98 protein-coding genes and 3 tRNA genes (2 of these 101 cut by a window edge) are annotated in these 115,343 nt (G+C 32.2%); 37 read left to right on the top strand and 64 right to left on the bottom strand.

The window, feature by feature from the left end; translation table 11 throughout:
• The 3 genes in view from ACXAG4_RS05385 to ACXAG4_RS05375 are tightly spaced (at most 39 nt apart) and all read right to left on the bottom strand, a layout consistent with a single transcriptional unit that may run on beyond the window.
• On the bottom strand, positions 1-1,605 hold the 5' portion of the coding sequence (locus tag ACXAG4_RS05385) for a DUF6909 family protein (RefSeq protein ID WP_475295045.1). Its footprint begins 93 nt before the window's first position; 1,605 of the gene's 1,698 nt are visible here — the first part of the coding sequence; the start codon lies at positions 1,603-1,605; the stop codon falls past the left edge of the window.
• A 39-nt stretch (positions 1,606-1,644) separates the two neighbouring features.
• Positions 1,645-3,138 (bottom strand): GH3 auxin-responsive promoter family protein, encoded by a 1,494-nt coding sequence (locus ACXAG4_RS05380; RefSeq protein ID WP_475295044.1) that lies wholly within the window; start codon positions 3,136-3,138, stop codon positions 1,645-1,647.
• Positions 3,138-4,004, bottom strand: a complete 867-nt coding sequence (locus ACXAG4_RS05375; RefSeq protein ID WP_475295043.1) for a M23 family metallopeptidase — start codon at positions 4,002-4,004, stop codon at positions 3,138-3,140. The genes ACXAG4_RS05380 and ACXAG4_RS05375 overlap by 1 nt, the downstream gene beginning before the upstream one ends.
• Before the next feature lie 182 nt (positions 4,005-4,186).
• On the opposite strand from ACXAG4_RS05375, the gene ACXAG4_RS05370 reads away from it, so the two are divergent.
• Complete coding sequence (locus tag ACXAG4_RS05370) at positions 4,187-4,369, top strand: Sec-independent protein translocase subunit TatA/TatB (RefSeq protein WP_147131929.1); 183 nt, start codon at positions 4,187-4,189, stop codon at positions 4,367-4,369.
• A 69-nt stretch (positions 4,370-4,438) separates the two neighbouring features.
• On the opposite strand, the gene ACXAG4_RS05365 is transcribed toward ACXAG4_RS05370, so the two are convergent.
• The 4 genes from ACXAG4_RS05365 to ACXAG4_RS05350 all read right to left on the bottom strand — a co-directional run bounded on the left by ACXAG4_RS05365 (position 4,439) and on the right by ACXAG4_RS05350 (position 9,268).
• A complete protein-coding gene (locus ACXAG4_RS05365; RefSeq protein WP_475295042.1) occupies positions 4,439-5,452 on the bottom strand; it encodes a DUF4837 family protein in 1,014 nt (337 codons plus the stop codon).
• A gap of 35 nt (positions 5,453-5,487) precedes the next feature.
• On the bottom strand, positions 5,488-7,053 hold the full coding sequence (locus tag ACXAG4_RS05360) for a LysM peptidoglycan-binding domain-containing protein (protein WP_475295041.1): 1,566 nt from the start codon (positions 7,051-7,053) through the stop codon (positions 5,488-5,490).
• 111 nt (positions 7,054-7,164) lie between these two features.
• Complete coding sequence (locus ACXAG4_RS05355; RefSeq protein WP_475295040.1) at positions 7,165-8,352, bottom strand: phosphoglycerate kinase; 1,188 nt, start codon at positions 8,350-8,352, stop codon at positions 7,165-7,167.
• Positions 8,353-8,449: 97 nt separating this feature from the next.
• Positions 8,450-9,268, bottom strand: a complete 819-nt coding sequence (locus ACXAG4_RS05350; protein WP_475295039.1) for a hypothetical protein — start codon at positions 9,266-9,268, stop codon at positions 8,450-8,452.
• A 275-nt stretch (positions 9,269-9,543) separates the two neighbouring features.
• On the opposite strand from ACXAG4_RS05350, the gene ACXAG4_RS05345 reads away from it, so the two are divergent.
• Complete coding sequence (locus tag ACXAG4_RS05345; RefSeq protein WP_475295038.1) at positions 9,544-10,695, top strand: DNA polymerase III subunit; 1,152 nt, start codon at positions 9,544-9,546, stop codon at positions 10,693-10,695.
• Positions 10,696-10,704: 9 nt separating this feature from the next.
• Here the strand turns inward: ACXAG4_RS05345 and ACXAG4_RS05340 are convergent, their stop codons facing one another.
• Positions 10,705-12,327: a hypothetical protein gene (locus tag ACXAG4_RS05340; protein WP_475295037.1), complete on the bottom strand. Its 1,623-nt coding sequence runs from the start codon at positions 12,325-12,327 to the stop codon at positions 10,705-10,707.
• Between the two features lie 603 nt (positions 12,328-12,930).
• Between ACXAG4_RS05340 and ACXAG4_RS05335 the strand changes: the two genes are divergently transcribed.
• Entirely contained in the window at positions 12,931-16,185 is a 3,255-nt protein-coding gene (locus ACXAG4_RS05335; protein WP_475295036.1) for a SusC/RagA family TonB-linked outer membrane protein, read from the top strand.
• A 35-nt stretch (positions 16,186-16,220) separates the two neighbouring features.
• Positions 16,221-17,795, top strand: coding sequence for a RagB/SusD family nutrient uptake outer membrane protein (locus tag ACXAG4_RS05330; RefSeq protein ID WP_475295035.1), 1,575 nt, complete (start codon positions 16,221-16,223; stop codon positions 17,793-17,795).
• 177 nt (positions 17,796-17,972) lie between these two features.
• On the opposite strand, the gene ACXAG4_RS05325 is transcribed toward ACXAG4_RS05330, so the two are convergent.
• Positions 17,973-19,595, bottom strand: a complete 1,623-nt coding sequence (locus tag ACXAG4_RS05325) for a tetratricopeptide repeat protein (RefSeq protein ID WP_475295034.1) — start codon at positions 19,593-19,595, stop codon at positions 17,973-17,975.
• Between the two features lie 163 nt (positions 19,596-19,758).
• Between ACXAG4_RS05325 and ACXAG4_RS05320 the strand changes: the two genes are divergently transcribed.
• Together ACXAG4_RS05320 and ACXAG4_RS05315 are read left to right on the top strand one after the other, a co-directional pair.
• Positions 19,759-21,543 (top strand): arylsulfatase, encoded by a 1,785-nt coding sequence (locus ACXAG4_RS05320; protein ID WP_475295033.1) that lies wholly within the window; start codon positions 19,759-19,761, stop codon positions 21,541-21,543.
• Positions 21,540-22,823, top strand: coding sequence for a glycoside hydrolase family 117 protein (locus ACXAG4_RS05315; RefSeq protein WP_475295032.1), 1,284 nt, complete (start codon positions 21,540-21,542; stop codon positions 22,821-22,823). The genes ACXAG4_RS05320 and ACXAG4_RS05315 overlap by 4 nt, the downstream gene beginning before the upstream one ends.
• Before the next feature lie 23 nt (positions 22,824-22,846).
• Here ACXAG4_RS05315 and ACXAG4_RS05310 read toward each other — a convergent pair whose 3' ends face one another.
• From ACXAG4_RS05310 to ACXAG4_RS05250, 13 genes are all read right to left on the bottom strand, one after another.
• Entirely contained in the window at positions 22,847-23,521 is a 675-nt protein-coding gene (locus ACXAG4_RS05310; RefSeq protein WP_475295031.1) for a hypothetical protein, read from the bottom strand.
• A gap of 15 nt (positions 23,522-23,536) precedes the next feature.
• Positions 23,537-24,622, bottom strand: coding sequence for a hypothetical protein (locus ACXAG4_RS05305; protein ID WP_475295030.1), 1,086 nt, complete (start codon positions 24,620-24,622; stop codon positions 23,537-23,539).
• The gene (locus tag ACXAG4_RS05300; protein WP_475295029.1) at positions 24,603-25,151 is read right to left on the bottom strand and encodes a hypothetical protein; all 549 of its coding nucleotides are present in this window, start codon (positions 25,149-25,151) and stop codon (positions 24,603-24,605) included. The genes ACXAG4_RS05305 and ACXAG4_RS05300 overlap by 20 nt, the downstream gene beginning before the upstream one ends.
• Positions 25,148-25,693, bottom strand: a complete 546-nt coding sequence (locus tag ACXAG4_RS05295; protein WP_475295028.1) for an RNA polymerase sigma factor — start codon at positions 25,691-25,693, stop codon at positions 25,148-25,150. Before ACXAG4_RS05295 ends, ACXAG4_RS05300 begins: the two co-directional genes overlap by 4 nt.
• 107 nt (positions 25,694-25,800) lie before the next feature.
• Positions 25,801-26,454, bottom strand: a complete 654-nt coding sequence (locus tag ACXAG4_RS05290; RefSeq protein ID WP_475295027.1) for a head GIN domain-containing protein — start codon at positions 26,452-26,454, stop codon at positions 25,801-25,803.
• A 270-nt stretch (positions 26,455-26,724) separates the two neighbouring features.
• Positions 26,725-27,570, bottom strand: a complete 846-nt coding sequence (locus tag ACXAG4_RS05285; protein WP_475295026.1) for a DUF4249 domain-containing protein — start codon at positions 27,568-27,570, stop codon at positions 26,725-26,727.
• Between the two features lie 3 nt (positions 27,571-27,573).
• Positions 27,574-29,946 carry a TonB-dependent receptor gene (locus tag ACXAG4_RS05280; protein ID WP_475295025.1) on the bottom strand — a complete coding sequence of 791 codons (2,373 nt, stop codon included), beginning with the start codon at positions 29,944-29,946 and terminating at the stop codon, positions 27,574-27,576.
• Between the two features lie 167 nt (positions 29,947-30,113).
• Positions 30,114-30,626, bottom strand: coding sequence for an OmpH/Skp family outer membrane protein (locus ACXAG4_RS05275; RefSeq protein WP_475295024.1), 513 nt, complete (start codon positions 30,624-30,626; stop codon positions 30,114-30,116).
• Positions 30,627-30,853: 227 nt separating this feature from the next.
• Entirely contained in the window at positions 30,854-31,714 is an 861-nt protein-coding gene (locus ACXAG4_RS05270) for a class I SAM-dependent methyltransferase (RefSeq protein ID WP_475295023.1), read from the bottom strand.
• 81 nt (positions 31,715-31,795) lie between these two features.
• Positions 31,796-31,966, bottom strand: coding sequence for a hypothetical protein (locus tag ACXAG4_RS05265; RefSeq protein WP_475295022.1), 171 nt, complete (start codon positions 31,964-31,966; stop codon positions 31,796-31,798).
• 294 nt (positions 31,967-32,260) lie between these two features.
• Positions 32,261-34,132 (bottom strand): tRNA uridine-5-carboxymethylaminomethyl(34) synthesis enzyme MnmG, encoded by a 1,872-nt coding sequence (mnmG, locus tag ACXAG4_RS05260; RefSeq protein ID WP_475295021.1) that lies wholly within the window; start codon positions 34,130-34,132, stop codon positions 32,261-32,263.
• 92 nt (positions 34,133-34,224) lie between these two features.
• The gene (gene ybeY, locus ACXAG4_RS05255; RefSeq protein WP_475295020.1) at positions 34,225-34,650 is read right to left on the bottom strand and encodes an rRNA maturation RNase YbeY; all 426 of its coding nucleotides are present in this window, start codon (positions 34,648-34,650) and stop codon (positions 34,225-34,227) included.
• Positions 34,643-38,011 carry a hypothetical protein gene (locus ACXAG4_RS05250; protein ID WP_475295019.1) on the bottom strand — a complete coding sequence of 1,123 codons (3,369 nt, stop codon included), beginning with the start codon at positions 38,009-38,011 and terminating at the stop codon, positions 34,643-34,645. The genes ybeY and ACXAG4_RS05250 overlap by 8 nt, the downstream gene beginning before the upstream one ends.
• Before the next feature lie 82 nt (positions 38,012-38,093).
• Here ACXAG4_RS05250 and gltX point away from each other — a divergent pair, with 82 nt between their 5' ends.
• Entirely contained in the window at positions 38,094-39,611 is a 1,518-nt protein-coding gene (gltX, locus tag ACXAG4_RS05245; RefSeq protein WP_475295018.1) for a glutamate--tRNA ligase, read from the top strand.
• A gap of 15 nt (positions 39,612-39,626) precedes the next feature.
• Positions 39,627-40,574 (top strand): SGNH/GDSL hydrolase family protein, encoded by a 948-nt coding sequence (locus tag ACXAG4_RS05240; RefSeq protein ID WP_475295017.1) that lies wholly within the window; start codon positions 39,627-39,629, stop codon positions 40,572-40,574.
• Position 40,575: 1 nt separating this feature from the next.
• Here the strand turns inward: ACXAG4_RS05240 and ACXAG4_RS05235 are convergent, their stop codons facing one another.
• Positions 40,576-41,259: a hypothetical protein gene (locus ACXAG4_RS05235; RefSeq protein WP_475295016.1), complete on the bottom strand. Its 684-nt coding sequence runs from the start codon at positions 41,257-41,259 to the stop codon at positions 40,576-40,578.
• A gap of 69 nt (positions 41,260-41,328) precedes the next feature.
• Here ACXAG4_RS05235 and ACXAG4_RS05230 point away from each other — a divergent pair, with 69 nt between their 5' ends.
• Positions 41,329-42,258: an SPFH domain-containing protein gene (locus ACXAG4_RS05230; protein ID WP_475295015.1), complete on the top strand. Its 930-nt coding sequence runs from the start codon at positions 41,329-41,331 to the stop codon at positions 42,256-42,258.
• A 48-nt stretch (positions 42,259-42,306) separates the two neighbouring features.
• Here ACXAG4_RS05230 and ACXAG4_RS05225 read toward each other — a convergent pair whose 3' ends face one another.
• From ACXAG4_RS05225 to ACXAG4_RS05215, 3 genes are all read right to left on the bottom strand, one after another.
• Positions 42,307-42,513 (bottom strand): hypothetical protein, encoded by a 207-nt coding sequence (locus tag ACXAG4_RS05225; RefSeq protein WP_475295014.1) that lies wholly within the window; start codon positions 42,511-42,513, stop codon positions 42,307-42,309.
• A 70-nt stretch (positions 42,514-42,583) separates the two neighbouring features.
• Positions 42,584-43,741: a GNAT family N-acetyltransferase gene (locus ACXAG4_RS05220; protein WP_475295013.1), complete on the bottom strand. Its 1,158-nt coding sequence runs from the start codon at positions 43,739-43,741 to the stop codon at positions 42,584-42,586.
• 71 nt (positions 43,742-43,812) lie between these two features.
• The gene (locus ACXAG4_RS05215; protein WP_475295012.1) at positions 43,813-45,813 is read right to left on the bottom strand and encodes a glutamine--tRNA ligase/YqeY domain fusion protein; all 2,001 of its coding nucleotides are present in this window, start codon (positions 45,811-45,813) and stop codon (positions 43,813-43,815) included.
• Positions 45,814-46,026: 213 nt separating this feature from the next.
• Between ACXAG4_RS05215 and folB the strand changes: the two genes are divergently transcribed.
• The 3 genes from folB to ACXAG4_RS05200 all read left to right on the top strand — a co-directional run bounded on the left by folB (position 46,027) and on the right by ACXAG4_RS05200 (position 46,700).
• On the top strand, positions 46,027-46,398 hold the full coding sequence (gene folB / locus ACXAG4_RS05210; RefSeq protein ID WP_475295011.1) for a dihydroneopterin aldolase: 372 nt from the start codon (positions 46,027-46,029) through the stop codon (positions 46,396-46,398).
• An 88-nt stretch (positions 46,399-46,486) separates the two neighbouring features.
• A tRNA-Cys gene (locus ACXAG4_RS05205) sits at positions 46,487-46,558 on the top strand.
• A gap of 72 nt (positions 46,559-46,630) precedes the next feature.
• A tRNA-Cys gene (locus tag ACXAG4_RS05200) sits at positions 46,631-46,700 on the top strand.
• Positions 46,701-46,720: 20 nt separating this feature from the next.
• Here ACXAG4_RS05200 and ACXAG4_RS05195 read toward each other — a convergent pair.
• The 4 genes from ACXAG4_RS05195 to ACXAG4_RS05180 all read right to left on the bottom strand — a co-directional run bounded on the left by ACXAG4_RS05195 (position 46,721) and on the right by ACXAG4_RS05180 (position 50,847).
• Positions 46,721-47,419, bottom strand: coding sequence for a LysE family translocator (locus ACXAG4_RS05195; RefSeq protein WP_475295010.1), 699 nt, complete (start codon positions 47,417-47,419; stop codon positions 46,721-46,723).
• 122 nt (positions 47,420-47,541) lie between these two features.
• A complete protein-coding gene (locus tag ACXAG4_RS05190) occupies positions 47,542-48,216 on the bottom strand; it encodes a head GIN domain-containing protein (RefSeq protein ID WP_475295009.1) in 675 nt (224 codons plus the stop codon).
• A gap of 75 nt (positions 48,217-48,291) precedes the next feature.
• The gene (locus ACXAG4_RS05185) at positions 48,292-48,594 is read right to left on the bottom strand and encodes a YbjQ family protein (RefSeq protein WP_475295008.1); all 303 of its coding nucleotides are present in this window, start codon (positions 48,592-48,594) and stop codon (positions 48,292-48,294) included.
• A 21-nt stretch (positions 48,595-48,615) separates the two neighbouring features.
• Positions 48,616-50,847, bottom strand: coding sequence for a ribonuclease R family protein (locus ACXAG4_RS05180; RefSeq protein WP_475295007.1), 2,232 nt, complete (start codon positions 50,845-50,847; stop codon positions 48,616-48,618).
• Positions 50,848-51,423: 576 nt separating this feature from the next.
• Here ACXAG4_RS05180 and ACXAG4_RS05175 point away from each other — a divergent pair.
• Genes ACXAG4_RS05175 through ACXAG4_RS05165 form a run of 3 tightly spaced genes read left to right on the top strand, consistent with a single transcriptional unit; the run spans position 51,424 to position 53,249 of the window.
• Positions 51,424-51,858: an RpiB/LacA/LacB family sugar-phosphate isomerase gene (locus tag ACXAG4_RS05175; protein ID WP_475295006.1), complete on the top strand. Its 435-nt coding sequence runs from the start codon at positions 51,424-51,426 to the stop codon at positions 51,856-51,858.
• Complete coding sequence (locus tag ACXAG4_RS05170) at positions 51,859-52,770, top strand: cation diffusion facilitator family transporter (protein ID WP_475295005.1); 912 nt, start codon at positions 51,859-51,861, stop codon at positions 52,768-52,770.
• A 35-nt stretch (positions 52,771-52,805) separates the two neighbouring features.
• Positions 52,806-53,249 (top strand): GNAT family N-acetyltransferase, encoded by a 444-nt coding sequence (locus ACXAG4_RS05165; RefSeq protein ID WP_475295004.1) that lies wholly within the window; start codon positions 52,806-52,808, stop codon positions 53,247-53,249.
• A gap of 16 nt (positions 53,250-53,265) precedes the next feature.
• On the opposite strand, the gene ACXAG4_RS05160 is transcribed toward ACXAG4_RS05165, so the two are convergent.
• From ACXAG4_RS05160 to ACXAG4_RS05130, 7 genes are all read right to left on the bottom strand, one after another.
• Complete coding sequence (locus ACXAG4_RS05160) at positions 53,266-54,618, bottom strand: T9SS type B sorting domain-containing protein (RefSeq protein ID WP_475295003.1); 1,353 nt, start codon at positions 54,616-54,618, stop codon at positions 53,266-53,268.
• A gap of 41 nt (positions 54,619-54,659) precedes the next feature.
• Positions 54,660-55,532: an OmpA family protein gene (locus ACXAG4_RS05155; protein WP_475295002.1), complete on the bottom strand. Its 873-nt coding sequence runs from the start codon at positions 55,530-55,532 to the stop codon at positions 54,660-54,662.
• Between the two features lie 113 nt (positions 55,533-55,645).
• Positions 55,646-57,280: a S41 family peptidase gene (locus tag ACXAG4_RS05150; RefSeq protein WP_475295001.1), complete on the bottom strand. Its 1,635-nt coding sequence runs from the start codon at positions 57,278-57,280 to the stop codon at positions 55,646-55,648.
• A 39-nt stretch (positions 57,281-57,319) separates the two neighbouring features.
• Positions 57,320-57,694, bottom strand: coding sequence for a ribonuclease P protein component (gene rnpA / locus ACXAG4_RS05145; RefSeq protein WP_475295000.1), 375 nt, complete (start codon positions 57,692-57,694; stop codon positions 57,320-57,322).
• A 121-nt stretch (positions 57,695-57,815) separates the two neighbouring features.
• The gene (locus tag ACXAG4_RS05140) at positions 57,816-59,630 is read right to left on the bottom strand and encodes a M1 family metallopeptidase (RefSeq protein WP_475294999.1); all 1,815 of its coding nucleotides are present in this window, start codon (positions 59,628-59,630) and stop codon (positions 57,816-57,818) included.
• Positions 59,631-59,675: 45 nt separating this feature from the next.
• Positions 59,676-61,274 (bottom strand): S8 family peptidase, encoded by a 1,599-nt coding sequence (locus ACXAG4_RS05135; protein WP_475294998.1) that lies wholly within the window; start codon positions 61,272-61,274, stop codon positions 59,676-59,678.
• Positions 61,275-61,286: 12 nt separating this feature from the next.
• On the bottom strand, positions 61,287-62,147 hold the full coding sequence (locus ACXAG4_RS05130) for an MBL fold metallo-hydrolase (RefSeq protein ID WP_475294997.1): 861 nt from the start codon (positions 62,145-62,147) through the stop codon (positions 61,287-61,289).
• A gap of 197 nt (positions 62,148-62,344) precedes the next feature.
• Here ACXAG4_RS05130 and ACXAG4_RS05125 point away from each other — a divergent pair, with 197 nt between their 5' ends.
• Complete coding sequence (locus ACXAG4_RS05125; RefSeq protein ID WP_475294996.1) at positions 62,345-64,162, top strand: cation:proton antiporter; 1,818 nt, start codon at positions 62,345-62,347, stop codon at positions 64,160-64,162.
• A 24-nt stretch (positions 64,163-64,186) separates the two neighbouring features.
• Here ACXAG4_RS05125 and ACXAG4_RS05120 read toward each other — a convergent pair whose 3' ends face one another.
• The 8 genes from ACXAG4_RS05120 to ACXAG4_RS05085 form a co-directional block, all read right to left on the bottom strand.
• Entirely contained in the window at positions 64,187-66,586 is a 2,400-nt protein-coding gene (locus ACXAG4_RS05120; RefSeq protein WP_475294995.1) for a glycoside hydrolase family 31 protein, read from the bottom strand.
• A 141-nt stretch (positions 66,587-66,727) separates the two neighbouring features.
• Positions 66,728-68,638, bottom strand: coding sequence for a 1,4-alpha-glucan branching protein GlgB (glgB, locus tag ACXAG4_RS05115; protein ID WP_475294994.1), 1,911 nt, complete (start codon positions 68,636-68,638; stop codon positions 66,728-66,730).
• A gap of 3 nt (positions 68,639-68,641) precedes the next feature.
• Positions 68,642-69,907, bottom strand: a complete 1,266-nt coding sequence (locus tag ACXAG4_RS05110) for a glucose-1-phosphate adenylyltransferase (protein ID WP_475294993.1) — start codon at positions 69,905-69,907, stop codon at positions 68,642-68,644.
• Positions 69,900-71,318, bottom strand: coding sequence for a glycogen synthase (locus ACXAG4_RS05105; RefSeq protein WP_475294992.1), 1,419 nt, complete (start codon positions 71,316-71,318; stop codon positions 69,900-69,902). The genes ACXAG4_RS05110 and ACXAG4_RS05105 overlap by 8 nt, the downstream gene beginning before the upstream one ends.
• Before the next feature lie 227 nt (positions 71,319-71,545).
• Positions 71,546-73,342: a translation elongation factor 4 gene (gene lepA / locus ACXAG4_RS05100; RefSeq protein WP_475294991.1), complete on the bottom strand. Its 1,797-nt coding sequence runs from the start codon at positions 73,340-73,342 to the stop codon at positions 71,546-71,548.
• A gap of 200 nt (positions 73,343-73,542) precedes the next feature.
• Positions 73,543-73,743 carry a hypothetical protein gene (locus ACXAG4_RS05095; RefSeq protein ID WP_475294990.1) on the bottom strand — a complete coding sequence of 67 codons (201 nt, stop codon included), beginning with the start codon at positions 73,741-73,743 and terminating at the stop codon, positions 73,543-73,545.
• A gap of 20 nt (positions 73,744-73,763) precedes the next feature.
• A complete protein-coding gene (locus ACXAG4_RS05090) occupies positions 73,764-75,161 on the bottom strand; it encodes a radical SAM protein (protein WP_475294989.1) in 1,398 nt (465 codons plus the stop codon).
• 347 nt (positions 75,162-75,508) lie between these two features.
• Positions 75,509-76,249, bottom strand: coding sequence for a prolipoprotein diacylglyceryl transferase (locus ACXAG4_RS05085; protein WP_475294988.1), 741 nt, complete (start codon positions 76,247-76,249; stop codon positions 75,509-75,511).
• 68 nt (positions 76,250-76,317) lie between these two features.
• Here ACXAG4_RS05085 and dusB point away from each other — a divergent pair, with 68 nt between their 5' ends.
• Positions 76,318-77,313 carry a tRNA dihydrouridine synthase DusB gene (gene dusB / locus ACXAG4_RS05080; protein WP_475294987.1) on the top strand — a complete coding sequence of 332 codons (996 nt, stop codon included), beginning with the start codon at positions 76,318-76,320 and terminating at the stop codon, positions 77,311-77,313.
• A gap of 18 nt (positions 77,314-77,331) precedes the next feature.
• Positions 77,332-77,613, top strand: coding sequence for an Rdx family protein (locus ACXAG4_RS05075; protein WP_475294986.1), 282 nt, complete (start codon positions 77,332-77,334; stop codon positions 77,611-77,613).
• Between the two features lie 35 nt (positions 77,614-77,648).
• On the opposite strand, the gene ACXAG4_RS05070 is transcribed toward ACXAG4_RS05075, so the two are convergent.
• Both ACXAG4_RS05070 and rbfA read right to left on the bottom strand, forming a co-directional pair.
• Complete coding sequence (locus tag ACXAG4_RS05070; protein WP_475294985.1) at positions 77,649-78,863, bottom strand: ABC transporter permease; 1,215 nt, start codon at positions 78,861-78,863, stop codon at positions 77,649-77,651.
• The gene (rbfA, locus tag ACXAG4_RS05065) at positions 78,864-79,259 is read right to left on the bottom strand and encodes a 30S ribosome-binding factor RbfA (protein ID WP_475294984.1); all 396 of its coding nucleotides are present in this window, start codon (positions 79,257-79,259) and stop codon (positions 78,864-78,866) included.
• Positions 79,260-79,371: 112 nt separating this feature from the next.
• On the opposite strand from rbfA, the gene mce reads away from it, so the two are divergent.
• The 4 genes from mce (at position 79,372) to ACXAG4_RS05045 (ending at position 83,400) form a co-directional block, all read left to right on the top strand.
• The gene (mce, locus tag ACXAG4_RS05060; RefSeq protein WP_475294983.1) at positions 79,372-79,776 is read left to right on the top strand and encodes a methylmalonyl-CoA epimerase; all 405 of its coding nucleotides are present in this window, start codon (positions 79,372-79,374) and stop codon (positions 79,774-79,776) included.
• Positions 79,777-79,855: 79 nt separating this feature from the next.
• A tRNA-Ile gene (locus tag ACXAG4_RS05055) sits at positions 79,856-79,929 on the top strand.
• A gap of 82 nt (positions 79,930-80,011) precedes the next feature.
• On the top strand, positions 80,012-82,930 hold the full coding sequence (locus ACXAG4_RS05050) for an FAD-binding and (Fe-S)-binding domain-containing protein (RefSeq protein WP_475294982.1): 2,919 nt from the start codon (positions 80,012-80,014) through the stop codon (positions 82,928-82,930).
• A gap of 266 nt (positions 82,931-83,196) precedes the next feature.
• Positions 83,197-83,400 (top strand): PID-CTERM protein-sorting domain-containing protein, encoded by a 204-nt coding sequence (locus tag ACXAG4_RS05045; protein WP_475294981.1) that lies wholly within the window; start codon positions 83,197-83,199, stop codon positions 83,398-83,400.
• Here ACXAG4_RS05045 and ACXAG4_RS05040 read toward each other — a convergent pair whose 3' ends face one another.
• Positions 83,401-83,997 carry a riboflavin synthase gene (locus ACXAG4_RS05040; protein WP_475294980.1) on the bottom strand — a complete coding sequence of 199 codons (597 nt, stop codon included), beginning with the start codon at positions 83,995-83,997 and terminating at the stop codon, positions 83,401-83,403.
• Positions 83,998-84,107: 110 nt separating this feature from the next.
• Here ACXAG4_RS05040 and pdxA point away from each other — a divergent pair, with 110 nt between their 5' ends.
• The 7 genes from pdxA to ACXAG4_RS05005 all read left to right on the top strand — a co-directional run bounded on the left by pdxA (position 84,108) and on the right by ACXAG4_RS05005 (position 89,706).
• On the top strand, positions 84,108-85,148 hold the full coding sequence (pdxA, locus tag ACXAG4_RS05035) for a 4-hydroxythreonine-4-phosphate dehydrogenase PdxA (protein WP_475294979.1): 1,041 nt from the start codon (positions 84,108-84,110) through the stop codon (positions 85,146-85,148).
• A gap of 80 nt (positions 85,149-85,228) precedes the next feature.
• Complete coding sequence (locus tag ACXAG4_RS05030; protein WP_475294978.1) at positions 85,229-85,768, top strand: YceD family protein; 540 nt, start codon at positions 85,229-85,231, stop codon at positions 85,766-85,768.
• Between the two features lie 9 nt (positions 85,769-85,777).
• A complete protein-coding gene (gene rpmF / locus ACXAG4_RS05025; RefSeq protein ID WP_147131740.1) occupies positions 85,778-85,978 on the top strand; it encodes a 50S ribosomal protein L32 in 201 nt (66 codons plus the stop codon).
• A gap of 180 nt (positions 85,979-86,158) precedes the next feature.
• Complete coding sequence (locus ACXAG4_RS05020) at positions 86,159-87,151, top strand: beta-ketoacyl-ACP synthase III (protein WP_475294977.1); 993 nt, start codon at positions 86,159-86,161, stop codon at positions 87,149-87,151.
• A gap of 31 nt (positions 87,152-87,182) precedes the next feature.
• Positions 87,183-87,659, top strand: a complete 477-nt coding sequence (gene accB, locus ACXAG4_RS05015) for an acetyl-CoA carboxylase biotin carboxyl carrier protein (protein WP_475294976.1) — start codon at positions 87,183-87,185, stop codon at positions 87,657-87,659.
• 75 nt (positions 87,660-87,734) lie between these two features.
• Positions 87,735-89,087, top strand: coding sequence for an acetyl-CoA carboxylase biotin carboxylase subunit (gene accC, locus ACXAG4_RS05010; protein WP_475294975.1), 1,353 nt, complete (start codon positions 87,735-87,737; stop codon positions 89,085-89,087).
• Positions 89,088-89,256: 169 nt separating this feature from the next.
• The gene (locus ACXAG4_RS05005) at positions 89,257-89,706 is read left to right on the top strand and encodes a GreA/GreB family elongation factor (RefSeq protein ID WP_475294974.1); all 450 of its coding nucleotides are present in this window, start codon (positions 89,257-89,259) and stop codon (positions 89,704-89,706) included.
• Here ACXAG4_RS05005 and ACXAG4_RS05000 read toward each other — a convergent pair.
• From ACXAG4_RS05000 to ACXAG4_RS04975, 6 genes are all read right to left on the bottom strand, one after another.
• Positions 89,698-90,618 (bottom strand): ABC transporter ATP-binding protein, encoded by a 921-nt coding sequence (locus ACXAG4_RS05000; RefSeq protein WP_475294973.1) that lies wholly within the window; start codon positions 90,616-90,618, stop codon positions 89,698-89,700. The two genes, ACXAG4_RS05005 and ACXAG4_RS05000, sit on opposite strands and share 9 nt — an antisense overlap.
• A 158-nt stretch (positions 90,619-90,776) precedes the next feature.
• Entirely contained in the window at positions 90,777-92,933 is a 2,157-nt protein-coding gene (locus ACXAG4_RS04995) for a prolyl oligopeptidase family serine peptidase (RefSeq protein ID WP_475294972.1), read from the bottom strand.
• Between the two features lie 85 nt (positions 92,934-93,018).
• Positions 93,019-94,008, bottom strand: coding sequence for an aspartate-semialdehyde dehydrogenase (locus tag ACXAG4_RS04990; protein WP_475294971.1), 990 nt, complete (start codon positions 94,006-94,008; stop codon positions 93,019-93,021).
• A gap of 142 nt (positions 94,009-94,150) precedes the next feature.
• Positions 94,151-94,552, bottom strand: coding sequence for a large-conductance mechanosensitive channel protein MscL (mscL, locus tag ACXAG4_RS04985; RefSeq protein WP_475294970.1), 402 nt, complete (start codon positions 94,550-94,552; stop codon positions 94,151-94,153).
• Positions 94,553-94,615: 63 nt separating this feature from the next.
• On the bottom strand, positions 94,616-95,722 hold the full coding sequence (gene alr, locus ACXAG4_RS04980) for an alanine racemase (RefSeq protein WP_475294969.1): 1,107 nt from the start codon (positions 95,720-95,722) through the stop codon (positions 94,616-94,618).
• Positions 95,715-96,362, bottom strand: a complete 648-nt coding sequence (locus tag ACXAG4_RS04975) for a thymidine kinase (RefSeq protein WP_475294968.1) — start codon at positions 96,360-96,362, stop codon at positions 95,715-95,717. The genes alr and ACXAG4_RS04975 overlap by 8 nt, the downstream gene beginning before the upstream one ends.
• Positions 96,363-96,507: 145 nt before the next feature.
• Between ACXAG4_RS04975 and ACXAG4_RS04970 the strand changes: the two genes are divergently transcribed.
• Genes ACXAG4_RS04970 through ACXAG4_RS04950 form a run of 5 tightly spaced genes read left to right on the top strand, consistent with a single transcriptional unit; the run spans position 96,508 to position 99,482 of the window.
• Positions 96,508-97,248 (top strand): hypothetical protein, encoded by a 741-nt coding sequence (locus tag ACXAG4_RS04970; RefSeq protein ID WP_475294967.1) that lies wholly within the window; start codon positions 96,508-96,510, stop codon positions 97,246-97,248.
• 14 nt (positions 97,249-97,262) lie between these two features.
• Positions 97,263-97,841: a pentapeptide repeat-containing protein gene (locus ACXAG4_RS04965; protein WP_475294966.1), complete on the top strand. Its 579-nt coding sequence runs from the start codon at positions 97,263-97,265 to the stop codon at positions 97,839-97,841.
• Between the two features lie 3 nt (positions 97,842-97,844).
• On the top strand, positions 97,845-98,516 hold the full coding sequence (rsmI, locus tag ACXAG4_RS04960) for a 16S rRNA (cytidine(1402)-2'-O)-methyltransferase (RefSeq protein WP_475294965.1): 672 nt from the start codon (positions 97,845-97,847) through the stop codon (positions 98,514-98,516).
• Between the two features lie 22 nt (positions 98,517-98,538).
• Positions 98,539-98,883 carry a HopJ type III effector protein gene (locus tag ACXAG4_RS04955; protein WP_475294964.1) on the top strand — a complete coding sequence of 115 codons (345 nt, stop codon included), beginning with the start codon at positions 98,539-98,541 and terminating at the stop codon, positions 98,881-98,883.
• Between the two features lie 29 nt (positions 98,884-98,912).
• The gene (locus ACXAG4_RS04950; RefSeq protein ID WP_475294963.1) at positions 98,913-99,482 is read left to right on the top strand and encodes a uracil-DNA glycosylase family protein; all 570 of its coding nucleotides are present in this window, start codon (positions 98,913-98,915) and stop codon (positions 99,480-99,482) included.
• Between the two features lie 160 nt (positions 99,483-99,642).
• Here the strand turns inward: ACXAG4_RS04950 and ACXAG4_RS04945 are convergent, their stop codons facing one another.
• Positions 99,643-100,233 carry a carboxymuconolactone decarboxylase family protein gene (locus ACXAG4_RS04945; protein ID WP_475294962.1) on the bottom strand — a complete coding sequence of 197 codons (591 nt, stop codon included), beginning with the start codon at positions 100,231-100,233 and terminating at the stop codon, positions 99,643-99,645.
• A 56-nt stretch (positions 100,234-100,289) separates the two neighbouring features.
• Between ACXAG4_RS04945 and ACXAG4_RS04940 the strand changes: the two genes are divergently transcribed.
• Genes ACXAG4_RS04940 through ACXAG4_RS04930 form a run of 3 tightly spaced genes read left to right on the top strand, consistent with a single transcriptional unit; the run spans position 100,290 to position 103,745 of the window.
• Positions 100,290-100,718 carry an OsmC family protein gene (locus ACXAG4_RS04940; RefSeq protein ID WP_475294961.1) on the top strand — a complete coding sequence of 143 codons (429 nt, stop codon included), beginning with the start codon at positions 100,290-100,292 and terminating at the stop codon, positions 100,716-100,718.
• 60 nt (positions 100,719-100,778) lie between these two features.
• The gene (recJ, locus tag ACXAG4_RS04935; protein ID WP_475294960.1) at positions 100,779-102,470 is read left to right on the top strand and encodes a single-stranded-DNA-specific exonuclease RecJ; all 1,692 of its coding nucleotides are present in this window, start codon (positions 100,779-100,781) and stop codon (positions 102,468-102,470) included.
• A 3-nt stretch (positions 102,471-102,473) separates the two neighbouring features.
• Positions 102,474-103,745 (top strand): MFS transporter, encoded by a 1,272-nt coding sequence (locus ACXAG4_RS04930; RefSeq protein ID WP_475294959.1) that lies wholly within the window; start codon positions 102,474-102,476, stop codon positions 103,743-103,745.
• A gap of 19 nt (positions 103,746-103,764) precedes the next feature.
• Here ACXAG4_RS04930 and ACXAG4_RS04925 read toward each other — a convergent pair whose 3' ends face one another.
• From ACXAG4_RS04925 to ACXAG4_RS04885, 9 genes are all read right to left on the bottom strand, one after another.
• On the bottom strand, positions 103,765-104,517 hold the full coding sequence (locus ACXAG4_RS04925) for a UDP-2,3-diacylglucosamine diphosphatase (RefSeq protein WP_475294958.1): 753 nt from the start codon (positions 104,515-104,517) through the stop codon (positions 103,765-103,767).
• A gap of 42 nt (positions 104,518-104,559) precedes the next feature.
• A complete protein-coding gene (locus tag ACXAG4_RS04920; protein ID WP_475294957.1) occupies positions 104,560-105,342 on the bottom strand; it encodes a hypothetical protein in 783 nt (260 codons plus the stop codon).
• 110 nt (positions 105,343-105,452) lie between these two features.
• Positions 105,453-105,908 (bottom strand): 6-pyruvoyl trahydropterin synthase family protein, encoded by a 456-nt coding sequence (locus ACXAG4_RS04915; protein ID WP_475294956.1) that lies wholly within the window; start codon positions 105,906-105,908, stop codon positions 105,453-105,455.
• Positions 105,909-106,018: 110 nt separating this feature from the next.
• Positions 106,019-106,189, bottom strand: a complete 171-nt coding sequence (locus tag ACXAG4_RS04910; RefSeq protein ID WP_475294955.1) for a hypothetical protein — start codon at positions 106,187-106,189, stop codon at positions 106,019-106,021.
• A 34-nt stretch (positions 106,190-106,223) separates the two neighbouring features.
• Positions 106,224-107,558, bottom strand: a complete 1,335-nt coding sequence (locus ACXAG4_RS04905; RefSeq protein WP_475294954.1) for an MATE family efflux transporter — start codon at positions 107,556-107,558, stop codon at positions 106,224-106,226.
• Between the two features lie 81 nt (positions 107,559-107,639).
• Positions 107,640-109,481: a sulfatase-like hydrolase/transferase gene (locus ACXAG4_RS04900; protein WP_475294953.1), complete on the bottom strand. Its 1,842-nt coding sequence runs from the start codon at positions 109,479-109,481 to the stop codon at positions 107,640-107,642.
• A 160-nt stretch (positions 109,482-109,641) separates the two neighbouring features.
• Complete coding sequence (locus ACXAG4_RS04895; protein ID WP_475294952.1) at positions 109,642-111,186, bottom strand: RagB/SusD family nutrient uptake outer membrane protein; 1,545 nt, start codon at positions 111,184-111,186, stop codon at positions 109,642-109,644.
• Positions 111,187-111,206: 20 nt separating this feature from the next.
• On the bottom strand, positions 111,207-114,668 hold the full coding sequence (locus tag ACXAG4_RS04890) for a TonB-dependent receptor (protein ID WP_475294951.1): 3,462 nt from the start codon (positions 114,666-114,668) through the stop codon (positions 111,207-111,209).
• Between the two features lie 121 nt (positions 114,669-114,789).
• Positions 114,790-115,343, bottom strand: partial view of a FecR family protein gene (locus ACXAG4_RS04885; protein WP_475294950.1) — the 3' portion only. The gene runs 535 nt beyond the window's last position; 554 of the gene's 1,089 nt are visible here — the last part of the coding sequence; its start codon lies beyond the right edge, outside the window; it ends in the stop codon at positions 114,790-114,792.

Raw genomic sequence — 115,343 nt, 5'->3', positions numbered from 1 at the left:
TGCCCCTGTTTCTAAAGGATTATCACTGGCATAATACGCATAACGTACCTTTACATTAGCACCTATACTGCCTCTAACTTTTGATGCGGCTTGAATAGCTTTTTGGTAATGTGCGCCTTCCATTTCTAAACCTATTACTTTCCATGTGGAATTGTAAAAGAATTTTAAAATGTCTTTATTTTGAAGCGATGTACCTAAAACGGTAATCATAGTGCCTTCATAAACATCAACGCCTTGGCCGTCTAAATCTTCTTTATTTAGTTCGTTTTCAAACGGATAGTTATCTGCGGTACCTTCAAAAATATGTGCTGAAGGAATCATTATATCACCTTTTCCACCTTCTAAAATACCTGCTTTACCCATTATTGAAATAGATTCTACATTTAAATGGGTTTTGGTTTTATGCTTTTTATATGGTTTTAATAGCTCATCAATGGTTTCGTAAGCTTGTTCGCCAAAGGCATAATCCATTACCAATATAACTGGCTTTTTATCCTTTAAAATGGTTTCTTTAGCTTTAATATCTATTTTCGAGACATCAATTTTACTGGTATCAAAAATTTGAACATCAATATTGGTACCCGATGTATCTTTTATATACAACATGCCATTACGCAGCGCATCGGTAGTTACTTTGTTGCGTAAGGTTTCGTTTTCTTTATTGCTTAAAGCTTCATACACTTCAAAAATATCTTTTTTTGAGGCTAATGCTTTTAATGCTGAAGGAGCAAACAACGTGTTCATTACACTGTGCATGTTTGCGCTTATTATGTGAATTGGACGATCTAATAAACTGTTTTTATAAAGTACTTCCTTTATGTTATCTGCCCAAATTTCACCGTGTATATGATGCCCTATACGCTCTCTTAAAACGGGAGTAAAGGTTATGGTTCTTTTATTATTGTTAACCTGTTCTTCTATAGCTAATTTTCCTAACCAATAAACAATGTGCAGTAATCTTTCTGGTTGTTTTGCTGTTGCAAATTCATCATAAACAACCCTAAGCTCGTTAAACGTTCTGCCTAAAATATTAGCGGTATGTGTAATGGCTATTTCACGTTCTTCATTAGTTAAATCGGCTTTTGAAAGTACCACTTTTTCTAATTTTTGCCAATCTCTAGTGGTTAATCCTTCTTCTTCATTTATTAAAACTCTATTGCTTATTTTATGAGATTCTACAAATAGAAACGTTAAGTGCGTTAGAATATCATAAATTTCAGAGCGCCCTCTGGTAATTTCAATATTCATTTGCTCCTTATCAATACGGTAGCAATTTCGTCTTCTTTTTTCGGGGATTATAGGTTTAAAATGTGAGTTTGAATACCCTTCATCACTGGTTAGGTTAATAAACATACATTCTTCAATACCTTCGGGTAGCCTATCTATTACATAAAGTAAACCTTCAAGTTCTGCTTTTTCATCGCCAATAGACCCGTAAATTTCGGGTCTTAAAAGCAATAATGAATTGCGTAGCATTTCACCAGATATACCCATTGGTTTGTAAAAACCTCTGATAAACAGGTGACGCATAGTAATGTACATTCTTTCTATGGCATTTGAACTCTCTTGAGCTCTCGTTCTTTCATGATACTTTTTATTACTCATTAGCGCATTTTTTCGGATTCAAATATACTATTATTTGTTTTAATAATTGTGTGGAAATTCCTCAACTATTTTCCTGTCATTTGAAAGTCTTGGTAGTTTGTTTTGTCCGCCCAATTTTCCAATAGATTTCATGTAATTTTTAAAACCATCTTTTTCAACCCTAGTTATTTTTAGAGTTTGAAGCACTTTACCTTCAATTAAATCAAAATAATATACATTTTGTTTTTGAAGAGAATTATCAATTTGTTTAGCAAAGGCGTTTAAATCTTTTGGAGCATTTTCAAACTCTATAAACCATTCATGATAAGGTAATCCTTCTTTTGGGTTTATTTGTGGAGCTACAGTAAACTCTGTAACGCTAACATTGGTCCCAGCAATGGCTTCTTGTAAAGCTTGCTCAACCTCTTTACCAATTACATGCTCACCAAAAGCTGAAATGAAATGTTTTATTCTACCAGACACAATTACTCTATAAGGTTTTGTAGATGTAAACTGAACCGTATCACCAATATTATAAGCCCATAAACCGGCGTTTGTGGATATAATTATTACATAATTTACACCAACTTGAACATCTTTAATAGTATATCTTTTAGGGTTTTCAGTATAAAACTCATCTACTTTTACAAACTCATAAAAAATACCTGAGTTTAATTGCAAGAGCATGCCTTTTTCGTTTTGCTTGTCTTGAAAGGCAAAAAAACCTTCGCTAGCAGGATACAGTTCTATGCTATCTACTTTACGGCCAATTAGGTTTTCAAATTTTGTTTTGTAAGGTTCGTAATTTACACCACCAAAAATGAATAAATTGAAGTTTTTAAAAATATTGCCAACTGGTTTTCCTGTTTTTTGAACTAATTTTTCAAAGTACATTTGAACCCACGACGGAATACCAGAAATTATAGTCATGTTTTGATGCAAAGTTTCATTAACAATAGCATCAACCTTAGTTTCCCAATCTTCAATACAATTTGTTTCCCAAGATGGCAACCTGTTTTTTTGAAGATACTTTGGTACATAGTGCGCTACAATACCTGAAAGACGCCCTAATTTCACGCCATTTTGTTCTTTTAAAATGGGGCTTCCTTGTAAAAAAATCATTTTACCGTTAACAAACTTAGTATTACCCGTTTCATGTATATACATTAAAATGGCATTTCTGGCCGCTTCAACATGCGTTGGCATACTTTCTTTTGTAATAGGAATATATTTTGCGCCCGATGTTGTGCCCGATGTTTTAGCAAAGTATAAAGGTTTTCCTTTCCAAAGTATGTTTTCCTCGCCTTTAACAACTTTATCTACGTAAGGTTTTAGGGCTTCATAATCTCGTATAGGTACACGTTTTACAAAATCGGCATGCGTTTTTATACCTACAAAATCATGATCTTTACCAAACTGTGTGTGGGCAGCCTGCGCTATTAAATTTTGAAAAACTGTTTGCTGTGTTTTTTCTGGGTTATTTGCCCATTTTTGAATTTTATTGTAAACACGTTTGGCAAATGGTTTTGCTAAAGCAGATTTTATTGATAACATTATTTAAAATCTATAAAGTTTGTTGGGTTAATGGGGTAACCATCATTCCAGAGTTCAAAATGTAAATGTGTTCCGGTTGAAAGTTCGCCGGTGTTACCTGCGGTGGCAATTACTTCGCCAGCTTTAACCAAATCGCCTTGTGCTTTTGTAAGTTCAGCATTGTGTTTATACACCGAAATTAGCCCGTAGCTATGCTCTAAAATAATAACATAACCTGTGCTAACCGTCCATTCTGCAAAAATTACAATACCATCGGCAGTGGCCTTTACTGGTGTGTCTTTGAGTACAACAACATCAACAGCATAATGTTTTTCTTTTACATTATAGTGCGATGATATTTCACCATTTACCGGTGGAAATAAAACAAAACTGGTAGCTGTGGTGGCAGATTCAAATAAGTTATACTTATCTTCTTTATCAACTTTATCTCTTAAAATAGAGTCTTCTGCAATGGGTTTAAAATCTACTTCACTGGCTTCAAGTTTTACAGCTTGTATTATAGAATCTTTATTAATATCTGAAGCACTAATATCTCCTGTTAATACTCTTTTAATAGATTTATAGTACACCTCATTCATAACCATAGCTTGTTGTAATGAATCTGTTTTAAAACTAAGCTCGGTTGCTTTCTTTTTTAATGCTGTTGAAGAATACCCCGGAATGTACTCTCTTAAAGGTGTAAACGCAATAATTAAATAGGTTATTATAATTAAAAATAACGCCGATACACTGGCCAAAACAAAAACGTTTAACCGTGTAAGTTTTAGTGATAGTTGCTCTTCAAAAGTATGCTCATTAAGTATAACTAACCTATACTTGTCTAGTAGCTTTTTTTTAATTTTTTTTTTCGACTTCTTTTTCTTCATGAGAAAACAAAAATAAAGAATTTATTATAACCAATACTTACTAAAAACAGTGTTTACTTTAGCTTAACTAAAGCTACTATTTTTAAAAATTTACACAGAATATATTTTGCGTATGCTAAAGTTATGTTTTAAACGTTTTTATTAAACTTTAATTATTAACTTTGTTTTCAAAATTAAATATTATGAGCTTATATATGTTACCATTAGCTATTGGACCATGGCAAATTGCATTAATTGTAATTGTTGTTTTACTGTTATTTGGTGGAAAGAAAATACCTGAATTAATGCGTGGTTTAGGTAGCGGTATTAAGGAGTTTAAAGATGCTAGCAAAGAAGAAAACCCTGAAGGCGAAAAAAAAGAATAACTTTTATTTATAAATAAAAAAAAGACCAACAATTGTTGGTCTTTTTTTTGCATGAAACTTTAGCTGTATTTAGTTTATTTTAATAGATTTTATAATGGCTTCTAGCTCTAACATGTAATTTCTTTTTTCAACTGATGGTGCAAAAATAAAACCTTCAACACCAACCCAACGTTTGTTTACTTTATCTTCAATAGTATAATTTACAAATGAACCACCCATAAAATCGTTAGTTAATTCCCAAAGGCCTTTGGTTTCAAATGCTGGTTTGTTATCTAAAATTACTTCAGCATGAAATGGTGCGTATGCATCTTCGGTTACCATGTATGAACTTATTTTGTTTCCGTCTGCATTTACTGTACCGTCTAACCTTCCTTTAAAATACTGTTTACCAATAGAATCTCTTATTTTTAATATTTGTAAACCAGTACTGTCATTTCTTTTTACGGCGCTATAGGGCAAATCATAAATCATTAAATGCGAATGCCCTGTGGTAATATCTTTTCTAAACCAGAAAAAATTATCGGTTTCTTTAGCTATTTCATAAATTGATGAAAACTGAATTGTTAAACCTAGTTTTTCTTTTATAGACGTGTAATTATGTGGCGCTTTTGCCATTTGGCGTTGGCGCTCGCCTATTTCGGCATTTCTAAAAACTTCAATTATTTTTTGGGCGTTTTCGTTAACCAAATTAATAATATCTTGCTTGGTTTTTCCTGTTAAAACAATTACTTTTTGTGGTTGTGCGTACACATTTTCTGCAAAGTTTATACTTGGTGCTTTGTTCATTTCAATTTTAAGCATAGTACGATTTTTTGTAACAAACCCCGAAAACACCTTTGGTGGTATTTGGCTAAGCGTAAAGGTAGGCTCATCTTGCGGCAAACCATAAATTGGTTTTGTTAAAACACCACGAATAGCATCACCAACACTACCACTCCACATATCGTTTTCAATAATTACTGAAACGTGGCTTATGTTTCCTGTTGAGTCATATAAAAACTTTTCTGGTTTACTACTTTTGTTATTGTCTTTACAAGACACTGCAACTAATAGTAATACGGCTGATAAAAGGATGTGTTTCATCTTTAATTTTTTTGAATAATATGGTTATTTAGGAATTAACCTTTTGAAATTTTTAGTGTCATTCCTGGTTTTAAATTACTACCACTAATACCGTTCCATTCTCGAATATTTTGAATAGAAACTCCAGAAAATTTTTGTGAAATACTCCAAAGTGAATCGCCACTTTTAACAGTATACAAAACAACATCACCAGGAATTGGTTTTGTAATTACTTTTTTACTAGTTGTTTTTGCTGCAGAGGTTGTTTTTTGTGTGTATGGTTTACGCGGATAAATAGTTAAACGCTGTCCAATTTTTAAGTTATTTGAGCGCAAACCATTCCAGCTTTTAATTTGGCTAACCCTAACACCGTATTGCCTTGCAATTTTACCTAAATAATCACCAGATTGCACACGGTAGCGCACCCTATCATTTGCATTAAAAAATTGTGGTAGTGGTTTTTCTCTATTTGCCAATTCTTCTTTTACATGCGCATAAATTTGTGCTTCGTTATTAACAAAAGTACCAACCACATTTCTTGGCAATCTTAAATAATAATTTTCGCCTTTAATAACCGGTATAATATCTAATTTATACGACGGATTTAGAAACTGTAATTTTTCAACGGGTGTTCCTGTAACCTCAGCAACTTGGTCTAAAGTTATCATGCTTTTTACCAAAACGGTATCAGTTTCAACTAACGGAAACTCAGGTTTTATTTTTTTAAATCCGTGAGCTTCAGCATATTCAAAAATATACATATTGGCTAAAAAAGCTGGTACATAACCTGCGGTTTCTCTGGGTAAATTATGCCTAATATTCCAGTAATTTTTATAACCACCAGAGCGCCTAATGGCTTTTGAAACATTACCTGGGCCAGAATTATAGGCTGCAAGGGCTAAATCCCAATCGCCAAAAATTTCGTATAATCTTGCTAAATATTTTGCTGCAGCTTCTGTAGATTTTATGGGATCGCTGCGTTCATCAACATAACTACTTACATCTAACCCATACATTTTGCCTGTAGCAAACATAAATTGCCATAAACCTGTAGCACCAACTCTAGACTTTGCTCTTGGTTTTAATGCAGATTCTACAACGGCTAAATATTTTATTTCTAATGGTAAATTTTGCTTGTCTAACTCATGCTCAAACATTGGGAAGTAAAATGCGCTTAGCGTTACAAGTTTTTGAATGAGGTTTCTTCGGTTTTTTAAATAGAATTTTATAACACTTTCTAAAGACGGGTTATACTCTACATTAAAAGGTGTTTTGGCGTTAAGCACTTCTAATCTTGCTTTAAGAGTATCGGTTGGTAATTCTGGAAAATCAATATCATTAAAGGTTAATTCTGTAACAGAATTATAAATGGTATCAAACATGTTGTTGTTATACAAATCTTCAAACCATTTTTCATCAAAAGAAGCCGCTAAATCATGATCTTTTAATGCCTTAATTGAAGCACTATCTATTTTTACTTTTATTGGTTTAATAGGTTGTTTACCATCAACTAATGAGTCATTTAACTTATTGGTTATTGTAACAGAAAGTGTGTCTTTAACTTGCCCTAGGCAAATTGAAGTGCTAAAAAATAGTGTAAGTATAAAAAAACGAAAAGCCATAATATCTATTCATTATTGAACGATAGTATGGCTAAAATCGTATTTTTTATGGTAAATAAAAAATTTCTTAGAAAAAGAGACTTTATTCTTTATTATTATTTTGAAAAAGTACTAGCTTAAAATGGCAGCAATACCTGGTAATGTTTTACCTTCTAAGCTTTCTAACATAGCGCCACCACCAGTACTTACATAACTTACTTTATCTTGAAAACCAAATTGCTTTACAGCCGCAACAGAATCTCCACCACCAACTAACGAAAATGCTCCGTTTTTAGTAGCCTCGGCAATAGAATCGCCTAAAGCAATAGTACCGCCAGCAAAACTTTCCATTTCAAAAACACCTAATGGGCCGTTCCAAAGTATGGTTTTACTTTCCATAACCACTTTATGGAATTGCTCTCTAGATTTTGGTCCGGCATCTACACCTTCCCAACCATCAGGAATTGTATTTATGTCTACTATTTGGGTGTTAGCATCATTACTAAAATCATCGGCAGCTATAGTATCAACAGGTATGTGAACTTGTACATTTTTTTCTTTTGCTTGCTTTAAAATATCTAAAGCCAATGCCATTTTATCATCTTCACAAATAGAGTTTCCTATCTTTCCGCCTTGCGCTTTAACAAAAGTAAATGCCATACCACCGCCAATAATTAAGTGGTCTACTTTGTCTAAAATATTTTCAATAATAGTAATTTTTGAAGACACTTTAGCACCACCAAGTATAGCTAAAACAGGTTTTTCGCCTGTTTCCATTACTTTTTTAATACTATCAATTTCTTGAGCTAATAAGCTACCAAAACATTTAGTTTCAGGAAAAAACTCAGCTACAATAGTTGTTGATGCATGTGCTCTGTGCGCTGTACCAAAAGCATCGTTTACGTATATATCACCTAATTTTGAAAGTTTTTCGGCAAATGTCTTATCACCAGCTGTTTCTTCTTTATAAAAACGAAGATTTTCTAGCAATAAAATTTCACCAGGTTGTAAATTTGCCGCAGCTGCTTCAACATCTTCTCCAACACAATCGGCTACAAATTTTACTTCAACACCTAATACATCTTGCACTTTCTCAACAATATGTTTTAATGAAAACTCATCTTGAAATCCTTTTGGGCGCCCAAGGTGCGACATTAAAATACAGCTTCCGCCATCTTCTAAAATTTTAATAATTGTTGGTTTAGCAGATACAATTCTTGTAGCATCTGTAACCTCAAAATTTTCGTTTAATGGCACATTAAAGTCTACGCGAATAAGTGCTTTTTTATTTTCAAAATTAAAGTCGTTTAAAGTCTTCATCAATATAAATTTACTAATTAGTGTATTACAAATGTAACCAATTAATTAGCACTAAAAAATGACTTTTTTAACGAAAACGATATAGGTTAAAATATTTTTATGATGCTTTCTTTAACTTAGCTTTTGTTCCTTTTTTATTTTGCTTTTTAGCTTTTACAACCTTTAATTTTGATTGTTTCTTTACAGGTGTTGCTTTTTTAACAGATTTGGCTTTTTTTGAAACTGGAGCTTTCACAGTTTTTTTAGATACTTTTGTTTTTTTAGTCTTTACAACTTTATTTTTAGCTGGTTTAGCTTTTTTACTGTTTTTTGCCTTTGGTGTTTTAACCTTCTTTTTTGCTTTGGCTACTTTTGTTTTGGCTTGTTTCTTTGCTTTTTCTTTAGCTGCTTTTGCCTTCTTTTTTGCTTTCGCCTTTGCCGCCTTCAACTGTGCTTTCTTTTTAGCCGCTAATTTTGCCGCTTTGGCTTTGGCTTGTTTCTTTGCCTTTTCTTTAGCTGCTTTGGCCTTCTTTTTTGCTTTGGCTTTGGCTGCCTTCAATTGCGCTTTCTTTTTAGCAGCTAATTTTGCCGCTTTCGCTTTGGCTTGTTTCTTTGCTTTTTCTTTAGCTGCTTTGGCCTTCTTTTTTGCTTTGGCTTTGGCTGCCTTCAACTGCGCTTTCTTTTTAGCCGCTAATTTTGCCGCTTTGGCTTTAGCTTGTTTCTTTGCCTTTTCTTTAGCTGCTTTGGCCTTCTTTTTTACTTTGGCTTTGGCTGCCTTCAACTGCGCTTTCTTTTTAGCCGCTAATTTTGCCGCTTTCGCTTTGGCTTGTTTCTTTGCTTTTTCTTTAGCTGCTTTTGCCTTCTTTTTTGCTTTGGCTTTGGCTGCTTTTGCTTCTAATTTAACCTCTTTTTTCTTTGAAACTTCTTTTTTTGACATAACTAGTGTTGCTTTAATGTTAATGCAATGTAAATTTTACGTTAACAAAAGTAGTAAAAAATGTGTTACAACTTGAATGAAAATAGATTAAGAAAACCAAGAAATCAACAATAACAAGTGTAACTATTTGTTTTTTAATATTTTAAAATCATATGCAAATGTTAATATTTATCACTAACCACATTACAATAAATTAACATTGGTATTCTTTTAGCATTAGATTTTCAATTTTTATATAAACACTACAGCTTAAAAATTTAAATTACTTTTGCTTTATGTTATTCTCAGAAATTTTAGGTCAGGAACATATAAAAAGTCATTTAACGCAAAGTGCCAATAACGGCCGTATACCGCATGCACAATTGTTTGTAGGGCCCGAAGGCTCTGGTACTTTGCCTATGGCAATTGCCTATGCACAGTATATTTTGTGTAAAAACAATAATGGCGAAAACTCCAACGGTAATGATGCTTGTAACTTAAAGTTTAAAAATATATCGCACCCCGATTTGCATTTTGCTTTTCCGGTAACTACCAGTGATAAAGTGAAAAGCAAACCTGTATCAAACTTTTATTTAGAAGAATGGCGCCAATTAATAAAAGAACAGCCTTATGGAAACTTATTTGATTGGTATAAATTATTAGGCGTAGACAATAAACAAGGGCAAATTGGTGTTGAAGAAGCGCATGAAATTGTTAAATCGTTAACCTTAAAATCGTTTGAAGGTGGTTACAAGGTTATGCTTATTTGGATGGTAGAAAAAATGAATACGGCCTGCGCTAATAAACTTTTAAAACTTATTGAAGAGCCACCCAACAAAACTATTTTTATTCTTATTGCTGAAGATGAGGAGCAAATTATAAACACCATTCGTTCGCGTTGCCAAACGTTACATTTTCCGCCTTTGGCCGAACAAGTTATAAAAGATGCTTTGGTTAAAAATTATGAGCTAGATGAAGCTACAGCAACTAAAATTGCACATCAATCTAACGGTAATTACAATAAAGCCTGCGATTTGGTGTACCATGACACTGAAGACACACAATTTGAAGAATGGTTTATTTTTTGGGTGCGTAGCGCCTTTAAAGCCAAAGGCAACAAAGCTGCTATACACGATTTAATTTCATGGAGCGAAAACATTGCTAAAACAGGACGTGAAACCCAAAAACAATTTCTTAATTTTTGTATTGACTTTTTTAGGCAAGCTCTTTTATTAAACTATAACGCCACTGATTTGGTTTTTTTTGAACCCAAAACCGAGAAATTTAAATTAGAAAATTTCGCGCCTTTTATTCACGGTGGTAATATTTTAGAAATAAGCGATGAACTTCAAAATGCCATTTATCATATTGAGCGTAATGGTAATTCTAAAATTATTTTAACCGATTTATCTATTAAACTGACACGGTTGTTACATAAGAAAGCGTAATTAAATACCTTAAAGATTAGCTATATAATCTTCTAGACTATCACTACGTTGTAATCCAATCTTTTTTCTAATTCTAGATCTAGATATATGAATGCTATGTGGCACAATATTTAAAATTCTAGCCATTTCTTTAGTACCAAACTTTAGTTTTATTAAAGCACAATGTTTACGTTCTGTTACACTCAAATCTGGGTGTTTTTTTTTCAATTTAGCATAAAATTCATCATTTACCTCAGTAAATCTCATGTTAAAAGAATCCCATAAATCTTTAGTACCTTTTTTGTATTTATAATACATTGACTTGTAACTTTTTGGAGATTCTTTTTTTAAAACCTCTAGAAGTTCATCAATATCTTTTTCTTTATCTATAAGCTGTAAAGCATATGACGTTAGCTCCTTACTTTTAGAAGCTATTTCAGCCCTGCTCTTTTCACCCTTTAATTCAGCACTCATTTCAGCCTCTCGCTTAGCCATTAGTGTGCGTTTTAATTTCATTCTCATTATATAGATAATTAAAATAACAACAATCAATATAATTGCAAATACAGAAAATACCTTTAAACGCCATTGTGTTTCTTCACTTTTGGCTATAACGCTGCGTTGTTTTGCCAACTCATCATTTTTTTTGGAAATTGACTTTAAGTATGAATTTTTTATTTCAAAAAGCTCACTATTAGTTTGATTTTTTAACTCTATAATGCTGTCAGCAACCTCACGAGATTTAACCGAATATAAATACGCTTTAGTATCCATATTTTTTTTGAAGAAAACATCAGACATTCTTAATAGCACTTCCGCTTTTAAATCACTTCTATAATTTCTTTCATCAATATAATTTAAGCTTTTATTAAAGTAATGCAATGCACTATCAAGCTCTCCTTTTTTTTCATAAAGTTCGCCCAAAAACTTATTAATGTTTGTTCTGTAAGGCACTAGAATTTTTGTGCTATATTTATTTGCCAAATGTAAATAATTAGAAGCTTCATCTAACCTCCCAAGTTTTAACATTACATAACCTTTTTCAGCATCTAAAAAAGGCAATTCAATGTGCTTGTTATTTTCAACTTCCTTGTTAATTAAGCAAGAGTCTAAATACTTTAAAGATTGATCATAATTCCCCTTAAAACGCTCTCTTTGACCAAGGTTCATGTAAGAAGATATTAAAGGCCTTGTATTACTTTGATCTTCAATATACAGCTCTTTTGAAATTTCTAATGATATTTTAAAGTGCTCTAATGACTCTTTATCCATATTAAACAAGCCGTAAAGTTTACCTAACCTAATATGAACATCTTGTTTAATATTACTATTGTTAGATAAATTAGTTAAATATTGTGCTTCCCATAAATTATCAAAAGCAATGCTGTATTTACCCATTATTTTATTGGTTTCAGACATGTCTATTAAACACTTCGCCACCATTAAAGTATCATTTTTAGAGTTAAAAAACTCAAGACAAGCATTGGAGATTTTCATGGACCATTCAGGGTTCTTTTTTGACAACCCACGAGCTCTTTTCATTCTTGTTGTATAGTATGATACTGAATCAAGTGTACTTATTAGCTCCTGAGCATCTACTATTGTAAGTGAAAACATCCAAACTATAAATAACCATAAAACCCTATTATACATATTCTTACACATAATTTTAAAATATTTCACAAATTATAAAATTATTTTTTAAGTAGTGTTTATGTAACCTAAAAAATAAACTTATGTATAGTTTATATAGTTGATATTTTTGATTTAAACAAGTGTAAAATATAAATTTGAATAGTCTATAAACTTAATCTAAGATTCTAACCTTTAAACCCAATTATGGTTATTTTAAAGATTATTAATAAGGATAACTTTTCAAATACTAAACTAATACCAGTTGATTAAACCTCAACAAAACAACTAACTTTAACTAAATAATGAATATGTCTTTTTTTTATAACTCCTATCAAATGCTTAAAATTAATTTATAAGCAAACAAATACGCTGTACGCAAACAAATCAGCAACCAATCTAATTACCATTTATAAATCTTTTAAATTCTATAAAAACTCATATAGAATTCGAATACTATCAAACAAATAGGTTTAAGAAGTAATTATTGCAGCCTAAACTAATACTGGGCCAACTTAAAATAACTATCTAAAATTAACTAAATAAATACATATGAAAAACAATTTGAAAAATGAAAAACGGCTCTTCAGGGCGTTTCTAACTGCATTTGTTCTTGCAATAAGCATGAATATATATGCGCAGTCAAATCAAGTAACAGGTCAGATTAGTTCTGATGGATTTCCATTACCAGGTGTTAGTATTATAATTAAAGGAACTAATACAGGTACTGCTTCAGACTTTGACGGTAATTATGCTATAAAAGCAAAACCCAATGACGTTTTAGTTTTTAGTTTCATTGGTTATGTAAAAAAAGAGATCACAGTAAAAGAAAACAGAGTAATTAATGTACAACTTAAAGAAGATGTTTCTAAATTAGATGAAGTTGTTGTTATTGGTTACGGAACCGCAAGCAAAAAAGATTTAGCAGGTTCTATTGTATCCATTAAGAGTGAACAAATAGACCAAGCAAAACCTGTAACATTTGAAGGTGGGTTAGCTGCTCGTGCTGCTGGTGTACAAGTAGTACAATCTAGTGGTGAACCAGGTTCTGGTTTTCAAATACGTGTAAGAGGTGGCTCTTCTATTAATGCAAGTAATGACCCTTTATATGTTATTGACGGTTTTGCTTTAAGTGGTTCATCTCAAGATGCAGGAACAGGTGGCGGTGGTTTAGGTAATTCTTCTTCTAGCCCACTTGAATCCATTGATCCGGGTTCTATTGAATCTATAGAGGTTCTTAAAGATGCGTCTGCAACAGCTATTTATGGTTCTAGAGGGGCTAATGGGGTAATTATCATTACCACTAAAAAAGGTAAAAAGGGACGTACTTCTTTAAACTTTGAAACATTCACCGGCTTTTCTTCAATGGTTAGACCTCTTGATTTATTAAGTGGAGAGGAATATGTAGAATGGTGGAATGAATATTTCCCAGCTGAAGGAGCAGACCCTACAGATCCTAACGATAGAAATGCCTTTATTTTCAAAGAAAATGATGGTACCCCAATACCATTCACAGACCCAAGAATGCGCACTTATAATTGGCAAGATGAAGTAACCCGTAATGCTGTTACAAACAATTATAGACTTTCTATGAGAGGTGGAAGTGATAAGAACTCTTATTCAGCATCTTTCTCTTACTTAAATCAAGAAGGAATTGTAAAGACCAATAATTATGAACGTTATAATGGCAATATTAATGTTAACCAAAATATTACTGATAGATTATCCTCTGGTATAAACCTAAATTTTGGTGTTACTAAAAATGCAGGTATCGTTGCTGCTGCTAATGCAGGGTTATCTGGCAGAAGTGGGCTTTTAACAAATGCGGCTCTTTTTAGACCTGTTATAGGTAGACGATTAGATACTGGTGACGCTGAGTATGATGATGATGGAAACCTTATTAGTTTAAGAAATGGAGAATTTGTAAACCCTCTAGTTAGACTCGAAACAGATTACAACCTAAGAAGAAGTTTTAGAACATTAGGTAGCGTTTATATTCAATATAAAATAACAGACAACTTAACGTTTAAATCTTCTCTAAGAGGATCTATAGCTTCTAATAAATCTGAACAGTTTTTTGATTCAAAGTTTGGTTATGGAAGACTAACAAATGGTAGAGCAATAACTAATGATAGGTTGGTTACCAGCATTATAACAGAGCAAAATTTAAACTACAAAAAAAGATTTAGTGGCGGACATAACTTAAATGTTACCGCTGTTTTTGAAAGACAAGAAGACACTAATGAGTTTGTAAGATCTGAAGCTCTTGATTTCAATTTACCAGGTGTAAACTTAGGTAATTTAGGTGTAGCCGGAGAGACATTACCAAACAGAAGTAATTTTGTAAGAACATCTCTTCAATCTTACCTTGGGCGCGTGCAATATAACTTCAAGGGTAAATACATAATAAATGCCAGTGCTAGGTATGATGGTTCTTCACGTTTTGCCGAAGGTGCAAAATGGGGCTTTTTCCCTTCTGCCGGTATAGCATGGAATGTTGCTAACGAAAACTTCTTAAAAGGAAGTAGAACCATAAATAACTTTAAGCTTAAAGCTAGTTATGGTGAAACAGGAAATACTTCTATTGGTTCATATAGATCTTTTGCACAAGCTGGGTACGCAAGTATTATTCTAGATGGTAACCAATTAAATGCTGGGGCTGTTGTTAATCAATTAGCCAACCCAGACTTAACTTGGGAAACTACAACACAATTAGATGCAGGTGTTTCTATAGGATTATTCAATAATAGAATAAGTATTGAGGCCGATTATTATCACAAAGAAACTGAAGACTTACTTTTAGAAGTACCTCTTCCTGCCACTAGTGGTTTTGATAATGTGTTTAAAAACTTAGGCGCCGTTGAAAATAAAGGTTTTGAGTTTGCTCTAAACACTATTAATATTGATACTAAAGATTTTGAATGGACTTCTAATTTCAATATAAGTTTTAACAGAAATAAAGTTTTAGATTTAGGTGATGCAGATCAATTTATTGTAACAGCCATTGGCGCTGGTAATCAAGTTACTAACGACTATATTGTTAGAGTTGGCGAGTCATTAGGGTCATACTACGGAATAGAAGTTGAAGGTCTTTATAACTATAGTGATTTTGAAGTTTTTGATGGTTTAACAGATGCTGAAGCTGCAGCTCAACTTAGACAAGACGCCGCAGACCAAGGCATACAATGGTATGAGCTTGAATACGAATTAAGAGACGGCGTTCATACTTCCGGGCAATCGGATAGAGCACGTTATCGTCCTGGAATGCCAAAATTTACAGATCAAATAACAGTAGATACCAATGGTGATGGTGTTCCAGACGCTGCAGACGGTGTTATTAATGCTGATGACAGAAAAATTTTAGGTAATGCACTTCCAGATCATTTTGGTGGATTTACTAATAATTTTAAATACAAAAATATCGATTTATCTATTGTTACCCAATGGTCTTATGGTAATGAAGTATATAATAAAAATTTACATAAAGGATATAGCCAAACAGTTCCATTCTCTAATAAATATGGCGCTATAAGAAACCGTTGGGAACCAGAATCACCTAATACCAATGTTGCTTCAATATTAGGATACCAAAACGGAGCAATTCCAGGGTCTTTATACTCAGATTATATAGAAGACGGATCTTTTCTGAGACTTAGTAATATTACTATAGGTTATGAATTACCTAAAAAATTAAAAGAAGATTTAGGTCTTAAAACGTTTAGAATTTACGGAGCAGTAGACAATCTATATGTTTGGACTAATTACTCTGGTTATGACCCAGAAGTAAGTGTTGCAAGAAACCAATTAACACCTGGGTTAGATGTAGATTCTTATCCGCGTGCTAGAACATTTAGAGTTGGACTAAACGTTGGTTTTTAATGCATTATAAAGAAAAGATAATAAAGAAATTAAATATGAAAGCTTATAAATTATTAAGAACAATAGGACTGTTCCTTTTTGTTATCACAATCTCATCTTGTGAAACAAACAACAATTCCTTCTTAGAAGAAAACCCAAATGGATTTTTAGATCCTGATGCCTTACTTACTGATGAAAAAGGCGCAGAAATTTATTTATTTGGTGCCTATGATGCCATACAAAATGTAATGTCTTTTGGTGGGCGAAATGATCTTTTAGAAAACTCACAAGGTTTTGCACAACTATGGGGTATTTTGGCAAATGATTTATCGGTATCTCCTCGTTGGGACGGAAGAAGATTCATCTATTTGCACCAAGTAACACCATCTAATCCACAGATTGAAGCATTATGGAAAGACATGTATAGATCTGTTAACAGAGTCAATAGTGCCGTAGACCGTATTGGTGCCATGACCGAAGATCAAATTGATAATAACGTTAAAAACACATTTGTAGCAGAAGCAAGATTTTTACGTTCAATGCTATATTTTGGACTAGTAGTGGCATGGGAAAATATTCCTTTGAAGAAAAATGAAACAGCAGATTTAAATAATTTAGCAATCGCTCCATCATCACCACAAGAAGTGTATGATTTTATTGTTGAAGATTTACAATATGCAATATCTATTCTTGGAGAAAGTCAAGGAGGAGGAAGAGCAACTAAAGGAGCTGCCCAAGCATTATTAGGGAAAGTATATTTACAAATGTCTGGTTTCCCTCTAAATGAAACTGCTAGATTAACAGATGCTAGAGACGTGTTAAAAGAGGTTATTGATAGTGGGGTTTACGAATTATTTCCTGATTATCATGAGATTTTTCAGTTAGACAATGAGCAGTCTACAGAAATGGTTTTTGCTATAAGTTTTGAAGGTCCTGGATTAGCAAATGGCGGCGCTGTTGGCAGTGCATTTGGGCCTTTAGGACCTCGTGATTTAGGCGGAGGGTTTCCTTCTAGTTTTTTTAATCTAATTTTTATTAACACTTATGACCAAGACGGTGATTGGCGTTTTAAAAATAATGTAGCAAGACACAGATCTAATAGAGCAACACCTGAAGAAGCTTTTACACAAGAAACTACTCCCGGTCAATTAGGTAATCCGCTTTCTTGGAGGCCTTGGAAATGGCATGCCGAAAGCCCTAATGCTTACACTAGTGATACACCATTTGATTTTCCTTATATACGTTATGCAGATGTTTTATTATTGTACGCAGAAGTTCTTAACAATTTAGGTGAATTAACGCAAGCAGATTTAGACATGACAGTAAACGCTATTAGAGCTAGAGCTAGAAGAACTCCAGACGCATTACCTGATATGGTTTTAGGTTCGCACGAAGAAAATGATGCTGAAATACTACATGAAAGAGCCCTTGAATTAGGGTGGGAAGGATGGAGAAGAACAGACTTAACAAGAAGAGGTATTGAGTTTTACAAAAATGCCATTTTTGTAGATCAAAGAGGCGTTAACCCTGGGAATCCACAAGATGATTTTGAAGACCATGAAATACGTTGGCCTATTCCTCAAAGAGAACTTGATTTAAATCCTTTAATGGAACAAAATCCTGGATACTAAAAATAAACACAAAAAGAGTATTTAATAAACTCATTCTATTTTTTAAAATTATAGTTTAAGTTGTGTGTTTAAAATACTTAGAAATAAATTTTTAAAAGAAAGTACATTAGTTCAGTCGTACTTTAATAGTTAGTTTTAATACCTGCTCTAATATTAGAGCAGGTATTTTTTTATATATCAAAACCCAGAAATATAATTTTCTAATTTATCAGAGCGCTCTAAACCTATTTTTTTCCTAATTCTAGATCTAGAAATATGCACGCTATGTGGTTCAATATTTAAAATTCTGGCCATTTCTTTTGTGCCAAAATTAAGCTTAATTAGCGCACAATGTTTACGCTCTGTTACACTTAAATCTGGGTGTTTTGCTTTGAGTTTTTCGTAAAATTGCGAATTAACTTCAGTAAAACGTAAATTAAAAGTGTCCCATAAATCTTTTGAGCCTTTGGTGTATTTATAACTTAATGCTTTATGTGATTGCGGAGATTCCTTCTTTAAAACATTAAGCAACTCTTCAATATCTTTTTCTTTATCAATTAACTGTAGTGCGTAAGATGTTAATTCTTTACTTTTGCCCTCAATTTTAGCTTTACTTTGTTCTACTTTAAGGGTTGCTTCCATTTCGGTTTGTTTTTTTTCTAATAACGTTTTTTTAAGTTTTAAACGCATTTTGTAAATAATAGATAATATGATAATGAGTAAAATAGAGAGTCCTATAATTATTTTTAACCTGAATTTTTCTTGTTTATTTTTTGCTATAATTAACTCTTGCTGTGCTAATTGTTCATTTTTTTTATAGATAGATTCTAGGTAGCTGTCTTTAATTTCAAATAATTCGCCGTTAGTTTTATTTCTAAGTTGCAGCATGCTATCTGCAGCTTTATGCGATTGTTCTAAATAATTATAAGCTTTTATATTTTTGTTTTTTTTATAATAAATTTCAGAAAGTTTATATAAAATTTCAGGTTTTAAATCTACTCTATAACTTTTTTTATTAATGTAATTTAAACCTCTTTTAAAGTAAAAAAAGGCACTGTCTGTTTGGTTTAAAGCTACTTTTAATTCACCTAAATACATTGCTATATTGGTTTTATAATCTACAGGCTTGTCATGTGTATGCTTGTTTGCAGAATGTAAGTACTTATTAGCAGCTTTGTAATTGTTTAACTTTACTAAAATATAGCCTCGTTCTGCATCCATAAAAGGCATTTCAACTTGTTTGCGTTCAATCACCTTTTCATTTACAAGACAAGAGTCTAAATACTTTAAAGCCACTTTAAAGTTTCCTGACTTTCGCTCCTTTACTGCTAAATTCATATAGCTTGAAATTAAAGGGCCTACTTTTTCATTATCCTGAAAGTAAAGTTCTTTTGCAATCTTTAAAGCTTCTTTTACATGCGCAAACACCTCATCATTCATACTAAACATATCATACAATCGTGCTAATTTAATATGCGCTTCTGCGCGCAATTCCTTTTTTTGAGCTTTATCTGCTAAATACAACCCTTCCCAAGCATAATCAAAAGCCATACTATATTTTCCTCTAATCATACGCATTTCAGACATGTGCATGAGGCACTTAATTACCATAGTAGTATCATGCTTAGTCTCAAAATATGATTGGCTTTTCTTTAAAACTTGATAGGATTTATAAGGAAACGTTTTATGCTGCCAAACAGCTTTTTTAATTTGATTTGTATAATATAATGTGGAATCTGGTATAACATATTCATTTATATTATTTGCAGATAAACCAACAACACTTAGTACTGATAATGTAAATAAAATCCTGTTTTTCAATGAATTAATTAGTTTTTAGTGGTGGATTGCTAAAATATTTAAAATACTATTATTTAAGATAAAATAGAAACAAAAAATAGATACTATATAACTTTTATATAGTTTTATTATTAGAAGTAGACAAACTCTTTATATATTTTTGAGTACACCAAACTAAACTACAATGCTTCAAAAATTGTTATTAATTTTTTCATTTTCATTTCTTTTTATTTATTCAGTAATAGCTCAAAAACAAGATAGGCCTAATGTAATATTAATTTTAACTGATGACCAAGGTATAGGTGATATTGGATGCCATGGGAATCCATGGATTCAAACTCCAAATTTAGACAAGTTCTACAAAGGTTCGGTTAGAATGACCGATTTTCATGTAAGCTCCGTTTGCACACCCACGCGTGGAGCAATAATGACCGGTAGATACCCCATAAATAATGGCGCATGGGCAACTTACAAAGGAAGAGATGCTCTATCCGGTAATGCCACAACAATGGCCGATATCTTTAAAGCCAATGGTTATGTAACGGGTTTATTTGGTAAATGGCATTTAGGCGATAACTACCCTGTGAGGCCAACAGACTCTGGCTTTGATGTTGCTATTCATCATAAAGCGGGTGGTGTTGGAGAACTTTCAGACCACTGGGGAAACACGTATTTTGATGATGTATATTACGTTAATAACAAACCTCAACAATTCAAAGGGTATTGCACAGACGTTTGGTTTGAAGAAACTATTAAATTCATACAAAACAATAAGGATAAACCATTCTTTATATATCTACCCACTAATGCACCACATGGACCACATTACGTGGAAGAAAAATATGCCAACCCATATAAACCTTTAGTGGGAACGGAAATTATGAATGCCGAATTCTACGGTATGATTACCAATATTGATGAAAATTTCGGAAAACTGGAAAAATTCCTTAAAAAATCGAAACTAGCCGACAACACTATCTTAATTTTTATGACCGATAACGGTACTCATTATGGATACAGCGCCAATGGCAAATTAGGTTATAACCATGGTTTTAGAGGCAGAAAAGGAGGTAAACAAGAAGGCAGTCACCGAGTGCCATTTTTTATTCGATGGAAAGATGGTAAAATTTCTGGAGGAAAAGATATTCATGCTGAAACGGCCCATGTAGATCTTATTCCAACTTTAGCTTCACTTTGCAATATTGCTATTCCGAAGGAAAAAAAGTTAGATGGTATTGACTTTTCTGAATTACTAACAAAAAAGAAGAAAACGCTCGAAGAGAGAAGCATTTTTGTTCACAATCGTCAAGATTGGCGCCCACCAACCGATGTTGATAAAACCTGCATTATTAAAGATGACTGGCGCTTAATTGATGGTAAAAAACTTTACAATATTGAAAAAGACCGTATGCAAGAAAACGATTTGTCTGCTAAATATCCTGAAGTTGTAAAAGCCATGTTAGAAGAAAATGCTCAATTCTTAAAAGTATCAAAAACCAACCCAGAATATTCTGAGTTTCCTGTGAGCATTGTTGGAAACAAAACTCAAAAAGAAATTACACTAACCATACAACATGCCATTGGAGAAAGCGCAGGTATTTGGAAGGCAGAACATGTAGCTGCAGGTAAAAAAAGCTTAAACAATACACATGCCCTTGAAATTGATAAAGAAGGCGCGTATAAAATTGAATGTAGACGTTGGCCTAAAGAATGCCCTGGAACTATTTGGGGCATACCTGAGAACAATCCAAAAAACTTCTACACCTATGAAACTATAAAGCCACAAAAAGTGCGCATAAGTATTGCAAATCAAATTCACGAAAAAGAAATTAAAACTGAAGATGAAGCAGTAGTATTTACTGTAAATCTTCCTAAAGGAAAAACTCTATTAGTGAATGATTTTATAGAAGGTAACAAGAAGTATGGTGTTTATTACACATACATAACTCCAATTAGTAATAAAAGATGAAACAAAAAATTTTATTAATCATAAGCGCATTAATTCTAGTTGCGTGTCAACAAAGCGCAGAAGAAACAAAGACGACTGAGCAACCTGAAAACCAAGGAGGGTTTCCTTTTGTACTTCCAGATGAAAAACCAAACCGCCAAATGAGTGCCGCAATGGAGCGTATTTATACCGATTATGCTACACCACAACCTCAAAACAACGAGCTTTTTAGTCAGTTTAAATACACAGAAATGAAAGGTTTCGATTATAATGATTATGACGGTACGATATCACGAAGAGACCCTTCAAAAGTGTTACTCCACAACGGAAAATATTATATTTGGTACACTTATAGAAATACACCTACACCGCCACAAGGTGCTGCAAAAAGTAACGATACCATTCCATCATCAGATTGGGATTTAGCAGATATTTGGTACGCTACCTCAACAGACGGTTTTAATTGGGAAGAACAAGGCGTTGCTATAAAACGTCCAGAAAAACCAGCAGTAGGTTGGCGTTCGGTTACAACAACCGATATTTTAGAGTGGGAAGGTAAATTCTATTTATACTATCAAGGCTTTATGGAAGCTAGCGGAAAACGTGGTGACGATTGTCCTGTTGCTGTATCTTGTGCAGATTCTCCTGAAGGGCCTTGGACACCTTATAACAAAATTGTAATTCCAAATGGTGCCGAAGGTGAATGGGACCAATATTCTATTCATGACCCCTATCCACTTGTTCATAATGGTAAAGTTTATATTTATTACAAATCAGATTTTGGTGAAAGACCAGATTTGGTTAGAATGCAGGGTTTAGCAATTGCAGACAACCCTCTTGGACCGTTTAAAAAGCATCCGTTAAACCCATTGATTACCTCAGGGCATGAAACCTCCTTATTTCCATTTAAAGAAGGCGTAGCAGCTTTGGTTTATAAAGACGGACCAGAGCATAATACCATCCAATATGCAAAGGATTGGGTAAACTTTGAAATTGCTTCTATTACGGAGTTAATGCCTTACGCCGCAGCACCTTATGTTCCAGATGCATTTACTAACACTAAAGATGGTCGTGGCATCACTTGGGGAACAGCTCATTTTATAAACGCAACAGGGAATTGGAACAAGTTCTGTTCTAAATTAGTGCGTTTTGACTGTGATTTAAGTAGAGATGTGCACGATCCTGAAATGAAAGAACACCGTGTTAAACACAAGCCTGATGTTTATTATCGTCAAGCGTTGAGCAAAGAACAAAAAGAACGCATTGCTAAACAAAATGAAGCTTTAACATTCCAAGATTAAAACAATAAAAGGATAATTTCAAACTAGAAATTATCCTTTATTTTTTTCTTTCTACCCATATTAAAAATTCCAATTTTTAAACCAACGCCAATTGAGAAGCCATTAATGTTTCCTTTTTTGTAAAGTGGTTGTTCATAATCACTAGTAAAACGGTATCTAAAACCTGTTTCTAACTGCGTGTATCTTGAAAAATTATATAAAATATTAATACCAGGTTCTACAATAAAAAAGGCATCAAAATCCTCATCTTTAAAGGTTTCATCTACGCCATCATAATCTTCAGAAAAATTATTTCCAAAATAACCAACAGCTCCACCACCAACTAGCACAGGAAAAGATACACTAATAAACCTTCGGCCAAATAAAATAGGCTCTAAATGTAAACCACCATAGGCGCCAACCATGGCAATTTTATCACCGTTAAATAAATCTGGTCTGTCATTGTCTTGTTCATTAAAAAAAATGGTACCACCAAAACCAACCTCTATTTTTCGGTTAGCAACATAGGCTAATTTAATATTACCAAAAGCGGTATCTCTATTGTCAATTTGCCCATAATGCAGGTTGAAACCAAGATACACACCGTGCACCACATTTTTCCTATCATCAAACTCAATATAATTTTTTTGAGATTTCTTTTGAGAAAAAGCCGGCGAAATAGCTATAATTAAAACTAAAAACGTAATTATTCTGTTCATTTTTTGATTGATTTTTTAAAGTTCTTTTAAAATAACAATGCCTTTATAACCAGCTATATCTATAGTGCCTTGTTGGGCATTTTTATAGCTTGCTTTAACATGTCTTATTTTATTTTTTTCATCTAAAACTTTGCTTGTTATGTTGGTCATTGTTTTAGGAATTCTTAAAACTCCTTGTTCTAATTTAGCATTAAAATGAAAGTTTGTTTGTGCTATGTTTATGTAAACTTCGGAGGTATTTTGGTTTAAAACAATTACAGGGTTTTCAGTACATTTAAGCACTCTAAGCTCAGCTAAATGAAGCTCTAAATTGGCTTTAGTAATTAATTTGTTTAATGATACTGTGGCATATTTTACATTGCCAAAAATGGTGTTTAGTTCTTGTATTTCAACAGTATCTTTATCTGAATTCAATTCTAAAATATTAACACTATCTAAAAGTATTTGAGACCCATTAGAGTTTAATTTTAAGTTGTTTACGTTTGCAATTGAAACTGTGGCGTCTTTTGAATTTACTGTTGCATTGCCAATGCTACTGGTTTTTAATTTACCGTATTTTATAGCAATGTTTGCATTTTCAATAGCATCGGTAATTCTTAAATCGCCATGTTCAACATCGGCTTTTAATGTTCCGTTCCAATTGGTAATTACAACATCGCCGTATTTATTAAAAACTTCAATTTCGGCGTGTTTTGGCATATAAATTTTATAATTAATGTTGGTGTTTGTTTTTTCGGCATTAAAAACATCTACTTTTTTTATGTATTTGTTGAAAAAACCCAATTCGCGTTCAGAAATATGTGATTTTACCATTACTACATTTCCTGAGGTTTCAATTTCTGGGTTAATACGCTTAAGTAATTCTTTGGCTTTATCTAGGTTTCTACCTTTGGTTTCAATTTCAACAGTAATTTCAATAGTTTGTTTGTTCCAACCATCTATAAAAACATCGCCATATTTATTTTCAATATAAAGTTGCCCATTGTTAGTTAATGCGGTTGTTTTTTTAATTTCTTTGCTTACTTTATTTTGCCCAAAAACCACGCATGTTGTTAACACCAAAAGGGCATTAATTATATTTTTATAACGTAATTGCTTCATTGTCTTGGGTATTATTTATGTGTGGATATGATCTGTTTAACAAATCTTCCATGAGTTTAATTTTCTTTCTGTAATTATTAATAATAGCTTCAATAATTTTTTGGTTATTTATGCCTAGTTTAAGTTCTTTTTTTAGTGTGTTGTACTCTTCATCTAAATCATCAATAAGCGTTAAAAAGTTATTTCTATCATTTTCAGAGAGGTAACTGTTATTTTTAATGAGTTCTATTTGATTGTTTACTAAAAGTTTATAATGATTATCAATATCGGTTAATTCTTGGTTGGCAAAACTATTGTTATTATTAGAGTTTGAAGGTTTCATAAAAAACAAGGTGCAGCCTATTAAAAGCACAATACAGGCAGCAACCCTAAATACTGGTTTTTTCCAGAGCGGAATAACTTTAGGTGCTGGTTTTTCAACTTCAGAAATAATGTTGCTCCAAAGCCTTAATTTATCGCTCTCATCTATACTGTGAACATCAAATTTAGGTTTGTGATGTTTAACGTATTTTTCAAATTCATCTCTCATATGTCCTGCATAATTTCTGTTAATTTCTTTTTTGCTCTGTGATACTGTGATTTTGATGTGGATACGTTAATGCCCAATATTTCACCAATTTCAACATGATCATAGCCTTCAATTAAATATAAATTAATTATGGTTTGATAGCCTTGTGGTAAAGACTCAATACCACGCTTAATTTTATTAATATCTAAATCTATATTTTGGTTGTTTTCTTCAGTATTACTTTGAATCCAGTAATCATTGTCTTCAATAGTAATTAACGGCAATTTTTTTACCTTTAAATGGTTAATACTTCTGTTAATTACTATACGTTTTAACCATGAACCAAACGTACTTTCATACCTAAAACTTTCTAGTTTTTTAAAGGCTTCAATAAAACTTTCTTGAAGCACATCTTCTGCATCTTCTCTAACCTTTACCATACGCATACACACATTAAACATAGCATCTACATACAATGCGTATAGCTTATATTGTGTTTTAGTATCTCCTTGTTTACTGCGTTCAATGAGATCTTTATGTGTAAATACTATGGCGTTACTCACTGTAAAGTTGTAATGGCTAGCTCGATTATCGAGGGTTATTCAAGTTTTGGTTTTTTTATATAGACAAGCTAAAATTAAAAGGGTTGCACGAGATAGAAAAATTAATTTTAATTGGCATTAATTAATACGCCATCACTATTAGTTTGTACATTTAATGTTGGAGTACCTTTATAATATACCGATGCATCGCTACTTACAGAGCCATTTAAGGTATTTAAACAGGTAATTGACACACTGGCATCTGATGAACAGGCAACGTTGCAATTTTGGGCTTTAAAATTAAAAGCCTCTACTCTAGCATCACTACTTGCCTTTATATTCAAATTATTAGAAGATCCTGAAAGTAATAAATTAGCATCACTAGATACAGTTGCACTAAAAGCATCCATGTTTTCGAAACCTGAAATGTTTCCAAATGCATCTGATGATAAAGTAACTTTTGTAATTTCGGGTATAGTGACATCTACCCGTAATTCTCTAAGTTTTCTTACCGACTTATTCAAATTTATATACAAAACATCATTCTTTACGGTGGTGGTTAAATGTTCCTGAAGGTTATGGCTAGTGGTAACTTCAACTTGATGGTTATCTCCTTTTTTAACAACTACTTCAACATCATTTGAAACTTTTATTGCATTAAACGTTGCCACTATTCTTTCTTCTGAAATGATATCTGAAGATGCTTTAATAGTGTCTATGGAACAAGATGAAAGGACTAATGCGAAAGCACTTAGTAAATAAAAAAAGTGAATTGTTTTCATGATTGTGATGTTTTTGATTGATGATTTAGTTTGATTATGTTGAAGTTGCAAAGACCTGATGTCATTCTGAGCATAGCGAAGAATCTTAATTTGAGAAATGTAGACTCTTAGATCTTTTCCTCCTTCTAAAGGATATTTGTTTCTTATAACATTGGTGTATTAAGGGTAAACGATACACTGGTTTTCAACCAACCAGTGCGTATCAAAAAGCTCTTAATAAAAACTATTAACCAGTGTATCTTAATTTTTAACTACCCAACTAATCTTAATTTATTGAAACGTATATGTTACCGTATCAAATTCTGATAGTCTGAAATACCCAAACGGTGTATTTTTAGGGTTTGTTGTGTTTATGCAATTACCCTTTAGTTTTCCTGGAATTGTACTAAACGGATCGCCGGCACTATCATACTGTTCAATTAGTAAACTTGCATAGTAATCAAACTGTTTTGATACGCCATATAAGCTAATTTCTACCACATCACCTGGGTTAAATTCTTCAAACTCATCATCATCATCACGTTCTTTTTCAAAAAATTCATCTAATTCATTACCATTAACAAATTCATCTGGAAAATCTTCAAAAGTAGCTACCACATCACCTTGTTCATAAAACACTAAAAGATAGTAGTTTTCTTCGTCTTCTGGGTCATCCCAAAATATTGAAACATCAAGTACTTCATCATCAAAACCACCTTCTAAAGACTGCTCTACCCTTTTTATTGGTGAAACAGATATCATAGTTTCTGTGGCTGTATATGTTTCATTATTATATATTACTTCTAAACTATAAGTGTCTCCAATAATTGGTTGAAAATTATCTATGGAATAATTACCGTTGTTTTCATTTATAAAATTATAAACCTGACCACTATTTACATTGGTTACAGTTACCACTGCATTAGTTACTGCACTGTTTCTTGTATTTTCAAAATACGGTGTAGATGTGCTTAATTTTATTGTTTGGTTACTGCCTGTGGTGCCTTTTTGCCAATCTAAAGACGCCTCAATAACCAGTTTTGGGTCCGATGTTGGTACGGTTACATCAATAACATCTTCACAAGAAGTTAATATGATGCATACTAGAATTATAGCTGATTTTATATACTTATACATGATTTAAAATTTGAAGTTATAAGAAATTGAAGGAATGATGCCGAAAATTGATAGCCTATTAGCTTCATTTACACCGGTATCTTGATTTTGAAGGAATGAAATTGATGCAGCATTTCTGCGGTTGTACACGTTGTAAATACCAAAAACCCATTCGCCTTGAAGTTTTCTATTTAAATTTTTCTTGGACTTGTATGTTGCCGAAACGTCTAGCCTGTGGTAAGCTGGTAATCTGCTTTCATTTCTGTTACCAAAACTAGCTATAGACAAACCTTCGTATTCGTACTGTGCATTGGGGTAAGTAACTGGTCTTCCTGTTTGAAACACAGCGTTTGCACTAAAACTCCATCTATCATTAAGCTTATAAATACCTGTAACAGACACATCGTGTGTTCTATCATAAGGTGTGTTGTACCATTCACCTTCATTAATACCTGGGCCACCGGCTTTTCCGCCTAAAGTACGTTGCTCAGATTTTGATAAAGTATAGGCCAACCAACCTGTTAATTTGCCCGTGTTTTTTCTTAATAAAAATTCTAAGCCGTAGGCTCTGGCTTCGCCATTTAAAATTTCAGTTTCTATGTTATTGTTTCCTATTAAACTTGAACCATCAATGTAATCTATTCTATTATCTGTGGTTTTAAAATAGGTTTCAAGCTCTAAAGTATATTTTTGATTATTAAAATTTTTGTAATACCCTAAAGCATATTGGTTAGACAGTTGTGGTTTTATAAATTTTCCACTGGGTGTCCAAACATCAACTGGTGTTACCGATGTGGTGTTAGATAACAAGTGCAAATATTGTGCAGACCTTGTGTAACTTGCTTTTATAGATGATGCCTGATTTAATTGATACGAAAGCCCTAACCTTGGCTCTAAGTTGTTGTATGTTTTAATGCTTTCGGTTTTCTTAAAATCTGTTTCATCAATAGCTTCACCCGCTTCATAAATATCAAACTGACTATTGTAAACTACTGGTAAATTGTTTGAATAATTTGTCATGGGTTGGCCACCCAAACGGCTAAATCTACTTAACCTAAGTCCGTACTGAGCTGTTAACTTATCAGAAATTTTATGTTCAGCGCTTATATAAGCACCGCTTTCTAAAGCACGTTTTTCATCAAGTTTTAAAGGGTTTACTGGAGATGATGCCGATGTTGGTTTAACCTCACCCGGATTTAAGTTATAATAAATACTACTTAACCCAAAATCTAGTTTTACATTATTGTTTAAATAATATTTAAAATCGTATTTAAGGTTATAGTTTACTATATCTGCAACCCAATCTAATTCTACAAAATCGAGCACAATTTGGTAATCATATTTACTGTAAATAAGTGATAAATTTGAGAATAGTTTATCATTGAAAATATGGTTCCAACGTAGGTTTCCAGAGGCATTTCCGTAATTATTTTTAATAATGTTATTAATATCAAAAACATCACGCCCAAAATAACCCGATAGGTAAATTTTGTTGTTTTTATTAATGCTATAATTGGTTTTTAGGTTTAAATCGTAAAACGAAATTTTATCGTCTTTAAACTCTTCCATACCTTTCATAAATAAGTGTGCGTATGAACTACGGCCCGCAATTAAAAAAGACCCTTTATTTGAAAAAAGTGGAGCCTCTGCAGTTAGCCTACTTGAAATTAAACCAATACCGCCTGTTAAGGCAAATTGCTTGCTATTACCGTCTTTTTGGTGTACATCTAGTACAGATGATACCCTGCCGCCAAAATTGGCTGGTATATCGCCTTTATACAGCTTAATATCTTTAATAGCATCATTATTAAATACTGAGAAAAAGCCAAAAAAGTGCGAGGTATTGTAAATAATAGCTTCATCTAACAACACTAAATTTTGATCTACCGCGCCACCACGTACGTTAAAACCTGGGCTTCCTTCGCCATTATTAGTAACACCTGGTAGCATTTGGATGGATTTTATAACATCAACTTCGCCTAAAACTGCTGGCATTTGTTTAATGGTAGAGGCTTTGAGTTTAGATACGCTCATTTGCGGCTTTTTAATACTGATGCGCTCAGGTTCATCGGCAGTAATTACAACTTCATCTAGCGATTCTGAAAGTTCTTGTAATTCAAAATTAAATTCTAAATTCTCATTTAAGTTAATGCTTTTGGTAATTTCTTTATAGCCCATGTAAGACACAACCAAGATGTAATTACCTTTTACGGCAGTAAGCGAATAAAAACCATAATTATTGGTAATTGCACCATTGGTTGTTCCTTTTAAAAATACGGTGGCTCCCATAAGGGTTTCTCCGTTTTTGGCATCTTTAACCTTGCCCCTAACCGTAAAATTTTGGGCGGCTAATACCAATGAAAATAATAGGCAAAAGCCTAAAAGTGATTGTTTCATTCTGTTCGTTTTTTAATTTGTGATTGATTGACGCTATTAATAGACAACCTAAATTATTAAAGGTTGCATTTACTACATTATTTTATTTAGAAACATTCATTTTATGGCATAAAAAAACCCTGAAAAGTAATTTCTCAGGGTTAATAAACTGATTAACAGTGTTTTATTTATTTTTTATATGCAGCATTTAAAGCTTCTAAAACTGTTTTAGTTAAATCGGTTTCTTCTTTACCGTAAAGTACTGATGAAGCACCATCACTGGTACCTAAAATAAAGTTGTAGCCGTTTTTCTTTCCGTAGTCTTTTACAAAATCTTTTACTTCAACAATTAAAGTATCAATTTCATTTTGGAAAGCTTGTGTTAACTGTTGCGCTTCAGCCTGTTTTTGCTGATCGTTAATTTGTTTTTGCTGACCTAATTCTTGGTAACGTTCTTGCGCTTTAGATTGCGACATTTTATTTGCTGCTAATTGAAACTTTTGAACTTCCAATTGAAACGCTTTGTCAATACTATCATATTTTTGAGCGAAGGCTTTTTCTTTAGTTTGAAATTTTGCTTCAATATCTTTTTTAGCTTGATAATCGTTAATAACAGTTCCGTTATCAATGTATCCAATTTTTTGTTGCTGGCATGATGTAAAAACAAAAGCCGCTAATAAAACGTAAAATATTTGCTTCATTTTAATTTTAATTATTTTGAAGCAAATGTAAAAAAGAAAAGGATATAGAAATGAAAATTAACTTCAATTTCATTGTATAAGTAAAAATTATTGAAATTATAAATATAAATAACTAATACTTATTAAAAAAGACTGCAAATAAAGCGTTTTAAGCTACTTTAAAAAAACACCAACCCAAATACTTGTTTAAATTAAAAAAGAGCTCAAAAACCGTATTTAAATAAGAATTAACTATTTTTTATCACATAAATTAGTGATGATGCTTCTTTTGAAGCTATCGCTTTCATGTTTGAGACAAAACCATTGTAAAAAGCTTTAATAAAATTCATTTTACCGGTTTTATATTTTTCAGACAAAAGACTTACATAAAAAGCATCAAACCACATTGGTTTAATTTTTTTAATTTTCAAGGAAGTTTTTGAAAATAATTTAGATAAAGAATTTTTATTAAAATGCCAAAGATGCCTAGGAACATCATAAGCCGCCCAAAATTCTTTGTAATGTTGTGCATCATAACTTTTATAGTTTGGTACAGCAATTATTAATGTTCCGTGTGGTTTTAGTAATTTTTTTAAAATTTTAACGTGTTCTTCTAAATTTGGCAAATGTTCTAAAACATGCCAAAGTGTTATAACATCAAAACTCTGTGATTTAAATTCTGAAAGCTTTTCTGTGTTAAAAACTGAGTTGTTTGTTTTTTTATTTGCAATGCCCCTAGCCTCATTGTTTGGTTCAATACCAGAAACTAACCAATTATTATTTTTAGCGGTTAAAAGAAAATCACCTGTACCACAACCAATATCTAACAAACTTTTTTCCTCTGGGCTTTTAGCAACAAAAGCATTAATAAGTTTTAGCTTTTTGTTTAAAGTAAAACGTCTAACTAAATGGTATACTTTCTCAAAAAGATTACGTTTTGTATCTGTATGCGAAATATAATCTTCGCTTTTATAATATGCTGGTAATTTTTCTTCAGAAGGTTTTGGGTGAGTTTCTAAAAAACCATATTCAGAATTTTCTATTAATTCAAATATTTCTCCTGAAACAGAATAATCTTTAACTTTTATATACGCTTTTTTACTTGCCACTTTTAATTTTGTGTTTAATAGTTTTCTATTAAAAAATATATTTATTTATAAGAAAATAATTTTGTTCCACGTGGAACAAAATTATTTTAAAGCATTGTATAATTCTACATGCAATACTTCAGAAAGCTTTTTTCCTAGTTTCAACACTTCTTCTTTACGTGTTGTTTTATAAATAATTTTATTTGTATTGCCATTAAAAAGTTTAATTGTATAACTTTTAAATCTAGCCTTACCAAATTCTAAAAAAACCAAAACCCAATGTTTGTTGAAATGATTGTTGAAACAACGAAATATAATCTGGTTTTAAAAAAACCTTGCTGCGTGTTATTAACACAAAACCAAATGATTTAATTTGAATTTTATGCGCACCGTTACTATAAAACACATAATTATAACTACCAAAAAGCCACAATAATAATGCTATGAAAAGCGGTAAAAACCATAAACTGTATAAAAAAGTTAAAACAAATAACCCAACAGATATGGGAAACAAAAATTGCATTAAAACCGTAAATGATAATTTTTGCTTTAAAACAACACAACTCATTATCTTCCCATATAAACTAACAACACCGAAATATCGTTTGGAGATACTCCACTTATTCGTGATGCTTGGGAAACGGTTGTAGGTTGAATTTTTTTAAGTTTTTCACGAGCTTCAAAACTCATTGATTTTATTTGAGAGTAGTCAAAATTTGCTGGAATTTTTACATACTCAAGCCTATTAAGTTTATCGGCATTATTTTTTTCTTTTGCAATATACCCTGCGTATTTAACCTGTATTTCGGTTTGCTCAATAACCTCTCTATCTAAATTGTTATTTTGTATATAAGTTTCAACACTATTTACTTTTCTAATATCGTCCATTTCAATATTTGGACGCGCAAATATTTTAAAAAGCTTACCAGATTGTTTAACAGCTGAGGAATTTTTAGATTCTAAAATTGGATTAATTTCATCTGGTTGAACACTTGTGGTTTCAAAAAAAGACACAAATTGTTTAGCAGATTCATGTTTTTCTTCCATACGCTTTAAACGCTTTTCAGAAGCAATACCCAACTCAAAACCTTTAGGTGTTAATCTTAAATCGGCATTATCTTGTCTAAGCAATGTTCTATACTCAGCACGCGATGTAAACATTCTATACGGTTCTTCAGTACCTTTTGTAATTAAATCGTCTATTAAAACACCTATATAAGCTTCATCTCGTTTAAGTGTAAAAACGTCACGTTCTTGCACTTTTAAACTGGCATTTATACCCGCCATTAATCCTTGAGACGCAGCTTCTTCATAACCTGTTGTACCATTAATTTGACCAGCAAAATACAAACCATTTACCAACTTAGTTTCTAAGGTATGTTTTAATTGTGTAGGCGGAAAATAATCATATTCAATAGCATAACCTGGACGAAAAAATTTAACGTTTTCAAAACCGGCAACAGAACGCAATGCTTTAAACTGAACATCTTCGGGTAATGATGTTGAAAACCCGTTTATGTAATATTCAACAGTATTCCAACCTTCAGGTTCAACAAATAATTGATGACGATCTTTATCTGCAAACCTATTTATTTTATCTTCAATAGACGGACAATAACGCGGGCCTAAACTTTTAATTCTGCCATTAAACATTGGCGACCTATCAAATCCTTCGCGAAGCAAATCATGAACCAAAGGACTTGTATAGGACATATGGCAAGAGCGCTGTTTAACCAAAGGCTTTGTAATATCTAAATATGAAAATTTCTCTGGATTATCATCTCCTGGTTGTTCTATCATTTTAGAAAAATCTAAACTTCTTCCATCAACTCTTGGTGGTGTTCCTGTTTTCATTCTACCAGAATCGAAACCTAAATCAACTAATTGTTCAGTAATACCGGTTGCAGCTTTTTCACCTGCCCTACCACCACCAAAACTTTTATCTCCAATATGTATTAGCCCATTTAGAAAAGTACCATTGGTAAGTACCACAGATTTAGATTTAATTTCTACACCTAAAGATGTTTTTACACCAACAACACTATCGCCTTCAATAAGCAAACCAGAAACCATTTCTTGGTAGAAATCTAAATTATCGGTTTGCTCTAAAAGCATTCTCCAATCTTCAGCAAAACGCATTCTGTCACTCTGCACTCTTGGACTCCACATTGCAGGTCCTTTAGATTTATTAAGCATTTTGAACTGTATTGCAGACGTATCAGAAACAATTCCACTATAACCACCAAGCGCATCTATTTCTCGAACAATTTGACCTTTAGCTATACCACCCATTGCAGGATTACAAGACATTTGTGCAATGTTTTGTAGATTCATTGAAACCAACAAGGTTTTACTTCCCATGTTAGCTGCTGCTGCCGCTGCCTCACTTCCAGCATGACCGCCACCAACAACAATTACATCATAAACTTCATTAAACATAGCATAATAAATATAAAATGTTCCACGTGGAACATATGAATTAATAAATAGATATTTTGATAATTAATGTTCCACGTGGAACATATATAAAATCATGATTTTACATTTTTCTTTAATACAGAAATATAATGGTTTTCTTTATCTCGCATTACTTGTTTCTCAGTTTCGGTTTTATCCTTGTAACCACAATAATGAAGTATACCGTGTACCATAACCCTGTACAATTCATCTTCAAAAGAAACATTAAAATCATTAGCATTATCCGCAACTCTTTCAACAGAAATAAATATATCGCCTTGTATAATTTTGCCTACAGTATAATCAAAGCTAATAATATCTGTTAATGTATCATGCTTAAGAAACTCTACATTTAGCTTGTGTAAATAGTCATCATCACAGAACACATAATTAACTTCTTCAAGTTTGAATCCTTCATTTGATATAACAGAGATAATCCATTTTGAAATAGCCTCTTCATTATTTACTTTAAAATCTGTTTCGTAATTGAAATTAATCATTTCTTGTATTGAAATATTGCTGTACTTTCTGCTTATAAATATTTTGCAAAGGTACTGCTTGTTTGTTTAAAATTTCAATAGTATTAAAATATTCTTTTGCCTTATTTATTTGGGTGTTAGAATTGTTATTAAAACCATTAGTGTTGGTTTTAGATTCTCGCTTTTGGTCTTCTCCTTGTTCGTGTGTTGCTTTTTCTAATTTAAGCAATTGATGTTTTAAATTAAGCATTTTATTGAGGACATTATTTGAGAAACCTTTATTTAGTAATTCCAGTTCAACATCTTCCATTTGTTTTAAAAGATACTTAGCATTTCCTTTTAAACCTTGTTTTTTTATTTGTTCATCTAAATCTTGACGTAGCTGTTGTTGCTTTTGGTAAATTTCAAATAATTGTCCATTTAAATCTTCATTGTTATTTTCACCATTTTTATTGCCTTGAGGTTTATTCTCTTCGTTCCCTGGTTTATTTCCTTTTTGTTCATCACCTTTTTCATCATTATGAGATTCACCTTTTTGTTGGGACTTTTTCATGGCATCTTTCATCATTTCATTAAGCTGTTCTTGACTCATAATTATGTCTGGCAATTGTTGATCACCTGATCCTTGGCCCGCAGACATATTCATATTTTCTTGCATGTTATCTAAAACATCACTTAAAAAATCGGCTAAAATGTTAGCAGCAGTAATCGCGAATTGTTGGTTTGAAATACCTTGGTATAAATTATTTTCGGCAAACAAACTTATAGCCTTATCTATATTGAAAAACACTTCAGTTATTTCTTTATTTACCTGTTCAGAAAGTTTAGGTTGACGCATTGATAAAGCAAACAAACTATCATCAATATGTTCAAAATGTTCTTTTAAATTATATTGGCTTTTTAGGTGTGAAGCATATTTGTTATGGTCTTGGTTAATGCTTTTAAACTTATCCATTAGTGCCTCTTGGTCAAAAGAAAAAAGCACTAAATTATCTAAAATCTGCCTTAGCATTTCCATATCTTCTTGCATTTGCTCACCAGCATTAGCTTGAATACTATTCTGCATTTGTGACAACATTTGCTTCATTTTCTTTGAAGCCTTTTTTTGTTTTTGCTGTGCTTGTTGTTTAGATGAGTTAGGCTTTTGTTCACTATTGTTTTCAGCATTATTATCTTCCTTTTTTTCGTTATTTAAAGCATCAGTTGCTTGCTTTTGATCTTCTTTAATTTCATTTTCATTTAATTTATCTTGCGGAATTTCAAAAGGCTTTTTTAAATTTTTGTTTTCTTTTTTAAGGGCATCTAAAGCCTTGGTAAAATCTTCAAAAGCTTTATTTAGCTGCTCTTGATTTTCTTTTGAGTTATTATCTGAATCATCTTTAGATAACCGCTCTTGTTCTTCTGCAATTTGAGATAAGTTTTCCTTTAAAGCTTCTAATTTTTTTTCAACATAAAATCGTTTGGTTAACTCTAAAAGTTGTTGTAAACTTCGTTTTTTATTTTTGTTTTGTTTTTTTAAATTATCAAGTTTTTTAATTAATTCTTCTTGACTAATTTTATCTTGTAACTTTTCTAGTTCTTCTAATAATTTTTCGTCTTTTTTTAACTGCTCTTCATTATCATTTAAACGCTTTTTTAAGTCTTCCTTTAAATCATCAGTAGGTTTATCTTTTTGAAATTGATTTAGATTATCATTAAGCTTTTTGTTGAAATTTTTCATCATTTCATCTTGCTGTTTTTGACGCTGCAAAAAAGCCGCTAATTTCTTCTTTTCATTAAAACTTAAATTAGCTTTTTCCTTTTGTGTTTTAGTAATATCATCTAAAGCTTTTTCTTGTGTATTAAACTTCTGTAGTGATTTATTAAGCTGTTTTATTGTTTGACTCTGCTGTTGCAGTTGTTTTTTAGTTTCTTCATCATTAGTTAATTTTTTATAACTAAAAATGGTACTTTTTACTTGTTTAAAACCATTAACATAGTCATTATCAAATACTTGAAAGTATAAACTATATGATACACCTTCTTTTACATTAATTGTATTAGGAAATGCACTTAAAAAGGCTATTTGGTTAGACTGATTTACTGGAATATTAATTAATTTTTTATCATTTTCATTATCTGTGGGGTAATACACTAACTGCAACTTGGTAAAACCGTAATCATCGCTAGCTTCACCTTTAAAATATAATGTTTGTGTATTGGTGCTATCTGTTTTTACAGCTACTTTTAGTTGTGGTAATTGGTCTTTAACAACATCAATATTAAAATTTAAATTCTCATAATTAATAATATTTTTATTGTTTGTGCTAATACTGTAATTTAAATTATTACGCACAATTTTGGTGTTTTCAAAACTGTCATCCTTCTTTGAAAATTTTATGGTATCATTAGTTATGAAATTAACATAATCTGTTGCTTTAGTATTTAACTTCCATGTAATTTTTGTGCCTTCAGGAACAAGTGCATTACCTGTACCATTTAACACTTCAGATATTTTCTTTGTATAATTAGGATATTTTAAATGCATATTAAAATCTAACAATAATGGTGCATTTATGATATGTAAAGTATGTGTTTTAGAAACTACTTTATTGGCAGATAAATTAAAGTTTATAGCTTGTTTTGGTTGTGTAAAAACATACTCAAAAGTATTTAAGCTAGTTTGCTTTAAAAAATAAGACTCGTTGTTATAAGTTATTTTTGCATTTTCAGGAACAAAATCACCAACTGTTTTTACTATTAAGTTATAGTCTTTATTTTCTACAGTTTGAAGTATTGGGTTTCCAATAATAAATTTAAAAGGCGCAGGCTCTTCAAAAGCAGTTTTATAATGCACTACCCTTTCATAACTTTTATTAAACCAATTTAAATTATCGGTTAAAAAGGTTACTAATAAAATTAAAATTGGAATGGCCGCATACTTTAAATATTTTAAATTGTCTTTAAAATTTACAGCCAATTTAAAAGGAATTGGTTTTAGCTCCAAAGCTTTTTGCTCTATACTAGCAAGTAGTAATTCTGTTTCATTTTCATTACTTTTTAACTGAAGAATGTTTAACAACTTATCATTAACATCAGGAAAATGATTACCAATAATTTTTGAAGCTTCTACATAATTTATACCCTTTTTTAGCTTAAATAATTTTGCTAAGGGTATAATAATAAACTTTATTAAAAGTGAAATTTCTACAGCAACAAAAACCCAAAACAATATGGTTCTTGCTGTGGTATTAAGCCAAAGCAAATGCTCTATAAAAAGAGTGAACAAGAAATAAAGAAAACCTATAGCAAAAAAAAGAATAATACCTTTTAACAATTCATTTACGTAGTAACGTTTTGTAAAGGCTTCTAACTTAGCTTTTATAGTATTAAAGTTATGCATAATACTAAACTACAATTTTATTTAGTACAGTGTTTATAATTATGTGTTAATTGTATCTTTGTGGCAAATTTAAACTTTTAAAATGACCAAAAACGTAAGAGTGCGTTTTGCACCAAGCCCAACCGGACCATTGCATATTGGTGGCGTAAGAACCGCCCTTTTTAATTACCTATTTGCTAAAAAACATGGCGGCCAATTTATTTTACGTATTGAAGATACAGACCAAAACCGTTATGTTGAAGGCGCAGAACAATATATAATTAACGCTTTAAATTGGTGCGGCATTCCGTTTGATGAAGGTCCAGATAAAAACGAAACTTTTGGACCATACAGGCAAAGTGAACGCAAAAATTTATACAAGCAATATGCTGAAAAACTTATTGCCAACGGCAATGCTTATTACGCTTTTGATACTGCTGAAGAACTAGATTTTCATAGAAAAGACCACGAGGCAAAAGGAAAAACATTTATTTATAATTGGCATAACCGCTTAAAATTGAGCAATTCATTAGCGCTTTCTACTGAAGAGGTAAACGCTAAAATTGAAGCTGGTATTGATTATGTAATTCGTTTTAAATCGCCACAAGATGAAACACTTCATTTAAAAGATATTATTAGAGGCGATATTAAAATAGATACAAATATTTTAGATGATAAAGTACTTTTTAAAAGTGACGGTATGCCAACCTATCATTTAGCAAACATTGTTGATGATCATTTAATGCAAATATCGCACGTTATTCGTGGTGAAGAGTGGTTGCCAAGTTTAGCTTTACACTACCAATTGTATAAAGCTTTAGGTTGGGAAGCACCAGAATTTGCACATTTGCCTTTAATTTTAAAACCTACCGGAAAAGGTAAATTAAGCAAGCGCGATGGCGATAAATTAGGTTTTCCTGTGTTTCCTTTAGAATGGAAAGACCCAAAAACAAATGATATTTCTAGAGGTTACAAAGAAGATGGTTATTTTGCTGAAGCCGTTGTAAACTTTTTAGCATTTTTAGGATGGAATCCTGGAACTGAACAAGAAATTTTTAACCTTGAACAACTTATTGATGCTTTTGATTTGAATCGTGTTAATAAAGCTGGCGCTAGGTTTGATCCTGATAAAATAAAATGGTTTAACCACCACTACATGCAACAACAAAACAATGCGGTTATTGCAGAACAATTTAAACCTATAGTTGATACTGCTATTAATACAAATATTGATGTTAATTATATTGAAATGGTAGTAGCACTAGTTAAAGAACGTGCAACCTTTGTAAGTGACCTTTGGGATTTAAGTCATTTCTTTTTTAAAGCTCCTGAGAGTTATGATGAAAAAGCATCAAAAAAAGCATTTAAAGATGATACAAAAGAAATTTTAGAAACCGTTGCTGAACATATAAGTAACACCGAAGATTTTACTGCCGAAAACATACAAAACATAGTAAAGGGTTGGATTACCAGTAACGACATAGGCTTTGGTAAAGTAATGATGCCGCTTAGGCTTGCTTTAGTTGGTGCTTTACAAGGTCCCGATGTTTTTGATATTATTTATTTAATTGGTAAAAATGAAACCATTTCTCGCATTAATACTGCTATAAAATCAATTTAAATTTTTAAAACTATTATGAAGCATTTTTTATTTTTAACCACACTACTACTTTCTATTTCATGTAGTAACAGCACCAAAAAAAATAATTTACCGCTTCACAATAAAAAAGTTTTAATACTTGGTAATAGTATAACACAGCACGGTGGTTATGTAGATTTTTTAGAATTTTACTTAAGAAAAAACTACCCTAATGATACGCTTAATATTATAAGCATTGGCTTATCTAGTGAAACAGCCTCGGGTGATTCTGAGGCTGCTCATGCTTTTCCAAGACCATGCATTCATAACAGATTAGATAACGCATTACAACAAACAAAGCCAGATGTAGTTTTAGCTTGTTATGGTATGAATGATGGTATTTATTCAGAATTAGATAGTACCCGTTTTAATAATTACAAAAACGGTATTTTAAAACTAAAAACCAAAATTGAAGCAACTGGTGCAAAACTAATTTTAGTTACGCCAACGCCCTTTGATGCAAGTAGAAAAAATGTTGCTGAAAACCGTGATAGTTATTCATACATTCAACCTTTTGCAAACTATAATAATGTACTTGAAACTTATGCAAATTGGTTAACAAACATTGAAGATGTACAAGTAATAAACTTGCATAGTTACATGAATACTAAACTTAAATTATTGAAAGAAAGCTACCCAGATTCTACATTTATTCCAGATGGTATTCACCCAAATAAAGTTGGTCATTTCTATATGGCTAAAAAGATTTTAAATGATTTGTATCCTGAAATTTCAATTAACAGTGCCACAATAGAACTTAATAAACTACAAAATAATACACTTTTTAAACTGGTAAAAACAAGAAGGGCTATTCGTTCAAACGGGTGGTTAAAATACGTAGGCTATATTAAAAAGGACACTGTTAAACTCAACAATATTGCACCAACTAAAAAGCACGTAAACGATTTAGACATGAAAATTTCAGAAATTTTAAAAACCAATTAGTTTAAAATGAAATTGTAGCACCTAAAACTAGCATATTTTGGTTACCTTTAAAACGAGCATTACCACCCAAAGTATTTAAATTTTCATTTTCAAGGTTCTTCAAAATATTAGTAAAGCCATAGATATATTGTCCGCGAAGTTTGAAATTTTTAATTCCAACCGATGCTCCAACAACGCCATTAAAGTTAAATTTAGAAATATTAGTTATAGCATCTGCAGTTAAGCTTGTATAATTGTTTATATAATAATTTTTTTGTGAATTATCTTTCAACTCTAAACTATTATTGTATTGTATCATTGGGCCAACATCAATAGAAAAAATATTTTCAACAACTTTAATATTAGCTAATAAAACAGCCTGTACTTTCATAAGCTTATAATCAATAAACGTGTTGGTTGTAGATACAATGTTTGGTCTTGCCAAAACGCCTAAGGTATTTTCAGAAAATTGTAAACCAAAACTAACATTATACCATTGGTTAGGTATATCTACTGTGGCTAAAAAGCCCGCAGCAAAACCATTACCTGCTTTAGTTTCAAAATTATTAGTAGTAATATCAAACTGGCTATAACCACCAGAAATTGAAAAACCATTAGTTATTCTATAATTTCCACGTTGAGCAAAACTTTCTGTAACAAAAGTTAGTAAAATAGCTACTAATAAATAAAGTTGTATTTTTTTCATCAGCTTTTGGGTTAAAGTGTAAATATAACCTAAATTAGTAACACATTATAAACCAATTAAATTTCTATCATGGGCTATCTTATTTATCCAATTATTTTTTTCGGATTAATTATTTTAATCTCTTCATTTTTTATTGTGAAACAACAAACAGCTGCAATTATTGAGCGTTTTGGTAAGTTTCAAAGTATTCGTCATTCTGGTTTACAATTAAAAATTCCAATTGTAGATAGAATTGCAGGTAAACTAAGTTTAAAAATTCAGCAATTAGATGTTATTGTTGAAACCAAAACTTTAGATGATGTTTTTGTACGCTTAAAAGTATCTGTTCAATATAAAGTAATTAGAGAAAAAGTGTATGATGCGTTTTATAAATTAGATTATCCGCATGATCAAATTACAAGTTACGTTTTTGATGTAGTACGTGCCGAAGTACCAAAAATGAAGTTAGATGATGTATTTGTTAAAAAAGATGATATTGCAATTGCTGTGAAATCTGAATTAAACGATGCTATGATGGAATATGGTTATGATATTATTAAAACGCTTGTTACAGATATTGATCCTGATGCCCAAGTAAAAGCAGCTATGAATAGAATTAATGCCTCTGAACGTGAAAAAATTGCTGCACAATATGAAGGTGATGCGCAACGTATTTTAATTGTTGAAAAAGCAAAAGCTGAAGCTGAAAGCAAACGTTTACAAGGACAAGGTATTGCAGACCAGCGTAGAGAAATTGCTCGTGGTTTAGAAGAATCGGTTGAAGTTTTAAATAGAGTTGGTATAAACAGCCAAGAAGCATCTGCACTTATTGTAGTAACCCAGCACTATGATACACTACAATCTATTGGTGAAGAAACTAATAGTAATTTAATTTTATTACCAAACTCACCACAAGCAGGAAGCGATATGTTAAACAATATGGTTGCAAGTTTTACTGCAAGTAACCAAATTGGTGAGGCCATGAAAAAACAAAAGAAGAAAAATAATGATGAAGAATAAATAAGTAAACTATTAAAAAAAACCTGTTCAAAAAGTGAACAGGTTTTTTTAATTTTTATATTTTTCTATAAGTGATTTTAATGTGTTTTTATAATTTTCTAATTCTTCAGTATTAATACTTGATGCATTAAAATTTTCATTAGAAATGGTTATTCTATTTTCATCTAAATACTTTTGTAACTCCGGATAGTTATCTTCAATTTTTCTTGTTAAACTAGTAATTTCAGTTAATAATTTATTGTTTGTAGCATTCATATATGTTTATTTTTAGTTTGAAATAATATACTGAATTTACAAAACAACTTATCTTAAAGAGTTATTAAAATTACTTAAAAGGATGCCTTTCTTCCCAAGTTCTTATTGGGTTCATATATTTTACCACGCATTTTAAAACCGTATTAGCAATAATGTGGTTAGTGTGTTTTAAATACACATGCATTGTATGAGGTTTTGCACCAATAGAACTTTTAATTTCCATGGCAGTTCTAGCATATACAACGGTTTTAAAGTTATTCTCAATACCATAACTAGCCATGTTAAACAGCATATTTAAGTACAATTGGTACCTTTGTTGTATATTTTTGTTGTAGCCTAAAAAGTAAGTTTCTAAAATGGTATTATTTAAAATTAAAGAATAAAAACCAACAAGCTCATTGTTTAAAAAATATCCAAACATTTTAAAGTCTTGTTTTAAATGTGTTTTAAGACTTAAAAAATGATTTATTGGTAACTTAAAGGAATTTACTCTAGCATTATCTGAAACTTGTTTATATAGCCTATAAATGGCTTCTGTGTTTGTTTTAATAAAGTCTAAACTTAGTTCTTTGCAAACTAATTGATTGCTTTTTTTACGGGCGGTTTTAAAACGTCTTTTATATTTTTTATTAAATGCCGCAACATAATCATTAGTGTTTTCCCAAGTATTTTTAACTTGAAATAACATATTGGGTTGCATTTGTACTTTGTATAAATTTTGATTTTTGAAAAATGCAGTGTTTTTGTGAATACTATCATCTTCAAAATAATCTTTAAACACTACAATTCTTATTTTTTTATTGAAGCGTTTTTTAATGTGCTTACTAAGTTTACCTATGGCTTTTTCTAAAGTTTGTAAAAACTCATTATAAGAAATTAACGAAGCATTAAAATAAAGCCCATGTTGGCCTGTATGCATTAAGTTACCCACAACCAAACCATTTCCGCGTACAAATTTTGATACCAATATTTTACCCACTTGTTTTATAAATGTGTTTGATGTATCTCTAAAAACATCATTAACATACATTTGAACACGCTGTATTAAAGCAATACCAACCAATGCGTTATTTTTATAAACACCTATATAATATGATGAAATATTACTTGGCAATGCTTCTTCTAAAGCTTTTAAAAAAGGTGTTTTTAAAAAAACATCATTAACAGGTAATGTATCCCATGCTTGCGGAATTTCATTAACGGTATTAAAAATTTTAAAATGTATCAATGGTAAATAAAAAAGACTGAAGTTATAGGCTTCAGTCTAAATTTATATTAAAAAATTACTAAAAAATGTATTTATAATAAATGTGCTTCAGCAACTAACAATTCATTTTTATCTTCTAAAGCTTTAGTAATAAAATCATTTACAGCTTCATTTTTAGTTAAACCATTTTTAAGTAAAACACTTAACGTTAATGCTGTAGCAATACGTGTTCCAACCTTTTTTACAGCTGTACCAAAAAGAGGTTCAAGCTCTTCATAACTCACATTGTTAGCAAGTTCTAAAATTTCTTCTCTAACCTTTTGTTGTTTAGCTTCAGGTAAATTAGTGTACTTTTTACCTAGCTTTTGTATTACATCAATAGCTTTCCGTTGAGATTGTTGTTGTGGCTTTTGCTGTTTTGTATTTTGATTGTTTTGTGGTTTTGGTTTTACCTTTGCCCAAGTATCTCTTAAACCAACGGTTTTATTAAATACTAATTTATTTGAAGTAGAATCTTCATCAACATTAAAATAACCTAAACGTTGAAATTGGAACCTATCTCCTATTTTAGCTTCAGTTAAACTTGGCTCAACAAAAGCTTTAATAATTTTTAGAGAATTAGGGTTAATAAAATCCATGAAATCTTTGTCTTGGTGAGCATCTGGTGCTTCATCCATAAATAACCTATCGTATTCTCTAACCTCAGCATTTAAAGCATGCTGTATAGATACCCAGTGTAAAGTACCTTTTACTTTTTTTGTTGTATCTTCAGAATAGGTACAATGTATTTCGGTAATGTTTCCGTTAGCATCTTTTACAACGCTTTCGGCCTTAATAATGTAGGCATTTTTTAATCTGACTTGGCCACCTAATTTTAATCGGAAAAATTTATTACTTGCTTCTTCTTTAAAATCTTCTTTTTCAATGTACAATTCTCTAGAAAAAGGTACTTTTCTAAAACCGGCACTATCATCTTCTTGATTATTTTCGGCTTCTAACCACTCTACTTTATCTTCAGGATAGTTAGTAATTACTAATTTAACAGGGTTTAAAACCGCCATAACTCTTGGCGCCGTTTTATTTAAATCTTCTCGTATACAAAATTCTAAAAGTGATACATCAATAACATTATCACGTTTTGCCACGCCTGCAGTATCAACAAATTTTCTTAATGCATTTGGTGTGTAACCTCTGCGGCGTAAACCAGATATTGTTGGCATACGCGGGTCGTCCCAACCGTTTACAACACCATCATTAACCAATTGCAGTAATTTACGTTTACTCATTATGGTATAACTTAGGTTTAAACGTGCAAATTCGCGTTGTTTTGGGCGTAATTTATCTTCATCAACAACTTGATCCAAGAACCAATCATAAAGCTCTCTGTGAGGCTTAAATTCTAGTGAGCATAAAGAGTGTGAAATTTGTTCAATGTAATCACTTTCACCATGTGTCCAATCATACATTGGGTAAATGCACCAATTATTACCTGTTCTATGATGATGCTTTTTTAAAATCCTGTACATAATAGGATCTCGCATTAACATATTAGGGTGTTGCATATCTATTTTGGCTCTTAAAATATGTTCGCCTTCATCAAACTCACCAAGTTTCATTCTTTCAAATAAATCTAAGTTTTCTTCAACCGATCTGTTTCTAAAAGGACCATCTACACCCGGTTGTGTTGGTGTACCTTTTTGTTCTGCCATTGCTTCACTGGTTTGCGAATCTACATACGCTTTGCCTTCTTTTATAAGTTGAATAGCCCAATTATATAATTGCTGAAAATAATCTGAAGAATATAGCTCTTTATCCCATGTATAGCCTAACCACGCTACATCGCGCTTAATAGCATCTACATACTCCTGCTCTTCTTTAGCCGGATTTGTATCATCAAATCTTAAATTTACGGGCGCGTTGTATTTTTCGCCTAAACCAAAACTTATTCCAATAGCTTTAGTATGCCCAATGTGCAAATAACCATTAGGTTCTGGCGGAAACCTAAAACGTAAAGTATTTTTAGGCATGCCATTTGCTAAATCTTCTTCTATAATTTGCTCAATAAAATTGAGTGATTTTCTTTCCTCAGACATTGTAAAATGTTTTTCTATAAAATAGGAACCAAAAATACGTGAATTTTTTCATTTAAAAACTCTTAAAATCAAATGAAAAAACGGTTGTATTTGTAATTAGAATACCTAAAGATCCTATATTTTTAAAAAATTTATTAAAAAATAGCATCATAAAATAAAATTAAACCAAAGTATAGTATTTTAGCATTTACAAGTAATTTTTTTATTAAAATAATGGGTGTAATTAAGGTTGAAAATATAAAAGTTAATGCTTACCATGGCTGTTTAAAAGAAGAAACTCAAATTGGTAGTGAATATAGAGTTGATTTAGAAGTTAAAGCTAATTTACAAGCTTCGGCAAAATCTGATGCTTTAAGTGATACGGTAGATTATGTTTTTTTAAACCGCATTATTAAAGAAGAAATGGCTATACCCGCAAAATTGTTAGAAACGGTTGCCAGACGTATTTTAGATAGAATTTTTACTGAAGATGATATGGTGAAAAAAGCAACAGTTTGGGTTAGCAAAATTAATCCGCCAATAGGTGGAGATGTGGCTTGCGTAACGATAAAAATGACTGATAAGCGAAAAATTAAAATTAAGTAAGAAAAAGCAATATTTTTTTTTACATTTGCAGTCGTTGTTCTTGACTCCCTCACCAAGAAAACTAATTCAAAAATTTAGAAATAAATAAGGCGTCATGGCCGAGTGGCTTAGGCACAGGTCTGCAAAACCTGGTACAGCGGTTCGAATCCGCTTGACGCCTCTAGATTTTTTAAATTTCTAATTCTTGTCTCCCTCACAAGAATTCTAATAGCACATATAACATATTAAAAATGGCGTTGTGGCCGAGTGGTAGGCACAGGTTCGCAAAACCTGGTACAGTGGTTCGAATCCATTCGACGCCTCAATAAAAAAAGCTTTCAGTTTACACTGGAAGCTTTTCTTTTAATGGTTCTATACGTTCTTCAAGCTTTTCTTTGTTTTTGTTATAAGCTTCTGGAAACAAACCTTGTACAAACAATAAAATACCAAAACCTAAAATTACAAGGGCTACTATTTTTTTTGTTTTAAAAATTAAACGTGGTGTTAGTTTATTTTTAAGGCGCTTTGCTACAACTATTTTTAAAATATCAACAAGTAAATACACTACTAAAATGGTACTTAAAAAAACTACTACACCTTGCTTAGATTCGGTTAAAGTGTTGGCTAAAACTATAAAAGCTACCCAACCTAAAAGCACGCCAATATTTATAAAATTGAGTAAAAACCCTTTTAAAAATAGTTTTCCGTAGCCTTTTTTTATTTCAACTTTATGATATTCTCTAACAATTTCTCTAAACGATTTAGAGGTTTTTATAAACGATATTAGCCCGTAAACTATTAAAAGTACACCACCAAAAATTAAAAAATTAGGGTCGTCTTTTACTTTTTCTAATAGTTTATTGGTGCTAAAAAAAGCTATTATTATAAAAATAACATCGGCTAAAATAACGCCTAAATCAAATATTAGGGCGCTTCTAAAACCTTTTGTGGCACTGGTTTCTAAAAGTACAAAAAACACAGGGCCAATTGTAAAAGCAAGTACAATACCAAAAGGAATAGCAGAAAGTATATCGTCTAACATTTATAAAGATTGCTTTACAAAGTAAATAAATATTTTATGATTTTCTTTACTCTTATTTACTGTTATTAAAAAATAAAACCATGCAATGCATGGTTTTAAGTAACTTGTTATTTTTTTAAGAATTATTTCATACGTTTAATTCTGCCACCAAGTGCTTTATTTTCATTTACAGTTTTTGGGTTGCCGTAAATAAACACATCACCACCAGCTCTAATTTTTACATCAACTACATCTGTGGCATTTACATAAGCTTCGCCAGCAGCTCTAACTGCAACTTCGGTTTTATTAGTGCTTAACGTTTCGCCTTTATAAATTCCGCCAGAAAATATAGATATATCTTGACTTTTAGCTTTACCTGAAACTGTAATAATACCTCCTGTAACCGATTTTATGTTAGCATACGTAACATTAACCGGAATTTTTATTTGACCGCCTTCTTGGGCCTTTAAATCTATTTCAAACTGTTTTATAGTATCATCAGAATATACATTGGCGCCTTCATTAACATCAATAATATCAACTTTTGAGTAATAAAGTTTAATGTTGGTTTCGTTACCATCAAAAATTTCTCTAAAACTCATTTTTATTTTAAGTGTTCCGTTTTTGTTGTTAATTAATACATTATCTCTATTTTTTCCAGTAATAACAACTTTATTTTTATTTGAACTTATGAGTTCAACATTTATTAAATCGTACACTTTTAATTCACTAAACTCGCCTATTTCTTTTTCAATTGATTTTTGTGAAAAACTTAATGTGGTTGTTAGTATTAATACTAGTGTTAATATACGTTTCATGTGAAGTGTTTTTTATTTAAACGTAAAATTATCAAGAATTATTCCGTTGTAAATAACTTTAAGAAAATTTTTAGATTAAACAGCTACTTTTACGGCGGTACCAGTTACAGATACAAAAATTACGCCTGTAGAATCTGATGTTTCAATATCTAAATTTATACCAACCACTGCATTTGCATTTAAATTTTTAGCGTTTTCTTTTAAGTTTTGAAAAGCTTCTTCTTTTATATCATGCACTCTTTTTTCAAAAGATTGATAATATTTTTTCATATTAAAACTCAATGATACTTTTGGCATATTTACGCTAACGCCTGTTACAATACCTAAATAATCTTCAATTTTATAACCTTCAATAGTTTGTGTTGTTGTTAAAATCATGTTTTTAATATGTTTTGTGAATTAATCTTCAGGTTTACCTACTAATAAAAAATCTAAATGTTTTTTAACAAGATCTGTATTTTTAACTTTTACAATAACCTCATCACCTAATTGATACATATTTTTGGTATTTCTACCAACTAATGCAAATTGGCTTTCATCAAAAGCGTAATGATCATCTTTTATATCTCTAACACTTACCATACCTTCGCATTTATTTGAAATTATTTCAACATAAATTCCCCAATCTGTTACACCCGAAATAACGCCTAAAAAATCTTCATTTTTATGATCTTCCATAAAACGAATTTGCATGTATTTTATAGAATCTCTTTCGGCTTTAGTGGCTAAATTTTCCATGTTGCTAGAGTGTTGGCATTTTTCTTCAAAAGCCTCTTCATTAGCCGATTTTCCGCCATCTAAATAATGTTGTAATAACCTGTGTGCCATAACATCAGGATAACGCCTAATGGGTGATGTAAAATGCGAATAAAAATTAAAAGCCAAACCGTAATGCCCAATATTGTGAGTAGTATATTCGGCTTTACTCATACTTCTAATTGTTAAAGTATCCACTAAATTTTGTTCTTTTTTACCAACTACTTCTTTTAATAAATTGTTTAAAGATGCGGTAACACTTTTGCGGTCTTGAAAATTTAATTTATAACCAAATCTGCCTACAATATTTTGTAATGCTGCAAGTTTACTATCGTCTGGTTCATCATGAACCCTGTAAATAAATGTTTTTTTTGGGTTTTGTTTACCAATAAATTCGGCCACCTTTTTATTTGCCAAAAGCATAAACTCTTCAATAAGTTTATTGGCATCTTTACTGGTTTTAAAGAAAACACCAACTGGATTTTTTTCTTCATCTAAATTGAATTTAACTTCAACTTTATCAAAAGAAATAGCACCGTTACGCATACGTTTGCTGCGCATTTTTTTAGCTAGCTTATCTAAAATTAAAACAGCTTGTGCAACATTTGGCGTAGTTTTATAAGTTTTACCTGTTAGTGAAACTTCACTTGGAATTGTGGTTTCAATATCTTTTAATTGCAGTGCATCATTAAAATTTAAGTTATGGTTGTGTTCTATAATTGCTTGGGCTTCTTCATAAGCAAAACGGGCATCACTGTAGGTTACTGTTCTGCCAAACCATTGGTCTTTAATTTCGGCTTTATCATTTAGTTTGAAAACAGCCGAAAAGGTATATTTTTCTTCGTGCGGACGTAAAGAACAGGCATTATTAGACAGAATTTCTGGCAACATTGGCACTACCCTATCAACTAAATATACCGATGTGGCTCTATTATAAGCTTCATCATCTAAAACGGTGCCTTCTTTTACGTAATGTGATACATCGGCAATGTGAATACCAATTTCAAACAAACCATTTTCTAAAATTTTAAAAGATAGTGCATCATCAAAATCTTTAGCATCTTTAGGGTCTATGGTAAAGGTTAAATCTTTACGCATATCGCGTCTTTTTGCAATTTCTTGTTTGGTTATTGATGTATCTATTTTATTGGCATAATCTTCAACTTCGTATGGAAATTCATAAGGCAATCCGTAGTCTGATAAAATAGCATGAATTTCAGTATTATGCTCACCTGGTTTTCCTAAAACTTTAACTACACTACCAAAAGGAGAATCGGCATTTTCTGGCCAATCTTCAACTTTAACCAATACTTTATCACCTTCTTCAGCATTAAACGTTTTATTAATTGGTACAAAAATATCTTTATACATTTTTGGGTTATCTGGCACTACAAAAGCATAATTTTTGTGTATTTGAATAACACCAACATAATCGTTTTTTTCTCGTTTTACAACATTTGTAATTTCGCCTTCTAGTTTTCCTCTTTTGCGTCTTTTATATAAATAAAATTCTACTTCATCGCCATGCAATGCTCTATTAACATTGTTTGAGGCTATAAACACATCTTCTTCAAAAGCATCACAAATAATGTAACCAGATCCTTTTGGTGTCATGTCTAATTTACCAATGTGGTACTCTGTATTAACAATGGCTTTGTATTTACCTCTGTCTACTTCCTGAATTTCTTTTTTTGCAGTTAGTTTAGCTAAAGTTTTTATTATTTGGTTGCGGCTACTAGCATCATTTACTTGTAATTTAGCAGCTATTTGCTTGTAGTTAAAAGCTTGGTTGCGTTCTTTTTTTAAAAGACTTAAAATTGTATTTGTTAGATTAGGAATACCCTTTTTTGCTCTCCTTCTGTTGTTTCTTGCCATCCTAATGGATATTTTTTTTAATCAATATATTGTGCTAAAGATATTAAGTTTTAACTAAAGACCATGTTAAATTCTTTATAAGCTAGTTTTATTTAAAAAAACAGTTATTCACATTATATATTATAATATCTTTTTCTTTTAAAAATTTAAAAAAATAAATGATGGTTATTATAGTGTGTTAATAAGTGGTATAACTTTTTTAAACTTTGCTTTGAAAAGTATCTTATTTAATTTTATTGATAGGAAATTAACATATTATTTTTAAGTTAACTTATTTATTTTTAAGGTTTTTAATATTACTGTTAACAGTTGTTAATAACATTATTAAACATACTTTTTTTAATAATTATATCTCTTAACATTGGTTAGTAATGTACATTTTAGTGCTAATAACTTAACAGAAAATTTACATTAACTATTTTGGATGTTACGCAAATGTTATGGATTGTAATTTTTACGCAATTTTCCAACTTTATTTTTTAGAAATTAATGAATAGATATTAACAACTAATTAAAAGTACAGTTAACAGCTTTTGATTTATTAACTTTACCAAAAATTAAAATACAAATTAAGTTATGACTATTTCTATAGGAAACGACCACGCTGGTACCGATTATAAATTTGCTATTATTGAACTTTTAGAATCTAAAGGTATTACTGTTATTAACCACGGAACAGATAGTAATAATAGTGTAGATTATGCTGATTTTGTGCATCCGGTAGCTAAAGATGTTGAAAATGAAAAATCTACATACGGTATTTTAATTTGTGGAAGCGCCAACGGTGTAGCTATGACAGCTAATAAGCACCAAAAAATTCGTGCTGGTTTAGCTTGGAATAAAGAAATTGTAGAACTTATTAGAGCACATAATAATGCAAATATTATTTGTATTCCTGCAAGATTTACAGCTATACCACAAGCTATAGCAATGGTTGAAACATTTTTAAATACAACTTTTGAAGGTGGCCGCCACCAAAATAGAATAGATAAAATTCCGGTTTCATGCTAAATGGCTCATAACCAAAACCATAATCACACCCATACTACTTTAAAAGGTAGAAATCTTATTATTTCTATTTTTTTAAACATTTTAATAACCATTGCGCAAGTTATAGGCGGTTTGGTTTCTGGCAGTTTATCATTATTAAGTGATGCCTTACATAATTTTAGTGATGTTATATCATTAGTTGTTAGTTATGTAGCAACAAAACTAACCCAAAAAAAAGCCTCTGAAGATAAAACTTTTGGTTACAAACGTGCCGAAATTTTAGCTGCTTTTATTAACGCTACTACCTTAATAATTGTAGCTATTATTTTAATAAAAGAAGCTATTTTACGCTTTAAAAACCCAGAAACTATACAATCTAACCTAGTTATTATCTTAGCATTGTTAGCTATTATTGGTAATGGGTTTAGTGTACTGTTGTTAAAAAAAGATTCTGGTAATAACCTTAATATAAAATCGGCTTACATACACTTATTAACAGATATGTTAGCAAGTATAGCTGTGTTAATAGGTGGTTTGTTAATGAAGTATTACGGGCTTTTTTGGGTAGATAGTTTATTAACATTTTTAATAGCGCTTTACTTAATTTGGGTGGGCTATTTTTTGTTAAAATCATCTACAAAAATGCTTATGCTTTTTACACCAGAACATATTGATATTAAAGATGTTGTATCTAATGTTAATAGCCTACCAAAAGTAAAAAAATTGCACCATGTACATATTTGGAATTTAAGTGATGATGAGCTGCATTTAGAGGCACATTTAGATTTAAATGAAAATGTAAGTATTACAGAGTTTGACAACATCTTATTAACAATTGAAAAACTTTTACAAGAAAAATATCATATTAATCATGTAACCATTCAACCAGAATTTAATAAAGATGATATTAAAGATATTATTGTACAAGATTAATACGTTTTTTTATCTCTTTCACAATGTAAATTAATATGCTAACAATACAAACCAAAACTTTTAACCAATTAACAATTAACCAGCTTTATAATATTTTACAATTACGAAGCGAAGTTTTTGTTGTTGAACAAGATTGTGTATACCAAGATATAGATTACAAAGACCAAAATGCCATTCATATTTTAGGTATTAAAAACAATAAAATTGTGGCATATACACGAATTTTTAAACCAGGCGATTACTTTGAAAACGCAAGTATTGGTAGAGTTGTAGTAGCTAAAAATGAACGCAAACACAGCTATGGTTATAATATTATGAATGCATCAATAACTGCTGTTAATAACTATTTTAATGAAACTACTATTAAAATTTCAGCACAATGTTACCTTGTAAAATTTTATAATAATTTAGGCTTTAAAGAAATTGGAGAACCTTATCTTGAAGATAACATTCCGCATGTTGCTATGTTAAAAGGTTAATAATTAAACTAACAATCTATTTTTTTAGTGTAAAATGTCCTTTTATGGGTTTATTATTTTGTCTGTTAATAACATACCAATAGTCATCTGAAATTAAAGTATTACCGTTATACGTGCCATCCCATTCTAAATTATTAGGCTGTAAAGTTTTTAACAATTTACCATATCTATTATAAATATTTATAGATAAAAATGTACCCGTATTATCAATTACTTTCCAAGTATCATGGGTATTATCATTATTAGGTGTAAAGTATTTAGGTATATAAAAACTAGCGTTAGTTATTAACACATAAAAATTAGATTGGTTGCTGTAACAGGCTGTATTATTATAAATAAAAATTGTTTGCGAATTGTTAATAACATCACCAGCAAAAAGGGCATTACCATTACCATTAGCCTGGGTAAAGTAATTGCCATTTGTTAGTACTGGTAAGGTGTATGAAGGGCCAACAACATCGGGTAATTCATCAACCAGAATTAAATCTTCGCAAGCACTTTCAGTGTTTACATAATTTGAAAAATTAACCGGATTCCAATTAGAATGATTTCCGTTAGGGTTATCAACAATTACACAATTTAAATTATTGTTTTCTGAAAAATCAAATAGGGTGAAATTACTATTATTACCGTTATTAACATTTAAACTACAAAGGTTATTATAACTAACATTTATTTGAGTAAGTCTGCTGTTTTCCGATAGGTTTAAAACACTTAAATTATTAAAACTACAGTTAATTTCAATTAAACGTGTATTTAAACTTAAGGTATTAATTTGGTTGTTATTACAGTATAAAAAAGCTAAATCTGTATTTAATGATACATTTAAACTAGTTAATAAATTACCCGCGCATTGTAGCCTATTTAAGGTAGTATTTTTAGAAATATTTAAGTTACTTAGTTGGTTATTATCACAAACTAAAACATTAAGTTTTGTATTGTTTGAAACATCAAGTGTAGTAATATTATTATTACCACAGGCTACTGAAATTAAATTTGGATTTTGAGTAACATTTAAGCTACTTATTTGGTTATTATCGCACCATAAAATTTGAAGCAAACTGTTGTTAGTAACATCAATATTAGTAAGAGCATTATTATTAACAAACAATTGGGTTAAGTTAGTATTGTTTGAAATGTTAATGTTTGAAATATTATTATTTGCACATTCTAGCACCATTAAATTGGTAAAATCTTCAATACCAGTAAGGTTATTAATGTTTTTAGATTCTATATTTAAATTTGTTAATGAAGCTATATTTGCTGTAGGAACAATACCATTAATTGGTGCAGTATCTAAACCTAAATCAATTAAAGCTTGCTCAAAATTAGAATCGGGTATTGCTGTGTTTTGCGAAAAAACGTACATGTTTAAAACAAGTATTAAATATGTAGTTTTTTGCAGCATTTTTAAGGGTTTTCTTTACCAACGTATGTTATAAGAATTTCTACTCTTCTATCAAATTTAGGGTCGCCACCTAAAGGAAATTTTCGGCGCATACCCATGTAACGCATACGTCTTTTATCAACTCCTTTTTTTGCAAAATAATCATGTACATATTTTGCTCTGGCTTCCGATAGGTTTCGCTTTTTTGTTTTTCTATCAATAGCATCTCTAGAAAATTTTGTGCAGCACACATGCCCTTGTATGGTAAAATAAATGTTTTTACGCTCAGCTAATGCTTTAGCTATGGCTTCTAAAGTTTTTTTTGAGTTTGGTGTTACCGTAGCGTAACCTGTTTTAAATAGAATGTTTTCAAATACAATTTTATCGCCAGCTTTAACATCACCTTTAATTTGTTCTTGCTCGGTTTTCTTTTTTTCAATAGTAGCAACAGTAATAATTTCTTCTTCTACTTTTTCTGGTATAACTTCGGGTTTTGGAGTTACTATAATTTCAACTTTACGATTTAAACCACGTATTTTAATGGCATTTTTTTCATCAACAATTTTAAGTAACACCTCGCCTTTTCCATCAACGTTAGTAATAAGATTTTCGCTTATTTCGTTTTCAGAAAATATATTTTTTATAGTATTAGCTCTTTGTTGTGAGAGTTTTAAATTATAGGTATCTGCGCCAACATCATCACAAAAACCATAAATAGAAATAGTTTCAATATCAATATCAGTTAATGTTGAAATAAATAAAAGTAACCGGCTTTCTTCAGTTGATGGTACTGTAAACTTATCTGTATCAAAATATACTTCGTGCGTTAATTTTTGGGCATAAGTAAACTTACAGGTAAGTATGAAGCATAATATAAATACGTGTAGTTTATTCATTGTAGGTTGCTATTAATTAGGGATATAAATATAATATTTTTAAGCAATTGGCGCTTAAATTAGGTGTTTTTTGGGTTTAATTGCTTTTTGTTAAGGATAAAAAACAAGGTGTTTTACTTTAAATAGCTTAAATATGTAGTTGGGCTACCAAGAATACTAGTAGCTTTTTTTATTTTTTCATCGTGTATTTTATAGTATTCATATAAACCCTCGCGGTAAACGTAGCGTTTTACAATTTCTTCGGTAAGTAATGTTAATAAAAAGTTTTTATTTTCATTAAGCACTGTTTCTTTTGAGTTGTTTAAACTAGAAATTAAGGCGTTAAATTCTTTTTCAATATTATCATTCAATTCTTCTTTAGTTGCGGTTTCAAAAGCTTTAAAAAGTGCTTTTTCAGTATCTGTTTCAAATGAAAATTTGTTGGCGTTTAAATAGTTTTTAAATTCTGAAAAATGCTTATCACTTAAAGTGAAAGTATTAATGTTTTCAATGGTGTTATTGTAGTAAAAATTAGTGGCAAAATTGAAAACTAAATCGTCATTTAAAATAGCATTTGTAATGGTTGAGTTTTTTGAAGCTGGAAAGATAACATCGGGCAAAACACCGCCGCCATCAAAAACTTTACGTCCGTTTTTAGTTTTAAACTCGTTGTAATTTTCTTGTTTAACACGTACAGCTTCACCTTTTTCGTTTCTATTCCAATAATCTAAAGATTGAATACATCTGCCTGAAGGCGTGTAATATCTAGAAATTGTAATTTTTACCTGTGTACCATAAGTTAGTGCTTTTGGGCGTTGTACTAAGCCTTTACCAAAACTTCTAGAGCCTACAACCACTGCCCTATCTAAATCTTGTAATGCACCCGAAACAATTTCACTTGCCGATGCACTATTACCATCAATAATAACAACTAACGGAATTTCAGTATCAATAGGTTCAGCTTGCGTGTAGTATGTTTTATTGTATTTTTTTACTTTAGATTTTGTGGTAACCACCAGTTGGCCTTTTGGTACAAAAAGGTTCACAATTTTTATAGCTTCGTTTAGTAAACCACCGGGGTTTCCTCGTAAATCTAAAATAATATGTTTTGCACCTTGTGCTTTTAAATCTCGTAGTGCATAATTGGTTTCAGCATGCGCTTTACGGTTAAATTTACTTAAAACAATATAGCCTGTTTTATCATTTACCATTGAAAAATGAGGTACCGCTTTAATTTCAACTTCGGCTCTTTTTATAGTAGCGGTGGCCAGTTTATTTTGGCGTTTATAGGTTACGTTTATGGTAGATCCTGCAGTGCCTTTTAGTAAATTACCACTGTTTTCTTTGTAATCTTCAATACGTGTATCATTAACTTTTATTATTTCATCGCCTGCTTTTAAGCCCGCTTTATCGGCAGGATAATTTTTATAAGGCTCAACAATTATCAGTTTGTCTTTTAGGGTTTTAACTTTTGCGCCAATACCAGTATAATCGCCTGTGTTATTAATTCTGGCAGATTCTACATCTTGCTCGTTCATGAAATTTGTGTACGGATCAAGATCTGCCAACATGCTTTTTATAGCGGTATCCATTAAATTGGCAGGATTGGTTTCATCAACATAATTCATGTTGAGTTCTTTAAAAACTGTAGTAAAAATTTCTATTTGTTTGGCTATTTCAAAAAAATCGTTTTTAAAAGCTGTAGTGCTTAAAAAAACAGTAAAAGCTAAGCTTAAAAGCACAAATTTATTTTTTATAATTTTTTTCATGTTTTATGTTTTTTGAAACAAATACTATTGGCAAATAGTTTAGTTGTTAACTTTTTCTGAAAATTTATTGAATAGTGTATTCATTTTGCTTTGAATTTTTGCAAATGATGGTTTTTCTTTTCCAATGTACAAAATCATGAACGCATATTGTGTTGTTATGTTGTTAAAATATGATGGTTTATTTAAGCGATAAGATTCTCTTAATAAGCGTTTTATTAGGTTTCTATCAACAGCTTTTTTAAAGTACCGCTTACCAACAGATACGCCTGTTTTTGCTACAATATTTTCTGGAAACGATGTTTTTAAAAATACTAAACGCAATGGATATACTGAAACCGATTGTCCTTCAGAAAACAACAGGTTTATTAATGTTTTACTTTTAAGTTTTTCTTTTTTTGAGTAGGTAAATTTCAATGGTTTGTTTTTAACAAAAACCAAAGGTAGCAAATTATAAAATGACATGCTTTTTTATAAAAAACAAAAGCGATTCGTGTAAAGAATCGCTTTTAAAATTTATAATATTTTGAAGTATTTATTACTTGGTATTATTCTTTTTGTTAACATCGGCCATCATTTCTTCAGGATCAATACTAACGCTTTTAACAGTTTTTGATGTGTTGAAAGTATAGGTTGGGTATGCCCAAGCCCAATCTTTAATTATAGTTGCTGTTGTTGGTTTTTCGCCACGCATCATTTGTAATGGTATATAAAAATTTTCAGTAGTACCATCAGTATACGTAACGGTTACATCAATTGGCATTGGCATTACACCAAAACGCTGTAATGTAACGGTTTTGTCTTCAATTGCAGCTACACCGTAATCTATGGTATTGGCGGTTTGTGTAAAATCTGTTAAATACCAATCTAATTCTAAACCAGAAACTTTTGAGGCAACTCTAATAAAATCATTTGGTGTTGGGTGTTTAAAGGCCCAAATATTAAAATATTCTTTTATAGTTTTTTTCAAATTTTCTTTGCCAATTATATAGCCTAATTGTGCTAAAAACACTTCACCTTTATTGTAAGCAGCAATACCGTAAGCTTGATTAAAAGTATACCTATCGGCATGTGTAGAAAGCGGTTGTTCTTTGCCAGAGTTTGCTAAATAAATATAGCCTTTGTAGGCATTAGCAAATGGGTTTTTTTTGTTTTCTTTCATTACATAATTCATTGCAGCATCACTTATGTAGCTTGTAAAACCTTCATCCATCCACTCGTGTTTAGACTCGTTTGTGGCTAATAAAAATTGAAACCAAGTGTGTGCTAACTCGTGCGCTGTAACGCCCACCAAACTACCAAAACTACGTTTACCAGTTATTAGTGTACACATAGCGTATTCCATTCCGCCATCGCCCCCTTGAATAACTGAGTATTGATTGTACGGATATTTACCAATATGCTTACTGTAATATTGCATAAGTTCAACTGTTTTTTGTTGAAACTTTTTCCAGTAAGCTTTTGTTTGAGCATCTAAAGTATTTTTGTAATAAAAGTTTAATAATGGGCCATTAGGCACTTGCTTTGTATCGTGAATATAATCAGGATCTGCAGCCCAAGTAAAATCATGTACTTTTGGTGCTTTAAAGTGTAATGTTTTTTTATTACCATTTATTTTAGGATTTCCTTGTAAATAACCAGTACCGCCAACTACGTAGTTTTTATCAATGGTTAATTTTACATCAAAATTACCCCAAACACCATGAAATTCTCTACCAATATATGGGTCTGCATGCCAACCTTCAAAATCATACTCGGCTAATTTAGGGTACCATTGCGTCATAGATAAAGCTACGCCTTCTTTATTATTTCTTCCAGATCTGCGTATTTGAACCGGCACTTGTGCGTTAAAATCCATATTAAAAGTAGCTTTTTCACCTGGTAAAATAGGTTTATTTAAAGTTACTTCTAATATGGTTCCAACGGTTTCATAGTGTATAGTTTCACCGTTTTGTTTTAAGCTGTTCACTTTCATGTAACCAATTTCATTTGGTTTTAATTTGCTAATACGATCTCCAACTCTAGGGTCTGGATCTGCAATGGTGCGCGAACGTACATCCATTTCACTACCAGGTTGAAAGGCATTAAAATACAAGTGGTAAAACACTTTATTTAAAACATCGGGTGAATTATTTGTGTAAACTAATGTTTGTTTTCCGTTGTATTGGTAGTTATTAACATCCATATCAATTTCCATAGTATAATCTGCATGCTGTTGCCAATAAGCAGTGTTATGGGTTGAATTATTGGATGTTAATGGTGTGTTTGGTGTTGTGGGTGTAGTAGCATTTTTAGGTGTGTTACAACCCAATAATACCATTACAAATAGAAAAGCTGAATAATAACGAATCATTAATTTACGTATTTATTTTAAAAATTGTTTTTGGTTTCTTTTTTTTTACATTTTTGAAGCCATAATTAATGCATTGTAAGCATTGGCTATTTTTCCAGATTTTACAACATCGCCATATGGTCTTACATCATCACTGTTACCACCAACAACAACTTTACTTTTAACAGGCAAACCAGAGTCCATAATAATTTGTTTAACCTGAGCAGCACTTAATTTAGGGTAGTATGAACGAATTAAAGCAGCAACACCAGCTACAGCAGGCGCAGCCATTGATGTACCACCTTTTGTATCATACTCATTTTCTGGAGTAGTAGAGTACACTTGCGCACCAGGAGCAAAAACATCAACATTTTTTTTACCGTAGTTAGAAAAACTAGCAAGTAAGTTTGAACCATATTTTGGAGCTAATGCACCTACTCTAATATATGAATTTGAAACTTCAACATAATTTACATTATCATCAGGAAAATTAGGTTCAGTATCAACATCTTTACTATCATTACCAGCAGCATGTACAAAAACTACATCTTTTTTACTTGCGTAAGCTATGGCTTCACGTACTTTATCACTATGCGGAGAAAAGCTTTTACCAAAACTACCATTAATTACTTTTGCACCATTATCAACAGCATATCTTATAGCTAAAGCAACATCTTTATCATATTCATCGCCGTTTGGTACAGCTCTAATACTCATAATTTCAACATTATTAGCAACACCGTTTGCGCCTTTACCGTTGTTACGTTCGGCAGCAATAATACCAGCTACGTGTGTACCGTGGCTTTCACTTTTTTTAACTGGTTTTACGTTTCCGTTACCATAACCTTTTATTGAAAAGTCATTAGGGTCATCACCTGTTAAACGTCCTTTAAATTCTTTGTTTAAATTGTAGTTTAAACGTTCGTTAATACTTTCTAAACCGTTTGATAGTTCATCAATAGCATCGGGTAAAGACTCTAAACCGTTGCCGTACATAAATTTTGCTAATTGCACAGCTTGATTTAGTTTTTCATCTTCAGTTTTAATAGCATTTACGTCTTTTTTGGTGTAATTTTCTTTACCAAAATGAGCTTTAAAAACATCGTGAGCGCCTTTTACTTGTGTTAATATTTGCTCATAGCGTGTTTTACGCTCCATCCATTTAGGGTATTCGGCATCATATTCAGCTTGTGCTCTGGCATAATCTGGGTTTGAAGTGTCTCCAGTGGCTAAAATTCTAACAAATTCTAATTGTTCATTGTAACCATCGCCTAAAAAGTTCCAACCGTGTACATCATCAATGTAACCATTTTTATCGTCGTCTATTCCGTTGTTTGGTATTTCATCGGTATTAGTCCAAATAACATCATCTAAATCTTCATGGTCAATATCAATACCAGAATCTATAACAGCAACAATTACTTTTTGACCTTTTTTGTTTTTAATTATTTCGGCATAGGCTTTATCAACACTCATACCAGGTATGGTATCTTTTACCAAATCTAAATGTCCCCAATTTTCTTTTTCAGCTTTTGTTAATTCTGAAACTTTTAAAGGGGTAGTATCAATATTTTCTATAGGAGTAGAAAGAATATCTGCAGAGCCACAGCTAGATATTAGGAATGCAGAAAATGCCGAAGCAGTTAAAACTTTTAATGTTTTCATGTTTTAATTTTATTAATTGAATATTTCTTGGGTTGTATAAATATTATTGAGTCTTACACCTTTTTCGGTGTTTTTAACGGTAATAATTTGGTTATGCGCATCATGTTCTAAAAATAAATAGTAGTTGTTTTTTGCTGCTATATTTAGAAATTTTTCTTTTTCTGAAAGGGTTAAAAGCGGCCTAGTATCATAACCCATAACGTATGGTAGTGGCAAATGCCCCACGGTTGGTAATAAATCTGCCATAAAACAAATGGTTTTTCCTTTGTAGTTAACCATAGGAATCATTTGTTTATCAGTATGCCCATTTGCAAAAAAGATATCAAAACCTAATGCTGAATTTTTTAAAATATCAGTTTCAGGAATATCAGTAAACTTTAAATGGCCACTTTCTTCAATTGGAATAATGTTTTCTTTTAAAAACGATGCTTTTTCTCTGGCATTGGGTTGCGTAGCCCATTGCCAATGGTCTTTATTGCTCCAAAAATGTGCATATTTAAAGGCAGGTTGGTAACCGGTTTTATTGTTATTCCATTCAATACATCCGCCAGAATGATCAAAATGTAAGTGTGTTAAAAATACATCGGTAATATCATTTTTAGTAAAACCGTGTTTATTTAATGAACTTTCTAGAGTGTGGTTGCCCCAAAGGTGGTAGTAACCAAAAAACTTTTCAGATTGCTTATTACCCATGCCCGTATCAACTAAAATAAGCCTTTTACCATCTTCTATTAACAAGCAACGTGCTGTTAAATCTATCATATTATTGGCATCGGCCGGATTTGTTTTTTGCCATAAAGATTTTGGTACCACACCAAACATAGCGCCACCATCTAGCTTAAAATTACCAGCATTTATTGGGTATAATGTCATAGTTTGTAAAATTAAAAAAATCGCAACAAAAATTGAGTTTTGTTAAGAATATATTAAGAGAGTATTTTAAAACGGACTGTAAAAAAACACCTTAAAAGGTAATAATTTAAAACAAAAGTTATTCTTTTTATAAAAAATACACTTAAAAACACAAAACCAAAGGATTTATTTATATTAGTGAACTTAAAAACGTTTTTATGTTAGAACTATCTGGAATTATTATTCTAGGAATTTTAGCCCAATGGTTTGCTTGGAAGCTTAAAATTCCTGCAATTTTACCGTTAATTTTAATTGGTTTATTTGTTGGCCCCATTGCTGCTGAGTTTATTAGTGATGATGGCTATAAATGGATTGAACCTATTTGGAATGGCGAAAAAGGCCTGTTCCCGGGCGAAGGTTTATACTACTTTGTATCATTAGCCATTAGTATTATTTTATTTGAAGGAGGTTTAACCCTAAAATTACGCGAAATTAAAAACACTACAGGTGTTATAACAAAGCTTATATCAATAGGCTCCTTAGTTACGTTTTTTGTAGGTGCTATTGCCGTACATTACCTTTTTAATTTAGATTATGAACTGTCGTTTCTGTTTTCAGCATTAATAATAGTTACTGGCCCAACAGTAATTACCCCTATTTTAAGAAACATTCCTTTAAAAAAAGATGTATCTACCGTTTTAAAATGGGAAGGTATTTTAATAGACCCCATTGGTGCGCTAGTAGCTGTAATTGTTTTTGAATTTATTTTTGTTGGCGGTGGTGGTGGTTTTACCAAAACAGCATTAATAGAGTTTGGTAAAATTATACTTTTTGGTTGCACTTTTGGTTTTACGTTTGCGCATGGTTTTCACTTTTTAGTAAAGAAAAAACTAATACCACATTATTTGATGAATGTGTTTTCATTAGCAGCCGTATTAGGGTTATTTGTATTATCTGATACTTTTGCGCATGAATCTGGCTTATTATCGGTAGTGGTAATGGGCATGGTTTTAGGTAATAAAAACGATTCTTATTTAAAAGAAATACTATACTTTAAAGAGTCTTTAAGTGTTTTACTAATATCGGTACTTTTTATACTATTAGCTGCTAATATAGATTTTGAAAACCTAATGTTATTAGCTACCTGGAAAACCGCTGCACTATTTGCAGTAGTAGTGTTTATAATTAGGCCATTAGGCGTGTTTTTAAGCGCATATGGCTCTAAATTAACTTTTAATGAAAAAGTATTTATAAGTTGGGTAGGCCCGCGTGGTATTGTAGCTGCTGGTATTGCATCACTTTTTGGTAGTAAATTAATGGCCGAAGATGTTGTAAATGCAAACTACTTAACACCTTTAGTATTTATGGTAGTACTAGGTACTGTACTTTTAAACGCCACTACAGCACGTTTTTTTGCAAAACTAATTGGTGTATTTTTAAAGAATTCTGATGGTATTTTAATTGTAGGTGCATCACCCGTAGCGCGTTTAATTGGTAAATATTTAGTAGATAATAACAGGCACGTTGTACTTATTGACAGTAACCATAATAACGTAAGGCAAGCTAAAGAAATGGGCTTAGAGGCTATAAATACCGATATTTATTCGGTGTCTCTTGAAGATAATATTGAATTGAATGATGTTGGGTTTTTAATGGCTTTAACCGGAAGTGCAGATATTAACCACTATGCCATTAGCCGTTTTAGTGAACAGTTTGGTGAAAACGGATCATTTAGGTTAATTACTGCCGAAGAAATGAACAACCCTGAAAATATGCCAAAAGAAGGCTTATTTTCTCAAACCGATGATTTTAACTCATTAACAAGCGTTGCATTACAATATCCTTTTATACATGAAATTGAAATTAAAGATCAAAATCACTACGAAGAACTTATTGACATAACCAGCTCAAATGATGTTATGGTACCTTTGTTGGTAAAAGATAAAAAAGGTGTTTTAGAAATTATTTCAGCTATAAATAAATCTATTAAAATAGAAAAAGGCTTTCAACTAGTATATTTAGGAAAGCCTTTTTAAGTGTTTTTGTTGTATTAAAACGTACTAATCTGCTTTAAGTTGTAGGTTAGTAAATTCTTTATTAACAACTAGTGTGTTATTTTCAAATTGTACATCTGAGAAATCTACATATTCATTATCAACTTTAATAGATTTTACATTAAAAGGAAGCCCTATAATATTAATTTTATAAGTGTTATAAGAAGTTACATATTCTCCTGTTTTATGAATTCTAATAATAAGTTTATCACTATTACCCGCTAAGTTAAATTTCTTTAGGCTGTAGCGTCCTTTTGTGTAATCGTAGCCATCATTGGCATCTTCAAAAAGTTGAGAATCTTCTTTACCATCTTTAAAGTACACATCTAAAGTAAGTTGGTCAATATCTTTTTCACCAACATACTGCTGTACCGGGTATTTAGGTATTACGGTACCAGCTTTAACAAATAGAGGCATTTCATCTAAATCTGCATCAACCCACATTTCTTTACCACCAGAAACAATATTGTTTGTCCAGTAGTTATACCAATCACCACGTGGTATATACATACGTCTTCCTTTAGAATTTGGTTCATTTATTGGGCATACCAACATTTGGTTTCCAAAAATAAACTCATCGGTTCTGTAATGCGTTTGTATATCCTCTTGGTCAAATAACACCAATGATTTTAACATGGGTACGTTATTTTTATGATACTGATAGAAGGTTGTGTATAAATACGGAAGTAATTGATACCTAAGTTCTATAAATTTTCTAACAACATCGGTTATTTCAGTACCAAATGTCCAAGGTTCTTGTTCGCCGTGGTCACCAGATGAGTGTGTTCTACAAAACGGGTGGAAAACGCCTAATTGAATCCAACGAGCGTAAAGTTCGCCGTTAGGTTGTTCAGCAAAACCACCAATATCAGAACCCGCAAAGGAGAAACCAGAAAGAGCCAAACGTTGCGCTTGTATGTTTGCTATTTGTAAGTGTTCCCAAGTGGCTACGTTATCACCCATCCAAGTTGAGGTATAACGTTGTGTGCCTGAATAAGCCGAACGTGTAATTACAAACGGACGTTTAGGGTAATTAAAGCGTTTTAAACCATGGTATGTGGCTCTTGCCATTTGCATACCGTAAATATTATGTGCTTTTTGGTGAGAGCATGGGTTGCCATCATAATCGTGTCTTACGTCTGGTGGAAATGATTTACCAGGAACATCCATTACTGCAGGCTCATTCATATCATTCCAAACACCTTTAACCCCAATTTCAGAAACTAGTTCTTTAAATAAACCAGCCCACCATTCGCGTACTTCGGGTCTTGTATAATCTGGAAAATAACATTCACCAGGCCAAACTTTACCTTTCATATAAGGGCCATCGGCACGTTTACAGAAGTAATCTTTTTCTAAACCTTCACGAAATACATCGTAATCCATGTCTATTTTAATACCCGGATCTATAATTACAACGGTTTTAAAACCATCATCGGCTAATTCTTTAACCATGCGTTTTGGCTCCGGAAAATACTCTTTACTCCAAGTAAAACAACGGAAACCTTCCATGTAATCTATATCTAAATATATGGCATCACAAGGTATTTTTAAGTCTCTAAATTTTTGAGTTATTTCTTTAACTTGAGATTCTGGGTAGTAACTCCATTTACATTGGTGATACCCTAAAGCCCATAATGGTGGTAACTCTGGCGTACCTGTTAAATCTGTGTAGCTTACAACTACATCTTGCATATCTGGACCGTAGAAGAAATAGTAATTCATTTCGCCACCTGAAGCCCAAAAGCTTGTTACGTTACGTCTTTCTTGACAAAAATCAAAATAGGTTCTAAAAGTATTGTCAAAAAATATACCGTATGATTTTTTGTTGTGTAAACCTGTGTAAAACGGAATGGCTTTGTAAATAGGATCTGTATTTTTACCAAATGCGTAAGAATCTGTAGCCCAATTTTCAAATCGTCTGCCTTTTAAGTTTACATGTTCTGGTTTATCACCTAAGCCGTAGTAGCTTTCACCTGTTTGGGCTACTTTACTCATTTTAACAATATCGCCACCTAATTCATAGCTTTCTTCCCAATGAAACCCTAATTCATCTTGGCAAATTATGGTATCATCTTTAGCATCTAGTATTGAAGTTCTTAAATCTACTTTGTAAACATGGCAAATAAGTTTTGCGGTAGTTACAATGTATTTTTCATCATCTTGAGTTATTTCAAGATGGTTAAAACCACGGCTAGCATTTTCATCAATGGCATATGAGAAGTCTTTGTTAAACTTTCCTACGGTTGAATATCTAAATCTTAAAACACTGTCTCTTAAAACGGTAAGTTGTAAAATAACATTGTTTGCGGTTGTAAAATGTAGAACATCTACATCTTTTTCGTAGTTTATAATGTTTGAAGGGAATAAATCGCCTTTGTATTCTAATTCGGTATTAAGTATCATAAATAAAATCAGTTAGTTATGAGTAAACGAAATTACTAAAAGATTATAATTTAAAGCGTGGTTTTTTTTTAAAAAAACCACGCTTTTATTAAGTAAATATTAAATTATTGAAACTTAAATTAAGGATAATTAAAGTTTTATTTAGTTTTTGAAGCTGAAAACCACCATACCTAATGGCGGAATGGTTATTTCTGCTGAAAAATCTTTGCCATTCCAAGGGTTTTCTTTTATTGAAACAGCTCTTTTATTACCAATACCGCCGCCACCAAAAGCTGTGGCATCAGAATTGAAAATTTCTACCAATTTGCCATTATGTGGTACACCTATTTTATATTTTTTTCTAACCGAAGGTGTTAAGTTACATACTACAATTACATTATTTTCTTGGTTATATCCTTTTCTAATGTATGATATTACCGAGTTTTCATAATCATCATAACTAATCCACTCAAAGCCTTCGCCAGTAAACGGTTTTTCGTATAATGCCGGTGTTGTTTTGTAAAGTGTATTTAGAGCTTTAAAATAGTTTTGTGTGTTTTTATGAGGTTCAAATTCTAGTAAATTCCAGTCTAAACTTTCTTGAAAATTCCATTCATTATATTGCCCAAACTCGCCACCCATAAAGAGCAGTTTAGTTCCGGGATGTGTAAACATATAACCGTACAGCAAGCGTAAGTTTGCAAAACGTTGCCACTCATCACCAGGCATTCTGCCTAAAATGGAGTTTTTACCGTACACAACTTCATCATGCGATAAGGGTAGCATAAAGTTTTCTGTAAATGCGTATGCTAAACTAAAGGTAATTTCGTTGTGGTGATATTTTCTGTAAACAGGGTCTTTTGCAAAATATTCTAAAGTATCGTGCATCCAACCCATCATCCATTTCATACCAAAACCTAAACCACCAAGGTTTGTTGGTTTTGAAACCATAGGGAATGCTGTAGATTCTTCGGCAATGGTTTGTACATCAGGAAATGTTTTATAAACTTCTTTATTTAGTTCTTTCAAAAAGTCTATTACAGCTAAGTTTTCTCTGCCGCCGTACATATTTGGTTCCCATTCGCCGTCTTCTCTAGAATAATCTAAAAATAACATAGATGCAACAGCATCAACACGTAAACCATCGGCGTGGTATTGGTCTAACCAAAAAATAGCGTTGCTTATTAAGAAAGATCTAACCTCGTTTCTTTCATAATTAAAAATTAAGCTTTTCCAGTCTGGGTGATAGCCTTTGCGTTTATCAGGATGTTCGTATAGATGTGAGCCATCAAAAAAGCCTAAACCGTGGGCGTCTTCAGGGAAATGTGATGGTACCCAATCTAGAATAATACCAATATCGTTTTGGTGAAGTTTATCAACTAAATATTTAAATTCTTCGGGGTAGCCATAGCGAGATGTTGGTGCAAAATAGCCTGTTAATTGATAACCCCATGAAGGATCAAAAGGATATTCCATTATTGGCATAAGCTCAACGTGTGTAAAGCCCATATCTTTAACATAATTAACCAATTCATCGGCTAATTCAAAATAGGAAAGAGACCTGTTTTCTTCGGTTTTTTTTCGCCATGAGCCTAAGTGAACTTCATAAACGGAATATGGCGCATCTAAAGCGTTATGTTTTTTGCGTTTTTTTAACCAATCTTGGTCTTTCCATTTGTAATTATCTTCCCAAATTACAGAGGCTGTTCTTGGTGGGTGTTCGCAGCGTTTTGCATACGGATCTGCTTTTTCTGTAACCACACCATTGTGGTGGCTATGAATTTTGTATTTGTATATGTTGCCTTTACCAACAAAGGGTATGAAGCCTTCCCAAATACCACTAGAATCCCATCTTACATTTAGTTGGTGTTCTTCATCGGTCCAGAAATTGAAATCGCCAATAACAGAAACCTGTTTAGCGCTTGGTGCCCAAACGGCAAAGTAGGTGCCTTTTATACCATCTACAGTTACTGGGTGTGCGCCAAATTTTTCATAAAGGCGGTAGTGTTTTCCGGCTTTAAATAGGTTGATGTCAAAATCTGTAAATAAACTATACGCTTTTACATGTGCCATAAATTATAATGTGAACCCTCTAGGAATGGTTACGCCTTTTTTAATTACTACTATACCATCTTTAACAAAATAGGTATCTGTTTCTGTATCTTCTAGGTGATTACCACCATTAATTCTAACATCATCACCAATTCTGCAGTTTTTATCTACAATGGCATTTTTTATAAAACAACGCTCGCCAATACCTAAAAGAATATCAATTTTTTCTTCTTCAATTTTTTCTAGTGATTCATATCGATCAGACCCCATCATATAGGTGTTAATAATGGTTGAGTCTTTACCAATTCTAGAACGAATACCTATTACAGATTGTTCAATTTTTGCGGCATTTATAATACACCCTTCAGCAATTACCGCTTTTTCTAAAGTTGTGCCTGCTATTTTTGTTGTTGGTAGCATGCGTGCTCTGGTGTAAATGCGTCTGCTTTTATCGTATAAATCAAAATCTGGAATATCTTTGGTTAAGCCAATATTGGCTTCAAAGAAAGATTCAATTGTTCCAATATCTGTCCAGTAACCTTCGTATTGGTAGCTAACAGTTTTATGATTTTCTATACTTTGTGGTATAATTTCTTTTCCAAAATCAATAGTATCAGGGTTTTCCATTAATTTAACAAGAAGTTCTCTGTTAAAAATATAAATACCCATTGATGCTAAATAGTTACGGCCTTGGCTTTTCATATCATCACTTACTTCTGATACCCAATCAGGAAGCAAACTAGCATCTGGTTTTTCTATAAATGAGGTTACAACGTTTTCTTCGTTGGCTTTCATAATACCAAATCCAGGAGCATCTTTAGCGCTTACTGGAATGGTTGCAATAGATATTTCGGCTTTACTTTTTTTATGAGCTTTTACCATTTCATCATAATCCATTTGGTAAAGCTGATCTCCAGAAAGTATTAAAAAATAGTCAAAATCATGTCTTACAAAGTGGTGCATACTTTGGCGAACAGCGTCTGCGGTACCCTGAAACCAAGTTTTATTTTGTGGTGTTTGTTCTGCGGCCAAAACATCAACAAAAGCACTACTAAAAAAACTAAAATGGTAGGTATTTTTTATGTGCCTGTTTAAGGAGGCCGAATTAAATTGTGTTAAAACAAACATGCGTTTTATGTCTGAATTAATACAGTTTGAAATGGGGATATCTACCAACCTATATTTACCTGCAATGGGTACTGCGGGTTTTGATCTGTCTTTAGTTAGTGGGTATAGTCTAGAGCCTTGGCCGCCACCTAAAATTATGGCTAAAACTTTGTCGTTAATCATTTACTGGTTGTTTAATTGATTTATAAAGGGTTATATATGTAATAGCTGATTTGTTCCAAGAATGATCAATAGTCATTATTTGTTTTTGAAGTGCGCTAAAGGTTTTAGTGTCTTTGTATAACTCTACAGCTCTATTAACAGCGTGCACTACACTTGCAGCGGTTATTTCTCTGTGACAAATACCAAAACCATTAGGTTCATCAATATCTGTAACGGTATCTTTAAGGCCGCCAACGCTTCTAACAATTGGTATGGTACCGTATCTTAAAGCGTACATTTGATTTAAACCACAAGGCTCAACGCGTGATGGCATTAGTAAAAAATCGGCACCTGCATAAATGTTGTGAGATAGTGCTTCATCATAGCCAATAAACGCATTGTATAAACCTTTAAAGTTTAATAAGTCTTTTAAAGGTTCTTCAATATCTTTATTACCAGAGCCTAAAAGTAAAATAGAAGCATTTTTTGTATTTAGAATTGTTTTAAAGGCTTCAGGAAACAAATCGGCTCCTTTTTCTAAAACAAGTCTTCCTATGAAAGCAAAAAGTGGTTTTTTAGGGTCTAAGTTAAATTTATTACATAAATACATTTTGTTAGCAACCTTACCTGTATTTATGGTTTTTGTGTTGTAGTTTCCTTTGATGAATGGGTCCGTTTCCGGGTTCCAAACACTCACATCAATACCATTTAAAACACCCACACATTTGGCAGCTTCACTACTTAGTAAATCTTCTAAACCATTAGCAGATTTTTTAAGTTCTTCCATATAACTTGGTGAAACTGTTGTAACTCTCCAAGCACATTTAATGGCTGCAGCTAAGGGGTTTATAGAGCCACCCCAATCTAACAACCCAACATTATCAAAATTAAATTCTGGAATTAGGTTTACTTTATCATGCGAAAACCAACCTTGGTATTGTGCATTATGTATGGTAAAAATACTAGGCGTGTTTTTAAAAACAGCATATTGTTTACACTGTTGCATCATAAAAGGTGTTAACCCTGTATGGTGGTCGTGGCAATGTATAATATCTGGCAAATCATTCCAAGTTGATAACCAGTTTAGTGCTGCAATTTGAAAGGCTAAAAACCGCTCTGTATCTTCACTGGAGTACACATAATCTTTAAAAATTAGTTTTGGTACATCAATAAAATAAACATTAAAGTCTAGAACACCTTCATCAAGCATTAAAACATTAAACTCTAGTGTATCATCAGCAAGTGTGAGAGTATCACTATAAATTTTATTAAAATTATGGGCTTTGGTAAATTTATTGTCATAATAAGGCATTATAACATGCGAAAAAATACCTGCGTTATTTTGGTATTTTGGTAAGGAACCAACAACGTCTGCCAAACCACCAACTTTGGCTACCGGATAACACTCTGCACTAATATGTATTACTGTCATATTAAACTTTCATATGTTATAAACATACAAAAATATTGTTAATAACTTTGTTGAAATCTCATTTTTGAGAAAAAAAAAACATTATTAAGGATATTTGATTTTTTCATTAAAGAAATTCAACAAATACCTTTTTTTTCCTTTAATATTCTATAAAATTCAACAAAGTCTTCTAGTAGGTACTATTATGTTTTTGGTGCTAAAGAAGCTTTTTAAATACTGGTATTTTATTAATCGTTAAGTTTTAAAACGGCCATAAATGCTTGCTGCGGAATTTCAACATTACCAACTTGACGCATACGTTTTTTACCTTTTTTCTGTTTTTCTAAAAGTTTACGTTTACGCGAAATATCACCACCGTAACATTTAGCAGTTACATCTTTACGAAGCGCTTTAATAGTTTCTCTTGAAATAATTTTAGCACCAATGGCTGCTTGAATTGGAATATCAAATTGCTGACGCGGAATTAACTCTTTTAATTTTTCACACATTTTTTTACCAATAGTTTGGGCGTTATCTGCGTGAATTAATGCTGAAAGTGCATCAACAGTTTGTGCATTTAATAAAATATCAACACGTACTAGTTTTGATGGTTTCATGCCAATTGGATGATAATCAAAAGAAGCGTATCCTTTTGAAACGGTTTTTAATCTATCGTAAAAATCAAAAACTATTTCCGCTAGAGGCATATCAAAATTAAGTTCTACACGTTCGGTAGTTAAATAGGTTTGGTTGGTAATTTGCCCACGTTTTTCAATACAAAGGCTCATAACATTACCAACAAAATCAGATTTTGTAATAATGGTTGCTTTAATATAAGGTTCTTCAACGCGGTCTAGTGTTGAAGGATCGGGTAAATCACTTGGGTTATTTACAATAATAATTTCGTCTGGTTGCTTTTTGGTGTACGCGTGGTATGATACGTTTGGTACGGTTGTAATAACCGTCATATCAAATTCACGTTCAAGGCGTTCTTGAATAATTTCCATGTGAAGCATGCCTAAAAAACCACAACGGAAACCAAAGCCTAAAGCGGCAGAACTTTCGGGAGCAAAAATTAGAGAAGCATCATTTAACTGAAGTTTTTCCATGGATGCTCTTAGCTCTTCATAATCTTCAGTATCAACAGGGTAAATACCAGCAAAAACCATTGGTTTTACGTCTTCAAAACCAGAAATGGCATTTTTTGTTGGTTCTTTAGCATCGGTAATAGTATCACCAACTTTAACTTCGCGGGCGTCTTTAATACCGGTAATAAGGTAACCAACATCGCCTGCTTTAATTTCTTTTTTAGGTAATTGCTTAAGTTTTAGTGTACCAACTTCATCTGCAAAATACTTTTTATTGGTAGCAATAAATTTTATTTCTTGTCCTTTTTTTATAGAGCCATTAATAACCCTAAAGTAGGTTTCTACACCTCTAAATGGGTTGTAAACAGAATCGAAAATTAAGGCTTGCAAAGGTTCATCAGGGTTGCCTTTTGGCGCAGGAATACGATTAATAACTGCAGCTAAAACATTTTCTATACCAAAACCGGTTTTACCACTGGCGTGTATAACATCTTCAGGGTCGCAGCCTAATAAATCTACAATATCATCAGTCACTTCTTCAGGGTTGGCGCTTGGTAAATCTACTTTATTAAGTACAGGAATAATTTCTAAATCATTTTCTAGTGCTAAATATAAGTTTGAAATGGTTTGTGCTTGTATGCTTTGTGCTGCATCTACAATTAGTAAAGCGCCTTCGCAAGCAGCAATTGAGCGTGATACTTCGTAACTAAAATCTACGTGACCTGGTGTGTCAATTAGGTTAAGCACAAATTTTTCGCCATTAAATTCATAATCCATTTGAATAGCATGACTTTTAATGGTAATACCACGTTCGCGCTCTAAATCCATACTATCAAGTAATTGATCTTGTTTTTCTCTATCTGTTACAGAGCCTGTAAAATCTAATAAGCGGTCTGCTAATGTGCTTTTACCGTGATCTATATGTGCTATTATGCAAAAATTTCTAATGTTTTTCATGCTTGTTACTCGATTACCGAGATTTAAGTGAATTGAGACTTACCCAAAAAATAAAATTAGTTTTTTCTAATAAACTATCTGTAGTGCTTATACCGAGCAGTTTACTTCAAATTACTAGAGGCGCAAAGATACTCTATTTAATCAAAGATAAAACTATTATTTTGTAGCAACAATTTATAATTAATATACCCAGATTGCTTTTATGATACCATTAAAGTACCGCAAATACCTAAACTAACAATTACATAAACAGCTGCAATTATAAATAAAACCATAGCGGCTTTTTTACTTTTAGGCCTTACTAAAAAACCAATTATAGTTAATAAAACAGCGGGCCCAAACATGATGGCTAAAATTAAATAAATAATACCATCTAAATTAACTTCTAAAAAATGCGTCATGTTTAAAATTAAAGTTAGGGTTAAAAAGTTAGCTGGTTTCTTAGTGTTTCTAAGTATGCTCTTTTATCATCTCTGTAAAACAAATTCATGGTTTCAAACGGAATAATTTTGTTGTCTTTATTAACAATATGCACGCATGATTTTTTAATGGCGCGTACATCAAAGTTATAAGCATCAATAAATTGCATTATAATGATACGAAATAAATTATCATATCCTAAATTAGGCGCATCAATATTAGGTAAACAGCACATAATACTTTTTAAGTTTTCTTCAGCCACTTCAACAGAATTTCCGGTGCTAAAAAGCTCAATCATTTTACCGTGTAATTGTTCATCTTGCTCATAAATAATGGTGTTTTTACTGTTGTCTAGTAAATCGTTTGGATTAATGTATCGGGTTAACGGAAACACTTCTCCATTTAATTTTAAGGCATAACCCATAACCAATGCATCTGGGTTACATGGCACTGGCAATAAATCATCAGATGTAAAAATATTGGTTTGCTCCATGATGTTTCTGCGCACTTCGGTAAGTGTCATTCTATCGGTTTCGGGGTTAAAATTATCTAACCTGCCCGCAATTTGTGTGGGCTGAAATGTTACACCACGTACACATTTTTGTTTTAGGGCATAATCTATAATTTTACCAATTTCATGGTCGTTTAATCCTTTTTGTAGTGTAACTACTAAGGTTGTAGATAGGTTTAGATTATTTAAATTATGTAAAGCCTGTTTTCTTATATCATTTAAATTTGCTCCGCGTAATTCTTGCAATACGTTATTCTCAAACGAATCAAATTGTAAATAAATTTCAAAGTCTGGCGCGTAGGTTTTAAGTTTTTTGGCAAAAGCAACATCTTTAGCAATTTTAATACCGTTTGTATTAAGCATTAAGTGCCTTATTGGTAAAGATTTAGCGTAATCTAAAATGTCCCAAAATTGCGGATGAATAGTAGGCTCTCCACCCGAAATTTGTACCACATCAGGCTCTTTTTCATTTTTTACAATAGTATCAAGCATTTGTTTTATTTCCTCTAACGTGCGGTGTCTTCCGTAAGTAGGCGAGGAGTCTGCATAACACGTAGGGCAGGTTAAATTACACCTATCTGTAACCTCAATAACCGTTAAGCATGAGTGTTGCTCATGGTCTGGGCACAAACCACAATCATAAGGGCAGCCATAATGCGTTTTGGTATTAAAGGTATACGGTGTTTCGCTAGGTTTATTGTAGTTTCTTATGTTTTTATAGTATTCAACATCATCGGCAATTAATACTTTAGATTTTCCGTGCTCTTTACAATATTTTAACATGTAAACCTTATTGTTTTCAAACACAATTTTGGCATCAACACGTTTTAAACATTCAGGGCAAAGACTTAAAGTATAATCGTAATAGGTATAATTTCTAACAGGCATTTTTAATATTTTAATTTGGGCGTTACCCACAGGGTCGGGCTTTCGGCAGTCGCTCTCTCCTGCGTCGAGGAGCTTCAACAGATGCCTCAATCCCTAACGCAGGTGTATTTCTAATTAAGTATTATTTTTTTGGCTTTTTGTTACTTAAAAAACATAAGTATAAATACTGTGATAAGCCCACTAATCATTATTGTACTAGTCCAATAAAACATTTTAGTACCCCACTGATTAAACATTTTTTTGCCATATAACTTTTTTACATAACCATTGGTAAACTTCCAATAAAGAAGTGCAGTAAATAAAAAAAGCACTACAGCAACAACAATCATTAATATATTATCCATTAGTTAATTTTGTTTTGTAAAAGATACTAAAGTTTTTCTGTAATAAAGCATACAAATTATGCACAATATTTGAATGGTACTTAAACCAAAAACATAAAAAACGTTTGGTTTTAAAAATTCAATAAAAAATCTAAAGGCAAAATATGTTATCATAAACCATTTAAAAATATTGCCATTTTTTACACTAACATTTTTCTGTAAATGTTTCAAAACAAAAAATAAAACCAACAAAAACAATAATTCATAAAGAGAAGTAGGGTGGCGTAAAACACCATCGCCTAAATCCATACCCATAAAAAAAGATGTTTCTTTACCATAAGTAAACTCATTAATACCCGATAAAAAACAGCCAATACGCCCAATAAAAATGCCTAAAATAATGGGCAAAGTAAACAAATCACCCGAAGATTGTGTTTCGCCAATACATTTTTTAGCAAGTTCAACACCTAATAAACCACCAAACAAACCACCCATAATGGTTTTAGCATTTAAAAGTTCAATAATGTGTTCTTTTGAAAATGTAATTAGCGGGTTTTCTAAAATACCCACTAACCTAGAGCCAATTAATGCACCCAAAGCAGCACCTAAAATAATTGCTAATCTGTTATTTGATGAAATAGCATCAGTACATTTTCGTCTTAAATACACATAATACCTAAACCCTAAAAAAAATGCTAAATACTCTAAAATTAAATGAATATTAATATTATAACCAAATAATTGGGGCTCAATAGGTATTTGCAAGGGTTCAATTTTTTATAAATATAGCGCTTTCAACAAAAAACAGTAATTTTGCAACTTCAAATAAATGTATGGTAAAAATAGATAACATAGAACTTCCAGATTTTCCCTTACTTTTAGCGCCTATGGAAGATGTTAGCGATCCGCCTTTTCGTGCTTTGTGTAAAGAGCAAGGGGCCGATGTTGTTTACACCGAGTTTGTGTCTAGCGAAGGTTTAATACGTAATGCAGCCAAAAGCGTTATGAAGCTAGATATTTATGAAAAAGAAAGACCCGTTGGCATTCAAATTTTTGGTGCTAATTTAGATAGCATGCTGCAAACCATTGATATTGTTGAAAAATCTAAGCCAGATATTATTGATATCAATTTTGGTTGCCCAGTAAAAAAAGTAGTTAGTAAAGGAGCGGGTGCTGGTATTTTAAAAGATATCTGCCTTATGGAAAAACTAACTGCCGAAATGGTAAAACGCACCAATTTACCTATTACAGTAAAAACTCGTTTAGGTTGGGACCACGATTCTATAAAAATTGTTGAGGTAGCCGAAAGGTTGCAAGATGTTGGCTGTAAAGCTATTGCAATTCATGGACGTACACGTGCGCAAATGTACAAAGGAAGTGCCGATTGGAAACCTATTGCTGCCGTAAAAAACAACCCTAGAATGCATATTCCGGTGTTTGGAAATGGCGATGTAGATTCACCTGAAAAAGCTGCCGAAATGCGTGATAGTTATGGTTTAGATGGCGCCATGATTGGACGCGCAAGCATAGGAAATCCGTGGTTTTTTAAACAAGTAAAACATTATTTTAAAACAGGCACATATTTACCACCAATTTCTTTAGAAGAACGTGTTGAAGCTGCACGCCGCCATTTACAAATGTCTATTGATTGGAAAGGTGAAACTTTAGGTGTTTTTGAAACCAGACGCCATTACACCAACTACTTTAAAGGTATTCCGCATTTTAAAGAATACCGTACAAAAATGGTAACTAGCGATAAACCTGAAGATGTTTTTGCAACCTTTGATGAGGTTTTAGATAAGTTTTCGGGGTATGAGTTTACCGTTTAATTATTTGTTTATTTCCACATGAAATCACATATAAAAATAACATATTGTACACAGTGCCAGTGGCTATTACGCGCCACTTGGATGTCTCAAGAGTTACTTACCACTTTTAAAGATGATATTGATGCGCTAACGTTAATACCAGGAACAGGCGGTATTTTTGAAGTGCATGCTAATGATGAAAAAATTTGGTCTAGAAAAGACATGAATGGGTTTCCTGAAATTACTAAACTAAAACAATTGGTTAGAGATGTTATTGCACCCAATAAAAGTTTAGGGCATATAGACAGGAAACACACTTAAACAGTGTAATTTATTTAGTTTTACTACACTTAAACCTAAATATTTTTAATTAATTGTTTTGTAATTCTTGCCGAAGCTATTTTTGAAGCTACAATACCTAAAACAGATATAGTTACAAACACTAAAATTAAGTTTATAAATTTAATTTTTGTAGGATAAACCAATGTTGGCGTAATATAAATTTTTAAAAAATCGGGCCCATAGGTTTGGTTCAATATTAAAATAAAGCCTAAAATAACACCTATAAATCCGCCAACTATACTCATTAAACTTCCTTGATAGAAAAATATTTTTTTAATGTCTTTTAAATTTACACCCATGTTAAACAATGTGCTTAAGCTTTGTTTTTTATCTAACATCATCATTATTAATGAGCCAATTACATTAAAAAAAGCTATTATTAAAACAAGTGTAAAAATGAGGTAAACAGCTAAATATTCGGTGTTTAGCATTTTGTAAAGGGCGTCGTTTAATTGAGCTCTGTTTTTAAGTGTTACTTTGTTACCTAAAATAGTTTGAATTTTTTGTGCAGTATCTTCAACGTTGGCATTTGCTGTTAATTTAAATTCTAATGCTGTAATTTGGTTAGTCTTGTAGTTTAAAAGTTTGGTAACCAAATTGGTTGGTGCAAAAATGTAATTATCGTTTAGTTTTTCATTTATATAAAAAACACCCACGTTTGTAGCTTTTACAGTGTTAAACGCATTGGTTGTTGAGGTAATTTGTTTTTTACCAGGTTTTGGTACATAAATATTTATAGGTTTGGTATAATCTAAAACACCAATTGATAAATTATTGGCAATACCCCAACCACAAACTATTTGGTTGCTATTTTGTTCTAGCCAACTGCCATAATCTATTTGAGATTCTATATTAACAACTTGGTTGTAAAACCTATCAACGCCTTTAACAGTTGCTAAAGTTTTTTTTGCTTGAGAAGTTATTAAAACACGTTCTTCAACAATTTTTGAAAATTGGGCAATTTCATCTAAAGCATTAAGTTGTTCAACATCATTATCGGTTAAAAAAAAAGTTTTGCCTTTGGTTGCCTGTGCTTTTAAATCGGGGTCAACAATATTGGTAAAATTTAAAGTAAAATCTTTTAAACCAGCAAAACCCGATAATACAATAAATAATGATGCCGAACCTAAAACAACCCCAAAAAGGGCAAAATAGGTAATAAAATTTATAGCATTGTTTGTGCTTTTAGAGCGCAGATAACGTTTGGCAATGTATAAAGATATATTCAATTAAGATTTTTTTCTATTATCCAATAAATTAGGGTTGTTAATGGGGTTTTCTAAGCCTTTTAATGAGCGTTCAATACCATCAATATATTCTAAAGAATCATCTAAATAAAAATTAAGTTCAGGCATTCTGCGTAATTGGTTTTTAGTACGTTGAGCCAATTCATGTTTTATAAAAGCAGTGTTAGTTTTTATACCATCAACAAGTTCTTTGGCTTTGTTGTTAGGAAAAATACTTAAATATACCTTAGCTATTGATAAATCTACCGTTACAGATACTTTTGTAACCGAAATTAACACACCCTGTAAACCACCTTGTGTTGCGGCTCTTTGTAACACATCAACTAAATCTTTTTGAAGTACCGATGCTATTTTTTTCTGTCTTTGACTCTCTTCCATGTGTTATTTTTTTAAACCAGAAAACTGGTTATATTTTGCAAAAATAAAGGTTATTTAAACATAATAATGCTTTTTAATTTACAATTTTTGTACCTTTCTTTAAAAGTAATATATGAATAAAATAGAACATATTGGTATAGCTGTAAAAAATTTAAATGATGCTAACACGTTGTTTTCAAAATTATTTGCAAAACCATACTATAAAATTGAAACTGTGGAAACGGAAGGTGTAAAAACCTCGTTTTTTAAAGTAGGCGAAAATAAGATAGAATTACTTGAAGCTACAAAACCAAATAGCCCTATAGCAAAGTTTATTGAAAAAAAAGGCGAAGGCATACACCACATAGCCTTTGATGTTAATGATATTGAAGCTGAAATTAAACGTTTAAAAAAAGAAGGATTTACAGTTTTAAACGATGTGCCAAAATTAGGAGCCGATAATAAAAAAGTAGCTTTTTTACACCCCAAAAGCACTAATGGTGTTTTAATTGAGCTTTGTGAAGAGATAAAGGATTAATTTTTCTTGTAGAGTTATAAAATAAGTAGTAATATTGCACTCTCTTTTAAAAAAGAGTATAATTAGCGTAAAGCTAATGGGTCCTATAACTCAGTTGGTTAGAGTATCTGACTCATAATCAGAAAGTCCCTGGTTCGAGCCCAGGTGGGACCACAACTTAAAAAGCAAGCCTTGTAAATTTTATATTTATGAGGCTTTTTTTATTTAAAAAAGTATCTTCGCTTAAAACATAGTTATGTTACAAAACAACATTAAAAATAAGCTTTTGGCACTTTCTAAAACTTTAGATGGTAGCTTGTTTTTTGATGATTTGCATAAAAGTATTTACGCCACAGATGCTTCGGTATACAGAAAAATTCCGTTAGCAGTTGCATACCCAAAAACTGAGGCTGATATTATTTTATTAATAGCATTTGCTAAACAACACAAAACAACGTTAATACCGCGTACTGCAGGCACATCATTAGCAGGCCAATGCGTAGGCGAAGGCATTGTGGTTGACGTTTCAAAACACTTTACAGAAATTTTAAATTTTAACCAAAAAGAACAAACCGTTACCGTACAGCCTGGTGTAATTAGAGATGATCTTAATAGGTTTTTACAACCATTTGGTTTGTTTTTTTCACCAAATACATCAACAAGTAACAGGTGTATGATTGGTGGAATGGTTGGTAATAATTCATCTGGTTCAACCTCAATTAAATATGGTGTAACCAGAGATAAAGTTTTGCAATTAAACACCATTTTATCTGATGGATCAAAGGCTATTTTCAAAAATATTAATACTTCAGAAATTAAACATAAAAGTAAAGGTAATAGCCTTGAAAATCATATTTATAATTCGGTTTTTAAAGCACTTTCAAAAAAAGAAGTACAGCAACAAATACATGATGCGTTTCCACACAAAAATATACACCGAAGAAATACAGGCTACGCGGTTGATGTTTTTTTAGATGAAAATACAAATAACGGATTTTCAGAAACCATAAATATTGCGCAATTACTGTGTGGTAGTGAAGGCACATTGGCATTTACAACTGCCATAACGTTACAACTAGACCAATTACCACCACCAAAAGAGGTGCTTGTTGCGGCTCATTTTAATAGTGTGCAAGAGAGTTTAGAGGCTACTGTTGTTGCCATGAAACACAATTTATATGCTTGTGAATTATTAGATAAAACCATTCTAGATTGTACCAAAAACAACCGCGAACAACTTAAAAATAGGTTTTTTATTAATGCAGACCCCAAGGCTATTTTACTGCTAGAAGTTAGGGCTACTACTGAAACAGATTTAGAAACCCAAGTAAATACACTTATTAACAATTTAAAAGCTAATGGTTTTGGTTACGCGTACCCTAAATTATATGGGCAAGATATTAATAAAGCTTTTGAACTTCGTAAAGCAGGCCTAGGTTTATTGGGTAATATTGTTGGTGATGATAAAGCCGTAGCTTGTATTGAAGATACCGCCGTTAGGTTGCAAGATTTACCTAATTATATTGCTGAATTTACTCAAATGATGGATAGCTACAACCAAAACGCTGTGTATTACGCACATGCTGGTGCAGGCGAAATTCATTTAAGACCAATTTTGAATTTAAAAAAAGCCGAAGACGTTGTGCTTTTTAGAGAAATAACCACAAAAACAGCCCAATTGGTAAAAAAATACAAAGGGTCTTTTAGTGGTGAACATGGTGATGGTATTGTGCGAGCAGAGTTTTTGCCTTTAATGATTGGTAACAAGAATTATGAATTATTGAAACACATAAAGCATATTTTTGATCCTGAAAATGTATTTAACAAAGGAAAAATTGTTGATGCATTTCCTATGGATGAAGCATTGCGCTATGAAGTTGATAGAGAAGAGCCAAATATTGAAACCACACTCGATTTCTCTGATTCTCAAGGCATTTTAAGAGCAGCCGAAAAATGTAATGGTTCTGGTGATTGTAGAAAATCAGTATCTGCCGGTGGTACCATGTGTCCTAGTTACAGAGCCACAAAAAATGAAAGAGATACTACACGAGCTCGTGCCAATGCGTTACGTGAGTTTTTAACTAATTCAGATAAAGCAAATAAATTTAATTCTGAAGCATTGAAACAGGTTTTCAGTTTATGTTTAAGTTGTAAAGCTTGTGCTAGTGAGTGCCCAAGTAATGTTGATGTTGCTAGCTTTAAAGCAGAGTTTTTGCACCAATATTACAAAAGCAATCCGCCATCTTTTAGAACTAAAATAATGGCAAACAACGTAAAATACAATAAGCTTGGTAGCAAATTTCCGGGTGTTACCAATACTATTTTAAATACAACTATTTCAAAAAAAATATTAGGAATTTCACCTCAACGCAGCATACCAAAACTAGCAAAACATACATTTAGAAAATGGTATAAATCACAAAAAGTAAATACTCAAAAAAATAATTATAAAGGAGAACTTTACTTGTTTATAGATGAGTTTACCAATTATTATGATGTTGAAGTTGGTAAAGACGCTTTTAAGCTACTTTTAAAACTTGGGTATAAAGTTAATATTATAGAACATGAAGAAAGCGGACGTAGTTTTATTTCTAAAGGATTTTTAGATGAAGCAAAAAAACTGGCTAATAAAAACATCAAAATATTTTCTAATGTAATTTCTAAAGAATCGCCTTTAATAGGTATTGAACCATCGGCTATTTTATCGTTTAGAGATGAATATTTGCGTTTGGCCCATGACAAAAAAGCGGCTTTAAAAATTTCAGAAAACGCCTTTACTATTGAAGAATTTTTAAAAAACGAAATTACAAAAGGGCATATTGTAGAAACGCAGTTTACGCAAGCATCAAAAACTATAAAAATTCATGGGCACTGTCACCAAAAGGCATTAAGCAGTACAGCGCCAATTTTTACTATGCTGAATTTACCCAAAAATTATTCGGTTAAAATGATAAGTTCTGGTTGTTGCGGTATGGCAGGGTCTTTTGGTTATGAAAAAGAACATTATGCTGTAAGCATGCAAGTTGGAGAAGATACGTTGTTTCCAAAGCTAAGAAGTTTAGACACCAATACTATTATAGCTGCCTCTGGCACAAGCTGTAGACATCAAATTTTTGACGGAGTAAACAAAACCTCGTTGCACCCCGTTAGTATATTAAAAAACGCATTATTGTAATGTTGCTATTTTTTAATAATCTGATAATCAAATTAAAATAGTCTAACTGTAATTTATGTTATATATTTGCAGTTAAAGTAATGTGAGCAAGTTACTTTTAATGGTTTTAAATTTTTTTTTGAAAATAATAATGGCTATTTTAAAATAGAAAAGCGGGTAGAAACAATCACTTAATCGAGGTTATTTGCGTTTTATAGATGTTTTTTTATTGAAAAATACCTTAATTTGTTTTATCAGCTCACTTTTTTTTTTACATTTGTGAACAAATGACAATACAAAATAAAAGAATATTTGCCTCAATCTTATTTGTATTAATAAGTTTTGTATGCCTATCGCAAACGGCACCACCGCCTCCAGCACCACCAGTGCCACCACCGGGTTTTCCTATTGATGGCGGTGTAATTCTAGGTGCTATTTTTGCTTTATGTTATGGCGTAAAAAAATTAGTTTCCCCAAATTTTAAAAAATAGTTATTTAAGTTGGTTCATGCTAACCAATTTTGAAACGTACTTTCCTAAAACATCAAATTCTAAATTAATAACTGTACCAACTTTAAATGTGTTAAAGTTTGTGTGCTTGTATGTGTAGGGTATTATTGCAACGCTAAAACTGTTTTTTTCAGAATTTACAACTGTTAAACTAGTACCATTTACAGTAATTGAGCCTTTTTCAATAGTAATGTTGTTTAATGAGCTATCATATTCAAAGGTAAATACCCAGCTACCATTTTCTTCGGTTATTGCTTTACAAACACCAGTTTGGTCTACGTGCCCTTGTACAATATGGCCATCAAGTCTGTCTCCTAATTTCATGGCACGTTCTAAATTAACTTTATCACCCATTTTTAAGTGTGATAGGTTAGTTTTATTTAAAGTTTCCTTTATAGCAGTTACGGTATATTCATTGTCATTTAAACTCACAACCGTTAAACAAACGCCATTATGCGACACACTTTGGTCTATTTTAAGTTCAGGAGTTATGCTGCTTTTTACAGTAATATGTAGGTTTGTATCTTGGTTTTGTAGGTTGGTTATGGTGCCAATATCTTCAATAATTCCGGTAAACATAATTTAATCTGTTTATTTGGTTAAATTTGCAACATCAAAAATACATGAATTTTTTCATTTAAAACGAGATAGTAGTTAAATGGAAATTTTAAATATTAGTTATTATTTTAATGAAGAAAGACGCACAAATAGTAGTAGGTATATCAGTAGGCGATTTAAATGGTATTGGTAGTGAAATAATATTAAAAACCTTTGAAGATAATCGTATTTTAGATTTTTGTACGCCCGTAATTTTTGCATCGGCAAAAACTATGAATTTTTTTAAATCACATTTTAAATCGGGTATAAATTTTCACAATATAAATAACATTAATCAGTTAGCGCACGGTAAAGTAAATGTGTTTAACTGTTGGAACGAACCTGTAAAAATTGAGTTTGGTAAAGAAGATGTTAAAATTGGCACCTACGCTATAAAATCATTAAAAACAGCAACCAACGCTTTAAAAAATGATGAAGTAGATGTTTTACTAACAGCACCAATAAACAAATTCAATATTCAATCTAAAGAATTTAATTTTCCAGGACATACAGATTTTTTAGCACAAGAATTAAAGGGTGAAAGCTTAATGTTTATGATAAGTAACGGATTACGAGTTGGTTTGCTAACAGATCACGTACCAGTTAAAGACGTTGTTAACCATATAACTGAAGCGCTCACAACAAAAAAAATTAATACAATACATGATTCTTTGGTGAAAGATTTCAAAATATCAAAACCAAAAATTGCTGTTTTAGGTATAAATCCGCATACAGGTGATAATGGTGTTATTGGAAAAGAAGATGATGAGGTTTTGAGGCCAACACTTAAGAAAATAAAAGAAAAAGGCATGTTAGTTTTTGGCCCTTATGCTGCAGATAGCTTTTTTGGATCAAACAATTTCAAAAATTTTGATGCCATTATTGCCACATATCATGACCAAGGTTTAATACCATTTAAAACATTATCATTTGGGCAAGGTGTAAATTACACAGCAGGATTAAGTAAGGTTAGAACTTCTCCAGACCACGGAACAGCCTTTGAAATAGCAGGAAAAGGACAAGCCGATGAAAGTTCGTTTAAAGAAGCGTTGTTTGCTGCAATAAAAATTTATAAAAATAGAATTGAATATGAGCAACTTACGCAAAACGCCTTAAAAAAACAGCAAAAATAGATATAAACAAAAAAATGTTTATAAGTAATGTTGCATAATATAAAATTTCATATATTTGCAGGCTCAAAATAGATGTGATAATGAAGCCATTGAAAGAATATGTAATCCAATTTGTAGGATTAAAAGTAGGAAAGCATCATTTTGAGTATGAAATAGCTCAAGCGTTCTTTGATTATTTTGAGTATCAGGAATTTAATGATGTTAATGTAAAAGTAAACGTTACTTTAGAAAAAAAGTCAACATTACTAGAATTACATTTTAAAGCCGAAGGATTTGTTAACGTTAATTGCGATTTAACAAATGAACCATACAACCAAACTATTGAAAGTGAGTTTGATTTGGTGGTTAAATTTGGTGAAGAATATAATGATGAATACGAAGACATTTTAATAGTACCACACGGCACTTATGAAATAAGTATTCAACAATACATTTATGAGCTAATAATATTAGCAGTACCAATTAAAAGAGTACACCCAGGTGTAAAAGACGGCACATTAGGGTCTGAAATACTTAAAAAATTAGAAGAATTAAGCCCAAAGCTTAACGAAAATAAAGAAAAAGAAGAGGACATTGACCCTCGATGGAATACATTAAAAAAACTATTAACGGATAAATAACAATAGAAAATGGCACATCCTAAGAGAAAAATCTCTAAAACAAGAAGAGATAAGAGAAGAACACATTATAAAGCATCTGTGCCACAGATTGCTACTTGCCCAACAACAGGAGAAGCTCATTTATACCATAGAGCTCACTGGCATGAAGGAAAATTATACTACAGAGGTCAGGTATTAATAGACAACTCTGCAGAAGAAAACGCGGCCTAAGTTTTATGCGCGCATAATATAAAACGCTCACTAGTGAGCGTTTTTTTTTATGACTTGCTTTTTATAATTACAAAAACAGCATATTAATGTGTTTTTAGCTCAAAATTTAGTAGTTTTCACCAAATTTTGAGTGTTTTTGTTAAAGTTTAATGATTTTTTAGTCAATTTAACTATCAAATTATGAGTAAAATTTCAGCGGCAATAACGGCTGTAGGCGCATATGTGCCAGATTACGTGTTAACCAATCAAATTCTTGAAACAATGGTTGATACTAATGATGAGTGGATTACCACCCGAACAGGCATAAAAGAGCGTAGAATTCTAAAAGAAGAAGGCAAAGGCACGTCATTTTTAGCCATTAAGGCTGCTCAAGATTTAATTGAGAAAAAAGGATTAAACCCGCAAGAAATAGATTTGGTTATTGTTGCAACAGCAACACCAGACATGAAAGCTGCTTCAACAGCATCATACACTGCACACAAAATTGGGGCAACAAACGCCTTCACTTTTGATATGGATGCAGCATGTTCTAGTTTTTTATACGGTATGTCAACTGCTTCAAGTTATATTGAATCTGGAAGATATAAAAAGGTATTATTAATTGGTGCCGATAAAATGTCTTCTATCATCAATTATAAAGATAGAGCAACCTGTATTATTTTTGGTGATGGCGCTGGTGCCGTATTATTTGAGCCAAACAATGAAGGTTTAGGTTTGCAAGATGAATACTTAAGAAGTGATGGTAGCGGAAGAGATTTTTTACAAGCACCAGCAGGTGGATCAGTAAAACCACTTACCCATGAGGCTATAGACAATGGTGAGCAATACGCATTTCAAGAAGGAAGAACCGTATTTAAAAATGCCGTATTTAATATGGCAGATGCTACCATGAAAATTTTAGAGCGCAATAAACTTACAAAAAATGATGTAGCGTGGTTAGCGGCACACCAAGCCAATAAACGTATTATTGATGCTACTGCTGAAAGAATGGATTTAGAACCAGAAAAGGTTATGATGAACATTCAAAAATATGGTAACACAACATCTGCAACTTTACCATTATTATTAAACGACTACGAAAAACAACTTAAAAAAGGAGATAACATAATATTCGCTGCTTTTGGTGGCGGATTTAATTGGGGAGCCATTTATTTAAAATGGGCATATAATTAATTAAACTAACCAATAACTAATTAGTAAAATTATGGATATTAAAGAGATTCAAAACTTAATCAAATTTGTAGCTAAATCTGGTGCAAGTGAGGTTAAATTAGAAATGGATGATATTAAAATCACTATTAAAACAGGATCAGACTCAGAAGCAACCATAGTACACCAAGTACCAGCTGCTGCTCCTGTACCTCAAATAGCACACGTTGCAGCACCTCCTGTAGCGGCCGAACCAGCTGCACCTGCAGCACCTGCTAATGAAGAATCTAAATACATTACAATAAAATCACCAATAATTGGTACTTTTTATAGAAAACCATCACCAGACAAGCCATTATTTGTTGAAGTAGGGCAAACAATTGCCGAAGGTGATGTGCTTTGTATTATTGAAGCTATGAAACTTTTCAATGAAATTGAATCTGAAGTTTCTGGTAAAATAGTTAAAATTTTAGTGGATGATTCTTCGCCAGTTGAGTTTGATCAGCCATTATTTTTAGTAGATCCATCATAACCAATTTTAAAATTCCAGAAAGCAAATCCCAATTTGTTGGAATTTGGAATTTGAGATTTTAAAAATTATTACGTTATGTTTAAAAAAATATTAGTAGCCAATAGAGGGGAAATAGCATTACGTGTTATTAGAACCTGTAAAGAAATGGGCATTAAAACCGTAGCGGTTTATTCAAAAGCCGATGAAGAAAGCTTACACGTAAAGTTTGCCGATGAAGCGGTTTGTATAGGGCCTGCACCAAGTAGCGAGTCTTATTTAAAAATGTCTAATATAATAGCAGCTGCAGAAATTACAAATGCCGATGGTATCCACCCAGGATACGGGTTTCTTTCAGAAAACGCAAAATTTTCAAAAATTTGTGCAGAACACGGTATAAAATTCATAGGCGCTTCACCTGAAATGATTGATAAAATGGGAGACAAGGCAAACGCCAAAGCTACCATGAAAGCTGCAGGTGTTCCATGTGTACCAGGAAGTGAAGGTGTAATAGAAACTTATGAAGAGTGTGAAAAACTAGCCGAAGAAGTAGGCTATCCAGTAATGCTTAAAGCCTCTGCCGGCGGTGGTGGTAAAGGTATGCGTGGAGTTTTCAAAAAAGAAGACTTAAAAGCTGCTTGGGATTCTGCAAGACAAGAAAGTAAAGCTGCCTTTGGAAATGACGATATGTACATGGAAAAACTTATTGAAGAACCAAGACATATTGAAATTCAAATTGTAGGAGATTCTACAGGTAAAGCATGCCATTTATCTGAAAGAGACTGCTCAGTGCAACGTCGTCATCAAAAATTAACAGAAGAAGTTCCTTCTCCTTTTATGACTAAAAAGCTTCGTAAAGAAATGGGAGAAGCCGCTGTACGTGCCGCAGAATATATTAAGTACGAAGGTGCAGGAACTGTAGAGTTTTTAGTTGATAAACACAGAAACTTCTACTTCATGGAAATGAACACGCGTATTCAAGTAGAGCACCCAATTACAGAACAGGTAATTGATTTTGATTTAATACGTGAGCAAATATTAGTGGCAGCAGGTGTGCCTATTTCTGGTAAACATTATGAGCCAAAACTACACTCTATTGAATGTAGAATTAATGCTGAAGATCCGTTTAATGATTTTAGGCCATCACCTGGTAAAATCACCGTACTTCATGCACCAGGTGGTCATGGTGTGAGGTTAGATACCCATGTGTACGCGGGTTACTCAATACCGCCAAATTATGATTCTATGATTGCCAAGTTAATTACAACTGCGCAAACAAGAGAAGAAGCAATAAGCAAAATGAAACGCGCTTTAGATGAGTTTGTTATTGAAGGTATTAAAACAACCATACCTTTTCATAGGCAACTAATGGAGCACCCAGATTATTTAGATGGCAATTATACCACTAAGTTTATGGAAGATTTCAAAATGAAAAACGTTTCAGAAGATTAATAAAGTAAAAACTCCGAAAGCAATTTCGGAGTTTTTTATTTGTACTTATTCAGAAAAAATCTATGCTATATTAATTTAGTAATCAACTCTAGTTATTACACAAAAAGTACTCAAAGTGTAATTATAAATTTAAATGCCAAATTCTATCTAAAAGCAGTAATTTAGCGGCATGAACATTAAAGAAACGCTGTATAAAGAATGTGAAGCTTTTATTGATAACCGACTTAAAACGGTTGAAACGGCTATAAAAGATATTCAAACATCACTTACAACTGAAACAAAAAGTACTGCGGGCGATAAACACGAAACTGGTAGAGCCATGTTGCAATTAGAACGTGAAAAGGCAGGTAAGCAACTTTCTGAAATTCAAAAAACAAAAGAAATTTTATCTAAAATTGATGTAACTAAATCTTCAGAAACAGTAAGTTTAGGTAGCGTTATTTATACTTCTGGCATTCATTATTTTATAGCCATTAGTGCAGGTGAAATACAATTTGAAAATACTACATTTTACGCTATTTCGGCTAGCACACCTATTGCAAAATTATTGTTAGGGAAAACAGTAGGTGACACTATAAGTTTTAGAAATACACAATTTAAAATTGAAAAACTAGTTTAATTTAACCACTTCTAAACATACAACAGTATTTATTTCAATACTATTTTTATGTTGAAACAATATTAATTGATTATTTAAAATAGCTTCAATTAAATAATGGTTTCCGTTGTAATAACAATGTTTTACGGTTGCTTTTAAGTTTGAATGTTCAATAATTTTAATTTGATGTGCATATACCAAACCTAAAGGTTCAATATGGTTAAATTCATCAAAAAAAGAAGCAATTAAAGGTGTTTTAGGGTTGTTATATAAATTTTGAGGTGTGTTATTAGCCACCACTTCATTGTTGCTTAAAACAATCATTTTATCAGCAAAAGGTAGCACATCATTTTTATCGTGTGTGGCAACAATACAGGCAATGTTTTTTTCTTTTAGGTATTTAAAAAAACGGCGTCTTAGGGTTTGCTTTTTAAAATTATCAATATGGCTAAAAGGCTCGTCTAATAATATAATTTCGGGTTGTTTAGCAATAGCTCTTGCCAAAGCCACACGTTGCTTTTGGCCGCCGCTTAATAATTTTACTTTTGTGTTTGCTAAATGCGTTAATTCTACAACTTCAAGCAGTTCATTAATGCGTTTTTGTTTCTCTTCAGGATAAAAATTTGAAAGGAAATCGCCAATATTTTCGGCTACTGTTGTGTATGGCATTAAATCAAATTCTTGGGCTACGTATTTTATAAAATCGTACCCAATTACTAAGTTATAAGCAGTCCCTAAAATTTGTGTATTTTTCCAAAAAATGCTGCCTTGGTTTAAATCGTATTCGCCATAAAGCAATTTAATAAGTGTACTTTTTCCTGAGCCACTTTCACCAATAATAGAAAGGTGCTCGCCAGCAGCTACGTTAAAACTGATGTTTTTTAATGTAGGTTTTTCACCATAACCAAACCATATATTTTTTACTTCTAGCATATTTTGAGTTGTAAAAATAGTATAAAAAATGATGTTGATATTAAGAAGGAAGAATGACTTATTAATATATTTTTCAAGAGATTTTAAAAGACAAAAAAAGACCAGTAAAGTATTAAATTTTACTGGTCTATACTTTTTAAATAGATATTAGATTTGTACTAACCCTTAACTTTTTCTTGTGTTTTACTAGGTAATACTTCAAAACCCATATTATAAAGTGTAAAGCCAAAAATATCGGCATATTGTTCAATAGTTTTACTTACAGGTGTTCCTGCACCGTGGCCCGCATTGGTTTCAATTCTAATTAAAGTAGGATTATTTCCTGTTTGTTTTGCTTGTAATTCTGAAGCAAATTTAAAACTGTGTGCTGGTACTACACGATCATCATGATCGCCTGTTGTAACTAAGGTTGCAGGATATTCTGTACCCGATTTTACATTATGTACCGGTGAGTAACCTTTTAAATATTCAAACATAGCTTTACTGTCTTCGGCAGTGCCATAATCATAAGCCCAACCAGCACCGGCAGTAAATGTGTGGTAGCGTAACATATCTAAAACGCCCACAGCAGGTAAGGCTACTTTAGCTAGATCTGGCCTTTGTATCATAGTTGCGCCAACTAATAGGCCGCCGTTAGATCCGCCACTAATAGCTAAGTAATCAGATGATGTGTACTTATTTTCAATTAAATATTCGCCAGCAGCAATAAAATCATCAAATACATTTTGTTTTTGCATTTGTGTGCCGGCATCGTGCCATTTTTTACCATATTCACCACCGCCACGTAAATTAGGAACAGCATAAATACCACCTTGTTCCATCCAAACGGCCATTGTAATTTTAAAAGATGGGTTTAAACTTACGTTAAAGCCACCGTAACCATATAGTATTGTTGGGTTTTTTCCGTTTAATTCTATGCCTTTTTTGTGTGTAATTATCATTGGTACTTTTGTACCATCTTTTGATGTGTAGAAAACTTGATTACTTTCATAATCACTGCTATTAAAAGCTATGGCAGGTTTCCAATGAAGAGCTACTTCGCCAGTTTTTAAATTAAGTTTGTAAATACTAGATGGCGTGTTGTAGTTGGTAAAAGAAAAATAGTCAATATTTTCGTCTTTTTTACTACCAAAACCACCAACACTACCAATACCTGGAAGTGTAATTTCTCTAATTAGTTTTCCATTATAATCGTACTGTTTTACTTGTGAAACAGCATCAACCATATACTCTGCAATAAAATAGTTTCCAGAAGTTGAAACTGATAAAACATTGTCTGTTTCAGGAATAACATCTTCCCAATTTTCAGGCGTTGGGTTAGCAACATCAACTTTTACTAAGCGTTTGTTTGGAGCATTTAAATTTGTAACTAAATATAATGTAGATTCTTTGGTATCAATTACAGATGTATTGCTATTAGTATCATTTAAAACGGTTATTAATTTGCTGTTAGGTTTCGTTAAATCTTTAATAAAAAGTTTGTTACCAGTTGTAGAAATACGTGGTGTAATTATTAGGTATTTATCATCATCAGTTACTTCAGCATAAATGTAACGGTGTTTTTCGTTGGCGGTACCACCGTAAATAAGCGAATCTTCTTTTTGTGAAGTACCAAGTTTGTGATAGTATACTTTATGCTGATCTGTTTTAGCAGAAAGCTCACTTCCTTTAGGTTTATCATAACTAGAGTAGTAGAAGCCTTCGTTTTTGTACCATGAAATTTGCGAAAACTTTACATCAACCAAGGTGTCTTCAACTACTTGTTTAGTTTCGGTATTCATTATGATAATTTTTCGCCAATCGCTACCACCTTCAGAAATAGAATAGGCCAAAATGCTACCATCTTTTGAAAAACTTAAACCACCAAGAGAAACAGTACCGTCTTTAGAAAACGTATTGGGATCTAAAAACACCTCTTCATTACCGTTTTTGTTGGTTCTGTAAATTACATTTTGGTTTTGTAATCCGTTGTTTTTCGAAAAATAGGTATAGTTACCTTCTTTAAAAGGTGCACTAACTTTTTCGTAGTTCCAAAGTTTTTCTAAACGCTCTTTTAAATCTTTTCTAAACGGAATATTGTCTAAATACCCAAATGTTGTTGTGTTTTGTGCTTTAACCCAAGCAGCGGTTTGTTCACTCATATCATCTTCCAACCAACGGTATGGGTCTTTTACTTCTTCGCCAAAGTAAGTGTTTGTGGTATTAACTGTTTTGGTTTCTGGGTAATTCACAGCTATTGTTTTTTTTGTTTGATTTTCTTTTTTGCAGGCTACAAACAAGGATAAGCTAAGTGTAGCAATTAGTATTTTTTTCATTGATTGCATTTTTTAGTTTTACCAAAAATAGAAAAAGCTTCTGCAAAATACAGAAGCCTTTAACAATCTTTTAATGAAAATTGAATTATACTAAATTATTTTCAATTAAATATTCAGCTATTTGAACTGTGTTGGTTGCAGCACCTTTACGAAGGTTATCGGCAACTATCCACATATTTAATGTATTTGGTTGTGTTTCGTCTCTTCTAATTCTTCCAACAAATACCTCATCTTTATTGTGCGCAAAAATAGGCATTGGGTAGGCATTGTTAGCCAAATCATCTTGTACAACAACACCAGGTGTTTGGCTAAGTAGTTGACGTACTTCAGTTAAATCAAAATCGTTTTCAAACTCAACATTTACAGATTCACTGTGTCCGCCAGCAGTAGGAATTCTAACCGCTGTAGCAGAAACAGAAAATGTTCTGTCGTCCATAATTTTTTGAGGTTCTCTAGCCAGTTTCATTTCCTCTTTGGTGTAGCCATTTTCCAAAAACACATCACAGTGTGGTAATGCGTTTCTACCAATTGGGTATGGGTACGCCATTTCGCCTTCAATACCGGCAATTTCGTTTTCTAATTGTTTTACAGCTTTAACACCTGTACCAGAAACAGATTGGTATGTAGAAACAACCACACGTTTCATTTTATATTTTTTGTGAAGCGGATTTAATGCCATAACCAACTGTATTGTTGAACAGTTTGGGTTTGCTATAATTTTATCTTCTTTGGTTAAAACAGATGCGTTAATTTCAGGCACTACTAGTTTTTTTGTAGGATCCATTCTCCAAGCAGAAGAATTATCAACCACTGTAGTACCAACTTCTGCAAATTTAGGAGCCCATTCTAAAGAGGTATCTCCTCCTGCCGAAAATAGTGCAATGTCTGGTTTCATTGAAACAGCGGTTTCTAAACCAACAACGGTATAATCATTTCCTTTATAAGTTAATTTTTTACCCACAGAGCGCTGTGAGGCAACAGGAATTAATTCAGTTATTGGAAAATTACGTTCTGCAAGAACTTTAAGCATCACTTCGCCTACCATTCCAGTGGCTCCAACTACAGCTACTTTCATTTTTTATATATTTTATAATTGAACTTTGAGGGCACAAAATTAGACATTAATTATAGGTTTAAACCAAAAAAAAGACCTCAATTTTTTGAAAACGAGGTCTTTTTAACAACAAATAACAAGCTGTTATTTATTTAACATTTTGTTATTTTTTAAGTAAATCTCTAATTTCGGCTAATAAATCTTCTTGACTTGGCCCTTTTGGTGCTTCAGGAGCTGGCTCTTCTTTTTTCTTCATTTTATTAACACCTTTTACAACCATAAACATTACAAATGCTACAATTATAAAATCTAGTACGTTTGTAATAAATTGTCCGTGTTCTAAATATACTTCACCTACCATTTCACCAGCGTCATTTAAAGTGCCATCTTTTAATTTGTATTTTAAGTCTTTGAAGTCTGTATCAAATAATAAACCAATTAGTGGTGATACAATACCTCCGGTAAATGATGCAACTACTTTGTTAAAAGCGGCACCCATAACAAAACCTACTGCAATGTCTACAAGGTTGCCCTTCATTGCAAAATCTTTAAATTCTTTAAGCATAAATTTTAATTTTATAGTTAGTGAGACACTAAAGTAACAAAAAAGTCACCAAAAAATATAAGCTTATTTTAAAAATGTACGTTTAACACGTTGTGAAATTCCTGTAATGAGCTCGTAAGAAATGGTGTTTGCTGTTTGTGCAAAATCTTCGGCAGTTGTGTTTTTATCAAAAATAATGGCTTCATCACCTTCATTACAATCAATATTAGTAATGTTTACCATAATCATATCCATACATACATTACCAATAATAGGTGCTTTTTTGCCGTTTATTACAACATAGCCTTTTTGTTTACCATATTGCCTACCAATACCATCGGCATGCCCAATAGGTAATGTTGCTGTTTTATAGTTTCCATCACTAACAAAACCGTGATTATAACCAACAGATTCGCCTTTTTTTATGGTATGAATTTGTGAAATTATAGTTTTTAATGTGGCAATGGGTGTTAGGTTTTTATTTTCTATGGTTGAATTACCAAAACCATACAAACCAATGCCGCTTCTAACCATATCAAAATGTGCTTCGGGATAATTTAAAATACCCGATGTATTACAAATATGGAGCATGGGTTTATAACCTACAGCGTTTGAAAAACTTTTGGCAATACCTTTAAACGTATTAATTTGGTTTAAAGTAAAAGCTTTTTCATTTAAATCTTCACTAGCAACTAAATGTGAAAATAATGATGTAACTTTAATAGTTGTTGTTTCAGCTAGTTTATTGCTAATAAATTCAATGTCGTTTTTAGTAAAACCCAGCCTATTTAAGCCCGTGTTAAATTTAATATGTACCGGATAATTTTCTTGACTTTTAGTAGTTGCAAGATTTATAAATTCATTTAAAACTTTGCTGTTATACAAATTAGGTTCTAAACAATATTTAATAATAGCTTCAAAATTTGATGGTAAAGGATGCAATACTAAAATAGGAGCTGTAATACCAGCTTTACGTAGTTGTATGCCTTCACTAGCATAAGCAACAGCAAAATAATTTACACCCATAGTTTGTAAATAATTGGCAATTACAGCCGCATCATTACCGTATGCAAAAGCCTTAACAACAGCCATAAATTTGGTGTTGTTGTTTATTTTAGTTTTTAAATGCGTGTAGTTTTTTTTTAAGGCATTTAAATCTATTTCAAGTACGGTTTCTTCCGCTTTAGGCATTATCTTCGTTGGTTTTTGGGGTAATTTCTTTAGGTTGGTTTACATCCATGTTTCTTACTTTATCTCGTAACATGGCTTTGTAAAAAGCAGCTCTACTTAAAGGTTCATATTCATCTACTTCACCTAAAAGTACCAAGTTTTCGTTTTTAGCTTTACGGTAGCTGTATTGGGCTAAATTACCGGTGCGTGTGCACACAGCGTGTACTTTGGTAACATATTCGGCAGTGGCCATAAGGTTAGGCATGGGCCCAAAGGGGTTGCCTTTAAAATCCATATCTAAACCAGCAACAATAACACGTATGCCTTTATTGGCAAGGTCATTACAAACACGCACTATTTCATCATCAAAAAATTGAGCTTCGTCAATACCAACAACATCACAGCCATCGGCTAAAATAGGAATATTAGCAGCGGCGGGCACAGGCGTAGAGCGTATTTGGTTTTCATCATGAGACACAACCATTTCCTCATCATACCTTACATCTATAGCAGGTTTAAAAATTTCAACTTTCTGTCTTGCAAATTGGGCGCGCTTAAGCCTGCGTATAAGTTCTTCGGTTTTACCAGAAAACATAGATCCGCATATAACTTCAATCCAACCAAATTGTTCTTTATGATTTACAGTATTTTCAAGAAACATTTTGTAATTTTAACAGGAACTTATTTCAGCATTAAACATTTAAATAAGTTCAATAAACAAAGCATATTTTCGTTTGTATAAAGGTGCGTAATTTTTTTAAATAACAAAAACCTTAGGTATATTAAACCATAAAAAAATAAAATTGATGAAGAAGAAGTTAGAGTCTGAATTAGTTAGTATTGCTCACAGAATTTTAAAACTAAAAGGAAAAGAAGATGTTATAAAAATGCATGCCGAAGTTACTGCGCTTTATGAAACACTTTCAGTATTAAAATTTGCCCATGAAAATTTTGAAGATGATATTCCTACAATTGGCAATAACTCATCATTTTTTGGCATGTTAGACAGTGCATTTAACAATAAAATAAGCGATAATATTGAAGTTGAAGACAAAATTTATGTGAATTTAGATGATGTTGAAGAAGATGCTATTATGGAACACGGTATTGCTACAATTAAAGATATGGTAGCGCACATGCCCGAACAAGCACCCGAAATTGATACTGTTTTTGAAAAAGCACTGCCACAAGACATTATTAAAAAAGATGATTTTGAAACCATAACCGAAGATTTTAAAAACATGCCTGTTTTTGAACCCGCTTCAACACAAAAAGGTGCTACTGACGATAAAAAATCTTTAAACGATAAACTTAAAAGTGGCGGACTCAAAATTGGGCTTAATGATAAAATAGCATTTATAAAACACTTGTTTGATGGTAAACCTGAAGATTATGATAGGGTGATTTCTCAAATAAATACTGCCGATTCTTTATTAAACGCCAAACAATTTTTAAATACTATGGTAAAACCAGATTACCAAAATTGGGAAGGTAAAGAGGAATTTGAAGAACGCTTTTTAGAAATTATTGAAGCTAAATTTAATTAAGCAAAGCAAAAATAATGACTGATAAGTTTGTTGATGATGAGGTTTTTGAAAAGATTGATTACACAAAAAATAGGCTTGAAAAAGGTGAATATGATGCCTGTACATTTATAAATTGTGATTTTTCAAATTCATACGTATCACAAATTAGATTTATAAACTGCGAGTTTCACCATTGTAATTTAAGCTCAGCAAATATAACCGATACCAGTTTTCAAGATGTATTATTTAAAAACTCAAAATTATTGGGTGTTAATTTTGAAACATGTTCTAATTTTGGTTTTTCAATTAAAATAGAGTCTTGCCAATTAAATCATGCTTCTTTTTTTCAAAAAAATTTAACATCAATGGTATTTACCAACTCAAAATGTATAGGTACAGATTTTTCATATAGCAATTTAAAAAAGGCCATTTTTAATAATTGTAACCTGCAAAATGCTGTTTTTGATAATACAAATTTAGAAGACGCCAATTTTTCAAAATCAAATAACTTTGTAATAGACCCTGAAAAAAATAATTTAAAAGGCGCTAAATTTTCATTAGAAACAGTAACGGGGCTTTTGGCCAAGTATAAAATAAAAATTTCTTCAGAATAGTTTATGAGTAAACTTTATATAGTACCAACACCCATTGGTAATTTAAAAGACATCACTTTTAGAGCCATTGAGGTTTTAAAAGAAGCCCATTTAATTTTAGCCGAAGACACACGTACATCGGGCAAATTGCTTAAACATTTTGAAATTTCAACACCTATGCAATCGCACCACATGCATAATGAGCATAAAACGGTTGAAAGCATTATTCAAAAACTTAAAGCAGGCACCACAATAGCCTTGGTAAGTGATGCAGGCACACCAGCAATTTCAGATCCTGGTTTTTTGCTCTCTCGTGCATGTATTGAAAATAATATTGATATTGAATGTTTACCCGGAGCAACCGCTTTTGTGCCAGCATTGGTAAACTCTGGCTTACCAAACGATAAGTTTGTTTTTGAAGGTTTTTTACCCGTAAAAAAAGGACGCCAAACACGACTTTTATTATTGGCAGAAGAAACCCGAACCATGATTTTTTATGAAAGTCCGCACAAGTTAGTAAAAACACTAGGGCATTTTTGTGAGTATTTTGGTGAAGACAGGCAAATATCGGTTTCTAGAGAACTTACAAAACTATTTGAAGAAACAGTACGCGGAACCGCTAAAGAAGTTTTAGAATATTATACTAATAAACCACCAAAAGGCGAAATAGTTGTTGTAGTAAACGGAAAAAAATAATATAGAATTAAAAATAAAATAAATGACCATACAAGAATTTAAAAGCAAATTACAAAGTAATCCTGAGGCTATAGACTTTTCAGAAACTATGGCCGTTATAGAATCAAATTATCAATTCACTCCAACTGCATTTAAAAATGGAAGTTTAGAAAATGCCGAAGGACAAAACTCAGGATCATGTAAATTATTTGCATTTGCACAAGCCGAAACCCTAACTAAAGCACAAACCTTAGCATGTTTTGGTCAATACTATTTTAATGAAGTGTTGAAAGACCCTAATGGTACAGGCCACCAAAATATTAGAAACTTTATGAATACGGGTTTTGAAGGTTTAACTTTTGAAAAAACAGCTTTAAAAAAGAAATAGTCTGTGAGTTTTAATGACCTTTTTTTAAAATGCAGCAACTACTACAAAACATAGTACAATGTACTATTTGCAAAGAACATTTGTTATTAGGGCCTAGACCTGTTGTTTCTGCACATCCAGATTCTAAAATTGTAATTATAGGTCAGGCACCTGGTACAAAAGTACATGTATCTGGCATTCCTTGGGACGATGCCAGTGGCAAACAACTTAGAAAATGGTTAGATGTATATGATGAAACGTTTTATGATGAGACCAAATTTGCCATCATTCCTATGGGGTTTTGCTATCCAGGAAAAGGAAAAACAGGCGATTTACCACCAAGACCAGAATGTGCACCCCAATGGCATAAACCTTTATTTGATGAGTTAAAAAATGTGGAGCTTGTTATTTTAATTGGTATGTATGCACAAAAGTATTATTTAGGAAAAGCTGCAAAAAAAACACTAACAGAAACTGTAGCTAATTTTCAAGACTATTTACCAAAATTTTTGCCATTACCGCACCCATCACCACGTAATAGATTTTGGCTTGCTAAAAACCCATGGTTTGAGGTTGAGGTATTGCCAGAGTTGAGGAGGCGGGTTAAGAAAATTTTATAATACCCGTCATTACGAAGGAGGCACGACTGAAGTAATCTGTTTAATACATAACTGTTTATTTAATAGATTGCTTCACTACGTTCACAATGACGACATTAAAAAAACCTCTCATTTCAAGAGAAGTTTTTTTAATCTATCAAAAAGCAAAGCGCTTTAAAATCTAAACATGCTTTCCTTTATCCCAACCGTGTTTCCCTAAATATTGCTGGCCACTTTCAACAGCACCATCTTCAATACTAGTTCCCATAGAATCGTTCCAGCGGTTTAAGTAACCAAATAGTGAAATAACACCAAGCATTTCAACAATTTCACCTTCATTCCAATGTTCGTATAAACGTTTTTTTATAGTGTCATCAACAGCATTTGGTACTTGAGATGCCGCTAAACTAAAATCTAAAGCAGCACGTTCAGCCTCATTAAAAGCAGGGTGCGTTTTATATTCCCAAATATTATCAAGTTGTTCTTGCTCTGCTCCGTAACGTTCTGCAGCTCTAATAGCATGTGCCTGACAGTAGCGGCAACCCGTAGCGTTACTGCTAACCCAAGCAATCATGCGTTTAAGGGCAGATGTTACGCGCCCTTCATTAGCCATTACAGCTTTGTTTAAGTTTATAAAAGCTTTACTAATGGCGGGTCTACGCTGCATGGTTAAAACCGAGTTTGGGCAAAACCCAAGTGTTTCGTTAAAAAATTCTGCTAGTTTTTTGGTTTCTAAATCGTGGTCTGCAGATAAAGGTGTTACTAAAGGCATATGTAATTTTTATATAGTATTTTTGACTGATACAAGAAACAAAAAATTTCAATAATATGGCAAATCATATCACAACAAAGTGGTTAGGAAATATGAAGTTTGAAAGCACCAACCCATCTGGTCATAATTTATTTATAGATGCAGGCCCTGAGAATGGTGGTAATAGCGAGGGTTACCGCCCAAAAGCATTAATGCTATCTGGTTTAGCGGGTTGTTCTGGTTTAGATGTGGCATCATTAATAAAAAAAATGAAGTTAGAAGTAGATAATTTTAACATTGAAATTGATGCTAATTTAACCGAAGAACATCCAAAATATTACGATAAAGTAACTATGCAATTTCATTTTTATGGCAATAATTTAGACGAAAAAAAACTACAACGCGCTGTAAATTTATCTATTGAAAAATACTGCGGGGTTATGGAAATGTTTCGTCAGTTTGCCAATGTAAATGTTGAAACCTTTTTTCATAAAAAAAGTGTTTAAAGTTATAATTGCAACTACCCAAAAGTATATCTAAAATACTTTTAATTAAATATTTATTATATGCGCTGGACGCTAAAGCCAAAACCGGAATCATCAAAAGTAAAACATTTACAAGATTCATTACAAGTAAGTGAAAGTGTAGCCAAACTTTTAGTACAAAGAGGTATAGAAACCTATGAAGATGCTAAAAACTTTTTTAGGCCAAGTTTAAAACACCTTCACAATCCGTATTTAATGAAAGATATGGATAAAGCCGTGGCACGCATAGAAAAAGCCATAGCAAACAATGAAAATATTTTGGTGTATGGAGATTATGATGTAGATGGTACAACGGCAGTGGCGCTAATGTCAACCTATTTAAAAACCAAGCACAATTTAGTATATACATACGTACCAAATAGGTACGATGAAGGTTATGGCGTATCATACAAAGGCATTAATTTTGCTTTAGAAAATGATTTTACACTAATTATTGCTTTAGATTGTGGTATTAAAGCCATAGATAAAGTAGCACATGCCAAAACGTTAGGAATTGATTTTATTATTTGCGATCACCATAGGCCTGGAGAAAATATACCCAATGCCGTTGCTGTTTTAGATCCAAAACGTTCAGATTGTGAATACCCGTATAAAGAACTTTGTGGCTGTGGCGTTGGGTTTAAATTAATTCAAGCGCTTGCCGAAAAAGATGGTTTAACCACCAAAGATTTATTACCGTATTTAGATTTGGTAGCTACTGCCATTGGAGCAGATATTGTACCAATTACTGGCGAAAATAGAGTGTTAGCGCACTTTGGCTTACACGTAATAAATACCCAACCAAGGCCAGGTTTTAAAGCTATTTTAGATCAGCTTAACAAAACAACATTAACAATTACCGATGTTGTTTTTACACTAGCACCTAGAATTAATGCGGCCGGACGTATGGAACACGGTAATTTTGCCGTAGCATTATTAGCAGAAGACGATTATGATTTGGCCCTTAAACATGCTCAAAACATAGAAAATTATAACATTGATAGAAAAGAAACCGATAAGCAAGTTACTGCCCAAGCTCTTAAACAAATTGAAGAACATAAAGAACAAGAACGTTTTACTACTGTTGTTTACCATGAAACTTGGCATAAAGGTGTTATTGGCATTGTGGCTTCTAGATTAACCGAAACTTATTACAGGCCCACATTAGTTTTTACTAAAAGTGGTGATAAATTGGCAGCCTCGGCACGATCTGTTGTTGGGTTTGATGTTTATAATGCTTTAGAAGCATGCAGCGAATATATTGAACAGTTTGGTGGCCATAAATACGCTGCGGGTTTAACACTAGAACCAGAAAATTACGAAGCTTTTAAAGCAGCTTTTGAAAATGCAGTAGCTAGTACCATTGATAAAAATTTATTAGTACCCGAAGTAAAAATTGATGCTCAAATTAGCTTAGCCAATATAACACCAAAATTTTACCGCATACTAAAACAATTTGCACCTTTTGGGCCAAGTAATATGACGCCCGTTTTTATGACCGAAAATTTGGTTGACACAGGTTATGGTAAATGTGTAGGCGAAGATAAAACACACCTGAGGTTAACCGTTACACAACCAGAAAGTAATAGCATTGTTTGTATTGGTTTTGGTATGGGTGATAAATACGAAATTATAAAAGATAAAAAACCTTTTAGCGCAGTGTATTCAATTGATGAAAACGAATGGCAGGGTAATGTATCATTACAACTAAAATTAAGAGATATTAAAGCTTAACAAATGGCCAAAACTGATCCGTATGCGGCACTTCGTATAAAAGAATTCAATATTTTTTTACTCATGCGCCTTTTGTTAGTTTTTGGTTGGTCTATGCAATTTATTGTTATAGAATGGGAAGTGTATAGTTTAACCAAAGACCCATTAAGTCTTGGCATTATTGGGTTAATGGAAATTATTCCAGCATTTACCATGGCTCTTTTTGCAGGACATATTGTAGATAGAAAAGAAAAACGCAACCTTTTAGCACTGTGTATTGCAGCGTTTTCATTAATTAGTTTAGGGCTCTTTTTTTTAACTTGGGATTATTTTGTAGGCAATTGGTCTACAAAACGTATTCTTTGGGGTATTTATGCTTTGGTGTTTTTTGGTGGCTTTTTAAGGTCGTTTATTGGGCCAACCATATTTTCTTTAATAGCCTTAATTGTACCAAAAAAAATATATCCAAATGCTGCAACATGGAGTACTAGCACCTGGAAAACAGCAGCAGTTTTAGGGGCGCTTTTTGGCGGATTTTCTATTCATTGGATGGGTGTAGATAAAACCCTTGGTTTGGTGTTTATTTTGGTAGCCTTAGCATTTATTTTAACATTTAAAATTAAAAAGAAACCTATTTTAAATACTAAAACAGAAGAATCTGTAAAAGATAGTTTAAAGGCAGGTGTAAAATTTGTGTTTAACAACAAAGCTATTTTAGGCGCTTTAACGTTAGATATGATTGCGGTATTATTTGGAGGAACTGTAGCACTTTTATCAGTATTTGCGCAAGATGTGTTACACGTTGGCTCAAAGGGCTTTGGTATATTAAATGCCTCTATTTCTTTAGGAAGTATTCTTACAATGTTTTTAACAACATACATTCCTATTAGTAAAAATACAGGTATGAAATTGTTGGTGTCTATTTTTATTTTCGGACTTTGTATTATTGCCTTTGGCTTATCAAATATATTTTGGGTAAGTGTAGCAGCTTTATTTTTAAGTGGCGCTGCCGATGGTATTTCAATGGTAATTCGTCAAACAATTTTACAACTTAAAACACCCGATGATATGCGCGGACGTGTATCATCAGTAAACTCAATGTTTGTTGGTTCTTCAAATGAATTAGGTGCTTTTGAAAGTGGGTTGGCTGCCAAACTACTTGGCCCTGTAACAGCTGTGGTTTTTGGTGGTACTATGACTTTAATTACCGTGGTAGCTATTGGAATAAAAAACCCAATATTACGACATTTAGATTTAAGAAAAGATATTGAAGCACACGAAAATGATGCAGATTAAAAACATTTAAATATTGAAATTAATATGTTTTCAATTCTAAATGTTCCCCATCAAAAACGCCATAGGTGTAATATTGAATCCAATCTCCAAGATTTATGTATTTTGAATTATTGTTGAGGTTAATATCTAAAGGTAAATGCCTGTGACCAAACACAAAAAAATCTCTATGTTTTTGCTCTAATTTACGCTTGCAATATTGAACAAGCCACTCATTATCTTCGCCCAAAAACTTAGCATCGTCATCACCAGAAATCAATTTATTTTTAACCGATAAATGTTGTGCTAAACGCACGCCAATATCTGGGTGTAACCAACGGAATAACCATTTGCAAAACGGGTTTGTAAACACCTTTTTCATGCGTTTGTACCCTTTATCACCAGGGCCTAAACCATCGCCATGGCCAATAAAAAACGTTTTGTTGTTAAATGTGAACTCTTTGGGTTTGTGGTAAACAGGTATATTAAGTTCTGTTTCAAAATAATCATCCATCCATAAATCATGGTTACCCACAAAATAGTAAATAGGAATACCAGCATCACTTATTTCGGCAAGTTTACCTAGGGTTCTTGTAAAACCTTTAGGTACAACGTATTTATAATCCATCCAAAAATCAAATAAATCGCCTAACAAAAAAATAGTGGCTGCATCTTCTTTTACATCATTTAACCAAGCAACAAATTTTTTTTCGCGCGGTAATGAGGCTTCTTTGGTTGGTGCTCCTAAATGATTATCGGAGGCAAAGTATATTTTTTTTCCTTCGGGAATTTGCATGTGTAAATATAGTAATTACAAAGTTGCAAAAAATGTATTTATTTAAAGCATGCTTTTAATTTTTCGGTAAATTAAAAGGTAAATGGTTGCTGCAGCAAAGGCTATGAGTGTGCCAATATAAATACCAAATAGCGGGTATACTACCGAAACGGTTAATGAATATATAATTAATGAAAACATACCAACAGGAACATTTTTTATAACAGTATGCACGTGTTTTTTTGAGTATGTAAAATGAATAATGAGTATTAACGGAAAAAGTGTGGTTGGAAATGCCGATAACAAACCTGCCCATGTAGCGCCAACAAACTTAGGAATACTAGTTATAATTAATATTATTGTTGCAGCAAAAAAGGCTCTTATAAACAAGGTTTTATGGCTTAGTTTTACTTTTTTTTCAATTTTTATATTTTCAATGTTTTTGAATAGAATAATGTATAAAAATGAAAAAGCTACCGGAATTAAAATGGCTAAATATTTATTTATTTCTATAAAATGAAGTGCCCAAACCACTAAAAAGTATGCTAAAATTGCTGATAGTGATGATAGCAAAATGTTGTATTTATTAAAATAGTTTGATGCTAAATAATAGATATATACAAATGTGAGCGCGCCCGATAGCCCTATCATGTTATAAACGGCACTTTTTGATGCAAAGTCTGCGCTAACCTCTAAACCAAAAAAAAATAATGTAATGGCAGAACCTGTTGGGTAGCCAGAAAGTATGCCTGCAACTTTAGGGCTTACATTTTCGGCTAAAAGTGATAAGCCCACAACAAAAGCAATGGCTACCACTAATTTTACTATAAATAATATTTCGGGCATGGGTTTGGTTTTGTTTGCGTTAGGGATTGCAGCGGCATCCTTTTTTTGATAAAAAAAAGATATAGCGTAAAGCCCGACCGCGCCTAAGCGTGGTAACGCCCTTAAAAAAATTATTGTTGGTCTGCGGCAAACCACTCTGCAAAACTGGTGGCGGTTTCTTGTAGTTTAAGCGCGTGTAATTTGATGTTTTCTGGTAGGCGTTTTTGTATTTTGGCCGCAAAATCTATAACCATCATTTCGCTGGTTGGTTGATAATTTACTAATAAAACTTTGTGGCCTAAACTCATTAAATCTTTTGCTAAATCTACGTGTGGTGTGTTTTTGTTAAAAACGGTGGCGTGATCAAAAACGTCTTCAATTTCTTCTTTTACTATTTTTTTTAAGTCGCCAAAATCTATAACCATACCGTGTTTAGGGTTGGTTGTATCTGTAATAGGGCTACCAATAACGGTAACGTCTAGGTGATAACTATGCCCGTGTATGTTTTTGCATTTTCCGTCGTAGCCGTATAGGGCATGACCTGTTTCAAATGAAAAGCGTTTAGTTATTCTTATATTATGTTTCATTATCTGCGTTTTCCTCTGTTTCTGTTAACTATATAAACTACAATTAAAACAATGGCAAGTACTAAAAAAAGACCGTTACCCGTTAAAAAGTTTAAAATATCCATAGTGTTTTAATCTAATTTTTTCTTGTTATACCTGTAAATAGCATAGGCTATAAGCACCAAAATTACAAAGGGTAGCATGGTGCCAATAAATACACCAATTTCGTAACTGCTATCTGGTGCTTTTTTTAGTTTTTCTTCAATATTTACTTGTTGAAGTAATGCTATTAAATTAGGCATGTTTTTGGAATGTTATTTTTTTCCTGCTGCAAAGTTAAGAGTTTTTGGCTAGCGGAATATATTGTTTGTTGAAATAAATTAAAAGTGGTAGGCTGCGGGCAATCATCCAGAAGGTGAGAGCAATAAATATACCGTTTAATTTAAAATTGAAAAAGTTTAAGGCATATACAATAGGTATAAAAACTACAAAGGTTGATAGTAGTAAAACATTACGAAGTAACTTCATTCTACCTAGGCCTTTAAAAACACCATCAAAAATAAATGCTATTGAGCAAATGGGTTGCATGAGTAACACAATCCAAAAAACATTATAAAAGGTGTTTAAAACCTCCGTTTCTTTGGTAAATAACAATCCAATAGGTTTGTAAATTATAGCACCTAAAATGCTAAGTGCAAAGCCTACAATTAATCCTATTTTTATAAGTTTTTTGTTTAAATATACCAGAGCGTTATAATTTTTACCACCATAAAACTTACCTGATAAAATGTTACCAGCACTAGAGTAGCCGTCAATAATAAAGGCGCCTAAAAACCAAAGGTTAATGGCAATGGTATATGCTGCAATGTAATTTTTGCCATAGCCTGTGGCTAGCCTTGTTGCAAAATAAAGTGTTATGTTTAAGGCTAAAGTTCTAATAAACAAATTAGCTACCATGCCTATAAATTTGCTTATTTCTTTATTAAAAGGGAAACTAACTAGCAAAGGAATATTTGTTTTTTTAAGCAGATAATATGCCGAAAGAATTGCCATAATAATTTGCGCAATTACACTTGCATAGGCAGCGCCTTTTATATGCATTGGTGGTATATAACCGTTAATGCCATACACCAAAACAAAGTCTAAAATTATGTTTAATACAGCACCAATAATAGCAATTACCATGGGCTGAAACGTATTTTGTAAACCTCTAAATGTACCAAAAATAGCGATGGTAAATAGTGTAAACGGAAAGCCAAAAACCCTAATTTTATAATAATCTACACTGTAATTTAAAATTACATTTGAAGCATTATAGAGTTGAAAAATTTGTGATGCTAAAGGGTAGGTTATTACAATAATTAAAACACTTAAACATAAAACAATAAAAATAGCTTGTGCTGGTAGGTTTTTAACGGCATTTAAATTATTGGCACCAACATATTGCGAAATTATTGTTGAAATGGCACTTCGTGTTTGCCCAAATACCCAAATAAGCATAGACATAAAAGTGCCTACAATACCAACGGCGGCTAAAGATTCTGTGGCATTTACATTAATATTACCAATTATAGCAGTATCTGTTATAGATAAAATAGGTTCTGCAATACCAGATATTAATGCAGGAACTGCTAATTTGTTTATGTGTTTTAATGATAAAGTGCTTTTCAAACCTTATTTTTTTTGAAACTACAAAAGTATTGGAAAACGCTTTATTTTTTATGTTATGTACTTATAAAGTTATAAAATACTTTAGGGAATTATTTTTGAAGGAATGTTAAGTTTACCGTCATGAGCGCCTTTAGCAAAATTACTAATGTTGTAAACGTTTTGTTGAGACCAATCGCACTCAACTCTACCGTCTCCTAAAACGATGTTTCCCAACTTATTTCTAAACCAATTAGCTAATTTTTTATATTTTTTATCTGCTGCAACATTTTTTCTTTCTAGCGGATCATTTCTTAAATCATATAAAGCCAATTCTGCTTCTTCAACGGGGCAATTTAAGGCCCATTTTACATTTTTGTTTGGCACTAATTTTTTCCAATTAGTTGGTCTGGTTTTCATAGAAAACGCAAAATCTTTAGATCTCAAATATGCTCTATGCCCCACAATAACATTGGTTTCTCCAACAATATAATCGCGTTTTTGCGCTGTTCCATTAATATTCTTAAACAAGTTTACACCGTCAATGTAATCATATTCTTTTGAGCTAATTGGAATACCTGCAGAGGCTAAAATAGTGGCAGGTGCATCTACATATTCTATTAAATCTTTATTTATTATGCCTTCGGGCACTTTATTTTTATTTGAAGATACTACTATCATGGCGCCGTGAGTAGATTGTTTCCAACCGGTAAATTTAGCTTCAATACCTTGTTCACCTAAATGCCAACCGTGGTCTCCAACAACAAAAACAATAACATAGTCTTGGTTGTTTTTTTGGCAGTAATTTTTGAAAGCTTCAACAGATTCGCCAATTAAGGCATCACCATAAGCACAAAAGGCATAATAATCTTGAATGGCTTGTTGTTTTTCTTTTGGCGTCATGTTGGTAAAGTTTAAAACATCATACAGTTTAGCTAACTGCGGTGTAAAAGTTGCTTTTTCTGCAGCATCAAATTCAGGTATTTTGTAGTGCTTTGTTTTAAATTTATCTCTAAAAGATTTTGGTGGTAGTACGGGTGTGTGTGGTAAATGAAACCCTAAATAGGTCATTAAAGGTTTGCTACTATTTACACCTTTTTTAGTTTTATCGTAGGTGTTTGTAAATGTGGTGTTTTGGTTTTCTAGAAACAGTTTAAATTCTTCAACAATTTTCCCATCAATGGTTTGTCCTGCTGGCATAGGGTTTTCTCCGCCAATTATTAAATCTTTATTTCCTGCACGGGTATATGAGCGAAGAATTTCGTATTTCTCCTCCATTTTTTTTCTTAAAGCTTTATCTTTTTCACTTACAACTGCCTTACCTTTTCTGGCCTTGAATAAGTATTTTACAACTTTGCCATTGGGGGTTTTTACGCGTTCTTCGGTACCAATGTTATTCCATGCAGAACCTTCGGCGTAAGCTGGTTGATTCCAATAATCGCCCACATTATTTTTTTGTAAATCGTGTTTAAAGCTCACTTTATAATCGTAATGTCCAGGGTCTTTAAAAGTTTGTTTACCCTCCCAATCAAAAATATAAGCGCCTTCTTTTCCAAACGATGTAGAGGTGTAACCATTTTTTCTTAAAGTTTGTGGTATTGAAGGTTTTACAAAATCTGGTTCTTGGTGTGTTTGTTCAAATTGATAGTGACCGTTTCTAAACGGGTAGCGCCCACTTAACATTGAGCCCCTTGATGGCCCGCAAACAGGAGAATTGGTAAATGCATTTACAAAAAGCACACCTTCTTTTGCTAACTTGTTTATGTTTGGTGAAGATACATACCCAAGAGCACTTTCGTTTTTACCTGTGGTGGCTTGGTTGTAGCATTCTAATGCATCAGCTCTATGGTCATCAGTAATAATCCAAAGAATATTAGGTTTGTTTTGAGAGGCTATAATTTGTGCGTACCCAAATAGCAAAATAGCTGCAAGTATTAATTTTTTCATAGTTTAGTAAGTTTCAAACTAAAATATTAGTTTTTTGCTTTTTTGAAAGAAATAAAAGTTTGTATTTGTAGCATGTATATAATATGTATATATAAAATAGATTGAAATAAAAAAAGCAGCCTTTAAAGGCTGCTTTTCACGTTCATTTTTATGAACAAAACTAATCGGTTACATAATCAGGATTTTGAACGAGCTCAGGGTTTTTGTTAAGGGCATCTTGCGGTAATGGCCATTTGTAATGTTTTGGCAAAAACACGCGTTGGGAAACAGGATCGCCATCAAAACCATTTAAAACTTGTTCGGCAAGTTCCCATCTTTTTAAATCGAAGTAGCGCGAATTTTCTAAAGGAAATTCTACCCTACGTTCATTACGTACTTTGTCACGTAATGTTACTTGATCTAATGCTGTTAACGCAGGATAATTTGCTGTATCGGTATAATCTACACCGTAAGCTCTGGCTCTTACCATGTTAATAGCATCAAGAACAGATTGATCTATATCATTGGCTTCAATTTTAGCTTCAGCATACATTAGTAACACATCGGCGTATCTTAAATGGATAAAATCTGTACCGTCATTTAAGGGTTGAGATAAGGTGTTAATGGTTGTTGGGTTTATTCCTTTTATGAATGTATAACCGGTTACCGATTTAATTTCAACTAAAGGATTCCAATTACCTTCAAAAATAGTAGCGTTTAAACGCGGATCTCTATTTTCCATTGGTGCGTTAGGATCATACAATGGTGAAGAGGTAATTGGAAGCCCATCAGTACACTCATAAGCATTTACTAAATTTATTGTTGGGTGAATGTTACCCCAAAAACCAATCATAATTTGAGAAGACCATAGGGCGCTTTCTCCTGGAGTATTTGCCATTTTTATTGAGAAAATGATTTCTGGGTTATCTGTTTGGCCTGCATCTAAAAACAAATCATTATAGTTAGAAGACAAACTATAGTTGCCATTATCTATTACTGCTTTTGCGGCAATAGCGGCGTTTGTGTAATCTTTTGTGTAAAGTAATACTTTGGCTTTTAATGCTAAGGCAGCTTCTTTTTTAACATGCCCATCATAGGTTGCAGCTGGTAAATAATCTATAGCAGTGTTTAAATCGTTTAAAATTTGATTAAATACTTCGCTTTGCGAACTTTTTGCTGTGAATTGATTTTCAACAGTACTAGCTTCAGTACGAATTGGTACATCTCCATAGGTTACGGCTAAGTAGTAATAAAAATAAGCACGAATAAATAGGGCTTCGCCTTTCCATTGATTAATTAAATTTTCACTTGCCGAAACATTATCAATCTTACTTAAAAACTCATTACAACCATTAATACCAACGTAGCTAACACCGTAAAGTGCTTTTATGGCGCGTTGAGCTTGCCCATCAGGGTTTAAAACACCCGTTAAAATATCTCGAAAACCATTATCTCTAGCACCGTAAGCATTGTCGGTTAATTCATCCCAGCCTTGTTGTATTTGTGGGCCACCATTCCATTTACTTAGGGTTAGTGTAGAGTAAAAGTTTGTTTGTAAATTACTGTAAACACCAGTTAATGCCATTTGCGCATCAGCTTCGGTTTCCCAAAAAGTGCCACTAGAAATAGCGTCACCTGGTTGTTTGTCTAAAAATTCCTCGCTACAGCCTGTAAAAGCTACAATAAATGAAAGGAATAGTATTTTGTATATATATTTTGTATTCATTTTTTTAACTGTTTAACGGGTTATAAAGAGAGTTTAATACCAAAAGTGTATGACTTAGATATTGGATACGTGTAAGAGGTTAGTATCTCAGGATCTATGTTAAATAAATTATCGCCAGTTATGGTTAAAAGGTTGTCTCCTGAAAAATAAAGTTTGGCACTGCTAACTTTTAGTTTTTCTGTTATTTTACTTGGGAAAGAATATGTAAATGTTACATTTTTCATTCTAAAATATGAAGTATTCATTAACCAAAACGAGTTAAAATATTCGCCAGCACCATATGTACTTAAAGACTCATTATAAACGGCAGGTAAACTTGCGTTCATATTATCTGGTGTCCAAGAGTCTGTTAGCCAAACTTTAGGTGCGTTACCATCTTGATTAAAAGGCTCTACACCATGTGTTGAGCGGTAAGTTTTTTGTCCTGCAACACCTTGCCAAAATGTACTTAACTCAAAGTTTTTATACGATAGAGAAATGTTTGCACCGTATAACAAATCTGGGTGTTGCCCATCTATATGAATGCGGTCATTTTGGTCAACAACATTATCTTCATCTGGGTTTTGGTTTTTAAGACGAATACCTCCTAAATAAGGAGCTAAAGGTTGTGTTGGTGCATTGTCTATATCTTCTTGGGTGTTAAAAAAACCATCAGCTTCCCACATGTAAAAATCGTTAAAGGCGTAACCTTCTTCGTTAATAGTAGTATTTCCAATTTCTGGTGCGCCGTATTTTACTAATTCATTTTTATACCATGAGAAGTTAGTACTTATTTTATAGCTAAAATCGCCTAACGTTTTTTGGTGCCCTAACACAATATCCCAACCAGTGTTTTTCATTTCACCTTGGTTTACTTGTGGCCCACCAGCACCAGATTCTACAGATACTTGTAACTGACGTAAAATATCTGAAGTTACTTTTTCATAATAATCTACATTGGCAAAAAACGAACCGCTTTTTGATGTAAAATCAAGACCAATATCTGTAATAGTTGTGGTTTCCCAAGTAATATCGGCATTGGTGAAATTTTCTAAAACAACACCTGATGAAATACTAGAACCGAAAGGATAGCCGTGAGAACCTGATGCTCTTGTAGTTAGGTAATTTCCAGCATCATAGTTACCAAATGCATAACGCGATTGGTATGGGTAGTCATTACTACCATCATTACCAAGTTGCCCCCAGGAAGCACGTAGTTTTAGTTGCCTAATAAAATCTACATTTTCCATAAAACTTTCTTGGTCTATACGCCAACCAACAGAAAACGATGGAAAAACACCAACTCTATTACCTTCGGCAAACCTACTACTAATATCTGTACGCAGGTTGGCTTCAAAAAGGTATTTATCATTAAAAGCGTAGTTTAAACGAGAAAACCCACTTCTAATACTACTCTCGGTGGTTGAGCCTGATGTAAGTTGATTTGAAGTTCCGGCTCCATCAAGCTCTGTAAGGCTTCGGCTAGCCACACCAAAACGAGTAGAGTTGGTCCATTCTCTGCGTCTAGATTCTTGACTATACCCTAACATGAATTTTAAATCATGCGTTTCATCTATAAGCTTGTTGTAAGTTAGTGTTGAATAAAAGGTTGTTACTTTTGAAAACTGATTACCAACATCTATTTTTGAAGCATCACGTGTTGTACGAATGTATTCACCTGTTCTATAATTATACTCATCTTGTGTTAAAACTTGATTTTTTGAACGTAGGTAATCAAACTTATAAGCTCCTTTAGCATCAAAGACAAGGCCGTCTAGAATTTTTATACTTGTAAAAATGTTTCCATTAAAATTGTATTTCTCATCACTTGGTCCGTTTTGGCCATATAGTTTTACAAGCGGATTTTCTCTGGTAAATCCTTCATCAAACACAAGGCCATCAGGGTCGTTTGCAGAACCAGAAAAGGCTTTACCTGCAAAATGTCCTGTACCATCAAGCGTGTAAGGTCCCCAAGTTGGGCGCACCCACCATGTTTGTAGTAGCGGGCTACCAAAATCATCATTAGGACCTTTTCTTTCAGATGTTAAGCCCATGAATGTTCCGCCAACATCAATATTTTCTTTAATTTTTGTTTTAAAGTTGAAAAAGAAATTATACTTATCAAAGTTAGAGTTCTCAATCATACCATCTTGTTTCCAACTACTAAGTGATAGGTTGTAAGTGGTTTTTCCTGTGGTACCATTAATACCAATTGTGTTTCTTTGAACACTACCCGTACGGAGTACAAGGTCTGTCCAGTCTGTATTAGGGTATAACGGATTATTAGGGTTGTTGCGGTAGGCATTAATAACTTCATCTGGGTAACTACCCGTTGCTGAGCCTGCAGAGTTTACTAAACCACGGTTATATAAGGTCATATAATCTGCAGAATTGGTTATCATCTTGGGTAACATAGTTGGGTTACTCAATTGGTAACTGCCATCATAAGTGATAGATATGGCATCTTTTCCACCTGTTTTTGTTTGTACTAAAATTACACCGTTTGCAGCTTTTAAACCGTAAATAGCGGCCGAAGATGCATCTTTTAAAACATTAACAGATTCTATAACACTAGGGTCTAAATCTTCAATATTACCTTCAACGCCATCAATTAAAACAAGTGGAGCGTTGCCACTTCCAAAAGAGTTTAAACCACGAATGTTAATGTTTAAGCCTTCGCCACCAGGAATACCGTTTGATTGTGAAATTAATAGACCAGGAACTTGCCCCTGTAAAGCTTGTGTTGCGTTTTGTACCGGCCTATTTTCAATAGATTCATTAGAAACCATAGAAACAGCACCGGTTAAATTAGCTCTTTTTTGAACACCGTAACCTACAACTACAACTTCATCTAAACTAGCAGCGTTTTCTTCTAAAACCACAGTAAGTGTAGTTTTACCGTTTAAAGGAATTTCTTGTGTTGTGAAACCTATGTATGAAATTACAATTATTGAATTGGGTGATGCTACATCTAAAGTAAAATTACCATCAAAATCTGTTTGAGCACCATTTGTGGTGTCTTTTTCAAGTACAGAGGCTCCGGGTAGAGGTGTGCCATTAACATCTGTAATTACACCTGTTACGGTAAATTTTTGTGGTTTTTTTGGTGTGTTTAGTTGTTGTTTAGTGTCAATTTTTTTGGCTTTAATAATAACTTGCCTGTCTGCAATTTTATAATCTAAACCTATATTATTTAAAGATTGGTTTAAAATATCGGTTATTAAAGCATCTTTTAGGTTTAGTGATATTCTGGCATTTTTGTCTATAACATCATCTTTATAAAAAAAGATATATTCACTTTTGTTTTGAATTTCCTTAAAAAGTTCTTCAATGCTAACGTTTTTAACATTGATATTTATTTTTACTTGAGAATAGGATGAATTTGCATAAACAGAGCTTAAGCCGAATATTATAAAACATATAAAAACTCTCATAATAGTGTATAGGACGTTATGTAACGCCTTTTTGAAACCTTTTTGAGGTCTCATAAAGATTTTATTCATAATTTAGTTCTTCTATTTAGTTTGTAATTTTATTGTACTGCAATATTATTGCAACTTAACCACCAGAAGGTGTTGGCGCATCTTCTGGTTTTTTTCTAAAAAGGTGTTTTTGTCATATAGTTTAATGTATTTTATTGGTTAGTATTAAGTTATTGTTGGTAATTTTATAGTTTAAATTTTCGGCAGTTCCTGCCTCAATAATGGTTTCAATTACTTTTTCTACACTATCTTTTAAATCTAAATGCCCTGAAAAGGTTTGATTTTTAATCTGTTCATTGTCAATTATAATAGGAATATTATAATACCTAGATAGCTTTTTGGTTATGTAGTTAAGGTTGCTGTTATCTAATATTAGCACGCCATCTTTCCAAGAAAAATAATGATTTGTATTTACTTTTTTTGCAGTAACCAACCTTGTAGCTTTGTTAATATTAGCCATTTGCCCAGGTTTTATAACTATTTTTTTCTTTTGGTTTAAAATAGTATTGTGTTTTTCTGGGTAGGAAACCTGTACGCTACCACTTTTTAACACCACAAAATTATTAGTGTCATCGCTGTAATTGCTTACGTTAAAAACGGTTCCTAACACTTCAATTTCTTGGTTGTCTGTCATCATTACAAAAGGTTTTTTAGCGTTGTGAGCTATATCAAAAGCAGCTTCACCTTCAACTAGAT

It is taken from the genome of Seonamhaeicola sp. ABD4_175, from assembly GCF_056160885.1.
Note: the sequence above shows the minus strand (reverse complement) of the source record. Positions and strands in the feature narration are given on the sequence as shown.

What these genes read in the sequence shown, in the direction of transcription:
- ACXAG4_RS05300 (WP_475295029.1), bottom strand. Translation starts at nt 25,151, where the DNA reads ATGAGAGATGAATTTGAAAAATACGTTAAACATCACAAACCTAAATTT.
- ACXAG4_RS04975 (WP_475294968.1), bottom strand. Translation starts at nt 96,362, where the DNA reads ATGTTTCTTGAAAATACTGTAAATCATAAAGAACAATTTGGTTGGATT.
- ACXAG4_RS05160 (WP_475295003.1), bottom strand. Translation starts at nt 54,618, where the DNA reads ATGTACGTTTTTTCGCAAAACACAGCAATACCCGATTCTAATTTTGAG.
- ACXAG4_RS05175 (WP_475295006.1), top strand. Translation starts at nt 51,424, where the DNA reads ATGACTATTTCTATAGGAAACGACCACGCTGGTACCGATTATAAATTT.
- ACXAG4_RS05235 (WP_475295016.1), bottom strand. Translation starts at nt 41,259, where the DNA reads ATGAAAAAAATACAACTTTATTTATTAGTAGCTATTTTACTAACTTTT.
- ACXAG4_RS05240 (WP_475295017.1), top strand. Translation starts at nt 39,627, where the DNA reads ATGAAGCATTTTTTATTTTTAACCACACTACTACTTTCTATTTCATGT.
- ACXAG4_RS04915 (WP_475294956.1), bottom strand. Translation starts at nt 105,908, where the DNA reads ATGAAACATAATATAAGAATAACTAAACGCTTTTCATTTGAAACAGGT.
- ACXAG4_RS04950 (WP_475294963.1), top strand. Translation starts at nt 98,913, where the DNA reads ATGCAGCAACTACTACAAAACATAGTACAATGTACTATTTGCAAAGAA.
- ACXAG4_RS05250 (WP_475295019.1), bottom strand. Translation starts at nt 38,011, where the DNA reads ATGCATAACTTTAATACTATAAAAGCTAAGTTAGAAGCCTTTACAAAA.
- ybeY (WP_475295020.1), bottom strand. Translation starts at nt 34,650, where the DNA reads ATGATTAATTTCAATTACGAAACAGATTTTAAAGTAAATAATGAAGAG.
- ACXAG4_RS05365 (WP_475295042.1), bottom strand. Translation starts at nt 5,452, where the DNA reads ATGAAACACATCCTTTTATCAGCCGTATTACTATTAGTTGCAGTGTCT.
- ACXAG4_RS05040 (WP_475294980.1), bottom strand. Translation starts at nt 83,997, where the DNA reads ATGTTTACCGGAATTATTGAAGATATTGGCACCATAACCAACCTACAA.
- folB (WP_475295011.1), top strand. Translation starts at nt 46,027, where the DNA reads ATGGGTGTAATTAAGGTTGAAAATATAAAAGTTAATGCTTACCATGGC.
- ACXAG4_RS05105 (WP_475294992.1), bottom strand. Translation starts at nt 71,318, where the DNA reads ATGACAGTAATACATATTAGTGCAGAGTGTTATCCGGTAGCCAAAGTT.
- ACXAG4_RS05050 (WP_475294982.1), top strand. Translation starts at nt 80,012, where the DNA reads ATGTTACAAAACAACATTAAAAATAAGCTTTTGGCACTTTCTAAAACT.
- alr (WP_475294969.1), bottom strand. Translation starts at nt 95,722, where the DNA reads ATGCCTAAAGCGGAAGAAACCGTACTTGAAATAGATTTAAATGCCTTA.
- ACXAG4_RS04995 (WP_475294972.1), bottom strand. Translation starts at nt 92,933, where the DNA reads ATGAAAAAAATACTAATTGCTACACTTAGCTTATCCTTGTTTGTAGCC.
- lepA (WP_475294991.1), bottom strand. Translation starts at nt 73,342, where the DNA reads ATGAAAAACATTAGAAATTTTTGCATAATAGCACATATAGATCACGGT.
- ACXAG4_RS05095 (WP_475294990.1), bottom strand. Translation starts at nt 73,743, where the DNA reads ATGACGCATTTTTTAGAAGTTAATTTAGATGGTATTATTTATTTAATT.
- ACXAG4_RS05045 (WP_475294981.1), top strand. Translation starts at nt 83,197, where the DNA reads ATGACAATACAAAATAAAAGAATATTTGCCTCAATCTTATTTGTATTA.
- ACXAG4_RS05305 (WP_475295030.1), bottom strand. Translation starts at nt 24,622, where the DNA reads ATGAAGCAATTACGTTATAAAAATATAATTAATGCCCTTTTGGTGTTA.
- glgB (WP_475294994.1), bottom strand. Translation starts at nt 68,638, where the DNA reads ATGGCACATGTAAAAGCGTATAGTTTATTTACAGATTTTGACATCAAC.
- ACXAG4_RS04945 (WP_475294962.1), bottom strand. Translation starts at nt 100,233, where the DNA reads ATGCCTTTAGTAACACCTTTATCTGCAGACCACGATTTAGAAACCAAA.
- ACXAG4_RS05230 (WP_475295015.1), top strand. Translation starts at nt 41,329, where the DNA reads ATGGGCTATCTTATTTATCCAATTATTTTTTTCGGATTAATTATTTTA.
- accB (WP_475294976.1), top strand. Translation starts at nt 87,183, where the DNA reads ATGGATATTAAAGAGATTCAAAACTTAATCAAATTTGTAGCTAAATCT.
- ACXAG4_RS05020 (WP_475294977.1), top strand. Translation starts at nt 86,159, where the DNA reads ATGAGTAAAATTTCAGCGGCAATAACGGCTGTAGGCGCATATGTGCCA.
- ACXAG4_RS04940 (WP_475294961.1), top strand. Translation starts at nt 100,290, where the DNA reads ATGGCAAATCATATCACAACAAAGTGGTTAGGAAATATGAAGTTTGAA.
- ACXAG4_RS05005 (WP_475294974.1), top strand. Translation starts at nt 89,257, where the DNA reads ATGAACATTAAAGAAACGCTGTATAAAGAATGTGAAGCTTTTATTGAT.
- ACXAG4_RS05130 (WP_475294997.1), bottom strand. Translation starts at nt 62,147, where the DNA reads ATGACATTATACCCAATAAATGCTGGTAATTTTAAGCTAGATGGTGGC.
- ACXAG4_RS05315 (WP_475295032.1), top strand. Translation starts at nt 21,540, where the DNA reads ATGAAACAAAAAATTTTATTAATCATAAGCGCATTAATTCTAGTTGCG.
- ACXAG4_RS05180 (WP_475295007.1), bottom strand. Translation starts at nt 50,847, where the DNA reads ATGGCAAGAAACAACAGAAGGAGAGCAAAAAAGGGTATTCCTAATCTA.
- ACXAG4_RS05380 (WP_475295044.1), bottom strand. Translation starts at nt 3,138, where the DNA reads ATGTTATCAATAAAATCTGCTTTAGCAAAACCATTTGCCAAACGTGTT.
- mscL (WP_475294970.1), bottom strand. Translation starts at nt 94,552, where the DNA reads ATGCTTAAAGAATTTAAAGATTTTGCAATGAAGGGCAACCTTGTAGAC.
- ACXAG4_RS05290 (WP_475295027.1), bottom strand. Translation starts at nt 26,454, where the DNA reads ATGAAAACAATTCACTTTTTTTATTTACTAAGTGCTTTCGCATTAGTC.
- accC (WP_475294975.1), top strand. Translation starts at nt 87,735, where the DNA reads ATGTTTAAAAAAATATTAGTAGCCAATAGAGGGGAAATAGCATTACGT.
- ACXAG4_RS05185 (WP_475295008.1), bottom strand. Translation starts at nt 48,594, where the DNA reads ATGATTTTAACAACAACACAAACTATTGAAGGTTATAAAATTGAAGAT.
- ACXAG4_RS05150 (WP_475295001.1), bottom strand. Translation starts at nt 57,280, where the DNA reads ATGAAAAAAATTATAAAAAATAAATTTGTGCTTTTAAGCTTAGCTTTT.
- ACXAG4_RS05355 (WP_475295040.1), bottom strand. Translation starts at nt 8,352, where the DNA reads ATGAAGACTTTAAACGACTTTAATTTTGAAAATAAAAAAGCACTTATT.
- ACXAG4_RS05225 (WP_475295014.1), bottom strand. Translation starts at nt 42,513, where the DNA reads ATGAATGCTACAAACAATAAATTATTAACTGAAATTACTAGTTTAACA.
- ACXAG4_RS04955 (WP_475294964.1), top strand. Translation starts at nt 98,539, where the DNA reads ATGACCATACAAGAATTTAAAAGCAAATTACAAAGTAATCCTGAGGCT.
- ACXAG4_RS05110 (WP_475294993.1), bottom strand. Translation starts at nt 69,907, where the DNA reads ATGATTAACGACAAAGTTTTAGCCATAATTTTAGGTGGCGGCCAAGGC.
- ACXAG4_RS05000 (WP_475294973.1), bottom strand. Translation starts at nt 90,618, where the DNA reads ATGCTAGAAGTAAAAAATATATGGTTTGGTTATGGTGAAAAACCTACA.
- ACXAG4_RS05120 (WP_475294995.1), bottom strand. Translation starts at nt 66,586, where the DNA reads ATGATACTTAATACCGAATTAGAATACAAAGGCGATTTATTCCCTTCA.
- ACXAG4_RS04910 (WP_475294955.1), bottom strand. Translation starts at nt 106,189, where the DNA reads ATGCCTAATTTAATAGCATTACTTCAACAAGTAAATATTGAAGAAAAA.
- ACXAG4_RS04965 (WP_475294966.1), top strand. Translation starts at nt 97,263, where the DNA reads ATGACTGATAAGTTTGTTGATGATGAGGTTTTTGAAAAGATTGATTAC.
- rpmF (WP_147131740.1), top strand. Translation starts at nt 85,778, where the DNA reads ATGGCACATCCTAAGAGAAAAATCTCTAAAACAAGAAGAGATAAGAGA.
- ACXAG4_RS05330 (WP_475295035.1), top strand. Translation starts at nt 16,221, where the DNA reads ATGAAAGCTTATAAATTATTAAGAACAATAGGACTGTTCCTTTTTGTT.
- ACXAG4_RS05340 (WP_475295037.1), bottom strand. Translation starts at nt 12,327, where the DNA reads ATGTATAATAGGGTTTTATGGTTATTTATAGTTTGGATGTTTTCACTT.
- ACXAG4_RS05310 (WP_475295031.1), bottom strand. Translation starts at nt 23,521, where the DNA reads ATGAACAGAATAATTACGTTTTTAGTTTTAATTATAGCTATTTCGCCG.
- ACXAG4_RS04895 (WP_475294952.1), bottom strand. Translation starts at nt 111,186, where the DNA reads ATGAATACAAAATATATATACAAAATACTATTCCTTTCATTTATTGTA.
- ACXAG4_RS04920 (WP_475294957.1), bottom strand. Translation starts at nt 105,342, where the DNA reads ATGCCCGAAATATTATTTATAGTAAAATTAGTGGTAGCCATTGCTTTT.
- ACXAG4_RS05375 (WP_475295043.1), bottom strand. Translation starts at nt 4,004, where the DNA reads ATGAAGAAAAAGAAGTCGAAAAAAAAAATTAAAAAAAAGCTACTAGAC.
- ACXAG4_RS05285 (WP_475295026.1), bottom strand. Translation starts at nt 27,570, where the DNA reads ATGTATAAGTATATAAAATCAGCTATAATTCTAGTATGCATCATATTA.
- recJ (WP_475294960.1), top strand. Translation starts at nt 100,779, where the DNA reads ATGCGCTGGACGCTAAAGCCAAAACCGGAATCATCAAAAGTAAAACAT.
- ACXAG4_RS05170 (WP_475295005.1), top strand. Translation starts at nt 51,859, where the DNA reads ATGGCTCATAACCAAAACCATAATCACACCCATACTACTTTAAAAGGT.
- ACXAG4_RS05335 (WP_475295036.1), top strand. Translation starts at nt 12,931, where the DNA reads ATGAATATATATGCGCAGTCAAATCAAGTAACAGGTCAGATTAGTTCT.
- ACXAG4_RS05195 (WP_475295010.1), bottom strand. Translation starts at nt 47,419, where the DNA reads ATGTTAGACGATATACTTTCTGCTATTCCTTTTGGTATTGTACTTGCT.
- gltX (WP_475295018.1), top strand. Translation starts at nt 38,094, where the DNA reads ATGACCAAAAACGTAAGAGTGCGTTTTGCACCAAGCCCAACCGGACCA.
- ACXAG4_RS05275 (WP_475295024.1), bottom strand. Translation starts at nt 30,626, where the DNA reads ATGAAGCAAATATTTTACGTTTTATTAGCGGCTTTTGTTTTTACATCA.
- ACXAG4_RS05165 (WP_475295004.1), top strand. Translation starts at nt 52,806, where the DNA reads ATGCTAACAATACAAACCAAAACTTTTAACCAATTAACAATTAACCAG.
- ACXAG4_RS05360 (WP_475295041.1), bottom strand. Translation starts at nt 7,053, where the DNA reads ATGGCTTTTCGTTTTTTTATACTTACACTATTTTTTAGCACTTCAATT.
- ACXAG4_RS05350 (WP_475295039.1), bottom strand. Translation starts at nt 9,268, where the DNA reads ATGTCAAAAAAAGAAGTTTCAAAGAAAAAAGAGGTTAAATTAGAAGCA.
- pdxA (WP_475294979.1), top strand. Translation starts at nt 84,108, where the DNA reads ATGAAGAAAGACGCACAAATAGTAGTAGGTATATCAGTAGGCGATTTA.
- ACXAG4_RS04900 (WP_475294953.1), bottom strand. Translation starts at nt 109,481, where the DNA reads ATGAAAAAATTAATACTTGCAGCTATTTTGCTATTTGGGTACGCACAA.
- mnmG (WP_475295021.1), bottom strand. Translation starts at nt 34,132, where the DNA reads ATGTTTAATGAAGTTTATGATGTAATTGTTGTTGGTGGCGGTCATGCT.
- ACXAG4_RS05155 (WP_475295002.1), bottom strand. Translation starts at nt 55,532, where the DNA reads ATGAATAAACTACACGTATTTATATTATGCTTCATACTTACCTGTAAG.
- ACXAG4_RS05075 (WP_475294986.1), top strand. Translation starts at nt 77,332, where the DNA reads ATGAAATCACATATAAAAATAACATATTGTACACAGTGCCAGTGGCTA.
- ACXAG4_RS05090 (WP_475294989.1), bottom strand. Translation starts at nt 75,161, where the DNA reads ATGCCTGTTAGAAATTATACCTATTACGATTATACTTTAAGTCTTTGC.
- ACXAG4_RS04890 (WP_475294951.1), bottom strand. Translation starts at nt 114,668, where the DNA reads ATGAATAAAATCTTTATGAGACCTCAAAAAGGTTTCAAAAAGGCGTTA.
- dusB (WP_475294987.1), top strand. Translation starts at nt 76,318, where the DNA reads ATGGTAAAAATAGATAACATAGAACTTCCAGATTTTCCCTTACTTTTA.
- ACXAG4_RS05135 (WP_475294998.1), bottom strand. Translation starts at nt 61,274, where the DNA reads ATGAAAACATTAAAAGTTTTAACTGCTTCGGCATTTTCTGCATTCCTA.
- ACXAG4_RS05320 (WP_475295033.1), top strand. Translation starts at nt 19,759, where the DNA reads ATGCTTCAAAAATTGTTATTAATTTTTTCATTTTCATTTCTTTTTATT.
- ACXAG4_RS04990 (WP_475294971.1), bottom strand. Translation starts at nt 94,008, where the DNA reads ATGAAAGTAGCTGTAGTTGGAGCCACTGGAATGGTAGGCGAAGTGATG.
- ACXAG4_RS04925 (WP_475294958.1), bottom strand. Translation starts at nt 104,517, where the DNA reads ATGCAAATTCCCGAAGGAAAAAAAATATACTTTGCCTCCGATAATCAT.
- mce (WP_475294983.1), top strand. Translation starts at nt 79,372, where the DNA reads ATGAATAAAATAGAACATATTGGTATAGCTGTAAAAAATTTAAATGAT.
- ACXAG4_RS05030 (WP_475294978.1), top strand. Translation starts at nt 85,229, where the DNA reads ATGAAGCCATTGAAAGAATATGTAATCCAATTTGTAGGATTAAAAGTA.
- ACXAG4_RS04930 (WP_475294959.1), top strand. Translation starts at nt 102,474, where the DNA reads ATGGCCAAAACTGATCCGTATGCGGCACTTCGTATAAAAGAATTCAAT.
- rsmI (WP_475294965.1), top strand. Translation starts at nt 97,845, where the DNA reads ATGAGTAAACTTTATATAGTACCAACACCCATTGGTAATTTAAAAGAC.
- ACXAG4_RS05215 (WP_475295012.1), bottom strand. Translation starts at nt 45,813, where the DNA reads ATGTCTGAGGAAAGAAAATCACTCAATTTTATTGAGCAAATTATAGAA.
- ACXAG4_RS04970 (WP_475294967.1), top strand. Translation starts at nt 96,508, where the DNA reads ATGAAGAAGAAGTTAGAGTCTGAATTAGTTAGTATTGCTCACAGAATT.
- ACXAG4_RS05370 (WP_147131929.1), top strand. Translation starts at nt 4,187, where the DNA reads ATGAGCTTATATATGTTACCATTAGCTATTGGACCATGGCAAATTGCA.
- ACXAG4_RS05190 (WP_475295009.1), bottom strand. Translation starts at nt 48,216, where the DNA reads ATGAAACGTATATTAACACTAGTATTAATACTAACAACCACATTAAGT.
- ACXAG4_RS05345 (WP_475295038.1), top strand. Translation starts at nt 9,544, where the DNA reads ATGTTATTCTCAGAAATTTTAGGTCAGGAACATATAAAAAGTCATTTA.
- ACXAG4_RS05140 (WP_475294999.1), bottom strand. Translation starts at nt 59,630, where the DNA reads ATGATTCGTTATTATTCAGCTTTTCTATTTGTAATGGTATTATTGGGT.
- ACXAG4_RS05280 (WP_475295025.1), bottom strand. Translation starts at nt 29,946, where the DNA reads ATGAAACAATCACTTTTAGGCTTTTGCCTATTATTTTCATTGGTATTA.
- rbfA (WP_475294984.1), bottom strand. Translation starts at nt 79,259, where the DNA reads ATGGAAGAGAGTCAAAGACAGAAAAAAATAGCATCGGTACTTCAAAAA.
- ACXAG4_RS05125 (WP_475294996.1), top strand. Translation starts at nt 62,345, where the DNA reads ATGTTAGAACTATCTGGAATTATTATTCTAGGAATTTTAGCCCAATGG.